Raw genomic sequence first — 114,278 nt, forward strand, 5'->3', positions numbered from 1 at the left:
ACGAACACACCTTCGAGCTCGATCTTCTTCACTTCGCCCGAAGCGAGATCCTTGTAGACGAGACCGTCGACTTTCTTGCCGTCGCCGGTGATTTCCGTGGTTTGCGCCTGGGTGACCACCGTCACGTTCGGCAGGCTGCGCAGCTTGCGTTGCAGCACTTCGTCGGCACGCAGCGATGCGCCGAATTCGAGCAGCGTCACTTGGCGCACGAGACCCGCCAGGTCGATCGCCGCTTCGACGCCCGAGTTGCCGCCGCCGATCACCGCGACGCGCTTGCCCTTGAACAGCGGGCCATCGCAGTGCGGGCAGTACGCGACGCCATGATTGCGATACTCGCGCTCGCCCGGCACGTTGATTTCGCGCCAACGCGCGCCGGTTGCGAGGATGATCGTCTTCGCCTTCAGCACCGCGCCGTTCGCCAGACGCACTTCGTTGATGCGCCCCGGAATCAACGCTTCGGCGCGCTGCACGTCCATGATGTCGACCTCATACGCCTTCACGTGCTGTTCGAGCGCGGTCGCGAACTTCGGTCCCTCGGTTTCCGTCACGGAGACGAAGTTTTCGATGGCCAGCGTATCGAGCACCTGGCCGCCGAAACGCTCGGCCACGACGCCGGTCGCAATACCCTTGCGCGCCGAGTAGATCGCCGCCGCCGCGCCCGCCGGGCCGCCGCCGACGATCAGCGTGTCGAATACCGGCTTGTTCTCCAGTTCCTTCGCGGCGCGCTCGCCTGCGTTGGTGTCGAGTTTGGCGAGGATTTCCTTCACGCCGCTGCGGCCCTGGCCGAACACGTCGCCGTTCAGGAACATCGTCGGTACCGCCATGATCTGGCGCGCTTCGACTTCGTTCTGGAACAGCGCGCCGTCGATCGCTACATGACGGATACGCGGATTGATCAACGCCATCACGTTCAGCGCCTGCACGACTTCCGGGCAGTTCTGGCACGACAGCGAGAAGTACGTTTCGAATTGATAGTCGCCGTCGAGACTGCGGATCTGCTCGATCACCGCATCGTCGAGTTTGACCGGATGGCCGCCGACCTGCAGCAGTGCGAGGACGAGCGACGTGAATTCATGCCCCATCGGAATGCCGGCGAAACGGATGCCGCTATCCTTGCCCGCTTCGCCAATCGAAAACGAAGGCTTACGCTCGCCGTCGCCGCGACGCTCGATGACCGTGACGCGCTCAGACAACGATGCGATATCGTTCAAGAGGGCCAGCAGCTCCTGGGACTTGGCGCTGTCGTCGACCGATGCGACCAGCTCAATAGGCCTGCTAACTTTTTCGAGGTACGACTTCAATTGAGTCTTGAGATTGGCGTCAAGCATGGCTTTGCGTTTTCCGTGGCGTGGGGTGTTGGTGCCCCGGCACCGCACGCATCCGGATAGGACGCGTACAGCCCGGGAACGCGCGAAGCGCCGTGTCAGACGGTTCGCGCGGTGCTGCGCCGGGAAGGACCCGGCAAATGCAGACTACGAATGCAGCGGGCGCTGCATGGACCTTAGATCTTGCCGATCAGGTCGAGCGACGGGGTCAGCGTTTCTGCGCCCGGCGTCCACTTCGCAGGGCACACTTCACCCGGATGCTTCGCGATGTATTGCGCAGCCTGAACCTTGCGCAGCAGTTCGCCAGCGTCACGGCCGATGCCGTTGTCGTGGACTTCGCACAGCTTGATTTCGCCTTCCGGGTTGATCACGAACGTGCCGCGCAGCGCGAGGCCTTCTTCTTCGATCAGCACGTCGAAGTTGCGCGAGATAGCGAGCGTCGGGTCAGCCAGCATCGGGTACTTGATCTTCTGGATCGTGTCCGACGTGTCGTGCCAGGCCTTGTGCGTGAAGTGCGTATCGGTCGACACGCTGTAGATTTCCACACCGATCTTCTTGAACTCTTCGTAACGATCGGCCAGGTCACCCAGTTCGGTCGGGCAGACGAACGTGAAGTCGGCCGGGTAGAACACGAAAACCGACCACTTGCCCTTCAGGCTTTCTTCAGTGACGGTCGTGAAATCGCCGTTGTGGTAAGCCTGTGCCTTGAACGGTTTGACTTGACTGTTGATGATCGGCATTTGCTGATTCCCTCTCTGGGTGGTTGGAAAGTGGAGTCAGTATGTCAGACTGTACTTAATAGGTAAAGCGGATTGTGTTAATGACTTTAATAGTCTGACACTATTTAATTTGTGGGTTCAAACTATCGGGACGATTTGTAGGGCGTTTCAGCCCTTCAGAAGCCGCCACAGCGTGGTCCGGCCGATGCCGAGCGCGCGGCTCGCGGCGGCGCGATTGCCGCCGGATTGTTCGAGGGCGCGCAGCGCGTCCTTGCGGGTGGGGGTGGCGCGGGGCGCCGTGCTGCCAGCGGGGGGGCCCGAAGCAGCCGCTGTGATCCGCTCGATCCCGGCGGCCGGCCCGATCCGCGTGAACTCGGGAAACACCGCCTGCCAGTCTGGCAAGGCTTCGGTGGCCAGGTTCCCGGATATTTCGCGGGTTGCGTCGCCGACATAAATCGCCGCGCGTGCCAACAGATTTTCCAGCTCGCGGACGTTGCCGGGCCACGCATAATTCGCAAAAAGCGGCTCGAGAAACGCGAGCACCCGTTCCAGCGCAGCCGCCGACAAACCGTACTGCAGCGCGCTGCGGCCCAGCAGATGCCGCGCCAGCGGCGCGATGTCGGCGCGGCGTTCGCGCAGCGGCGGCAATTTTATCTGAAGCAGATTCAATCGGAAATACAGGTCCGCGCGAAACGCGCCCTGCTCGACGAGCGCATGCAGGTCACGGTGCGTCGCGGCGATCACGCGCACGTCGACCGGCGTCGCGCGGCCCGCGCCGAGCTTCATCACCTCGCGCTCCTGCAGCACGCGCAAGAGCCGGCTTTGCAGCGCGGCCGGCATTTCGCCGATTTCATCGAGAAAGATCGTGCCCGTGTGCGCGATTTCGAACAGCCCCGGCTTGCCGCCGCGCCGCGCGCCGGTGAACGCCCCTTCCTCGTGCCCGAACAGCTCGCTTTCGATCAGCCCCTCGGGCAGCGCCGCGCAGTTGAACGCGACGAACGGATTGCCGCGCCGCCGGCTCGCGTTGTGGATGCCCTGCGCCACCAATTCCTTGCCGGTGCCGCTTTCGCCGGTCAGCAGCACGGTCGCGTCGTGCGCGGCGCCGGCGCGCGCCAGCCGGCGCACGCGCTCGAGCGCCACCGAAGCGCCGATCAGATCGTCGAGCCGATGCCGCGCGACCAGATGCCTCGGCCGCTGGCTGGTCCGCAGCGAACGGTCGATCCGCTGTGCGACGAGCGCATCCTGGGCGGTCACGACGAAACCGGCGCGCGCGCCCTGCTCGGCGATCGGCACGCAGTTGACGATCAGCGCGCGGCCGCCGATCTGCTCGATGCGTTCGTCGACCGGCTGCTCGGCGGCGCGGGTCTCGCGCAACAGCGGCGCGAGCGCGCGCGCGACGCGCGTGGGGGTGTCCTCGTCGTCCTTGGCGAGTGTCTGCGCGGCGCCCAAACCGAGCAGTTCGAGCATCGCCGGGTTGACGGCTTCGAGCTGGCCGGCTTCGTCGAACGCGGCGACGCCGTCGCGCAGGTGCGCGACGATCGTGTTCAGGCGCACCCGCTTGGACTCCTTCTGGCGGCTCACGCGCGCGAGTTCGACCGAACGCTCGAACGCCTCCTCGACCGCGGCGAGCGAGTACAGGAACACGCTTTCCATGCCGGCTTGCTGCGCCAGATCGCAGGCCATGCCGGCGCCGACGACGACGCGGCAGCCCTGCGCGGCGAGCTGTTCGACCGCGAGCCGCACCTCGTCGATCGAGCGGTAGGCGCGCTGGCGCAGATCGACGTTCAGGAGCGGGCTCAGGTCGGCCAGCTCCTGCGCGATCGCTTCGTGCAGCACGAGCCCGATGCGCGCCTCTGGCCACGTGGCGGTGGCGCGCGTGATCGCGCTCAACACGTCGAAGCCGTTCACCTTGACCATCACGACCGGCACGCTGAGGTTCTCTTGCAGATACGCGCCGTTGGAACCCGCGGACAGCACGACGTCGACCGAACCCGCGTCCACGTAGGCTTGCAGCGCGGTGACGGCCGCGCCGTAGCCCTCCCGCACCGTGAAGAATCTGGCGCGGCCGGCGTAGCGCGGCGCCACCGCCTCGCAAAGCGATTGCAGTCGGCTGATACTGACGAGTGCGACACCGGGCCGGCCGGCATCGACGGCGGGACTCGGGTTCGCGACGAATGGGGTGAACGTGGACACTGCGGCCCTCCTTGGATTGAAACGTTCCGCGAAACGTTTCATGAAACGTTCCAGCGATTGTGCCACGAACTGCCGAACCACACCCAGATCGCGCAAACCCTTGTTCCAGCGGGCCTATCCGCGAAACGCCAAGTCAATGGCACGCTTCCTGCAGAATGTCGCCCACGTTCCACTACCGATTTCCCTTCAGGAGACCCGCATCATGACCACCACTTCCGCCACCCGCCGCGCCGCGTTCCGCGCCAAGGTCAACCAGCGTCAGGGGCTGCTCGTGCCCGGCGCGTTCAACGCAATGAGCGCGCGCGTGATCGAGGATGCCGGCTTCGAGGCGGTCTACATCACCGGCGCGGGCGTCACCAATATGTCGCTCGGTCTGCCCGACCTCGGCTTTATCGGCTTGGCCGAGGTCGCCGAGCACACCGCCCGCATCCGCGACGCGGTCGCGCTGCCGCTGATCGTCGATGCCGACACCGGCTTCGGCAATGCGCTGAACGTGCGCCAGACCGTGCGCGTGCTCGAGCGCAGCGGCGCCGACGTGATCCAGTTCGAAGACCAGGTGATGCCGAAGAAATGCGGCCACTTCTCGGGCAAGGAAGTCGTCGCGACGAGCGAGATGGTCGGCAAGATTCGCGCGGCCGTCGACGCGCGCGAAGACGCGAACCTGCAGATCATGGCGCGCACCGACGCGGCGGCGGTCCACGGCATCGAGGATGCGATCGAGCGCGGTCATCGCTTCATCGAAGCGGGCGCCGACATCCTGTTCATCGAGGCAACCGAATCGCTCGCCGACATCGAGCGTCTGCCGGGCCTGTTCGACGTGCCGCAACTGATCAATATCGTGATCGGCGGCAAGACGCCGGTGCAGTCGCGCGAGGCGCTCGGCAAGCTCGGCTACGGCATCGTCCTGTACGCGAACGCGGCGCTGCAAGGCGCGGTGCTCGGCATGCAGCGCGCGCTCGGCACGCTGCAAAGCAACGGCCGCCTCGACGAAGACGCGACCATCGTCGCGCCGTTCAGCGAGCGTCAGCGGCTCGTCAACAAGCCGCTGTATGACCGTCTGGACAAGGAGTACGCGGCGAAGGGCTGAGGCACGCCCGGGCGCCGCGGCGGTGCGACGCGCTGCGCGCCTCGACGATAGGGGACCCTTTATTGCGTTAGGATTCAGGGCTGGCAATCAGGCAAGCTGATGTTCGCGCCAGCCCGCCGCGACCGTTCGCGGCTCCGGCCCGCTCTTGCGGACGCCGGCAGAGATACAAAAACGCAATCGAAAGGCAGTCGCAAGCACCATGAAGTCAAACTCTTCGCGCGCTCCGCGCCGGCTCGTCAATGATCTTTGCGCGCGCGGGCGCGCGGCATGGGAGATCGCGCGATGAGCCCCGCAGGCACCCGCACCGCGCACGTCGGCTGGCTGCCGTACATCGTCGCGGCCACCTTCTTCATGGAGTACCTCGACACCACGGTGATCGCCACCGCGCTGCCGCAGATGGCGCGTTCGTTCGGCGTCGGTCCGAACAGCCTGAGCCTCGGCATGACCGCGTACATGCTGGCGCTCGCGATCTTCATCCCGGCGAGCGGCTGGGTCGCCGACCGCTGCGGCGCACGCACCGTGTTCGTTAGCGCGATCGGCGTGTTCACGGTGGCGTCGGTGCTGTGCGGGCTGTCGCAGAACGTCCCCGAGTTCACGGCCGCGCGGCTGCTGCAAGGCATCGGCGGCGCGATGATGGTGCCCGTCGGCCGGCTGATCGTGGTCCGCAGCACCGAAAAAGCCCGCATGATGCAGGCGATCTCGACGATCACCTGGCCCGCCATCGCGGCGCCGGTGGTCGGGCCGCCGATCGGCGGCTTCATCACGACCTACGCGTCGTGGCGCTGGATCTTCCTGCTGAACGTGCCGTTCGGTCTCGCGGCGATCGCGGTGGCGCTCGCCATCGTGCCGAATCTGCGCGGCACCGATCGCAAGCCGCTCGACGTCGTCGGCCTTCTGCTCAGCGGCGTCGCGCTGACCGCGATCCTCTACGGCGCGGAGCTCGCGAGCCAACCGGCCACCAACCCGTGGCTCGCGATCGCGATCGTGGCGGCGGGTCTGCTGGTCGGCGTGATCGCGTTCCTGCACGCGAAGCATCATCCTTACCCGCTCGTCGACGTGTCGACGCTGAAGGTGCCGACCTTCTCGGTAACGGTCATTACCGGGTCGTTCACGCGCATTGGCATCGGCGCGGTGCCCTACCTGATGCCGCTGCTGTTCCAGGTCGGCTTCGGTCTGTCGGCGTTCCGCTCGGGTCTGCTGCTGCTCGCGAGCGCGGTCGGCAACCTCGGCATGAAGGCGCTGACCACGCGTATCCTGCAGCGCTATGGCTTCCGGATGGTGTCGATCGTCGACGTGGCGGTGGCCGGCATTTTCATCATCGCGTGCGGGCTGCTGACGCCGAACGTGCCGCTCGTGTTCGTGCTGATCGTCGTGTTCGTGTACGGCGTCGCGCGCTCGATGCAGTTCTCGACGCTCGCGACGCTCGCCTACGCCGATATCCCGCAGCCGCAGATGAGCGCGGCGAGCACGCTATGGAGCGCGGCCGCGCAGATGACGATCGGTCTGGGCATCGCGTTCGGCGCGGTGTCGCTGCGCGTCGCGGCGCTGTTCAACGGCGAGACGACCGGCCACGTGTTCACGCTCGACGATTTCCGCCTCGCGTTCCTGTTCGCCGGGGTGCTGACGCTGCTGTCGGTGCTCGGGTATCTGGGGCTTGCCCGCAATGCCGGGCAAAGTATCGGCGGGGGTTCGCGCGGCGGTGAGTCGACGGCGAAGAGCTAGCGCACGCGCTAACCGCGCTACCGCTACTCGATGATCAAAAGGAGACATGCCGTGCAAGCAGGCGAACTGACGATGTCCAGCCGCAACGACGATCTCGACCTCGACATGGTCTACCTGTTCCTGTCGCGGGAAACGCCGTGGGCGCGAGACATGCCGCGCGCGACCTTCGAGCGTGCCGTCGCCGGGTCGCTCTGCTTCGGCGGCTTTGTCGACGGTAAGCAGATCGCGTTCGCGCGCCTCGTCACCGACGAGGCGACCTTCGCCTACCTGTGCGACGTGTTCGTGCTGCCCGCGTATCGCGGCCGCGGCTACGCGTCGACGTTGATGAAACATATCTTTGCGAGCCCTTCGCTCGCCACGCTGCGCAGGATCGTGCTGGTCACGACCGACGCGCATCACGTGTATGCGCCGCATGGGTTCACGTCGCTCGAGAACCCCGAGCGGTATATGGAGTTGCATCGGCCGGATGTTTATAAAGTGGCCGGATGAACCCTGCGTGGGCACGCGTCCAGCTCGCGTGCCTCAGCCTCAGCCGTACGCCCGCTCGCGCATCCACTTCGTCATGATCCATTTGTCGCCGGCCAGCACCGGTGCGCCGCCGTGCAGAGTCAACGGATCGAGCTGACGCTCGCCGTTCATGTAGCGGAAATACACGGCGCCGCCCGCGCGCGCCGCGACCGACAGGCCCACCGCCGGAAACACCGTCTCGCCGCCGTCGGCGACGTCGTTCAGATAAATGATCAGCGTCGCGACGCGCTGTCCGCCCTGGGCGGTGTGCACCGAGCTGCCCGGCTGATCGGGCGTGAAGTAGTCGAAATGCGGGCTGTACTCGCCATTCGTGTCGTAATGCAACACCTGCAGGCCTTCGCCGTTTTCGATCGGCCAGTTCGTCAGGCTGGCGATGCGCCGTTCGATCCGCGCGATCAACGCGTCCTCGCCGCGCCGATACCAGACGCCTTGGCTGGTGCGGTTGCGGATCACGTCCTCAGTGCCGGTCAGCGGATTGACCGTGGTCGAGCGCTTCAGCCGATGCCGCGACCGTGCGATCAGCTCGTCGCATTCCGCGGCCGACAGCACATCGGCGAACACGACCAGTTGCGGGCGCTCGCAGCGCAGCAGCACGCGCACGTCGCGATCGTCGGCGCGCATCAGGTTGCCGCGCGCGACCGTCGTGGCGTCGTATCGATAAGGCTGCGTGGTAGGGTCGTCGGCAACGCTGGCCGCCGCTGGGCGGTCGGCCGAGCGCTGGTCTAACGCGTGGCGGACGGCGGCGCGGGCGTCGGCGGCGGCAAAGCCGGCCGCTACCATCGCGTCGATCATCGAGCCCGGCGTGCAGCCGCGTTCGACATTGCTGCTCAGCCATTCTTGCCAGGCGGCATCGACGACTTGCATGGTTTGCCCTTTGCTGCGGCCCGGCAAGCGGCGCGGGCTCGCTGCTGCTTCGATGATAGCCAGCGCAAGACACGCGCCCGCGCACGCGCCTATTCGCGCTTCAACTGCCCGCGATAATGCAGCAGCCCGCGGCGCGCCTGCTGCCTGATGAGCCGCTGCACGAACGGCGACCAGCCGAGCAGCGTACCGCGCACGCCCATCGCCTGGCGCATCCACAGCCACAGATCGAAGCTGTCGCGATGCTCGACGATCAAGCCGTCACGGAACACGAAGCGGGCCTCGATGCGGTTCACGACGTCGCGCCCCGTCTGAACGAAACGGTAGCGCGCCACCCACTGCGCGCGGCCGGTGTGGTCGTCCGCCTCGATGTCGCTGAAGCTCAGCGTGAAGTCCTGCGCATGCTTGACGAGCATGCGCCACATGTCGCGCACTTCGTCGCCCACCAGTTCGCCGAAGGCGGGGTCGCTGAAGACGACGTCGTCGGCATAACAGGCGACCATGGTCTCGGCGTCGCGCTGCTGGAAGGCGGTGTAGAAACGTTCGATCAACTCGGTGTTCGGATGGCTCATTGATATCGTGTGGTCTATTGCGGGAGCGCTTCATGCGCGTGCAAAGCCGCGCCGCGCTCCGTTAAAACGCGCCCGCGCGAGGCAGGCGGCGGGCATGGCGCACACGATAGCGGAAAACGGCGTGAATGGGGGGGCCGGCGCAAGCCGACGACGGCTTTACCCCTCCGATACCGCCCCCCGCGCCCCCCTCGCCCTTATCAGTTCCGCCCGTCCCGCCAGCCCCCACACCACCGCCGCCACGGCCGCCGCCACGAGCGCCGCGACGCCGAGCGCCGCCGCGAATCCGGCCGCGAAGCTCGCCTGCGCGGCCGTCGTCAGCGCCGAGCGCAGTGCAGGCGCCAGCGACGCGGTGGCCTGCGCGGTGTCGCCCGCCATCACGCGCGACATGAAGCCGGCGTCGAGCGCGGCGCGTACGGCCGGCGTCAGCGGCACAGTCGCGACGAAGGCCGCGCGCGCGTGCGCCGCCAGCACCGCCCCGAGCACACCGACCGACATGACGATCGCGGTAAAACGCGTCGTCGTGCTGATCCCCGACGCCATCCCGGTCCGCTCCGGCGGCACGCACGCCATGATCGCCTTCTGCGTGTCGCCGTTCAGCACGCCCGCGCCGAGTCCGGTGACGATCATCCCGCCCGCGACCCACGCATATTGCGCGCCGCCCGCCGCGAGCGCGGTCAGCAGATTGCCGAGCGCGATCAGCAGCAGGCCCGCGCTCAGCAGCAGCATCGGCGCAATCCGTTTGCCGAGCGCCGCGCCGACGTACGGGCCCACCACCATCGCGAGCGCGAACGGCAGCATGCCGATCCCCGCCGCGATCGCTGACAGCCCGAACGCGTTCTGCAGATACAACGGCAGGAACGTCATCATCACTTGCGCGCACGCGGCATAGCCGAACATGGCGAGCACCGCGGCGACGAAGCGCGGTTGGCGGAACAGCGCGAGATCGACCATCGGATGCGCGCGGCGCCGCTGCAACTGGACGAACGCGCCGCCGAGCAACGCGCAGGCCGCGAGCCGCGCGCCGGTCGCCCCACTCGCGAAGCCGTGCGACGGTGCGTCGATCAGCGCCCAGATGCCGCACGCAAGCGCGAGGCCGAACAGCAGGCTGCCGGCGACGTCGAGCGGACCGGGCGCGGGATTGCGCGACTCGGCCAGCTCGCGCGACGCGCACCAGCCGAGCACGCCGCAAACCGGCAGATTGAACAGAAAGATCCAGCGCCAGCCGAGCCATTGCGTGATCACGCCGCCGACCAGCGGCGCGATCGTGGTCGCGACACCCATGCAGGTGCCCCACACGGCCCACGCGCGCACGCGGGCGGGGCCGTCGTGGAAGGTGTTGGCGATCACCGCGAGCGCGGCCGTCAGTAGCATCGCCGCGCCCACACCCTTGAGCGCGCGCGCGACGTTCAACGCGAGCGCCGACGCCGCGAGCCCGCAACCGAGCGAGGCGAGAGCGAACACCGCGAGCCCGACGAGCAGCATGCGTTTGCGGCCCACGCGATCGGCGAGCGCGCCTGCCCACAGCAGGCACGACGCGAACGCGACCATGTAGGCGCTGACCACCCATTCGACGGCGGCGAAGCTCGCGTGAAACGACCGCGCGATCGACGGCAACGACACGGCGACCACATTGGTATCGAGCACGATCAGCGCGCAGGTGGCCGACGCGATGGCCAGCACGAAAGCGGGTCGGGCGGCGGATACCGGCGGTGCCGGTGCATGGCGGTGGCGAAGCAATGACATAGGGGCGGCTCGCGGCGACGCGAAGGACAGTGCGGAAGTGACGTCATCGTAGCGACCGTACTATTGCCTGTCATTGACCTAAAATCACAGAATAATTAGCGATTCAGTCAATACTGGAAAAGCATGCGACAACTGGAACTGCGTCATATCCGTGCCTTCGTGTGCGTCGCTCGGGCGCTGCATTTCGCGCGCGCCGCCGACGAGCTTGGCATCGCCGCGCCGTCGCTGACGCGGCTGATTCAGGAAACCGAACGCCTGCTCGGCGTGCGGCTGTTCCATCGCACGAAGCGCTCGGTCGCGCTGAGCGCGGCGGGCAGCGCCTATCTCGCCGAAGCGCTGATCGCGCTCGATCATCTCGAGCGCGCCGCGCAGCGCGCGTTGCTCGCCGGGCGCGGCGAGGTGGGACGCGTCGAGATCGGCTATGTGGCCTCGGCTGCCTATGCGGGTGTGTTGCAGAAGGCGGTCGGCGGCTTTCGCAACACGCATGCGGGCGTCGAGGTATCGATCCGCGAAGTGCCAATGGACGCGGTCGCCGCGATGCTCGGCGATGGAATGCTCGACGCGGCCTACGTGCGTCCGCCGATGCCGCTCGCGACCGGCATCGAGGCCATGAGCGTGCATCGCGATCGCTTCGTGCTCGCCCTGCCGGCCGATTCGCCGCTCGCCGAGTCGGCCAGCGTGCGGCCCGCGCAGCTGCGCGACCAGTGTTTCGTGCTGCCCGAGCAGGAGTCCGGCACCTTCGAAGTCGCGCGACGCGGGCGCTTCGCGGCGCGGCTCGGGCCCCGTCCGGGCACGCTCGCCGCCGTGCTCGCCTGCGTGTCGCTCGGCGGATACGTGTCGGTCGTGCCGCATACGCTGGCCGATTGCATTGCGCTGCCGGGCGTCGTCTACCGCGACATCGCCGGCCGGCCGATTGCGTCAGAAATCGCGCTCGCGTTCCGCCAGCACGAGCGCGCGCCGGCCGTCAAAGCGTTTCTACGTTTCGCACGCGGCGGTACAGACTAACCACTTTCTCGATCGACGTCGCTGAAAGCGACGGTGGTCAGGTTCCGCGCCAACACAGGACTCGTCTTTCGTTATATCCTGACGGATATCACGGTAGGTCTTGAGGCACGCATCGCCGAAGACCATTTTTTTTGCCCACCGCTATATCCACCTGAATACATCGCGCCGCGCACGACACGCCTGACCCGAACCGGATTCGAGACTTTCATGCACACGCCCCCGTTTCCTCTGGCCCAGCCCCCGCGCCTGAAGCTATCTGGCGACGAGCTTGCGAGCACCGGCATCAAGGCGCCGCGCGACGCATGCTGCTCGCCGGTCGACGCAACCCCGGCAAACGTCAGGCGGCGCGCGCGCCTGTCCGAACTCGACAGTCATCTGCATTGCTCGATCATCGGGACCTGTCTGAGCACGCACGAACTGCGCAAGCTGGTGCCGAAATTTGCCGACCTCGATCGCCGCGACGCGAGCGATCTCGAGATCCACCACACGGCTGTCGAACTGGCGATCGCGGGCGGCCCGGGTGCGAAGGCGCTGCACAAACTGCTCGACGAACGCTACGCGGGCGCGATCCGCCGCTTCACCCAAGCCGCCGACGACGTCGAGTTGCTGAGCCTATGGGACGACGCGCTCAAAAACGGCGACATCCCACCCGCTTACTGGGCGCTGATGACCCACCCGCTCGCGACGATGCCGGTGCGTCAGAAAGCGTTCGGCGAGTTGCACATGCTGTCGCATCTGGTCGGCGCGGCCAATCGCGCGGACATACGCCGGCTCGTGGCACTGGAGGAAGAAAACGCCACGCTGAAAGAGAAGGTCGAGCGACAACAAAGCCGCATCCAGCAACTGGTGATCGAGCGCGATGCATCGATCGCGGCGCTCAACGAACAGATCGCGCGACTTCAGTCAAACCCGTTGCCCGCCGATACGACCACGCTCGAGGCGCAAGTGCAGCAACTGCGCGAATGGCTCGCCACTGCCGATCAACGCGTGGCGCTGCATACGAGCCGGCGCGAAGCGGCCGAGCAGCGCATGCAGCAGGAACAGGACGCGGCCGTGGCGCTGCGTCACAGCCGCGATCAGGCGCTCGCGCTGCTCAAGCTCGTGCAGAGCGAATGTGATGCGCTCGAACGCGCAACCGTCGATGCCGCCGATGCCGAGAACGGCACCGGCCCGCGCCGCGCGAGTCTCGACGGCGTGCAGGGCAAACGGATCGTCTACGTGGGCGGCCGGCCCGGCTCCAATGCCGCGCTCAAGCGGCTCGTCGACGCGGCCGGTGGTGAGCTGGTCGTGCATGACGGCGGCCTGGAGGATCGCAAAGGGCTGCTTGCCGCCGCGCTGCCGGGTGCGGATATCGTCGTGTTTCCGGTGGATTGCGTCGATCACGATTCGATGAATACGCTCAAGCGGATCTGCGAGCGTCACGGAATCGACTATCACCCGCTGCGGACGGCGAGTGTCGCGAGCTTCGTCGAGTTGATCGCGCGGCTGCATCCCGAGCACGTCGCGCAGCTTCGAAATGCGCCGCCTTCGCCGTTCTGTTTGCGGCACGGCTGAGCGCATCGCACACACAGACGCAAACGCCGGCCTCTCACACGCGAAGCAGCTTAATCAATTCGGCGATCTGCTTCGCGCAGGTTCGCCGCGCTTCTTCCTCGACGTCGCGATACAGGTGAATGATGGTTTCGCCGACCGGTGTCAGCGTGCAGCCGCCCCCGCTCTGACCACCCTGCTCCGAAAGCGTGGCCGGCGACTTCAGCGAGCGGTTCAGCTCGTCGATCAGCAGCCACGCGCGCCGGTATGACATACCGAGACTGCGCGCCGCCGCCGAGATCGACCCGTATTCGCGCACCGCTTCGAGCAGATCGACTTTGCCCGGCCCGAGCGCGACTGCATCGCCGTTGCGGATGCGCATTCGGAAGCGCACTTCGGGACGCGTCCTGGTGGACCGGGTCGCCGGTGCGGCTCTGGTTTTGGCGGGTTTTGCGGTGTCGGCCATGCGCGCAAGCATACACGAACAGCCTCGCGCCGCCACCTCCCCGCGTGCCTCAACGCTGCCCTGGAAAGCAGTACCCGTAGTCTTCGCAGCCCGGGCAGCCCGGCGCGGGTCCCGGTTGCAAACCCAACGAAAGCGCGCATTGCGCGGCGAGGAATTTCTTCCAGCGCAGGTTATCGACGTTGCGCGCGACCAGCACCGGAAAGTAGCGCGTCAGCATCCATGTCACTTCATCGCGGCCCGCGAGGCCGAGGTCGCGCCATAGATGATCGGGACGCAGACAGGCGTGGGCGATGATCGTCGCGAGGCACTGCGCGTCGTCGGGATGGACCGTGCCGCTGGCGTTTGCGACGAGCAGCGCGTGCAGTGCGTGGACGAAGCTCGCGTGTTCGCTGGGGATCACCGCGAGCGGCAACGGCGCAAGGCTCGCGCGACCAAAGTGTCGCGCGAGCAGCGCGTGCCATGCGTGCGCTTGCAGGCCGAGCAACGCGAGTTCGTCGCGAGCGTCGCGCGCGGCGATCAGTTTGGCGAACAGACGGGTGTCGGCGGATTCGGGATCAGTGGCCTTGCCTAGCCATGCCCGCAAGGGGTCGGCCGTCAGCGGATCGTCGGACATGGCTATCCCCGTGCAAGCAAAAGTGAATCAGACTTCGTTCGCATACGCCCGGCCGCGAATCTCGGCCAGCGACGTATCCACCAGTAGACGGCCCGTATCGAACACCGTCGCGAGCGCTTCGTCCCACTCGCCCGCCACCGTGTGTTCGTCCCATACGATCGGCAACGTGACCGTCCGGTACTCGCCGGTGCAACGATGGCGCAGCAGCGTGAGACGGCCTTTCATCGAGCGCTTGCCGTGATCGGTGACCGGATCCTTCGACACCTCGTGCCATGCATCGCCAAGCCGGATCGCCGAGCACTTCATCGCGAAGCGCTGCGTATCTCGGTTGATCTGCTGCAACAGCGCGCCGCCCATGCCGAATACGATGTTGTCGGCGGCGAAGCCGGCTTCGTCCATCGCGGCGAGAATCGCGGCGATCGAATCCGGGTTCACGCCATCGCCCTGAATCACGCGTACCTGATTGAGCACGCGCCGCCCCTTGCTGTTCGTCTGGGAGCCGAACGACGCCTCCAGCGCACGCAGCGTATGCAGCACGATCGTGCAGGGATCGCCGGAGTCCGGGCGAATCACCAGCGTGCCGCCGGAATCGAGGACGGCCTGCTTCAGTTCGGTGCCCCAGGCGTTGAGCGCAGCGAACAGGTCGTAAGAGTCGGACACCACCGAAACGATCGCGCCCGGCTTGCCGAAGCGCTCGATCATGTTGCGATACGCGTCGGTTTCGCGCTCGCGGCCCCACGACGTGATCGTGCTGTGCTCGGCCGCCGGCACCGAAAACGCGGCCATGCTGTCGTGGTAGAAGTGATTGGCCGCGACCACGCCGAGCACCGTATCGGAGCCCATGAAGCTGACGAGATGCGCGGCGCCGCCGATCGCCGCCGACTCCGCGCTCGACACGCCGCGCGCGCCGAAATCGTGCAGCTTGAACGGCAGTTGCGAAAGATCGTCGCTGCTCTTCAGCAGATATGCGCGGATCGTCTGGCGCAGATGCCAGCTTTGCGTCGCGACCGTGATCGGATACCACACGCGCATCAGCATCGTCTCCACATACGACGCGAGCCAGAACACCTGGGGGTCGTCGCATTCGACCGTCACGAGCACGTTATGCGTCGGCACGAGCGAACCTTCGGGTACCGCGCGAATCCGCACCGGCAGATAGCCCCCGTATTGCTCGACGACGTAGCGCCAGCCCGCTTCGTTGAACGGCTCGCCGTGCGCGCTGAAGAAAGCGCGGGCCTGCTCGATCATCGCGGCGGTGACCGGCCGGCACAGGTACTCCTTCAGCAGCATCTGCAAGCCGAAGAACAGCGTGTGCTCGTAACGTCCGCCGCGCGATTCGATGTACGAGAACATCGCCGATGCATCGGGTGGATATTGCAGAAAGTGCGACGCCTTGTACGAGTCCGTGTTCAGGATCAGATTGGACAGGATCGAGGCGAGGTCGCTGAAACCCTGCGTGCTTTGCATGGACGGTGCTGCGCTCACGTGATTGTCTCGCTGGAGTGGCCGGGCGGCGCGAGCCGGTCCGACGTCGAAAAAGGCCGGGTATCACCCGAAACTTCACCTTACTCCGGTACGCGCGATAGCGCTCGTGATCGGACAGCGGCTTCTCTTCACACGGGACGCATCCGAGCGGCAGCGCCAGGCGAGCCGGCGGCCTAGACCCCGGGTTTCAATTGCGGCGGCCGCTTCGGCCACGTCGCGAGCAGCCGGCCGAGCATGCTCCTGCGGCGCTCGGCACTCACCGGCCAGAGCATGTTCGCGAGCAGGCCGATGCCTTGCGCGAGCCCACTGTCGCGCGCCGACGTGACGAGCGGCACGCCGCGGCTCAGTGCCTCGTTGACACGCAGATCGTCGCGCGGCAGTTGATGCGCGACCTTCGCGCCGAGCGTGCGTTCGAGCATCGGCAGATTGATCTGGGCGTTCTTGTCGTACTGATTGACGACGACGCGCACCTTGCTGAGCGGATGGCCCAGTTCGCGGAAGATTTCGAGCATGCGGCGCGCGCCATGCAGGTACAGCGGGTTCTGCCGCACGACCATGCAGATCGCATCGCTATGCGCGAGCGCGCGGATCGTCAACGGATTCAGGCTCGGGCCGACGTCGATCAGCACCGCGTCGTAGCGCTCGCGCACCAGCGTCAGAATCCGGTCGAGTTGCTCGGGCAGTAGCTCCGCGGCCTTCAACGGATCGCCGGCGCCGGCGAGCAGATCGAGGTTCGCGCGCACGTGCATCGCGCACGCGTCGAACAACGCCGCGTCGAGCTGCTCGTTGCGCGAGCACAGGTCGGCGAGCGTCATCGGCGGCGGGCGATTCGCCATCAGCAGGCTGGCGTCGGCGAATTGCTGGCTCAGATCGATCAGCAGCACACGCCGCTCGCGCTGCGCGGCGAGGGCGCACGCAAGGTTGACCGCGATCAGCGTCGTGCCGCTGCCGCCCTTGCTCGAAGCGAGGACCACCACCCGTGCGCCGCGCCGCTCGGGTTCGCGGCGCTCCACTTCGATCTGTGTCAGCGCGTCGGCGACGGCCTGCCGATCGAGCGGCCAGGACAGCACGTGCCGCACGCCGACGCGCCGCGCCGCGCTGGCCAGCGCGGTGGACGGCGTTTGCGTCACCAGCATGCAATGGAGCGCCGGCGCGCCGACGAGCGTTTCCTCGATGCCGTCGAGTCCGTGCGCGTGCAGATTGGCGTCGTCGACGATCAGCAGGTCGGCGCTGCGGACGAGGCGCGCATGCATCGTCAGTTGCAGCACCGAACCGTATAAGGTGTGCAGCCGGTAACGCACGCCGCTCTCCTCGAGCCGCACGACGATGCGCTGCGCGTTTTCAATGCTGGCGGCAATCAGGAAGATGTCGATCATGGCAACTCGGCGGCGCGTGGTGCGTCATGCTTGTTTTTATATTCAAGGCGTCTGTTCGCGATCGACGACGCAGGCTACGACGCAGGCTCGCTACCGGTGAGCGACTCCCTGAAAACCATCACCCGGCGCGGCGGTGCGTCAAGCGTCGGCGTCGGCTTCGGTGTCGCCGTCGGCTTCCTCGTCGCGCGGGTGCGCCGCGCGGCGTTCAGCGGATGCCGGCAGATCGTACAGCGCGTCGCGCAACACGCCACGGCGCATCTCGGCCTGGGCGCGGCGCTCAAGCGCTTCGGCGACGAGCAACGTCAGCAGATCGACCGACGAGCCCGCCGTCTGTGCGAAAAATCGCGCGCGCGACGCCGCGACATAGCGCCGGTAACTGAGCCCCGTTGCTTCCAGAACGGCCGGCTTGCGAATCAGTTGTGGTTTCATGACAACCCCCGATGTCGATCAAGATTGCGCCAGGTCGTGCCGTTCGGCGGCAGCGCCCCGGCCGTGGGCCAGGTCGCCGTGCCCGTGCCAACCCACGGACACGGCACCCGGTTCACCTCGTACATTCGTCTCTCTTCGGAGACTGTGGCCTCTCTCCCCGCTTCATCGCGCCGGCCCGGTCCTGATCCGGCGCTGCCCCTACCGTTTTTCGGCGCGTCGCTCGCACACGTTGCAAGCGCGTTGCCTGTCGTTATCGCCATCCTTTTCGCGTCGTTCGGACGAAAAAGTCGAAAAGGAAAAACGGCGAAGTCGATGCCCGTTGTCGTCCGGTTTTGAATGGCCGCCCTGCCGGTCCACCACTCAGCTGTTTTTCTGGACGTATATATAAAAAGGCCCCGCCGCGCTCCCACAAACACCTGATGGCCTCCCCGACCGTGCCTGCGAGTGAGCTTTTTACCGCCGGTCTTTTTTAATCCGGTATTTCCCCGTACCGTCGACCTGGCGGCAAAACGTTTTCTGTGCAAACCATATTGCAACGGTTATGCCAACACGAGTGCCAATCGATAAAAAGCCCGCCAAAGCTTCACGCCACCGTGAAATCGGCCGGTTTTTCGAGCGGCAAGAGCCTGCCCGATTTTTGGCGCGACGCGCATTGATTCGTTTATGAGACACGAATTCGCCACGCGCTGCGCTCGGAGCGCCCGCCGGAACCCATCTCGCGGGCCCGTTGACTGGCCGCGGTGCCAGCCACACGCGGCTTCGCGCTGCGCGAGGTCGAACAGGCGCCCCGTGCGGCGCCGCAAATCCCATTTCCCGCGTGCCGTCCGATTTGTCGCAACTGTGAAACACGGCCGCTCGCGCCCCATCTGTTTTTGTCACGGCTTAACGTCCCGGTTATTGCGACGCAATGTGCGATGGCTCGCATAACCGGGCTTGACCGCTTATTCATTAGTGATCCATGTGAATCAAAAACCACCAGATGCATTCCTGATCCATATTTCTTTGTCTGGCGCTTTCAGGCGCTTTCGCTTATCGTTAGGCCATACGCCAATCAGAGCGTCTGTATCAGGTCAGCGAGGCAAGCCACGGTTCAAGTGGTTTTCACGATTCGGGGATAAAGTCGCCGGGCAGTTTCAGCAATGAACGCAAGTAAGCCGCCATTGCATGAATCCGTCCGCCATACCGCGCCGCGCGTTCGACGCAACCCTCGTTCGTGATTGCTGCCGCCGCAAATGCGTCGCGCCCGGAGTGCAGCAACCGGCCGCCTGACTATCCATGACGTCGCACAGCAGTCCTGACGGATCGACCCCCGGGGGAACCATGACTACGAGTTGCACGCCGGCCGACACGGAACGCACTGTTCTGTACGTGGCGAACGCGCCCGACCAGAAACTCGTCGAGTTTCTGGCAGCGTCGGGATGGCAAGCCGTGCACGCCAAGAGCGCGGCCATCGCGGAACGGATGATCGAACGCGGCAACATCAAGGTCGGGCTCGTTCAGCTGCCCGAAGATTGCAGTTCCCAGGAGCTGTCCGCGCTGGCGCTGTGCATGCGCCGCGTCGAAACCAACTGGGTCGCGCAGATCGTGCCGGGCCAGGCCGACAACGAGCTGGTCAGCCGCTTCATCCTCGATTACTGCTTCGACTTCGTCACGCAACCGTGGCTCAACGAGCGGCTCGTGTTCGCGCTCGGCCACGCGCACGGGCTGTCGAGCCTGCGCCAGCCGCGCGTCGCGCCGGAGCCGTCGCTCGGCCGCCACGGCATGGTCGGACAATGCGAGTCGATGCAGCAGCTGTACCGTCGCATCGACAAATGCAGCGTGACCGACGCGCCGGTGTTCATCGCGGGGGAATCGGGCACCGGCAAGGAGCTGACCGCCCGTGCCATTCACGACCGCTCGCCGCGCGCGCGTCACACGTTCGTCGCGATCAATTGCGCGGCGATCCCGCCAAGCCTGCTGCAAGCCGAACTGTTCGGCCATGAGCGCGGCGCATTTACCGGCGCGGTGCAACGCAAGATCGGCCGCATCGAGAGCGCGCACGAAGGCACGCTGTTTCTCGACGAAATCGGCGACATGCCGCACGAATGCCAGGCGGTGCTGCTGCGCTTCCTGCAAGAAGGCACGATCGAGCGGCTCGGCGGCAACGGTCCGATCAGCGTCGACGTGCGCGTGATTTCAGCAACCCACGTCGATCTGGAACGCGCCGTCGAAGACGGGCGCTTCCGCTCCGACCTCTACCACCGGCTGTGCGTGCTGCGCCTCGTCGAGCCGCCGCTGCGCGAGCGCGGCGGCGACATCAAGCTACTCGCCAACTACGCGCTCAGCATGTACAAGCAGGACGGCGCGCGCAAGCTGCGCGGGCTGTCCAGCGACGCGATCGTTGCGATGTCGAACTATCCATGGCCGGGCAACGTGCGCGAGCTGATCAACTGCGTGCGCCGCGCGGTCGTGATGAGCGAGGGGCGCTTCATCACCGCGAGCGACCTCGGCTTGCCCGAGGCCGACAACGGCCCGGCGGTCACGCTCGCGGAAATCCGCAGCAAGGCCGAAAAGGACGCGATCGAGGGCGCGCTGCTGCGGCACGGCTACAAGTTGTCCGATGCGGCGGCCGAGCTCGGCATTTCACGCGCGACGCTGTATCGGCTGATGCACGCGAACCGGCTGCATCAGGAACCGGCCGCGCGCGGCGCGAGCGGCGGCCCCGATGCCGACGACAAGGCCGAGCGACAGACCTCATGGGTGGAATGAGCGGCGATTTAAGCGTTTTTTGTAGTGAACGCTTAGCAATTTACCGTCAAGGTCTTTGATCATTCCCGATTCATTGCGGGCTGAGCGCATGTAGCGCAGCCGCCGGGGCCTCCCGCGCCGCAGCTAGCGTTTCCACCCAGCAAGCGTTTCTGCTTCCACCTCCTCCGCCCCGCGCACACGGGCTCACAGGGCATTTCTGCCTCTTTCGACAAGACCGCCGGCCGACATCGGCTATCCTGTCGGTTCAACGCCCCGCCCGGCCGGCGCCGCCCTCGCGGCCCTTTCGCCCGTCCGGCGGGCCTCCGCCGCAGGAACTTCAGCCGCCCGGCCCGTGTCCGTTCCGGGTCGCCCGCCGAAACAGGCCTCACGTTCCGGCACAATCGCCCGCATTGGCTTCATCCCGCTTTACACCCTATGCAAAAATTACTGCGTGTCTGTCTTTTCATTTTGCTGCTTGCCGGCATGGCGCCTGGCTTCGCCGCCGCGCCGCAAGCTGTCCACACCAGCTCCGCCCAACCGGCGTCCGATGCGGTCAGCCTGACGCCCCAGCAGGCCCGCGACGCGCTCGACGTACTGAACGATCCGCACCGCCGCGCGCAAGTCGCCGATACGCTGCAGGCGATCGCCGCGGCCGGCGCGTTGAGCGCGCCACCCGCTTCGGCGCCGGCGCCGGCGGCAGCGTCGGCGCCCGCCGCGGCGAGCGGCGCGGCCGCGCTCGTGCCGGACGCGTTCAAATCCAATGGTCTCGCCTCGCAGATCGCGCGCCAGGGCGCGCATTACGTCGCGCATCTGACGACCTCGCTGCGCGGTTCGATCGCCGCACTGCTCGACGTCACGTCGGTGCGCGCCTGGTGGCACTGGCAAGTTAGCAATCCGCACGCGCGCATGGAGCTGTTCAAGGTATTGGGGTCGCTGCTGGCCGCGTTGATCCCCGCACTGGTGCTCGAATGGCTGGCGCGCCGGCTGCTCCGACGTGTCTATCGGGCAATCGCCGCGCGGCGCGAAGCCGTGCTGCCAGACGACAACGACGAGGCACCGCCACCCCCACGTGCCGGCGCCGCCGCGCCGACCAGCACCCCGCCGCTGCCCCCGATGACATCGTTGCCGCCGGCGCTCGAAGCGGAAGCGCAGGCCGTCGCAACCGGCCCGGCCGCACCGTACGCGACGCCATCCGAGAAAGGCCGCGCGATCGAAGCCGAAGGCAAGCGCAATGCGACGCATCACTGGACGCTACTGCAGCGTCTGCCGCGCGCATTGCTGATCACGCTGCTGCGGCTCGTGCCGATCGCGGTGTTCGTCGCCGCGGCGAGCGCGCTGATGTCGATCTTCACCGACGACGGCACGCCGCAGGACCGCGCGCTCGATTCACTGATCGACGTCTACGTGGTATGCCGCTGCGTCGTGATCGTCGCCGCGTTCTTCCTGCAACCGAACGCACCGCGTCTGCGGCTGCTGCGCATGGGCGATGCGTGGGCCACGTACGTGTTCGACTGGATCGTGCGGATCGTCGGCGTGGTCGGCGCCGGCGTCGCGCTCGCCGAGCTCGCACAGGCGCTCGGGATGAACGACGCAGCGCATCTCGCGTTGCTGAAAGTGGTCACGCTCGTCGGTCACGTGATGATCTCGATCCTCGTGCTGCGCTGCGCGAAGCCGGTCGCCAACCGGATCCGCAGGCGCTTCTCCGCGCACGAGTCGCTGGAGATGTTCGGCGGCGTGCTCGCCGACGCATGGGCGTGGTTCACCGTGGCGATCGTGATGGCGCTGTGGTTCGTGTGGGCCTTCGACGTGCGCAACGGCTATCACGCGCTCGTGCATATCGGCGGTACGACGCTCGCGGTCCTGATCGGCGCGCGGCTCGTGTCGATCGTGATCTTCGGTGGGCTCGCGCGCATCTTCAATGTGCAGGACGAGGAGCAGCGCTCGCTCGTGCATCAGCACGCCTACCGCTACTACCCGCTGCTGCGGCGCGGGGTGAGCTGGATCCTCGGCATCATCACGGCGCTCGTGCTGCTGCAGGCGTGGGGCGTCGACGTGGTCGATCTGTTTCGCAGCGGCACGATCGGTCACCGGCTCGCGTCGGCGCTCGCGACGATCGCCGTGGCCGCGATCGTCGCGCTGGTGGTGTGGGAGGTCGTCAACGTATCGGCCGAGCGACGCCTCGACAACTGGACGAGCCGCGGCGATCTGGTGCGCGCCGCGCGCCTGCGCACGCTGATGCCGATGCTGCGCAGCGCGCTGTTCGTCGTGATCGCGCTGATCGTCGTGCTGACCGGCTTGAGCGAACTCGGCGTGAACATCGGGCCGTTGCTCGCGGGCGCCAGCATCTTCGGCGTCGCGCTCGGCTTCGGCTCGCAGAAGCTGGTGCAGGACTTCATCACCGGCATCTTCCTGCTGATGGAAAACGCGATGCAGGTCGGCGACTGGGTCACGCTCGCGGGCGTCTCGGGCACCGTCGAATATCTGTCGATCCGCACCGTGCGGCTGCGCGGCGGCGACGGCTCGTTGTTTACCGTGCCGTTCAGTTCGGTGTCGACGGTGAACAACACGAATCGCGGCATCGGCAACGCGGCGGTGCGCGTGAATATCGTGTTCGGTCAGGACGTCGAGCGCGCGATCGACACGCTGAAGGAAATCGGCACATCGCTGCGCGCCGACGACAAGTTCAAGGACGGCATCCTGTCGGACTTCTCGTTCTGGGGCGTCGATGCGGTCGACGGCTCGGCGGTCACGCTGGCCGGCCAGATGCAATGCCGCGACACGGCGCGCTGGGGCGTGCAGCGCGAATTCAACCGGCGCATCCTCGAGCGCTTCAGCGAGCTCGGCATCGAGATCGCCAATCCGCAGCGGCATCTGCTCACGTGGGATCCGGCGAGCAAGGCCAGGTTCGACGCAGCCGTGCCGCGCGCGCCCCACGCTGAACACCCGGATGGCGACGCCTCGCACAAGGGCGACGCGCCGCTCGACGATCAGATCCCGGTCGATCCGAGCCCGGCCGGCGGCCCCGGCACGCCCACCAATCCAGGCGCGACTTCGCCACACGTGTGATGCGCCGCGCGCGGCGCGCGTGAAGGTTCGCCAGCGCGAAGCAACGCTAGTGAAGCAGCGCTAGCGAACCTGCCACCAGCGCGGCAACAGACGCCGCACTTCCGGCCGGCGAAAGCGGTCGTCGATCAGATGCACGACGCCGCGGTCCTCCTCGGTGCGGATCACGCGCCCGGCCGCCTGCACGACTTTCTGCAAACCCGGATACAGGTACATATAGTCGTAGCCGTTGCCGAAGCGCGCATCGAGCGTGCGGCGCATCTGCTCGTTGACGTCGTTGATCTGCGGCAGACCGAGCGTCGCGACGAACGCGCCGATCAGCTGCTGGCCGGTCAGATCGATTCCTTCCGAAAACGCGCCGCCGAGCACCGCGAAGCCGATCCCCTGATTCATCGTCCGGAAGCGCGCGAGAAACGCGTCGCGCGCCGCTTCGTCCATGCCGGGCTCCTGCGTCCACACCGGCAAGCCGGGGTACCGCTCGCGCAGCAGCGCGACCACGCGCTGCAGATAGTCGAAGCTGCTGAGGAACCCCAGGTAATTGCCGGGCTGCGTGTCGTACTGCTTCGCGATCAGCTCGACGATCGGTGCAAGCGAGCGCTCGCGGTCGCGCCAGCGTGTCGACACATGAGCGGCCACATGAACCTGCAACTGTTCCGCGCGAAACGGCCCTTCCACGTCGAGCCAGGCTGTGTCGTCGGCGAGCCCCAGCGTGTCGCGATAGAAATGCTGCGGATTCAGCGTGCCCGAGAACATCACCGTGGTACGCGCGGCCGCATAGCGCGGCGCGAGGAACGGTGCGGGGATCACGTTGCGCACGCAGAGCGTCGCGCTGGTTGGGTCGCGCGGCGCATGGCGGTCGGTGCCTAATGTCACGTCGAACATCGAATGCTCGCCGAACTGTTCGGCGAGCGCGACGAAGTGCATCGCGTCGAAGAAAAACCGCAGCGCGTGTTCGTCGATCGACAACGGCGCGTCGGCGAGCTGATCCGTGACCGCGCCGATCAGATTCTGCGCGGCGGCGAGCAGCTTGCCCGGCACCTCCGTGTAGACCTGATAGCTGGCCGTCTGCGCGCGCTTCACCGCACTCCATTCGCGCTGCAAGCGTTCGAGCGGCCGCTTCAGCGCCGCGGGCGCGCTCTTGCGCACGAGCCGGAACGCGCTTTGATCCAGCGACGCGGTGTACATGCGACGCGCGCGCTCGAGCAGGTTATGCGCTTCGTCGACCAGCACGCCGACGCGCCACTGGTTGATCTGCGTTAGCGCATGCAGCATCGCACTGGCGTCGTAGTAGTAGTTGTAGTCGCCGACGATCACATCGGCCCAGCGCGCCAGCTCCTGCGCCAGATAGTACGGACAGATGTCGTGCGCGAGCGCGGCCTCGCGCACCGCCGCGCGATGGAGCCGCGACGTCGCCAGCGCGGCGGCGCGCGCTGCCGCGAGACGATCGTAGAAGCCGCGCGCGAGCGGACAGGACTCGCCATTGCAGGCTTTGTCCGGATGCTCGCAGGCTTTGTCGCGTGCCACGAGTTCGAGCGTTCGCAACGGCAACGGCGTCGCCCGCTGGAGCGAGTCGATCGCATCGAGCGCCAGCGCGCGACCCGGGGTCTTGGCGGTCAGAAAGAACACCCGATCGAGCCGGTCCTCGCCGCAGGCCTTCAGCAGCGGAAAAATCGTCGCCAGCGTTTTGCCGATGCCGGTCGGCGCCTGCGCCATCAGGGGCTTGCCGTCGCGCGCCGCGCGATAGACGGCTACCGCGAGCTCGCGCTGCCCGCGACGAAACTGTCCGTACGGAAACTGCAACGCGACGAGCGCCGCGTTACGCGCGACGCGATGCGCGTCTTCCTGCACGGCCCAATCGAGAAATCGCTCGCACTGCTCGACGAAGAACGCTTCGAGTTCGCGTGCGCTGTGCTGCTGCGTCAGCACCGTTTCCTTCTGACTGCCGATATCGAAGTACACCAGCGCAACCGTCAGCTCGGCGAGCCCGCGCGCCTGGCACAGCAGATGACCGTACACGAGCGCCTGCGCCCAATGCAGCACGCGATGATTCGCGGGCATGCGCGCGAGATCGCCGCGGTAGGTCTTCACTTCTTCGAGCCGGTTCGCGATCGGGTCGTAGCCGTCCGCGCGGCCACGCACGGTCAGGCTGCGATGCGTGCCCGTCAGCGTGACTTCGGTTTCGTAGCCGCTCGTGCGACGGCCGGCCACCATCTGATGACCTGCGATGCCTTCGAGCGACGTCGGCGCTGGCGTAAAGCGCAGATCGAGATCGCCGCGCCGCGCGGTGAATTCGCACATCGCCCGCACGGCCACGATGTAGCTCATACGACGCGCTCCGCTTCGGCTGGCGTCGTGACGTCCGCTTCGGTCTCGGCCTCTTGCCCGGCCCAGCGCACATCGACCACCCGCACCGGCATGCCGTGCTGCGCGCAATACGCGAGCCAGCGGATCTGGTTGTCCTGCAGACGATCGCCGGGGCCTTTCACCTCGATCAATTCATAGCGACGCTCGGCCGGCCAGAACCGGATCAAATCGGGCAAGCCCGAACGATTACCGCGAACGTCGCGCAGCAAGCGCTCGAACCACAGCTTCAGATGCGCGGCGGGCAAACAGTCGAGCGCGAGCGCGACGAGCTCGGGCGTCAGCAGTCCCCAGAACACGAAGGGCGACTGCATGCCGGCCTTCTCATGCAGTCGCCGGAAAATCGTCTCGCGATAGACACCGCTGTCGAGCTGCGCGAAGCACGCGGCGAACTGCGAGGCGCGACGCGCGTGAAAATCCGGCGCGTGCAGATCGGCCGGCCCGCGCTGGAACGGATGAAAAAACGCGCCGGGCAGTGCCGCAAAAACCGGCTCCCAGCACAGCAGGCCGAACAGCGAGTTGATCAGCGCGTTCTCGACGTAGTGGACCGGCGCGGCCTCGCTGCTCAGATGATCGCGCACCACGTATTCAACGGCCACCGGCGTGTCGGGCTTCGGCAGCACCAGCGTGCCGCGCTCGACAGGCCGTGCCGCTGGCGCGCGCGACACCGGCCCGCCGCATTTGCGCCGCAGACGCGGCAACATCCGGGCGACGCGCTGCGCTTCCTCCTCGCTCTCAGGCGCGGCGGCGGCCTGCGAGGCAAGCGCGAGCGCTTCGCTGTAACGCTCGCTGCGCTCGAGCACGCGCATAAGCCGATGCCGCGCGCCCGGCCACGCGCACGCGTCGTACACCGCGAGCGCGGTGCTCCACTGCGCGCGCCGCTCGCAATCCTGGCCGATCCGGAACAGCAGTTTCGCGCGACGTGTTTCGAGCCACGGGTTCGCGGTGTCGATCGAGCGGACGGTCGCGATCAAATCGTGCAGGGTGGACGGGTCGTCGTCGACCGGTATTGATTCGAGCGCTTCGCGGCAGGCATGCAGCGCGAGATACACATCGACGTCCGGGCGTTGCTGAAACGCTCGCGACGACGGTCCGAACGCGACCTTTTCGTACTGGAACACGCCAAGATCGGCGAGCACGAACTCCGACCAGTCCTGATGCAGATTGCCGAAGAACATCAGCCGCAAGCGATCGCACAACGGCGCGATCGCGACGCGCAGCACGCGGTCCGTCGTGGCGCGATGCCAGGCCGCGAGCGGACGTGACGTGGAAGCAGTTGCATCGCTGCTTTCAGTGTTGTAAAGCGCGCGTAGCGATTCGAGCAGTTCCGGTTTGCGCAATGCCTTCGCGCCGGGAATCCGCGCGATCGCATCAGCGAACATGTCGAGCAATTGCGCGCGCGTGCTGAGCGCGAACAGATCATCGAGAGATAGCGGCGGCTCGGTGTCGATCCAGCGATGCACCGCGATCGGCATCGCCGCCTGCAACGGGCAGCCGATTTCGTCATAAACGAGGCGGCTCGTGCGAAACAGCATGCCTTTGCGCATCAGCATGCGCACCAGCAAGGCACGCGATGCCTGTGGCAATTGCGCGAAACCCTTGAGAAATGCGTGTTCTTCGTCGTCGAGCAGATCGTCGTAACGCGCGGCGAGCCACGCTAGTGCGCGCTCGAAATTCAGCAGGTAGTAAGGGGCCTCAGAGCGGATCTCTGGGCGAGCATCGGTTGCCACGGGCGGTTTGCGGGACCTGTATGTTTATACAGTGATGATAGCAAAGTCCGCTGCGGCAACCGGTGCACCTCAGCCCGCGAGCCAAACGACCGTCAGCGAGCGCACGCCCTGCGCGCCGCGAATCAGGACACCTTCGATGTCGGCGGTGGCCGAAGGGCCGGTCACGAGCGCCGCATACCGCGCGCTGCGAAAATCGTCGCGTCGATAGACGTCTTGCAACCCATCCAGCAATTGCGCCGGATCGAGCAGCACGACCAGATGCTGGACGATATAGCCCAACGCATTGACCACGTATTCGCGCTCGCTGAACCACACGGAGCCGGTTTCGGCGACGCCAAAGCGCGCTCGCACCACACCGACGTCGACTTCTTGCAGCGATGCGGGGTCGGTGTCCGGGTCGATCGCCCGCGTGCCCGGCACTTCCTCGCTCGCCGAGGCAATCGATGCCGCCGCGCCAAAACGCTCGCGAATCAGCTCGCTGACCTCGCTCGCGCTTGCCGCTTCGACGCAAGTGCCACCCATCGTCTGCAACGCAGCCGTGAAACGCGCGCGCAGATCGCCGCCGACCGAATCGAACAGCGGCACGTCGGGACGGGACCGACCGGCCGGTTGCGCGGCGCGTACTTTGGCGAGAAAAGCCTCACGCGTTGTCATCACCGCCTCCGCGATTCTTCTTGTACCAGGCATGAAAAGTCAGCTTCGGTGCGTCCGGCAGTTCGCGTTGCCGCCCCCAGATATTCAAAGGGTTGTACAGCACGAAATTCGGCAGCCGCCGCAACGCACTGCCCATCGACGCCACCGTCGCGCGATACAAGGTCGGACTCGAGAGCAAACGCCCCGCCATCTTCAGCACTTCCTGTTTGACGAACGGCACTTCGTGTTGCTCGGCAATCACCGCGCGCCATTTGTAGATCTGCTCGTGAATGTTGATCTTCACCGGACACACGTTCGTGCAGCTGCCGTTGAGCGTCGACGCGAACGGCAAAGCGCTATAGCGTTTCAGATCGTAAGTCGGATTGATGATCGCGCCGATCGGCCCCGAATAGGTACCGCCATATGAGAGGCCGCCGCTGCGCCGATACACCGGACAGGTATTCATGCACGCGCCGCAGCGTATGCATTTGAGCGAGTACCAGAAGTCCTCCATCGCGAGCCGTTCGGAGCGGCCATGATCGACGAGGATGAAATGCATCTCGGTGCCCGGCCGCGGCGCGCGAAAATGCGACGTGTACTGTGTGATCGGCGAACCCAATGCGCTGCGCGACAACATGCGCACGAACACGCCGAGATCGGCCACCTTCGGAATCAGCTTCTCGATCCCGATCGACGCGATATGCAGCGGCGGCACGTTCGCCGACAGATCCGCATTGCCCTCGTTGGTGCAGACGACGACCGTGCCGGTTTCCGCCACCGCGAAGTTACAGCCGGTCATGCCAGCCGTTTTCTCGCGCACGAAATACGGGCGCGTATGCATGCGCTGACTTTCGGCGAGGTAGTGAATATCGCTGTTCGTCGGATCGGTGCCGATGGTGCGGCCGAACAGTTCGGCCACATCCGCGCGCAGCTTGTGCACGGCCGGCACGACCATATGACTCGGGTCCTGATGATCGAGCTGCTGGATGCGCTCGCCGAGGTCCGTCTCCATCACCGTGATGCCGCGCGGCTCCAGATAGTCGCGCATGCGGCATTCATCGGTCAGCATCGACTTGCTCTTCACGAGCGTCGTCATGCCGCGCTCGGACATCAGCTGGTGGACGATCGCGTTGTGCTCTTCCGCAGTCGCGGCCCAATGCACGACCACGCCATTGGCCTCGGCCGCGGTTGCGAACTGCTCCAGGTAGTCGGCCAGATGCGACAGCGTGTGTTCCTTGATGCCCGACGCGAGCGAGCGCATCGTCTCCCATTCGGCAATGCCGTGCGCCTGCGCGTCGCGCTTCTCGCGCAGATCCCACAGACGCTTGTCGTGAAACGCGACGTGCTCGGTCTTGCCGAGGAAAGAACCCGCCGCTTTGGCGTGATCGACGCGGGGCTCGTGGCGGCTCATGCGCGCGCTCCGTTGAGAACCTGCGCGATGTGAATGAAGCGCGCGTCGGCCTTCATGCGTTCCGCGCAACCCTGCTGGTGCATCAGGCACGACATGTCGCCCGAAACGATGTACTCGGCGCCGGCGTTCAGATGGTCGCGCACCTTGTCCTGCCCCATGCGCACCGACACCGCCTCCTCGGTGACCGAGAACGTGCCGCCGAAACCGCAGCATTCGTCGGGCCTCGCCGGCTTGACGAACTCGATGCCCTTTACGCCTTCGAGCAACGTGCGCGGCTTCGAAAACGGCGTGCCGGCGATTTCCGACGCCGACGCTTCCTTCAGATGACGCATCATGCTGCAACTGGTGTGCAGACCGACGCGATGCGGAAACTCGGCCCACGGAAATTCGCGCGCGCCGACCACGTCGTGCAGAAACTCGACGAGCTCGTAAGCGCTCGCGCGCACCTTCTTCACTTCGTCGGTCTGTTCGAGCGCCGTCAAATGCTCGCGCACGTGATGAATACAGCTCGCGGACGGTCCGACGATGTAGTCGTAACCCGCGAAGTTGTGCGCGAACAGCCGCTCGGTCGCGGCCGCGTCCGCATGCGCGCCGCTATTGGCCATCGGCTGGCCGCAGCAGGTCTGCTGCTGCGGATAGTCGACCTCGATGCCGAAACGTTCGAGCAGTTCGAGCGTCGCGATGCCGACCTCGGGATAAAACGCGTCGATGAAGCACGGGATAAACAGCGCGACTTTCATAGGCCCTTCAGGAAAAGCGGCGGGGACGATGCCAGATTGACCGATTCCGGCCTTCTGGCCGTCTTGGTCATGTTGGTCTGACCAAGACTATAAAAAAGTCCACGGGCGGTGTCAATTCGGACAGCCACGCGAGTCGAAGCAGGAAAAATCAGGAAATCACGGCGGCCGACGGCTTCGTCGCATCGTCGTTGTAAATCTCGCGCACGAAGGCCAGATGCCGCTCGGCGGCCTTGCGCGCCTTCGGCGCATCGCGTGCGACGACGGCGTCGTAAATCGCCTGGTGCTGGCTCATCAACTGCTTTTCCATCGCGTCGTCGTAATCGATCAACCGATGATACTGGCGCATGCCCTCGCGAATCAGCGTATGAATGCCGTGCATCACATGCGCCAGCGCGACGTTGTGCGTGGAGTCGGCGATCGCGAGATGAAACGCGGCATCGAGTTCGGCGAGATTCGCACGATCGCGCGACAGCGATGCAGCCTTCAGCGCCTCGAACGCCGCGCGGATTTTCTTCAGATCGGTCGCGGTTGCGCGCTGCGCGGCGTAGACCGTCGAGATCGCTTCGAGCCCCTGGCGCAACTCCAGAATGTCGGCGCTGGTACGCGGATTCTGCAGCAGCAGTTCGGCAAGCGGCTTCGAGATGATCGGCGCGGTCACGTCGACCACCGTAAAGCCGCCCCGCCCCGACGTTTCGATGTAACCGTCCGCCTCCAGCCGGATCAGCGCTTCGCGCAGCGACGGCCGCGACACGCCGAGTTGCGCCGCGAGGTCGCGCTCGGCCGGCAGCCGGTCGCCGGGCATCAGCGTGCCCTCCGAGATCAGTTGCTTGACCTGATCGGAGACGACGTCGGAAATGCGCTTGCGCGCGAAGGATGGAATCGGGGTGAATGGCATAGGCAGCAAACGATGAAGCCGGTTGACGCAGCGCGCGGCTACGCCACGGTGCGTGAAATTATACCGTTCGACACCGTGCGTCGATGCGCCGATCTCAACGCGGCTGCGCCGTATAAAAGCTCACGAGATCACGCTTCATCGCATGCAGCGCGGCATCGTCGAGATAGACCATGTGGCCGGTCGGATAGTAGGCGATGCGCACGTTCTCGCGTAGCGGGCCGTCGAGGCCGAGATGCGCGAGCGCATATTCGGTCGCATAGAACGGCGTGGCGAGATCGAAGTAGCCGTTCAACGACAGCACCCGCAACTGCGGATTCTGCCGCATCGCTTCAGCCAGATCGCCGCCCGCGTAGGGCAACTCCAGCCGTTCGCCCCACCATTCACGATGCTTCCAGTCCCATTGCTTCAGCGCGTCGTCGCTGAACACCAGGTAACGGTCGGTCGGCGTGTAGTGCAGATCGTCCGCCAGATGCTGATGAAGCGCCGCATTGAACGCATTCGACACGCTGCTCACCGAGGCATCGAAGTCGGGATCCTCCTCCGCATCGTCGTAATTCAGGCCTTCGAAACGTGCATCGTAGCGGCCCATGCTGCGCGACTCGTTGCGCAGCAACTCGTTGCGAAACCGCGACGGATAAAGACGCAGACGGTTGCGCTTCACGAAGCCCACGTCGAGCCCGGTGAAGTACGCAATGCGTGCGGCAATCGCGTCGCGCTGCTCGTCGGGCAGCGCATCGCCCTGCGCGAGCGCCTGCGCATAGGGTCCGCGCGCGAATGCGCGCGCGTCGTCGAGAAAGGCCGGCAGGCTCGCGGGCTTCGGCGTGACCTTGTCGTGATACCACGCGATCGCCGCGAAGCTCGGCAGATAACTCTCGCTCTTGAAATCGAGTCCTGGCGAGAACGCCGCGGAATTGAGCACCGACGACAGCAGGATCACGCCATTCAGCGCGATATTGTTCTGTCCCAACTGGTAGGCGAGCATCGCGGCGCGCGCGGTGCCATACGATTCGCCGAGCAGATACTTCGGCGAATTCCAGCGCTGATTCACCGTCAGATAGCGGTCGATGAATTGCGCAAACGCGCTGACGTCCTGATCGACGCCCCAGAAATCCTTGCCCGTGCCATGTCCGACCGGTCTCGACAGGCCCGCGCCGACCGCGTCGATGAACACGAGGTCGGTGGTGTCGAGCAGGCTGTCGGGGTTGTCTTCGAGCGTGTACGGCGCGGGCGGCGTGCCGGCGGGGCTCGCGGTGCGCACGCGCTTCGGGCCGACCGAGCCCATCATCAGGAACACGCTGCCTGCGCCCGGGCCGCCGTTGAACAGAAACGTAATGGGACGCGTCGCGGGCGTTTTGGTGGGCACCGTGTACGCGACATAGAACACGCTCGCGTTGGCCGCACCGCTCTTGTCGTGCAGCAGCAGATTGCCGGCGCTCGCCGTGTAGTCCAGCTTACGGCCATTCAGGCGAAGCGAATGCGTGGTGACGCTGGTGGTTTCAGGCGGCACCGGGATCGCGGGCGTCGACGCATTGCGTGGCTTGCCCGCCGCCTCGGCGGAGTCCGGTGCATTCGATCCAGCCTGCGCATCGCCACGCGAAGCCGTCCGCTTGCGGGGCTCGCCGTTCGGGCGTGCCGGCGTCGGGTGCGGCTCGCGCGCATCGCCCACTGGCGACGCGTTCGCCTCTGATCCTTGCCGTGGCACGACGGCCGCCGATGCGGCCGTGTCGGCGCTTTCCGCGGCGTCCGTACTTTCCGCGGCGTTCGACGCATCCGCCTGCTCTGCGGCCATACACCGCTCACCGAACGGCGCCACCGTGAAGACAAAAAGCGTCACCGTCAGCGCGGCGGCCGGTAATCCCGCTGTCAGGAAGCGCCGCCACGCAGGGAAGAAGCGAAGGATCATGAAGTTGTCCGCAACGAGTCGAAAAACGCGCTGGAATCCGGCAATTGGGGTTCGAGAGCAAACCCGGCGCTCGATTCTTGACGCAAGTTTGCGCGACGTCAACCGCCGGCGCCGTTGCGCGCCCAACATTACAAACGGCTTGTTGCGCGGCGTGGCGCACCCGTGCGCAGTCATGGCAGAATCGACAGCGCCTTCGTCGCCTTGTCGAGAATACCCAATGGACCAACTGGTACTGGATGCATTCGACGCTGCCGCGCTGATCCCCGGCTTCAGTGCGCCGCAACTGCCGCACGAACTGCCGGACCGCCCGACCCTCGACGCCGCCGATCACGCCATGCGGCACTGGACGAGCACGGTCAATGGCCCGCTGACGCCTGGCTCCGACGTCCACCGACGCGAAATGTGCCGCATGTTTCGCGAGACCTTCAATCCTTATCGACCGTCGGTACTCGCCTGGCCGCCGCTCGAAGCGGCGACGCTCAAGCGCATCGTCGAACTGCCGATCTGGGACATCGCCGTGCAAACCGAAGGCAGGGCGCGGCTGCGCATGGCCGCCTACGCGGCGACGCGAGACGACCCCGACTTGCGCGACGCGCTCGCGCTGAACGCCTGGGAAGAAAACCGCCACAAGGAAGTGCTGTCGCGCATGGTGCACGCGTATGGCATCGCGCTCGCGAGCGAACCGCCTTACGTCTATCCGACAGACACCGAACGGGCTTACCTCGTGACGGGCTATAGCGAATGTATCGACAGCTTCTTCGCGTTCGGCCTGTTCGAGGTGGCGCGGCGCTCGGGCCTCTTCCCGCCTGAACTCACCGAGACGTTCGAGCCGGTGATGCAGGAAGAGTGCCGCCATATTCTGCTGTTCGCGAACTGGGTCGCCTGGCATCGCGCGCGGCTGTCCTGGTGGCAGCGCATTCGCTTCGAGATCAAGGTAGTGGGCGTGTGGGCGTTTCTGGTTTGGGAGCGTATCGGGCTCGCGCGTGCGATGGATGCCGAGGGCAACGTTCACGAGCACGACAACAATTTCACGGTCAACGGCGCGCAGTCGGTTTCGGATGCCGATATCAGCGTGCCGGAACTGATGCAACTGTGTCTGCAGGAGAACGATCGGCGTTTTGCGGGGTATGACTCGCGGCTGTTGCGGCCCGAAACGATGCCATGGCTCGTGCGCTTCGGATTGAAATTCGTGCGCAAGAGAAAATAAGCCGCGCCGCTGTTTCGAGCATTGCGAATCGCCGATCGACGCTCGAAGCGGTACCCGATGAACGCGACTGGCGCGGGAGTCATGCGCCGGTCAGGTTGACGCCATGCTGCTTGCGTAAGCTATGAGCGAACGACAAGGAGCGCGCAATGGAGTCATTCCCGCTGTTCGTCATCGGCTCACCGAGATCCGGAACGACCTTTCTCTGTTCCGTGCTGAACGCGCATCCTCTGATCGAGCTGACCAACGAGTGCCGCGTCTTTGCGTTGCTGAAGGACTTTCTGGAGGTCGGCTGCCATCGCCCCGATCTGCTCGGCGAGACGTCGCGCGAGCGCTTCTGCGCATTCGGTCGTCGGACGCTGGGCGGGTGGGTCGAGCGCTTCTATCGCGAGGAGCTGAAGATCGGCGCGCCGATCTGGGGCGACAAGCATCCCTCGTATGCCGACCCCACGGTGCTGTCAGGCCGCACGGGTTCGATCGAACGACTGCCGCGCTCGGGCTCCTGTCTGCGTCTGATACGCGAGTTGCTGCCGCAGGCGCGCTTCATTCATATCCATCGCGATCCTCGCCAGGTCGCCAACTCGCTCGTGCACAAGCGTTGGACCGGATCGATCGAAGACGGCATCCGCGTGTGGGGGCAATACGTCGGCGAGATCAACGCATTCTTCGAAGAGATACCGGCGACTCAGGCGCTGACCGTTTCCTATCGGAAGGTCATCGAAGAACCGCGGGAGACGGCGGCCAGCATCGGGCAGTTTCTCGGCCTCGCGGATGCATCGCCGATCAGCGACTTCCTGATCTCGCAACGCCATTCACCGACACCGTTCAGCGATCCGGTGACCGATATCGGTGATCTTTATCTGGTTCCCGATACGGCCGCGAGCGACGACACGCTGCTCGCTCTCGCGGAAACGCATGCGCGACGGCTTGGCTATGCGGCGGCTTGAGCGGTCGACGTAACCCGGACAAGCCCGAGTGGCAGATGACGCTGTCGCCTGAAAACCTCATGCACCGAGCCCGGACGACTCACCGCCCCCTCAATCCTTCCGCCCCTCCACGAACCGCGCAATCCTCTCGCACGCCTCGATCAGCCGCGCCTCGCCCACCACGAGCCCCAGCCTGACGAATCCCTTCGCGGTATCCCCGAACGCGCTCGCGTCGAGCACAGCCACGCCTTGCGCGCGAAACAGCTGCCACGTGAACTCGGTCGTATCGAGCCCGGTCCCGCTGACGTCGACCATCACGAACATGCCCGCCTCGGGCAACAGGCACCGCAAGCCGGGCACGCGATGCAAGCGCTCGTACACGACGTCGCGCCGCCGCCGATAGATCTCGCGAATATCGGCGACGATGTCCGCCCTGTTCTCCAAGGCTGTCAACGCCGCCTGCTGGATAAAACCCGGCAGGCCGTACAGCATCGCGAGCGCGAGCCGCGCCATATGCTCGATCAGCGTTGCGGGTCCGATCGCCCAGCCGACGCGCCACCCCGCCATCGCGTGCGACTTCGACAGGCTGCCGAGCGTGACGGTACGCCCAGCCATGCCGGGCAGCGAGGCGATGCTCACGTGGTCGCGCTCGAACGTGAGTTCCGCGTAGACCTCGTCGGACAGCACCCACAGGTCGTGCTCGCGCGCGAGCCGCGCGATGCGCTCGAGATCGGCGCGCTGCATCACGACGCCGGTTGGGTTGCACGGCGTCGCGAAGAAGATCGCCTTGGTGCGCGGCGTGATCGCCGCTTCGAGCGCGTCGCAGTCGACGTGAAACGCGCGCGCCGCATCGACCGGCACCGCGACGAGCGTCGCGCCCGCCGCACGCACGCAGGCCTCGTAGGTCAGATACATCGGCTCAGGGACGATCACTTCATCGCCCGCTTCGAGCAGGCACAGCGACACCGCGAACACGCCGTTCTGCGCGCCAGCGGTGAGCACCACGTTGGCGGCACTCACGTCGCAGCCCGTCGTGCACGCGTGCTGCGCGGCGATCGCCGCGCGCAGCGGCTCTCGGCCGGCCATCGCCGTGTAGTGCGTATCGCCGGCGCGCAAGGCGTCGATGGCGCGCTCGACGATCGGCGCGGGCGTCGCGAACTCCGGATCGCCGACGCTCAGCACGATGACATCTTCGCCGTTCGCGGCCGCCTGCTGCGCGACACGATGAATTTCCCACGCCGACGTGCGCCGCCCTTGCAGCCGCTCGACCAGACTCGAATACTTCATTGCGCTCACCCGTTGTTGTGCTGATCCGGCCTTGATTCGCTCCGGGATCGACTTCCATTCGACCCGCCAATGTAATGGCACGCCGACGAAACGTCCAGATACGAAAAAGGGTCATGCGACCCGACCACCTCGCATGACCCTAAGGGCAAAGCAATGCTATTTTGAGTTGCGGCCGTGTTTCGAACCCCCGTTAAAAACTTTGGTGCGTCAAAGCTGGCGGCGCAATTCCGCGGGCGGCACCTTCATCAGATGCCGGTATTTCGCCACCGTGCGCCGCGCGACCAGCACGCCCTGATCGGCGAGCATCTTCGCGAGCGTCACGTCCGACAGCGGATCGCGCGTGTTCTCCGCGGCGATCATCTCCTTGAGCAGTGCGCGCACGGCGGCGGCCGAGCAGGTCCCGCCGCTCTCGGTGCCGAGCTCGCGCGGGAAGAAGTGCTTGAACTCGAAGATGCCGCGCGGTGTCGCCATGTATTTGTTGCCCGTAGCGCGCGAGATCGTCGATTCGTGCAGGCCGAGTTCGTCCGCGACGTCGCGCAGCACCATCGGCTTCAGCGCGATTTCGCCGTACTGGAAGAAGGCCTTCTGATGCGTGACGATGCATTCGGCGACGCGCTGAATCGTATCGAAGCGCTGTTGCGCGTTGCGGATCAGCCAGCGCGCTTCCTGCAACTGCTGCGCGAGCGGCGAGCGGCTCGCGCCGGCCGATTGCGCGAACAGTTGCGCATACATGCGATGGATGCGCGCCCTGGGCTGCACCGCCGGATTGATCGACACGACCCACTTGTTGCGCGCCTGACGCACGATCACGTCGGGCACCACGTAGTTATCTTCGGCACGGCCGTAGCAATTGCCCGGCTTCGGATCGAGCTTGCGCACGAGCGCGCAGGCCACGCGCAATTCGTCCGCGCTGCAACCGATCTGCTTTTGCAGCTCAGCCTGCTCGCGGCGCGCGAGACGCTCCAGATGATGCTCGACGATCTGCCGCGCGACGTCGCGCCCCGGTGTATCGGCGGGCAGCGCATTGATCTGCAATGCAAGACACTCAGACAGCGAACGCGCGCCGAGCCCCGGACGATCCAGCGACTGCACGAGACGCAACGCCACCAGCAGTTCTTCCTCGCTCAACTCGGGTTCGAGATCGACGCTGTCGGCCAGGTCGGCGAGCGATTGCCGCAGATAGCCGTCGTCGTCGAGCGCCTCGATGATGAAGCGCGCCACCGCGCGATCGCGGTCGTCGAGCCGGTACAGGCGCAGCGCGTCGTGCAGTTGCTCGCGCAACGTCGGCTGCGAGCGGGCCCAATCGGCCGGGTCGCTGCCGTCCGCGTCGCCGTTCTGGCGGGCTGAGCCGCGTGAGCCGTAGTCGCCGGAGAAGTCGGCGGGCATATCGTCCTGGCTCGCGCCCTCGAGCGAATCCGCGCTGGCGCCTTCGGCTGACGACGACCCGTCCGGTTCGGTGGGCGCCAACGTATCGGCGGCGGGCAGTGCACCGGCTTCTTCGCCCGACGTCGTGCCGGCGAGCGCGACGTCCTCCGTCTCCGACGAGTCGTATTCAAGGAACGGATTGGTATCGAGTGCCGTGCGCAATTCCTGCTGGAACTCGAGAGCCGACAATTGCAGGAGACGCACCGACTGCTGAAGACGCGGCGTGAGTGCAAGAGACTGCCTTGTGCGTAGTTCGATTGAAGGCATTTGGAGTAGATCCCGTTCGTTAGTAGCCAGACATTGAATGAGGCGAGTTTTCACTCACCAATGCAACGTCCGTACCAGCTCACGCAAAGCGCTGTTTTGATTGTGGTTTGTCGATTCAGGCCCACGAATTGCGCGGGCCGCCGGCGTCGTTTTTTACAAAGAGCAGGCAATTTCCGGTCCGCTTCCGCACGGCACGCGCGATCTCGCGAAATGGTGCGTCGCAGCTAGATTCGTCAGCCGAAAAGCCCGGTGGGTGCGGCGTTCGCAGCGTCCGCCAGGCAGCGCGAACCGGGCGGGCATGGTGCTTGCGGATGAGCGGTGTGTGGACGGACATGGTCCTTCGCTAACGCGCCGCTCAAGCGCAACGGCGAGGACTGCGTCCGGTGTCGGGAAACGGGCCCCTGACGGTACCGTAGCGGCGACGCCCCCACGTGTGTCATCAGCGGCTTCGGCCGCGATCGGCCACTGGCAACAAGACCGCCATTTTCATCAACACCTGAAGGAGAGAACCATGAAGACGATCCAACTTCTGAAGACCGCAGGCAGCATCGCCGTTGTCGCGTTCGCGCTGAATGCGACCGCCCAGACGACCGCTCCGGCGCCGTCCGCCTCGTCGGAAAGCGTTGGCCAGCACATCGATGACAGCACCATCACGACCAAGGTCAAGGCGGATCTGCTTGCCGCGAAGAACGTCAAGTCGACGCATATCCATGTGAAGACCCGCAAGGGCGTTGTGTGGCTCACGGGTTCGGTGCCCTCGGCCGACGACAAGACCGCCGCCGAAGATGTCGTGCAAAACGTGAAGGGCGTGGACAGCGTGAAGAACCATCTCAAGATCATGGCTGACTGATAGCCGCGTGATAGCCGGGCGATCGGTTCGCGCCGATTCGACTGAGTGACAACGAAAAGAGCCGGCAATTGCCGGCTCTTTCTTTCTACTGCACGGATGCTTCGATCAATGCTTCATCGCCGCGTACTGATCGCGCAGATCGCGCACGCGGTCATGCGTCTTCAACACGCCCTGGTACTGCCGCTCGACGATCGCCCGCACATCGGCCGGCAAGTCCTTTTCGAGCGCATCGTGATAGCGCTTCTTCGCGACATCCTCGCCTTTCTCGCACTCGGCGAGAATTGCATGGTCGCTGCGATCCGTCACGGCGGACCTCACGTCGACCCACCCGCGATGCAGCGCGCCGCTCATGCTGCCGCCGGTTTCAGGCTTGCCGCCCAGCGTCTGGACCGCATCCTGCAACTCACGCGCGCCGCGCGAGCAGTCTTCGGCGGTCGAACGGAACAGCATCTTCAGCTGATCGTCGTGCGCATCCTCGGCTGCCTTCATAAAGCCCTTCTCGCCATCCTTCGACGTTTCGACCAGATCGTTCAACACGGAAACAACGTTGGTAGTCATTCAATACCTCCAGGGGTTTCGTTCAGCGCGGAATCCGCCGCGCGAGATCGTTTATCGCCTCGCGATGGATCCGTCCGACGCGCGGCGGGGTGCCCCGGATACACCGCATGACGCGTGCCCGGCACGCGTTCCCTGAATGGCACAGCGGTTGCTTCTTCGATGCGAGTTGCTTGCCGGGCTATATCTACAACGACAGGGAGAATCACCATGAAAAAGACCAGCAGCATGAAATTTCTAGCGGCGGTCGCCATAGTCAGTTCCGCTATCGTGATGCAGATTCGGGCGCACGTTGCATCGCCCGAGGCGGCGCCGGATCAGGCGCGCGCCGCGATGTCGACGTGCGGCAACGCGCATGACGGCATCACGCCCGCCTCATGCGATTCGATGCGTCGCGAACGCCAGCCCGAGCGACAGCAACCGCCGCACGTTGCGCGGCAACTGTGGGTGTAGCACGCCGCCGCAACGGCGCGGACAACGCAAAATGAAAAACGGCCCGATGATCGTCATCGGGCCGTTTTTGCTGGTACGGCGCCTAGCTATCCGGCGCGGCCGTAGCCGCATCGAAGCGATGCCTGTGTCACGCGTGCTTCTGTTCGAACTCCTGCATCGGCTCGGGCGTCTTGCGCGGATCGAAATCGGCCCAGCGTCCCTGCTGCCAGCGCCCGGACGCCTTCTCGATCGCGGCTCCGCCCGCTTCACGCAGCACGCGCGCGGCCTCGAACTGATTGTCGGGCGACACGTGCACGGCCACGAGCACACCCGAATCGCGGATCTCCTCGTGATACGGCATACGATGGCCCGATTTGCCGCGCTCATGGGTGCGCGACATCGCGCCGACCAGCGAGCCGACATACGCACCGACACCCGCCGCGATCAGCGACACCAGCAGTGGCGCGGAAAACGCCGCGAAGATGGCGACGCCGACCACAGCCCCAATCACCGCGCCGATCGTGACGCCCATGCCCGCGCCTTTGGGCGCCTCGCGCGCGCCAGGATCGGTGTCGGTGTCGCCGCCGATCGCGAAACGCGCGTGCTGCCCGCGCGGATTGACGAAGAACAGCGTGACGTCCTCTTCGACGAACCCTGCATCGAAAAGCTTTTGCGCCCCGCTTTCCGCAGCCGGAAAGGTCGTGAAGCGTGCTGCGACGATGAGTGACATAAGGCCTCCCTATCGTTAACTGGCGTTCGCGGACCCAACTGTCGCCACGTGGCGCGCGACGGCGCTATGCCGCGGCGCCGCGATCCGGTTCCATGCCTTCTACTCTGAACAGTCCGCTATGTAACACTACGCCTTCTCCGTTGTTCTGGTCGAGCGCTTCCGCGCAAACCGAGCGGATACGCTGACGGCCCTTGTCGAAGGCGGCCAGCAGGGCCGCCTCGAGCGCGGACTCCGCGCCGAAATGATCTTCGAGCGCCTCGGCGGTAATCGCGCAAACCACCGGCTCGCCATCCACATGCGCAAGAAAACGCACGTTCAGATTCGCACCGTCGAAGGCCCGCTCGTCGTCGGGGAAAATGATCTGCATCAGAGAGTCCTCATAAGCAGGCCGTGGCAGGATCGCGTTCATGACGAGCCCTTCAGCTTGCCGGCGAGTTGCTGCGCCATCTCGAGGTGATGCTTGATGGTCGGCAGCGCCTGCGCGGCCGCGGCCTTCAGTTGCGAATCGGTGCCGCTTTCGCTTTGCTGCTGGAACAGATCCACCGCGCGCTGATGCGCTTCCACGCCGATCTGCTCGACGTAGGCCTGATCGAACTCGGCGCCCTTCAACGTCTGCAGCTTGCCGACCAGCGCGGAATCCGCCGACGGTGTCGGCTTGAAGCCCTTTTTCGCGACGAGCGCGGCCATGCCGTGCGATAGCTTGGTGTGGTCGGTGATCATCTGTTGCGCGAACTTCCTGACCTGCGGATCGTTCGAGTTTTTCAGCGCGACCTTGCTGGCGGCGATTTCGGTGGCATCGGACTTCGATGCTTCGAGCATGAACTCCTGATCCGCGGGCGACAGCGTCGTGCGGCCGGCCGGCGCGGCGCTCGCGGGGGCGTCGCTCGCCTGCGCGCTGGCCGTGTCGATCGACGCCGCGCTCACGCCCAACACGGCCAGCGCGGCAGTCAGCACTTGTAGGGAATACCGGAATTGCATGCACTTTCTCCCTGTTGAATCACCGACGCGCCTTCGCTCACGCCGCTTTGCGCTTCGTCAGTTGCCCGATCAGCGTCTTGTTGAACGCGGGAAGGTCGTCGGGTTTGCGGCTCGAAATCAGATTGCCGTCTTCGACCACTTCCTGATCGACCCACGTGCCGCCCGCGTTGCGAATGTCGTCCTGCAAACTCGGCCAACTCGTCACCGTGCGCCCCTTGATGATCCCTGCCGATACCGGCAGCCACGTGCCGTGGCAGATCACCGCGATCGGCTTGTTCGCCTGGTCGACGGCTTTGACGAAGGCCTGCGCCTCGCGCACCAGCCGCAGCGCGTCGCCGTTCACGACGCCGCCCGGCAGCACCACCGCGTCATAGTCGTCGGGACGTGCGTTCTCGAAGGTCGCGTCGACATCGACCGTGTCGCCCTTGTCGACGTGCCTGAAGCCCTGGATCTTGCCTGGCTTCGCTGAAATCACGTGGACCGTCGCGCCCGCGTCCGCGAGCGCCCGCTTCGGCTCCACGAGTTCAGCCTGCTCGAAACCGTCTACCGCGAGTACCGCTACCTTGTAGCCCTTCAGTGCCTCATTCATGCGTTCTCTCCTTCGTGCGGCGCCGCGTTCATCGCTCATTTATCGGCTCGTTATGCATGTGCATAGCGCGGCGCCCTTGCTAAAGCGTTGGTGAGCAAAACCCGTGCCCAACTCGGGCATGGTGTTTCGGTGATTGCGTTCAAAGCGTCGCGTTTCAGAGGTCTTTTTCGTCTTCGTCGGAACGTTCCTCGCCCGGCGGCACTTGTGGATCGAGGAAGTGGTCCGTGTCGATATCGCGGTCCATCTCCAACGTCGAATCGCCGTCGGCCGACGCGCGTTCGCCCGTACCTGAGCGATCGGTATCGCTACCAAGTTCGCTGTCGCCAGTTTCGAGCGCGTGATTGTCGAGTTCCGTATCGACGTCGAATTCGTGGCGCTTCGCGCCCGCCACGTCGCTGCCGCTATCGGACGAATCGCTCGGGCCCAGCGCCCCCGTCGTGCCGGATGTTTGCTTGACGGTCTGCTGCGGCTCTTCGTCGGGATTGAGTGTGCTGCTCATGAAAGCCCCCTTTGCGGTTGATCACGCCGAGTTTTCCGCAAGGACCGTTCCGCTCCCCAGGCCTGTTCCGTTTACCAGTGGCATCGCGCTTGCTTCCCGCCGAACACATGGCACGCATTGCCCACGACGGGCGGAGCGATCCCAACCACGTTCGATAACTTCTCCTTGCAACAATGGCTACCGCGACCCCTTCCACGCCCGCATCATGCGACACGCCAACCGCGAACGGCGATGCCGCGTCGCAACCGATGCCGCCGGGTCTGCGCCACGCCGACGACACCCGGCCCGGTTTCACGCGCCAGCGCGACAAAAGCGGCTTCACCTATTTCGACGTGAACGGCGAGCGCATCGTCGACGACGCGGTGATTCAACGCATCAACTCGCTCGCCATTCCCCCCGCCTATGAAGACGTGTGGATCTGCCCCGATCCGCGTGGTCATCTGCAGGCGACCGGCCGCGACGCGCGTGGCCGCAAGCAGTACCGCTATCACCCGCGCTGGCGCGAGACACGCGACGCCGACAAGTACGAACGGATGGCCGGCTTCGGCCGCGCGTTGCCGAGAATCCGCGCCCGCGTCGCGCGCGATCTGAAGCTGCCGGGCATGCCGCTCGACAAGGTGATCGCGGCCATCGTGCAATTGCTCGACACGACGCTGATTCGCATCGGCAGCATCGAATACGCGCGCGATAACCAGTCGTACGGACTGACGACGCTGCGCAAGAAGCACCTGAAGATCGAAGCGGGTCAAATGCGCTTCAGGTTTCGCGGCAAGAGCGGCATCGAGCACGACGTGAGCGTCGAGAATCCGAACCTACGGCGCATCGTGCGGCGTTGCGCGGAGCTGCCGGGTCACGAGCTGTTCCAGTATCTCGACGAAGACGGCACACGTCACCCCGTCGGCTCGACCGATATCAACGACTACTTGCGCCGCGTCAGTGGCGCGGACTTCACCGCGAAGGACTACCGCACGTGGGCCGGCAGCGTGTACGCGCTTGCGGCATTGCGCCGCTTGATGTGCGGCAGCGCGGCCGAGGCGCGCCGTCATCTGGTCGCGACCGTGAAAGAGGTGGCGGCGCTACTGCGCAATACGCCCGCCGTATGCCGGCGCTGTTATATCCATCCGGCGATCATCAGCGCGTTCGAGGCCGATGAATTGCAGCGCCTCGCGCCGGGCCAGTCGCGTCGCGGACTCAAGGTCGACGAACTAGCCTTCGCCGTCCTGCTCGGTCAAGCGGAAAAACGCGCGGCGAAACTCGCGCGCGCATCGGGTGCGAAAGGCCGCAAGGCGCGGCAATCGTCGGTCGACGACAGCATCGACGCTTCGCTGACGAGCCTGCTGAAAAAATCTCGCGCGGTGCGTAAGAAGGCCGCCACAACGAAAGAGAAGAGCGTTAGCACGCGCCTGACGGCTCAGTAGCTCGCTCGGCCGAGCCAGCCTTACTGTCCCTTCGTATCGCTGCTGGCATTGGCACCCGGTGTGTTCGTCGTGTCCGTCATCGGCTTGTTTGCCTTCGACTTCTTCTGATGATGTTTCATCGACGACGACGACCCTGCCATGCTGCCCATTGCATTCGACGCAGGCTCGTTGCCCGCCGTCGGCGCGGCGGTCGCGGCGCCATGCGCCTGGCCGCCCCCGCTGCCGCTATTGCCGTTGCCGCCGCCCGCCTGGGCGAACGCCGCGCCCGACGCGATCACACATGCCGCGGCCAACCATGCCTTCGGATACTTGCTCATCTGGGTTCTCCCTGAGGTAATGAGGACGGGTGTGATCCTCGCCGACACTCGAGCAAGGCCTATGCCGCGCGATGGATTCGTCGCATGCTCGCATCACGCTTCTTCATGGAGCGTTTTCGTCGGCATGGACGAAATAATTTCAAACGCGCTCGCATCTTTACGCGCACGCTGCGTCGTTGCGCACATGAGAGGTATGCCACCGGCTGATCGCATTGCACGAGTCGAAGGAACGGCCGTTGCTGAAAGCCTCGGTACACTCACCCTTTGAAGGAGACTCATCATGGTCATGCAGACTCAGACGCAAGGCGCAAACATCGTCGGCAAAGGCGCCGCGACCGCGGAAGGCCCGGGCCCGGACGTCATGGCCGCGGCGACGCTCGACGGCAACAAGGTCATCAGCAGCGACGGCGAGCACATCGGCAAGATCAAGGACATCATGCTCGACGTGCGTTCGGGCCGCGTCGCGTACGCGGTGCTGTCGAGCGGCGGCTTTCTCGGCATCGGCGACAAACTGCTTGCGATTCCGTGGCATGCGCTGACGCTCGATACGCAGGAGAAATGCTTCGTGCTGAACATGGTGGCCGAGCGCGTGAAGAACGCGCCGGGATTTGATAAGGATCACTGGCCATCGATGGCGGATCAGACGTGGGCCACCACCGTGCATCAGTACTACGGCAGCGAACCGTACTGGGGCGGCGACGTTTATACGCGCCGCGATGACCTCGATGTCGCGGAAATTCCTCCGGGTTCGTCGAATGCGCCCGAGGCCGGCGGCCTGAAGCTCTGATCCCCAGGCCGCGCAATGTCGGCGCGCGGTCGCGCCGACATTGCGCTTCAGGAGAGAACACGATGGCGCCCCGAAAGACCAGCAGCAGATCGAAACGCCCCGTGTCGCGCGGCAAGTCGGGGCGCCCGCCGCGTCAGCGCCACGCCCGGGCGCACGCCGCTCATCGCGCGAAAACCGCGAAATCGAGCGGCGCCGCCGGCACGAAGCGATGGTCGCACCACGTGATGGAAACGAGCGACGCGATGGACATTCAGAAGGACATTTTCCGAACCGGCAGCGCCGAGTCCATCGCGCAATCGCTGAAGCGCTCGTCGACGGTGAGCCGCCGACGCAAAGGCACACCGTTCCAATCGGCGATGTCGATGCTCAATTTCTATATCAATCGGGCGGGTCGAAACTTGCCGAAGGAACGGCGCGATACGTTGCAACGGGCCAAGCGCAAGCTGCGCGAAGCGTTTGGACGTGAGCCGCGCTGAGGGACTGGGGCGCCGGCGCAATCACCCGAGCGGGCGTTTCAGTCCGTTCCAGGCTGAACGCCGAAGGCACTTTGCACGGCCTCGAAGCGCGAATTGACGTTCAGCTTCTCGAACACGTTCTTCATGTGCCATTTGACCGTCTCGGGCGCCAGTTTCAATGATCGGCCAATTTCCTTGTTGGACAGCCCGCGAGCGACATAGCCAAGGATTTCGAGCTCTCTCGCGCTCAGGGTACCCGGCGCCAATCTGGCGTCGGCATAGCTCGACAACGAAGGCGGCGCGTTATCGACCTCGTCGAAAGCCGACAGCAACGTGCCAATATAGGTGGCTTGCCCTGTCGAGGCTTCCGGTTGCGTGCGGCGAAAGCGTTCCAGTAGCGCCCGCATAGCCGGCCCTTCGTCCACGAAGCTATTGATCAAGCCCATCGCGCTGCCGATCCGCAGCGCGTTTTCCAGCGCCGAAAATGCCTTGTCCGGAGCACCATTGCGCTCATGCGCGAGCGCAAGAAGCAACGAAACGACCGCCTCGGCATAGCGCCAGCCCAGCGCAACGAGGTCGTCGCGCGAGCGCGTAAGAAAGTCGACGGCTTGTTCCGCGGCATTTTCGGCGAGCAGAACACGGGCTTCCAGCAAACAGTAGCTGGTCCACGTTTCCATGGCCGAGCCCCGTCGTCCTTCGCACATCATCGGTACGCTCGCGCTCAGTTGATCGGCGATCTGTCTCGCTTCGACCACGCTGCCGTCGGCCAGGAGCTGTCTGACGGTTTCCGCATCGCACGCCAGCTTCAGACGCAACCATCGACGTGCTATCGCGACCTGTCGACCATCCTCGAGAACGGCCAGCGCCGGCCCCTTTTTGCCATCGCGCCACAACAGGCGCGACGCGGTAACCATAAAGCGCATCAACGCTGCGAGCGGCGAGGTCTCCAATGCGATGGTCATGCGACCCTCGACCAGTTTCCGCGCTTCGGACAACTCGTTGCACTCGTAGTAAATCGACGCAAGACAACCGGCGACCGCGGCCGTGGCCGCCGACCACTCCCCCAGCTTCTCCTCGGAGTACCGCAGCGCCACCTCCATCACCCGCTTCGCATCGGAAAGTTCACCGTGTATCAGCGCGGCGATGCCGTACACCGCGTCGCGCAGAATGCCGGCGCTGTTCGGCTTCAGGCTGATTCCCACCTGATCGACCCGTGCTCTCCAGACGCGGGATATGTAGCTGAACTGGCCTCGATACATCAAGCCGAAAATTTCCGCGCTTTGCCCGTAATACCGGACCCACGGCTCCGCGGTCGCCGTCGATGCCTTGACGGCAATCCCCAGTTCGAGCGCGTGTTCGCTATCGTCGCTCACGGCGGCGATGACCGCGCGGATCGCGTTGATCTCGGCCCGTGCGACGTCGCCGGCCGCCGAGCGATCGTCGCGAGTCAGACGCTCGAACTCGTCGGCAATCGCACCGATCTCCTTCGACGCGCGCGAGGTGTCGAGCGACATCGCGAGCGCCCAGGCTTTCGCGAGGCGCAAACGCAGTCGACCCGCGATCACATCCGGCGGAAGTTTGCGGATCCAACCCGGCAGCATGAACGGATCGCCACGCTGGAGCATCTCCATCGCGCAGTTTTCGGCCCACTGCGCCGCCTGCTCCAGATCGCCCGCGGCCAGCGCGTGTCGCACGGCCTCGGGCCACAGCCGAGCCCGTGCGAACCAGAGGCTGGCCCGGCGATGCAGCAACGGAACCTGGTGCGGCGTTCGACGCACGAGACGGCGGCGAAGCGCATCGCTCAACAACGCGTGATAGCGATACCAGCTCTGCGTGTCATCGAGCGGGCGGATGAACACGTTATGCCGCTCCAGCCACTCCAGGTTTTCTCCGCTGTCGCCTTCACCGTCCGTCACTTCGTCGCACAGCGACGCAGTGAACCGTTCGAGAATCGACGTGTGCAGCAAGAACGTCAGTATGTGCGGCGGCAAATGGGTGAAGACCGTGTCGCTCAGGTAGCGATCGATGCCGAAGCGCGAACCGGCGAAATGACTGGCGAGCGCGGCCACATCGTCGACCCGGTTCAGTCCGAGAGAAGCCAGTTGCAACCCGGCCACCCATCCTTCGGTTGCGGTGTTCAGCAACTCGACGCTGTTGCGGTTCAGTGGCGTGTTACCGCTGCGGTCGAAGAACGCCTGAGCATCGTCGAGCGAAAAACGAAGGTCGTCGGCGTTCAGACGCGAGAGCTTGTCGGGCGAGCGCAGCGCGCTCAACGAAAGCGCCGGTTCGCCGCGTGCTCCGAGCAGCACGTGCAGGTTGTCGGGCGCGTAGCGCAGCAGGCGCGAGACGATCGCGAGAACGGGCCGCGCGCTGAGGCGGTCGACGTCGTCGAGCACGAGAAAAACACCACGGCCGTACGCGGCGATGCCATTCAGCAGCACTGAAATGATCGTTCTGACCGGCGTGTGCGCATCGTTGTCGAGGAGTTGCTGCGCCTGCCAAGCGATGTCCTTCGATGCGCGAGACAGCGCCGCCACCAGATAGGCGCCGAGTTGCTGCGGATCGTCGTCTTCTCCGTCGAGACTCAGCCATGCAACCGGACGCTTCTTTCTCGCTTGCGCCTCGCTCCAGGCGGCAAGCAAAGTCGTCTTGCCAAAACCCGCAGGCGCGATCACCAGCGTCACGTGTTGCGGACGCCGTTCATCGAGTCGCCGGAGCAATTCAGGCCGCTGAACGCAACCCGCGGGAACGCGCGGCGGCATCATTTTGGTCTGGATCAGCGAGACGATCCATTCACGCTCGAAACTATCTGCGGGTGTGTTCATGAGTAGTCCTCCCAGCGGCCATCCGTGAGAGGCATGGGTGAGTCTTTGTGAATGGGTTCTTAAGATACGCCGAAGTGTATGACGACTCAATGCAGACCCGCCCGATCAGACACGGCGAGCGCGATTCGCTCCAGGTCGTGCATGGCCGTCTGTCAAATCCCTAGCTGACGCTGCTTGGGGTGTCCTCTTCCGAGCGGTCGTTCTGTGTGGCCGGATCTGCGGGTTCGCCAGCCGCTGACGTCGCCACGCCCACTCTGCTGACAGGGACGTCGTCGAGCCGGTAGCCGTGCGTGTAGACAGTCACCAGTCGCACGCCATTCTCCGGACGCAAGCTCAGCTTGCGTCGCAGCCGGTAGATATGCGTGTCGATCGTGCGCGACGTGCTGTCCAGTTCGCGGCCCCAGGCCAGCTTCGCCAGCAGCCGTTTGGAGACGACCCGACCCGCGTTCGCGAACAGATACGCGGCTACGTCGAATTCTTTTTCGGTCAGTGCGATCGCCTGGCCGTGCAGAAAAGCACTGCGCTGCGTGACATCGAAGAGGTAGGGTCCCAACGCGATGGCGCTTTCGACCTTGATGCTGCGCCGCGTGCGCCGCAACAGTGCGCCGGCTCGCGCCACCAGCTCTTGCGTCCTGAATGGCTTGAGGACGTAGTCATCCGCGCCGGCGTCGAGCGCCTGCAAGATGTCGACTTCCAGAAGCCGGCTGGTCACGAACAGCACCGCGGGTTCCCGGCCCAGATGACGGCGTATCCAGTACAGCACCTCGAAGCCGCTCAGGCCCGGCAATTCCCAGTCGAGCACCACGAGATCGACCTCGTGGACCTGAAGAAAAGCAATCGCGTCCTTGCCCCGGTCCACCGTGCTGACTCGATGCCCGGCTTGCCTGATTTCCCTCTCGACCGACTCAGCTTGCGCGGGATCGTCTTCCACCAACAGGATATTCATTTATCACCTTTTTCTTTCGCCCTGCCGACTGGAAGACCGGGTCCCCCGATAACCGCGGCGAAAGACATCGACATCTGGAATTGCACTCACCCTGGCAACCCGTGCGGACAGGACGAAAAGCCACCTTGAAAATCGCCTACGGCACAGGGGCGGCGTGAGCGGTCCGCGGCGTCGGCGCCGGAAGTGGTTGTGAATTTCGAGACGAACGATAGAACGAGTCGCTTTTCTAACGCGCCCCCTTCGGGGAGGGGGGTATGGCATTTTCGAAGGGGGGGTGTATTTCACGGACAGCCACCCTCCTTGTCGGCCGCCCCACCCTCGTCCGCAGCATCAGGGTGGCGACGTCGACGGCGAATTCCCTGTAGCCCTTGCGGAGAGGAGGACGGCTGAAGAAGAGGAGGAAGAAGGTGAAGGAAGGGAGAGGAGCAACATCGACACATTGAAGCCGGAGCGCAGCTTCATGGGCGATGGTCAGGACAATGCAAAATCGAGGGGTGTCGTCGAATCGCTGATCGAGCCGGCGCCCGCGGCGGCGCGCCGCCAGGCGCCGCCGCGACAGCCGGGTCGTCCTGCGTCAGCTTCACACGCCACTACCGCCCACGGTCCGTTGACTCTTCCATTGCCCCTGCTGCACCTCGAACAGCGTATAGGGCGGCTTGATCAGATCCCCATGCGGATCGAACGCGATTTTCCCCGTCACCCCCGTCACATTCACTTTCGGGAACGCGGCGACGATCTTCGCGCGATCGAGCGAGTCCGCGGTCTGGATCGCCTGAATCATCGCGAGCGCGGCGTCGTAGGCGAACGGCGCATACAGCTCGACATCCTGATTGAAGCGCGCCTTGTAGCGCTTGCCGAACTCCTGCGCGGCCGGCAGCTTGTCGAGCGCCGGGCCGGGTTCGAGATCGCGCGTGCCCTCGCCCGCGTTGCCCGCGATCTGCAGGAACGCGTTGCTCTTTAAGGCGCCCGCGCCGAACAGTTGCGCGGGCATGCCGAGCGAGCGCATCTGCTTGACGAGCATCGCGCCCTGCTCGTCGAGTCCGCCGAAGAAAATCAGATCGACGTTTTTCTGCTTCAGCGAAGTCAGGATCGCGCGCAGATCGACCGCCTTGTCGTTCGTGAACTCGCGATCGACGATATTGCCGTTCGCCTGCTTGGCGCCCTTCTCGAATGCATCGGCGAGGCCCTGGCCGAACGCGGTGCGATCATCGATGATGCCGATGCGCTTCGCCTTCAACTGCTGCACCGCGAACTCGCCCGCGATCACGCCGCCGACACCGTCGTGCCCCATCGTGCGAAACACGTTCGCAAAGCCTTGCGCCGTGAGTGCCGGATTCGTCGAGCCCGGCGTGATCATCGCGACGTTCGCCGTGTGATAGACGGCCGAGGCCGGGATGCTGCAGCCCGAGTTGTAGTGGCCGATCACGCCGACCACGCCGTCGTCGACGAGCTTTTGCGCCACCTGGATCGCGATGCGCGGATCGGCCTGATCGTCCTGCACGTCGAGCACGTATTTGACGGGTTTGCCGCCGATCATCGGATGCTTCGCGTTCGCTTCGTCCACCGCAAGCTGCGCGCCGTTCTGCAGATCCTTGCCGACCCGCGCGACCGGTCCGGTCAGCGGTCCGACGAAGCCGATCTTGACGATTTCCGGCTCGGCGCCATACGACGGCGCATGCGCGCACAACATCCCAAGGGCCAGTGCGACAACCAGGTTTCTGCGTTTCATGATGTCCGTCCTCTTCTGAGCAACAGTTGCGGTGATTAAAAACGACGCGGGCTATAAGGCGCGAGATCGAGCGGCGGCACGCGTCCCGCCACCAGATCGGCGACGACGCTGCCCGTCACGCCGCCCAGCGTGACGCCCAGATGCTGATGACCGAACGCGTAGACGACGCGTGGCGAGGCGCTCGACGCTCCGACGACCGGCAAGCCGTCGGGCAGGCTCGGCCGGAAGCCGAGCCAGTCGCTGTCCGGTTCCGCCAATTGCGGTAACGCGTGCTGCGCTGAACGCGTGATCAGATCGAGCAGCGCGGCATTGCGTTGCGGTCCATAGCCGCCGAGCTCGACGGTGCCCGCCGCGCGGATGCCGCCGTCCATCGGCACCATGTAGAAGCCGCGCTCGGCCCAGCCGCACGGCCGCGAAATCAGCGACGACGTGCCGGGGAAACGCACGTGATAGCCGCGCTCGGTATCGAGCGGCACGCGGTCGCCGCATTGGCGCGCGAAGCGGCCCGAAAACGCCCCCGCGCAGACGACCACGTGGGCGGCGTCATAGGCACGCCCCGCGTCATCGACGATGCGCACGCTGGTGGCACCCGGCTCGAGTGTGCGAACCGCGATGCGCTCGTGCCGGAGACCGCGGGCGAGCAACGCCGCATGCAGCGCCTGCAAAAAACCGCGCGGATCGCTGAGGAACCAGCTGCCGTTGAACAACGTGCCGTGCGCAAAGATCGGCGCGAGATTCGGTTCGAGTGCGGCGATGCCGGCGCGGTCGAAGTTCTCGAAGCGCACGCCTAGCGAGCGGCGCAACGCGAGCGACGGCTGGGCCGCGTCGAACGATGCCGCATCCGAATACAGGTAGAGGCATTCGCGCGGCCGCACGAAGCGCGACAGGTCGTCGCTCGCGAGCATCTCGCGGTAGCCGTCGAACGCACGCGACAGCAGGCTCGCGAGGGACCGCGCGCTGTGCTCATAGCGCCGCGGCATCGACGCGCACAGAAAGCGCGCGAGCCACGGCGCGAGCTGCGGCAGATAGCGCCAGCGAATCCGCAGCGGACTCGTCGGGGAAAACAGGAAGCGCGGCAGATTGCGGAACACGTCCGGGTTGTTCACCGGTATGCAGCCGTAGTTGGCGAACGTGCCCGCATTGCCGTACGAGGTGGCCTCGCCCGGACCCAGCGCGTCGAACAGCGTGACGTGGTGACCGTCGCGCATCAGCCAGTAGGCGCTCGACAGGCCGACGAAGCCCGCGCCCAGCACGGCGACTTCGCTCATCGCGTTCGCCGGTCGGCCGAACCGGCCGCCCGACCCGACCCTGCGCCGGCTGCACCGACCGGCAGGAGCGTGCTCTGCTGCTTTGTCACAAGCGTGCCTCCTGTACTACAGTTGCGCGTTGCCTTTCGAGACAGCGCCACACAAACCATGCTTTAATACTCACACAAAGTTTTTTTGGGTGCAATTAAATTGGCTTTGTGTGGAGCCAGGTACTTTCCCGGATCAAAAGCGTTTCTTTAGGCTCGATGACGCATGTTCACTTGCCGATCGAAGGAAAAACCGGTTTAGTATTGGCGTGTTTGTCCGGTCGAACGAGTTTTTTGTATGGAGATTGAGTCTGGATGAAGAGCGCAATTGACCACACAAACGGTGAAGAAATTCTCCAGACAAAGGGACGTCAGCCGACTTATCTCGAAGTGTCGCGCAGCCTCGAGGAAAAAGTCCGCAGCGGCCTCTACCCGCCGGGCAGCCGCCTGCCGGCGCAGCGCGAGCTTGCGGTGGAGTTGGGCCTGAATGTCTCCACCGTGTCGCGTGCGTACAAGGAGTTGCAGGCGCGTGGACTGATCGTCGCGAGCAAGCGGCGCGGCTCGATCGTCACCGGCGGCGCCATGCCTGCCGTGCATGGCCGCGGCGCCAACGTGTCGGCAAGCGGCAACGCCAGCGCGAACACGGTGCTCGACCTGACCGTGAACCGGCCGGCCACCGGCGAATTCCTCACTCAACTCGCGCGGACGATGGCGCAGATCGCCGACGACCCGCGCTACCCGGAGACTCAGGAATATCAGCCGCCGCAAGGTCCCGAATGGGCGCGCGCGGCGGGCGCGCGCTGGATCGCCGCGCCCGGCTTCACGCCCGGCGCCGACAGCGTGGTCGTCACGAGCGGCGCGCAACACGGCCTCTATGCGGTGCTGAGCAGCCTGATGGGTCATGAAGGCGTGATCCTCTCGGACCAGTTGACCTACTACGGCCTGAAAGCGCTCGCGCCGGTGTTCCAGTTCGAACTGGTCGGCATTCCGAGCGACGACGAAGGGCTGTTGCCCGATCGTCTCGAAGACGCGTGCCGCCACCGGCGCGTGAAGGCGATCTTCACGGTGCCGAATCTGCAGAACCCGACGGTCGTGACGATGAGCCTCGCGCGCCGCGCGGCGCTCGTCGACATTGCGCGTCGCCATCACATCGTGATCATCGAGGACGACGTGTACGGCCCGCTTCTGCAAGCGCGCCTGCCGACGATTGCCAGCCTGTGCCCGGAACTGACCTTCCACGTGACGTCGACGTCGAAGATCCTCGCGCCCGGTTTGCGCATCGGCTATCTGCGCACGCCGCCACATGGCGCGGCGCTGGCTGCCGAGGCGGTGCGCACCACCGCGTGGATGCCCGCGCCGCTGTCGACGCTGATCGCGACGCGCTGGATCGAGGACGGCACTGCGCAGACGATCCTCGACGCGCAGCGCGCCGAGTTGCGCGCACGTCAGGCGATCGCCCGCGAACTGTTGCCGGCCGAGCTGCTGAAGAGCGACCCCGCGTGCATGTTCGTGTGGTTGCGCGTGCCGCCGCCGTGGCGCTCGGACGACTTCGCGGCCAATGCGCTTGCGCGCGGTGTCAACACGATGCCGGCCTCCGCCTTCGCGGTCGATCGTTCGACGCTCGAGCACGGCGTGCGCATCAATCTCGCTTGCGCCGAATCGCGCGAGCAGTTGACGCGTGGCCTGCAGATACTCGCGCACACGCTGCGCGACCGGCCGCGCGCGCTGTTCGGCACGATCTAGCGGGCGGCCGAAGCATCAGACGCAGCGGCTAGAATACGGCACCACCCTGACCCGCCGAGCCGCCTTCATCCGATGACTCCGTCCGACGATTCACGCCCTTCCGCGCGCGCGCACGCCGCCGATGCGCTGTTCGCTTTCCTGAAGTCGCTGCCGCTCGGCGATCGCCTGATCGAGGGCGGCTTCATGGCCGTGCAGGCGGTCGCGGGCGCGAGTCTCGCGTTCGGCATCGGCCGCGCGCTGCATACCGAGCAGGCGTTCTGGGCCGCGATCACCGCGATCGCGGTGAGTCAGCATAGCTACATCGACACCCGCAAGCTGTCGCGCGACCAGTTCATCGGCGCGATGGTCGGTGGCATCTGCGGGCTGATCGGCACGCTCGCGGGCGGCGGCCATTTTGCCGCCTACGCGGCGACCGTGGCGGGTGCGATCATGATCTGCTGGGTCGTCAACGTCGGCAGCGCGGCGCGCCTCGGCGGCATCACCGCGACCATCATGCTGCTGGTGCCGGGCATCGGCCCCGCGTGGGACAAGGCGTTCTTGAGGCTCGGCGAAGTGACGCTCGGCACGGTCTGCGCGCTGCTGATCGCGCGGCTGATGGCGTCGCTCGAAAGACGTGCGTTCAGTAAGAGCGAGCCGCCCAGATAGAAGCGCGGCGCGCGCGCTGAGTCCGCGTTGAGTCTTTAGTCAGTCGTCCGAGTCATCGTCCGCTTGCGTGCGGCGACGGTAGCGTCCCGGCGTCACCCCGACGCTTTGCGCAAACGCCTTGCCGAACGCGGCTTCCGATTGATAGCCCACCGCCTCGCCGATGTCCGCCGCGCTGCGTTGCGTGCGCAACAGCAGATCGCTGGCGATCGCCATGCGGATCTGCGTCAGAAAATCCATCACGGTCACACCCGCGCGCTCGTTGAAGTGGCGCGCGTAAGTCGCACGCGACATCGCCGCACGTTCGCCGAGTTCGGCGATCGTCCATGCGCGTTCGGGCGCGTCGAGCATGGCCTGCACCGAGGCGCCGAGACGTGCGTCGGTCAGCAACGCGAGCATGCCGGCGCTGCTCCCGTTGCGCTCGCCGTGAACGCGCAGCGCCATCGCGAACAGCGCGTGGCTCAAGGCGGTGACGATTGCGAGCGACCCGGCCTGACGCCGCTCCGCTTCGCCGCGCATCAGCGCGATCACCGTTTGCAGTGCATCGAGCGTTTGCGGGTCGCCGAGGGACACGTGCAGTGGATCGGGCAGCGCATTGAGCAGCAGCGCCGACGAACCGGGCGCGTAAACGAAACGGCCGCACAACAGATCGACGGCGGCATCGACCGCGGTGTCGCTGGGTTCACCGCCATCGTTGCGCCTGACCGGCAGCATGCCGTCGTGACCGAGCGTCAACGGCATGCCGCCCGCCGAGCGCTTCACGTCGCGCACGCGATGCGCGGCGCCCCGTGGAAACAGCATGAAATCGCCGGCTCGTAATTCGAGTTGCTGGCCCGCGGCGGTTTCGATCACGCAGGCGCCGTCGAGCACCAGATGAAACGGCGCGACGCCCGCCTCCAGCGGCGCGTGATCGATATCGAATCCGCCTGCCAACAGGCAGCGAAGATCGAGGCTCGCTTGAGGCCGGGCAAGGTCGATCAGGCGACTGAGCGTGTCCATGAGACGAGCGCGCTAAAAGTTGAGTCGAACGAGTATTCAGGATATCGCGGTGCGGCGCAATACTGTTTCCCACGACGCCGGCAACCGCCGACGCGCAACAGACCAAGGAGCACTGCCATGTTGAACTGGATCGATTACCGCAAGGAACTGTTCGGCCGTATCGGCGAAATGTCGAAGCTCGCGCCGGACAGCGTGAAGGCGTATCAGGCGATGTCGAGCGCCGGTCAGAAGACCGACCTGCTCGGCGCGAAAACGCGCGAGCTGATTGCACTCGCGGTCGCGGTCAGCCTGCGCTGTGACGGCTGTATCACGGTCCATGCGGCCGAAGCGCTGAAGCACGGCGCGACGCGCGAGGAAATCGCCGAAGCGCTGGGTGTCGCGATGGCGATCAATGCGGGCGCGACGCTGGTGTATTCGGCGCGCACGTTGGACGCGGTCGCCGCGCATACGCAAGCGTAAGCGGCATCGACGCTTGACTGGAGCGGTCTGTAAGCCCCCCCTGACCCCGCGCGCTGCATCGATCGATCGTGTCCGGTGATGCGGCGCGGGCCCCCCCTTTGGGCAATTGACCAGCCCGACCCTCGAGACTAGGCTCCGGCCTTACGCAATCAGAGATCCAATCAACGATAGCTGAACGCCCATAAAGATTTCTTCGTTCGGTGCCGACACGCCAGTCATCGCAGTTCGCGGCGGACCAACGTAATCGGAACTAACGCGAACTATCACTCCGCAGCGCGAGGCCATTCATACCGTGCCGATAGAAGGTGGCGAACAAGCAGCCCTCTCCATTCCTTACGTCCTGAGCGCAGTCGCATCGACTTCGTTAGGTGAACGTAAATTGTGGCGACTCAACGACGCTATGCGAAGCATTGCCGCTGCGTTCTGTGGTGCCGTTGTCGTCTGTCTGGCGGGCGGGTGCAGCTCGCAGGCGCAGACGCCGGTCGCACGCCCACCGCAAAGCGTCCGTCTCTGGTGCGCCCAGCCACCCGGCTACTACCCCGCCGTGCAAACGTGCCCGCGCGGATGGGAGCGCCAGGCGCCCGATCTGCCCGCCTCCACCGCCTCCCCACCACTGCTGGTCATTCCGGTCCAGCCTCCTGCCGAAGGACATCCACAATGACAATCCTCCGACCGGCGAAGCACTCGCTCGTCCATGTTCGGTATCTGGCACTTGCGCTCGCACCACTATTGCTTTTCGGCTGCGGGGGCGGCAGTGGCGATCCGGCTGCATCAAGCAGCACGACATCGGCCAACGGCGCCCCCACTTCGTCGTCGAGCACGAGTTCGCTGTCGTTGTCGCCGCTTTCGAGTACGGCGGCGAGCACAACCGTCACACCCGCGTTCTACACCGCGCCGGTCGTGTTGAATGCGCCGTCGGACATCGACAGCGCATCGCCGTATGCATCTGCGCATCAGCTCCCGGTGTCGCAGCCGTCAGGGTCGGCGATGGCGGCCGTCTCGCTCGCGCAGCTGACCCCGCAGACGATCGCGAAGTACGCCGCGGCAGCGTCGCCATCGGCATCGAGCTCAAAGACCGTGACGACATACACGCCTGCGCAGATTCGCGCGGCTTATGGTCTGCCGGCCTTGCCCTCGTCATGGAGCAACCTGAGCGCGGCCCAGTCCGCACAGATGGGTGCCGGCCAGACGATCTATCTGATCGATGCGATGAGCGATCCGAACATCGCCGCCGAACTAGCCATGTTCAACCAGAAGTTCGGCCTGCCATCGTGCACGACGACGTCGATTACGCCGAGCGCGAGCCTGCCGCTCGCGGCCGCCGGCACCAGCAGTTGCCAGTTCTCAGTCGTGTACTCGACCACAAGCGGCACGATGACGTCGACGGCGCCGACGTACAACTCGAGGTGGGCAACCGAAATCGCCCTCGACGTGCAGTGGGCCCATGCGACCGCCCCTCTTGCGCGCCTCGTGCTGATCGAAGCGCCCGATGCCTCGACGAGCAGCTTGCTCCAGGCGATCAACCTCGCGAACGCGATGGGGCCCGGCGTCGTGTCGATGAGTTTCGGAGCGGCTGAGGGTTCGTGGACCGCCTCGGTCGACTCTGCGTTTTCCAGTGCAAACATGACCTATGTGGCCGCGACCGGCGACAATGGAACCGGCGTCGAATGGCCGTCGATATCGCCGCACGTGCTGGCTGTTGGCGGCACGCAGCTGACCTACGATGGCGCGGCACGCAGCGAAACGGTCTGGTCCGGCACCGGCGGCGGCGTCAGCAAGTACACGTCGGCACCGGCTTATCAGAACCCGTCGGTGCCCGGCATGGGGACGCTGTCGATGCGCTCGGTCGGTGACGTGTCGTTCAACGCGGACCCCTACACCGGCCAGTACGTCGCGATCATGGCGCCAGGAAGCTCGTCCGCGAGCTGGTACAGCGTCGGCGGCACCAGTCTCGCGACGCCCCAATGGGCCGGCATCACGGCGATCGCGAATGCGCTACGCGCCCAGGATAGCCTGGGCGCGCTAGGGCTCGCGCAGATGCAGCTGTATGGCACCGTCTCGGCCAACGCAAGCCTGTACGCGGCGAACTTCTATGACGTCACATCGGGCAGCGATGGCGCCTGCTCGAGCTGCTCGGCGCACACTGGCTACGATCAGCCTTCGGGACTCGGTACACCGAACGTCGGCAGTCTGCTGTCGACGTTAGGCGCGACGAGCGCGCAGGCGCCCGTCGTTGCGGCTGCAACAGTCAAGGGCGTGGCCGGCAGTGCACTGTCGTTCACGATGGCGGCAAGCGCCGCGGACGCTCTCCGGTGGTCTTTGTCGAATGCGCCGCAAGGCATGAGTATCGATAGCTCGGGCCAGGTAGCGTGGGCACAGCCGGTCGCCGGCTCGTACGCGGTCACCGTGAAGGCCACGGATACCGTCACAGGACTCTCGGCAAGCGCGATCGCGAACGTCACGATCGTGTCGGCGTCGGCACCCATCGTTGAAGCGGCGACGATCGCTGGGCAAACCAAACAGGCGCTCGCCTATCAGGTCGATGTCAGCGCGCTCGATCCTGTGCAGTATTCGATGAGCGGCGCGCCTGCTGGCATGTCGATCAGCAGCAGCGGCATGATCAGATGGCCATCGCCCGTTGCGGGCACCTATGGCGTCAACGTTACCGCGACCGACACGAAGACCGGACAGTCCGGTTCTGCCACGCTGAGCGTGCAGATTTCGGCGGCGACGTCGGGTCCAGTCATCACCGCCTCCGCGATCAACGGCAAGGCGGGCAGCGAAGTCAGCGGTGTGATCGGCATTGCCGATCCAGGCGCGCGCTATGTCAACGTCAACATCAAGGGGGTTCCGGCCGGTATGGCGTTCTCCCTGAGCGGACAAGGCATTCTCGCCGACTGGCCACGGCCGGTAGCTGGAACCTACACGCTGATTTTGACCGCGGTCGATTCGGCGGGCTTGAGTTCGCAAGCCAACCTTGTCGTAACGATTAGCGCAAAGTGACGTGAGCAGCGACGACGCCGGGACGTCACCATTGGCGACGTCCCGGCGAGCGACGACTTCGTGTGTCAACCAAATCCCTTCGGGTTACCTCAGTCCGGATTGGGTGCGTACACCGGCGCGCGATTGGCAAAATAAAGGCCGTGCGGCGAACGCCCCACCGCAATCGTATCGATCAGCCGATGCGTGCTCAGATCGATGATGCCGACATGCTTGGCGAAGCGGAACGTGACCCACAGATAGCGCCGGTCCGCGGAGAGTTCCATGTCGTCGGGGCCGGGCATCAGGCCGGTAATGTCGGCCACTTTGGTCAGCGTGTTGTAATCGAGAATGCTGATCGTGCTCTCCACGCGATTCGACACCGCAATATGCTGGCCGTCGTCGAGATTGCGGAAGTTGTGCGCGCCGCGGCCGGTGTGGATCTTCTTCACGAGTTGCCGGTTTTTCCAGTCGACCACCGCGACATCGTCTTCGCCGGTCATGCCGACGAGCAGATAGCGATCGCCCGGCGTCATCCAGAGTCCGGCTGGCGTCTTGCCGACATGCAGCTTCCACAAGACTGACTGGGACGGCAGATCGATCGCCGCGACCTCGCCCGTGTCCTGCAGCGTCACGAACACGGTACGGTTATCGGAAGCGAAGGTTAAATGGCTCGGTGTCTTGGCGAGCGGAATCCGCTTCGCGAGCGTGACGTTTTCGCCATCGTAGCGATACACGTCGACGCGATCGAGCCGCAGGCCCGCGGTGACGAACCACTTGTGATCGGGCGAAAAACCGAGCTGATAGGGATCGTCGATTCCCTCGACACGGCGTTGCACGCGGCCGCTGTGAGGGTCGACGAACATCAGGTCGTTCGAAACCGAATCCGCCACGATCAGCGAGCGGCCGTCGGGCGTGATCATCAGATGGTGGGGTTCCTTGCCGGTCGGCTCGGTGCCGATCACTTTATGCGTGGCGGGATCGATCAGCGTGAGCTGCGCTTCACCGGAGTCGAGCACGATCACGTTGTCGGCCGCGCGGGCGAAATGGGGCAATGTCAGGGAACAGCAAGCAAAAGCCGCGCAGACGGCCGCCTTTGTAATTGAAGCGAATGAGAATGTCACGAACTGGATAGGAGTCTGAAATAAAACAGAAGGCATCGGCGCAGCCGATGCGGACAGGTACTGCGGCACGAAGTCTACGCGCAATCGCGTGACAAGGGTGATGATCGTCGCGGCCGCTCAAGCATGATATTCGCGCGGCGCGACGATGCGGGTTCAAGCTTCAATGGCGTTCGGGGGAACGCCCGCGCGCTACCGCTGCACGACGTGCCGTCCCTCTGCCAGTTGCTGCCGGCGCTGCTCGCCCTGCCGCTCCAGCATCCAGCCCGGATACTCGGCCGGCAGAGTGCTGACTTCGGCGAGCTTCGCGAGCTCGTCGGCGGATAGCGCGACCTTGGTCGCCGCGATGTTGTCGTCGAGTTGCTCGATCTTCTTCGCGCCGACGATCACCGTGCTGACGACACGCTGATGCAGCAGCCACGCCAGCGCGATCTGCGCGACCGACACGTTTTTCGCCGCGGCGATCTCGCGCATCACGTCGATGCAGCCATACGCGCGCTCGCGATCGACCGGCGGAAAATCGAAGCTCGTGCGACGGCTGCCCGCCTCGGCCTGTTGCTCGCGGCCATACTTGCCGCTCAGCAAACCGCCCGCGAGCGGACTCCACACCATCAGACCGAGACCTTCGCTTTGCAGCATCGGCACCAGCTCGCGTTCGAGATCGCGGCCGGCGAGCGTGTAATACGCCTGCAGCGATTCGAAACGCGCGGTGCCGAGCCGCTCGGCGATGCCGAGCGCCTTCACGATCTGCCATGCGGCCCAGTTCGACACGCCGACGTAACGCACGTGGCCGTGCTGCACGAGCGTATCGAGCGCGCGTACCGTTTCCTCGATCGGCGTGGCCGGATCGAAGCCGTGGATCTGATACAGGTCGACGTGATCGAGCTGCAAGCGCTTCAGGCTCGCCTTGATGCCGTCGAGGATGTGATAGCGCGACGCGCCGCGCGCGTTCGCGAACTCGCCGGTCTGGCCGAACACCTTGGTCGCGATCACGACCTTGTCGCGCGGGACTTGCAGATTCTTCAGCGCCTGACCGGTGATCTGCTCGGACAGGCCGCCCGCGTAGACGTCGGCCGTATCGATGAAATTGATGCCCGCGTCGAGCGCCCGGCCGACCAGCCGCTCCGCGTCGTTCTGCTGCAGATCGCCGATCTGCCGCCAGATGCCTTCGCCACCGCCGAAGGTCATCGTGCCCAAACACAACTCCGAAACAAACACACCGGTACGGCCCAACTGGTTATATCGCATCGTCGACGCTCCATCGTGGGTGCAGGGAGAGTCGTCAAGCGTACTGCAAATGGTCGAGGCTGGCAGGAGACGCGGGCGCCGCAAAAACTACTGATTTCCGCAGCCATGCGACTCCCCGCGCACCGCGCACGAGCGGCGAAAACCTGCGAGACTGACCGCTATCGCGCGTGACCCAGCCACCCCATGCACTGGATATCTCCCGCGCCGCCCTCACCTACACGAGCATGACATCGGCCAAAACCACCGCCGCGCTCGACGCGGCGCCCCGCGCCCGGAAGACCCGCTCCGCCGCGAGCACGGCGCGGTCCCGCGCGCCCGCCCTACCGTCAGCACGGCAGGCGCTGGATGGCTTTCACCCGGCCGTCGCCGGCTGGTTCCGGAAAACCTTTACTGCCCCCACCGACGCGCAAGCCGCCGCCTGGCCGCAAATCCGCACCGGCCGCTCGACCCTGGTCGCCGCGCCGACCGGCTCAGGCAAAACGCTGACCGCGTTCCTGTCCGCGCTGAACGACCTGGTGTCGCAAGGCCTTGCGAACGGCGGCACCCTGCCGGACGAAACCCTCGTCGTCTACGTCTCGCCGCTGAAGGCGCTGTCCAACGACATCCGCCTGAACCTGCAATTGCCGCTGCAAGGCATCGCCGCCGAACTCGACGCGCTCGGCCTGCCGCCGCTCGATATCCGCACCGCGGTGCGCACCGGCGATACCACGCAGCAGGAACGCAACGCGCTGAAAAAACGCGCGCCGCACATCCTCGTGACGACGCCCGAATCGCTGTACGTGCTGCTCGGCTCGGACTCGGGCCGCCGCATGCTCGCGACGGTGCGCACGGTCATCGTCGATGAAATTCATGCGCTTGCCGGCAGCAAGCGCGGCAGTCATCTCGCGCTGAGCCTCGAGCGCCTCGACGCGCTGTGCGGTCAGCGCCTGCCGCGCATCGGCCTGTCGGCGACGCAAAAGCCGGTCAGCGCGGTCGCGCGGTTTCTGGTCGGCGGCGCGAGCCTCGACAGCGAAGTGCCGGCAGAATGCGCGGTGATCGACGTCGGCCACGTCCGTGCGCGCGACCTCGCGCTCGAAATCCCGCCCGTGCCGCTCGAAGCGGTGATGGCCAACGAGGTGTGGGAGCGCGTCTACGACCGGCTCGCCGAGCTGGTCGCGCAGCATCGCACGACGCTGGTGTTCGTCAACACGCGCCGCATGGCCGAGCGCGCCGCGCGTCATCTGACCGAGCGGCTCGGCAAGGACGCGGTCGCCGCGCATCACGGCAGCCTCGCGAAAGAGCATCGTTTCGACGCCGAACAGCGCCTGAAACGCGGCGAGTTGCGCGTGCTGATCGCCACTGCGTCGCTCGAACTCGGCATCGATATCGGCGATGTCGACCTCGTCTGCCAGATGGGTTCGCCGCGCTCGATCGCGCCGTTCCTGCAACGCGTCGGCCGCTCGGGACACCACGTCGGCGGCATGCCGAAGGGGCGCCTCTTTCCGGCCTCGCGCGACGATCTGCTCGAATGCGCTGCGCTGCTCGATTGCGTGCGGCGTGGCGAGCTCGACGCGCTGCGCATCCCGCGCGCGCCGCTCGACGTGCTCGCGCAACAGATCGTCGCTGAAGTGTCGAGCGCCGAGTGGAGCGAGGATGCGCTGTTCGACCTGCTGCGGCGCGCCGCGCCGTATGCGGACCTGCCGCGCGAGCAGTACGACGCGGTGCTGCGCATGCTCGCCGAGGGCTACACGAGCCGCCACGGTCCGCGCGCCGCGTACGTGCATCGCGATGCGGTCAGCGGCACGCTGCGCGGCCGGCGCGGCGGCAAGCTGGTCGCCGTGACCTCGGGCGGCACGATTCCCGAGAACGCCGATTACGCGGTCGTGCTCGAACCGCAGGCGCTCAACATCGGCACCGTCAACGAAGACTTCGCGGTCGAAAGCCTCGCTGGCGATGTGTTCCAGCTCGGCAACGCGTCGTACCGGATTCTGCGCATCGAGAGCGGCCGCGTGCGGGTCGAGGACGCACAGGGCCAGCCGCCGAACATTCCGTTCTGGCTCGGCGAGGCGCCGGGGCGTAGCGACGAGCTGTCGTTCGCGGTCGCGCGACTGCGGGAGCAGGTCGAGACGTTGCTCGACGAGGGCGAGACGCGATCCGCAACGACGCCCGCAACCACCGCAACCACCGCAGCCGCGCTGAGCGAAAGCGAAAGCGAAAGCGAAAGCCAAACCGACCCCGCCGCCCCGCGTCTAGATCACGCCGCCGCCTCGCTCGCCGACAACCTCGCGCTCGACGAGCCCGCCGCGCGCCAGATCGTCGACTACCTGGCGCGCGCCCGCGCGGCGCTCGGCGTGCTGCCGACGCAGCGCACGCTCGTGATGGAGCGCTTCTTCGACGAATCGGGCGGCACCCAGTTGGTGATCCATTCGCCGTTCGGCAGCCGCGTGAATCGCGCCTGGGGGCTCGCGCTGCGCAAGCGCTTCTGCCGCAGCTTCAACTTCGAACTGCAGGCCGCGGCGACCGAGGACGCGATCGTGCTGTCGCTGACCGGCAGCCACTCGTTCGTGCTCGACGAGGTCTGGCGCTATCTGCATTCGAACAGCGCCGAACATCTGCTGATCCAGGCGCTGCTCGATGCACCGCTGTTCGGGGTGCGTTGGCGCTGGAACGCGACGACCTCGCTCGGCCTGCCGCGCTATACGGGCGGTCGCAAGACCGCACCGCAACTGCAGCGCATGCGCAGCGAGGATCTGCTCGCCAGCGTGTTTCCCGAGCAGGCCGCGTGTCTGGAGAACATCGTCGGCGAGCGCGAGGTGCCGCGCCATCCGCTGGTTGACCAAACCATCGACGACTGTCTGCACGACGCGATGGACAGTGAAGGATGGCTCGCGCTGCTACGCCGCATCGAGCAGGGCGAGCTGCGGCTCGTCGCGCGCGATCTGCCGACGCCTTCGCCGCTCGCCGCCGAGATCCTGACGGCGAAGCCCTACGCCTATCTGGACGACGCGCCGATCGAGGAGCGCCGCACTCAGGCGGTGCTGAACCGCCGCTGGACCGACCCGCAAAGCGCCGACGATCTCGGCGCGCTCGATGCCGCCGCGATCGACAGCGTGCGCGACGAAGCGTGGCCGCAGGCGCGCAACGCCGACGAAATGCACGAAGCGCTGACGGGCCTTGCATGCATCACCGCAGCCGAAGCGCACGCGCATGAAGGCTGGCCGGCGCTGCTCGCCGCGTTGGCGAAAACCGGCCGGGCGACGCGCTTGCCGCTGGCCATCAATGCCGACGCGAGCGCCAGCGACGACAATGACAACGACAGCGCGCTGTGGCTGCCCGCCGAACGCCTCACCTGCTTCGAAGCGCTCTACCCGGGCATCCTGCTCGATCGCTACACGCCCCCGCTCAGCGCCCCGAAGGGCTACACCGACAGCTGGAGCGCCGACGACGCCCTCGTCGACGTGCTGCGCGCACGTCTGACCGGCTTCGGGCCGCTCACGGTCGACGCGATCGCTCGCCCGCTCGGTCTGCCGGCGGGCCGCGTCGAAGAGGCGCTGATCCGGCTCGAAGCCGAAGGCTACTTGTTGCGCGGCCGCTTCACGCCGCACACGCGTCACGAGGAATGGTGCGAGCGGCACCTGCTCGCGCGCATCCACCGCTACACGGTGAAGCGGCTGCGGCGCGAGATCGAGCCGGTCGAGCGGCACGACTTCATGCGCTTCCTGTTCGAATGGCAGCATCTGACGCAGGCGACGCGCGCCGAAGGCCGCGACGCGCTCGCCGCCGCGCTCGATCAGCTCGAAGGCTTCCAGGCCGCAGCCGGCGCGTGGGAGGAAGACATCCTGCCCGCTCGCGTGCGCGCCTACGCCAGCAGTTCGCTCGACGAGCTATGCCGCGCCGGCAAGATCGTCTGGACCCGCCTGACCGAGCGCGCACGCGGCGCCGCCGGTCCGGTCCGTGGCACGCCGATCGTGCTGCTGCCGCGCGCCCAGTTGCGCGCGTGGCGCGCGCTGCTCGACCCGGCGCGTCAGGTCGAGCTCTCGGCACTCGCGCAAAGCGTGCACGACGCCCTCGCGCAACACGGCGCGATGTTCTTCGACGAACTACTGGCCGAGATGCGCGTGCTGCGCATGGAGCTCGAAAACGCGCTCGGCGAGCTGGTCGTTGCTGGCCTCGCAAACTCGGACAGCTTCGCGGGCTTGCGCGCGCTGCTCAAGCCGGTCGCCAAACGCAACGTGTTTTCGAGCGGCCGACGGGCGCGGGCGAGCGCGCTGATCGGCGGCATGGACGACGCGGGACGTTGGGCGCTCGTGAGCCGGCCATCCGCTGCCGCGCCGGAAAATCCGCCCGCGCGCCGCAGCCAGTTGCCGCCCGAGGTACTCGAACACGTCGCGATGGCGTTGTTGCGCCGCTACGGTGTCGTGTTCTGGCGCGTGCTCGAACGCGAGGCGGACTGGCTGCCGCCGTGGCGCGATCTGCTGCGCGTGCTGCAGCGGCTCGAAGCGCGCGGCGTGATTCGCGGCGGGCGTTTCGTCAACGGACTGGCCGGCGAGCAGTTCGCGTTGCCCGAGGCGATTCCGCTGCTGCGCGAAGTGCGGCGGCAGCCGAACGAAGGTGCGCTGATCTGCGTCGCGGGGAGCGACCCGCTGAATCTCGTCGGCACGCTGCTGGTCGGCGACAAGGTGCCGGCCGTCGCTGGCAACCGCGTGCTGTATCGCGACGGCGTGATGGCCGCCACGCTGGTGGCCGGCAAGTTCTGGTTCGACGCGGTGCTCGACGCCGATCCCCCCGGGCGCGAACGCGCCCGCGCACTGCTCGCACACCGCTTCTAGCGGCGTCACCGCGGCGTCGTTTTACTGTGGAATAATGCGCGCCGCGCGCGGGCGGACCGAGCCGCGCCGATTGTTAGCAAAACGTTAATGATTCTTCGCTCGAACTGTCACGCTTCGCTACAATGAGGCAGATCCAATTTAGTATGAGGAAGACTGTCTGCCGCCGCCCGCCTGGATAGGGCCCGCCGGCATACTCCGGGGACTTCATGAGCGACGAGCTACACGACCAGGTGCTTCACGCGCGGTTCGGCACGAGCAGCCCTTGCTGGCGTCTGTTGGCGGCTAGCAACACGCTGGAACTCGCGCCCGGGCACGGCCATGCGGCTCCGAGCGTCGCGATTCCCCTCACCCCTTCCCAAGCCTCCCAGGTCCGTGCGTTGAGCGGCGTGACCTCACACGTGGTCGTCGACGTGCAGCTGGACGGCGCACCGCTGCGTCTGCATCTGGTCGGCAAGAAGCTCGATGGCCATCGCTGGGGTGGCACCGCGTCGGCCCACGCCGACACCGAATCGGTGGCGCGCGCGCTGCTGCACGGTCTGTCGTTCGCCGAACAGGTCGTCTCCGAGGTCAACTCGGTCGTCGTGATCGTCGACCGGCACGGCCGGATACAGCGTTTCAACCGCCTCGCCGAGGAGCTGACCGGACTTCGCGAAGAAGACATCATCGGCCGCAGCGTCTGGACGCTGTTCATGCCGTCCGACGGTGTCGTGGTCTCGAACCGCGCCAGCGCGGACTTCTTCAATCGCGGCGAGCCGTACGAGATCGAACGGCGCATCAATACGGTGCATGGCGAGCGGCTGTTCCTGTTTCGCAACAAGTTCGTGCGCAGCGGCAGCGGCATCGAAGACCAGTTCCTGATCTGCTCGGGCACCGACATCACCGAGCAACGGCTCGCGCAGGAACGCCTGATCGAACAGGCCACCACCGACCCGCTCACCGGTCTCGCCAATCGCAATGCGATCCAGGAGCGCATCCAGATCGCGATCGAACAGGCCGCGCCGGGAGAAGCCGTCGGCGTGCTGTTTCTCGATCTCGACAACTTCAAGAAGGTCAACGACCACTACGGCCACGTGTTCGGCGACCGGCTGATCTGCGACGTGTCGGACGCGATCCGCAACTGCCTGAATCCCGGCGACTCGCTCGCGCGGCTCGGCGGCGACGAGTTCATCGTGCTCGCCGCGAAGGGCTCCGCGCATGACCTGGAAAACACCGCGCAGCGCATTCTCGACCGCATGCGCATGCCGTTCGCGGTCGGCCTCGTCGAGGTCTATACGGGCTGCTCGATCGGCATCGCGCGTTCGCCGGAACATGGTGAAAGTCTCGAAACGCTGATCCGTTCGGCCGATACCGCGATGTACGTCGCGAAGGACGAAGGCAAGCGCACCCATCGCGTGTTCTCGCCTGACATGAACCGCCGCGTCGCCGAGTTCATGTGGCTCGACACGAATCTGCGCCGCGGACTCGATGAAGGCCAGCTCGCGCTGCACTACCAGCCGAAGCTGGTCCTCGCGACCGGCGCCGTGCAAGGCGCGGAAGCGCTGGTGCGCTGGAATTCGCCGGAACGCGGGCAGATCATGCCGGCGGAATTCATCCGTTATGCCGAGGAATCCGGACTGATCGGCGTGCTCGGCCGCTGGGTCATGGAAACCGCCGCGAAACAGGCGGCCCGCTGGAAAGCGGCCGGCTACGACCTGCGCATCGCGATCAACCTGTCGGCGCGGCAGCTGACCGATACGGCCGTGGTCCGTCATTTCAGCGAGGCGCTGCAGCACGCGAGCCTCGATCCCTGTCTGATCGACCTCGAACTGACCGAAAGCTGCCTGATCGAAAACGAAGCAGCCGCGATCGAGCTGATCAAGCAGTTTCGCCAGCTCGGCGCTCAGGTGCATCTGGACGACTTCGGCACCGGCTACTCGTCGCTGTCGCAGCTCGGCCGTATTCCGCTCGACGTGATCAAGCTCGACCGCAGTTTCGTGCGCTCGATCCACGCGGACATGAAGGCCCAGGCGCTGGTGCGCTCGATGGTCGCGGTCGCCCAGGAGCTCGATTTCCAGGTGGTCGCCGAAGGGATCGAAACCGAGGCGGAAGAAGCCTTCATGAAGGGGCTCGGCGTCGATTACGTGCAGGGCTTCCTGTACGCGCGGCCGATGCCCGCCACCGAGTTCGAGCGCTGGCTGCTCGATAGACAGAAGCTCAGGCTGATTGCCTGAGCCTTCCCGCCGCGCGCTGCAGTACTGCAGCGCTTCAGCGCAGCCGCGCGGACCAGCCTGTCACCTCGTCTTCGCCCATACCGACTGCGCGTGCCGCGGCGTGGATCTGCGTCCACGTGGCCGCGTCGATCGGAATCCCGGCGGCCTCGCGTTGCGCGCGCGTCACGCGCTCGGGCTCGCCGGGTTCGTAGATGCGCCCGGCACCCGCCGCGAGCGGCGACGCCTTCACCCACGCGAGGAACGCATCGGCCTCGGCTTGCGCATCGGGTGCGTCGAAGGCGGCCGGATCGATGATCACCGACAGCATGCAGTTGATGATCGCGTGCGTGGTGCCGAGCGTGTCCGCGTGCGTCGTGAATCCGCCCGACAGTGCGCCGCCGAAAATCTCGCACATGGCCGCGAGCCCGAAACCCTTGTGACCGCCGAACGGTGTCAGCGAGCCGAACGGCGCTTCATGCATGACCTTCGGTTCGAGCGTCGGCATGCCTTCGTGATCGATCAACGCGCCGGGCGGCGTGTGCTTGCCCTGGTTATAGGCGACGCGCGTCTTGCCATAGGCGATCGTGCTGGTCGCGAAGTCGAGCACGAGCGGCGGCTTGCCGGGACGCGGATAAGCGGCGCAGAACGGATTCGTGCCGATGCGCCGGTCAGCGCCACCGAACGGCGCGACGAGCGGATCGCCCGCCACGTTGACGAAGTGGAACGACACGAGACCGGCGCGCGCGCACTGCTCGGCCCAATGCCCGATACGGCCGATATGATGCGCGCCGCGCAAGCCCACCGCGCAGATGCCGAGCCGCCGCGCGCGCTCGATGCCCTGCTCCATCGCCTCGAACGCTATCACCTGGCCGAAGCCCATGCCGCCTTCGACGCTCAACACCGCGCCCGCGTCCTTCACGACTTCGGCGTGCCGGTTCAGTCGCAGTTGCTGGTCATTGAGCGACTCGGCGTAACGCGGGATCATGCCGACACCGTGCGAGTCGTGACCGGTCAGATTGGCGGCCACCAGATGATCGGCCACCAGTTCGGCTTCGCGGGGCGTGCTGCCCGCTCGCTCCCAGATCGCCCTGACGTAGGCATGCAGTTGATCGGCCGGAATCCGGGGCGTGGTGGCTTCAGCAGTGGTCTGATCGGTCATTCAGGAGTCGGTGTGGTCTGGGCGGAAGGAATGAAGCAGCGGGGTCCACAGGCCACGCCCGAACCCCGCTCGAACCAGGCGAAAGCTCAAGGCGCCGCGGCGATCACCTCGGCGACCGCAGCCGTCAGTTTCTTGCCGTACGGCACGTGCAGGAATTCGTTCGGCCCGTGCGCGTTCGACTTCGGCCCGAGCACACCGCACACCATGAATTGCGACTTCGGAAAGCCCGCCTTCAACACGTTCATCAGTGGGATCGTGCCACCGAGGCCCATATAGGCGGCGTCGGCGCCGAAGTGCTGACGCGATGCATCATTGAGCGCGCTGGCGAGCCACGGCGCGACCTCCGGTGCGTTCCAGCCGCTCGCCGCGCCCGCATCCGGCTTGAAGGTGACCTTCGCGTTGTACGGCGGATCGAATTCGAGCAGCGCCTTCAGTTCGGCCACCGCCTTGTCCGCTTCGATGGTCGGCGGCAGACGCAACGACAGCTTGAACGCGGTGCGCGGCCGCAGCACGTTGCCGGCATCGGCAAGCGCGGGCAAGCCGGCCGCGCCCGTCACCGACAGCGACGGGCGCCACGTCGAATTGAGCAGCGCCTCGCGCGGATCGGTCGTGGTGGGCAGCACCTGACGGCCGTCCTGGCCGCACGCCCACGGCATCTTCTTCCAGACGTCGTCGCCGAGAATCCTGGCGGCGGCCTCCGCTTCGCGCAGACGATCGGCCGGCACCGGGCAGTGAAACCCCTTCGGCAGCAGCGTGCCGTTCGCGGAGTCTTCGAGCCGGTCGAACAGTTGCCGCATGATGCGGAAGCTCGACGGCACGATGCCGCCGTAGACACCCGAGTGAATCCCTTCGTCGAGCACCTGCACTTCGAGGTCGCCGCCGACGAGGCCGCGCAGCGACGTGGTCAGCCACAGCTGATCGTAATTGCCCGCGCCGGAATCGAGGCACACGACGAGCCCGACGTTACCGAGCCGCTCGCGCAGCGCGTCGACGTAGGGCAGCAGATCGTAGCTGCCCGACTCCTCGCAGGTTTCGATCAGCCCGACGCAACGCGGACGCTCGACACCCTGCGCATCGAGCGCGGCGAGCGCCGTCAGGCTCGCGTAGATCGCGTAGCCGTCGTCCGCGCCGCCGCGGCCGTAGAGCTTGCCGTCCTCGAACTTCGGCGTCCACGGACCCAGGTCGTTGCGCCAGCCGTCGAACTCGGGTTGCTTGTCGAGGTGGCCGTATAGCACGATGGTTTCGTCGCTGCCCGAGCGGGTCGCGGCCGTTTCGAAGAAGATCACCGGCGTGCGGCCCGGCAGGCGGATCACCTCGAGCTTCAGGCCGCGCACCGGTTGCTGCTCGGCCCATTGCGCGGCGTCGGTGATCACGCGCTCCAGATAGCCGTGCTTCGCCCAGTCGGGATCGAACGCCGGGCTCTTGGCCGGCACCGCGATGTAGTCCGTCAGCGCGGGCACGATCTCGTCGTTCCACTTGCGCTCGACGAATTCTCGTAGTGTGTCCGGGTTGAGTTGAGCCTGCTGGGTCGTATCGTCGTTGATCATGATCGGGTCCGTGAAGTACTGTTCGGTCGAAACGATCATGATAGTCCCGATGCGTGCCGGGCTGAACCCCTTGCGGCGTCTAGGTGTCGGGCGGAATGCGCGAAGCGGTCATTCGCGCGACAATCCTTACATGCATCTCGCATCAGGAGATTTTATGGGTGGTAACGTGGCCGTTCAGGTCATCGCTGCGGCATTCGCGCTGGCGCTGTATTTTCTGCCGGCGATCATCGCGGACCGGCGCAAGCGGCGAGACGTGCTGACGCTCGCGCTCTTCAACGCCTGCCTCGGCTGGACCGTGCTCGGCTGGCTGCTTGCGCTGTATTGGGCACTACAGCCGAATCCGCCGGAGAGCCTCGCGAGCGACGTCGTCGAGACACGCAAGGCGTTGAGCTTGCGCGCGTTTTCGTCCGCGTTGATGGTGCGTGTACGGCGACGCGAGGCCGCGCGCGACCGGCCCGAGCGTTGAATCGATTCGGGCGGCTCGAGTACTACGAGAAATAGACGTGAAATAGGAAACGGGCTGACCGGCTTGCGTCGCTCAGGCGGCGCGCCCGATGCGATGCCACTGTACCGAGCCCGCCGGAATCGAGCGCGGTTCGGTACGCACGGCTTGCGGTGCGAACATTTCGTGACGCAGTTCGCCGTGTTCGTCGAACCACTCGCAGATGAGCCAGTCGCCGGGATTGAGCGCTACCGGACCTGCGTACGTCACGGTCATGCGCGGGCCCCCTTCCTTCAATGTCACGACGTCGCCAACGCTGAAGGCGGCGGACGTTGTCTGGAATGCGTCAATGGTAGCGGTCAGCATATTCGGCCCCCTATCTTGAGCGTTATTAAGTCATTGAGCCCGGCTTTATCCACTTCGACCTGCTGAAGGAAAGCTCTAGAGTTCACAGAGATTAACAATTGAATTTAAACGCGGCAAGCGCTTTTTATTGATACCGTTTTCATTGGGAAAGATATACACGCCCAACGCCTTTAGTTCCCGTCGAAACGAGAAAATCCCCGCCACCGCCTTGCCGCTAACCCTATGTGCGCTACCGCACCAACGCAACACTTACTGCAGGCCGTTTGCAGGCCGGTAGAAAATGCGACGCCGCTTTCGTCTGATTAGAAAACGTGACGCAATGCCGCAAAACGTTATTTCACTGGCTTCCGTTTGATCTAAATCAGAATTACCTGTGAACGAGCAGATCGCCGGTAAATGCAGCGTTTTTCGTTATACCGCTTCGTTCAAATTCGACGATTTTCTTACGGCGAGCAAACCAATGAAAACGATTACCAGCCGGTTATTTTCAAACCGCTTGCGCGATTGTGCGTTGCACCTGTTGCTGATGACGCACTAGCAGCACGCTCAAGCCGATACACACGAACATCAGCGCGGCATTGATTGCGAGGCTCAGCTGGAACGCGTGCGCATAAGACGCGGGCGCCGCACTGCCGCCGAGCGCCCCGAAGAACGCGCCGCTAATTGCCGCGGTGCCGAACGCGGAGCCGATCTGCAACGTCGACGACACCACACCCGAAGCCAGCCCGGCCTTCTCGGGCACCACCTCCTGCAGCACGATCCGCATGATCGACGGCAGCAGCAGACCATGCCCGACGCCCGCGCAAACCAGCCCGCAATAGAACAGCAGATCGGGCGTCGCGGATTGGGTCGCGGACCAGCCGGTCACGGTGAAGCCCACCGTCATCATCGAGAAGCCGAGTGTCAGCACGTGCGCGCCGATGCGCTTGACCACGGCCGGCGAAGTCAGCGGCCCGATCACGAAGCCGAGCGCGAACGGCATGATCGCGATGCCGGACGCGAGGGGCGTCCAGTGCAGACCGGTCTGCAGGAAGATGCCGTAGGTCAGGAAGAACGCGCTATTGCAATAGAACAGGAACGCGAGCACGAGACCGAGCGCGAACGCGCGGTTGCGGAACAGTTGCAGGTCGACGAGCGGATGGCCGCCGCTGCGCTCGACGCGCCGCTCGGTGGCGACGAATAGCGCGAACACCGGCACCGCGAGCGCGAACATCGCGAAGGTCCACGCGGGCCAACCGGCTTCGCGTCCATGCGTCATGGGATAGATGACGAGCAGCAACACCGCCGACAGCAACGCGACGCCCTTCAGATCGACGCCGGCATGCGTGGCCGGCTGGTTTTCCGGCACGAACTTCCATGTACCGATGAACGCCGCGATGCCGATCGGGATGTTGATCAGGAAGATCACGCGCCAGTCGAGCCCGAACGGGTGATAGGTAATCAGTGCGCCGCCGCCGAGTTGCCCGACGATCGACGACAAGCCGAACATGAAGCCGTACAGACTCATCACGCGCGTCTGCTGATGCAGCGGCACGACCGCGCGAATGGTCGCGAGCACTTGCGGCGCCATCACCGCGGCCGCGATGCCTTGCACGATGCGCGAGATCACGAGCATCTGGCCGCTCGTCGCGAAGCCGCACAGTGCCGATGCAATCACGAACGCCGCCATGCCAGTCATGAACATGCGACGGCGGCCGAACAGATCGCCGAGGCGGCCGCCTGTGATCAACAGCACCGCGTAGGCGGAAGCATAAGCGGACACGACAAGCTGCAACTGCGCGTCGCTCGCGTTGAGGCCCGTATGAATCGACGGCAGCGCAAGATTGACGATGAAGTAATCGAGCGGCGCGAGAAAGGCGCCGACGAACAGCACCGCGAGCGCAAGCGCCTGGCGCCGCATGGTCGGCGCCGCTGCCTGGGCGGCGAATGCCCTGCCTGCCGGCGCCGGGCCGGGACCCGTCACCGCCCCGGCCGCGCTGGTGGCGCCGGTAGCGCAACACACGGATCCACCGAATGCCGCCGGAGCGGACTTGATCGCTTCGCTTTTCATGACCGATCGTTCAAAAATTAGTGAAAAAATTTTGCGCCCTCGGGCGCTACACCAACGCGCGCATCGCTACGTCGACGATACCAGTCAGCGCATCTTCCTCCTGCGCAACCCGTCCCATCACCCGCAAACCCTGCATCACGCACAGCAGAAAATTACCGACGGCTTTTTCGTCCAACGTCGAGTCGAATGCGCCGTTCGCCTGACCGCGGATCACGGTCGCGGCGAGCAAGGTCGCCATGCGGCGCTGAATCGCGGCGACGCGCGCGCGCAGTTCTTCGTCGTCGGGCTGCATTTCCAGCGTCGTATTCGTGATGAAACAACTGCGCCGGCCACTCAGCGCGCACGAGACCCGCGCGTAGTGCAGCAGCGCGTCACGCAGCGCCTGCTCCGGCTCGACGGGCGCGGCGAGGCGCTGCGCGAGCCGCGCCACCGCACCTTCCGAGTAATGATCAAGCGCGGCCAGCATGATGCCGTGCTTGTCGCCGAACACGCCGTACAGGCTGCCGCGCAGCAGACCGGTGGCCTTGCACAGATCGTCGATCGAGGTCGCGTGATAGCCGTGGTCCCAGAACACCTGGCTCGCGTTGGCCAGCACGGTGTCCGCGTCGAACTCGCGCGGGCGGCCGCGTTGCCCCACTTCGCCGGCTTTCTTCGAGGCTTGCTTTGGATGACTCAATTGCGATGACCTTGTTGCTTGGTTTGGTGGATATTATGACTGGATGTTCAATAAATCAAGGACAGCTTTCCGTAGGCCTACTCGCCCTAGGGTCATGCGCCGAGTCGGCGGCCCCAATGAAAAAAGCCGGCGGCAGGCTTGCCCCGCCACCGGCTTCGCTGCGTGACGCGTACAGCCGAGGCTCAGGTCTCCAGCTTCGCATCCATCGTGATCGTCGCGTTCAGCACCTTCGACACCGGGCAACCGGCCTTCGCGTCCGCGGTGGCCTTGTCGAAGGCGGCCTTGTCGCCGCCGGGAATCTTCACGGTCACGTCGAGATGCACCGCGGTGATCGAGAAGCCGCCGCCGTCCTTGTCGAGCGTCACGGTGGCCGTCGTGCCGATGCGCTCCGGCGTGATGTTGGCCTTGCCCAGCTCCGCCGACAACGCCATCGAGAAACACCCCGCATGCGCAGCAGCGATCAGCTCTTCCGGATTCGTGCCGATGCCGTCCGCGAAGCGCGTCGCGAACGAGTATTGCGTGTCCTTCAGGACGCCGCTGTCGGTGGAAATCGAGCCCTTGCCGTTCTGCAGGCCGCCTTGCCAGACTGCCGATGCCTTGCGCTTCATTGCTCTCTCCTGTTTGTGCCTTGCCGCGCACGCTGCTCGACCGAACATGATGCCCGCCGCAGAGGTCCGCCCGGATGTGTCGGCGCTCGGGCATCGGTCGCAGGTGCCGCGCGGTGTGCAGGCGCGGGGTGTGGACCGGATTTCATCATAGGCGCTTCCGCCTGCCGGCGCGGAAAAGCGCCTGACTGAATTATCTTAAATTCAGCAATAATATTTCGTCAGAAAGCCACTTTTTTGCTGACCCCGTAAGAAATAGACTGGTTTCAACAGATCGGGAAACGTGGTTCACACCGATCCAGCCCACAATGAAATCGGAGGTCATCATGAAATCGCTTCTTTCCGCCGTGGTCGTCGCATCGGCCTTCATCGTTCCGGCAGTGTCGTTCGCGCAGCAGGCTAACGGTCCGGTCACCCGCGCTCAGGTGCGCGCCGAACTCGTCGCCGCGCAAAAAGCGGGCCTCGTGTACCAGAACGACACCGAATATCCGAAGACCGTGCCCGCAGGCTCGACGGTCGTCACCGCTTCGGCGCAAGGCGCACAGGATCTCGGCGGCGTGAAGGCGAGTTCGTCGGAGGCAGGCTCGCCGACGACCGTGCAGCAACGCATCTTCTCGACGTATCGCGGTAACTGAGGCGGTAACTGAGCACGCTAGCGGCGATTGCCGCACGCAGTAAAAAGCCCCGGTTGCGAAGTTCTGGCAACCGGGGCTTTTGCGTTTACGCGCGCCTCGCGTGTGGCGCCACGCGTTGGTAAAAACGTCACTCGGGAAACGGCAGGCTTTGCTGTCCGAGCGCACGCATGTCGAACACATTTAGCGTCATCGCGACCAGCGCGTAGTAGCCGAGCAGGCCGACCAGATTGATCACGACCTGATGCCCGAAGCGCTCCACCGCCCGCGTGTAGATCGCGTCCGACACCCGCTTCGTCTCGTACAGCTCGCTCGCGAAGTCGTAGATCAGCGCGTCGTCGGCCTCGGCGAAATCGGGGCGGCGCCCCTGGCGGATCGTCTCGGCGTCCGCTTCGCTAACGCCGGCCTCTAGCGCGATCGGATAATGGATGTACCACTCCGCCTGCGCCTGCCAGCGCGCAGCGGTGACCAGAATCGCGAGTTCCGACAGGCGCAGCGACAGGCCGGTCTGGTAGCGGCAAAACGCGCCGAGGCGCTGCGCGTGCTGCGCGAGTTCCGGGCTGTGGATCCAGCCAAGGAACGGCCCGTTCAGGTTGCCGCGCGGGCCGGACAGGATTTCGTCGAGCACCGCTTTCTGTTCGGGCGTGGCGGTGGACATCTCGAAGTGAGGCAGGCGCTCGGTCATCATCGTTCTCGCAAAAGACAGGGGTTCGGACAGCTTAGACGGCGGCCAGCGAGGCGCCGATCGCATCGCTCAGGCGGCTGACGATCTCGTCGATGTCGCGTTCCGTGCAGATGAACGGCGGCGCGAGCAGCACATGGTCGCCACGCTTACCGTCGACGGTGCCGCCCATCGGATACACCATCAGGCCGCGCGCGAACGCTTCGCGCTTGATCGCCGCGTGAAGTTTCAGTCCGGCGTCGAACGGCTCTTTGGTCGCGCGATTCTTCACGAGTTCGACGCCGACGAACAGGCCGCGCCCACGCACGTCGCCGATATGCGCGTGCTGCGCATAGTGCTCGCGCAGCCGGCCGCGCAACTGCTCGCCGCGCGCCTGCACGTTCGGCAGCAGCTTGTCTTCGGCGATCACGCGTTGCACTTCGAGCGCTGCCGCGCACGCGGTCGCATGGCCGATATAGGTATGGCCATGCTGGAAAAAGCCCGAGCCGCCGACGATCGTCTGATAGATGCGCTCGCTGACCAGCGTCGCGCCGATCGGCTGATAGCCCGCGCCGAGACCCTTCGCGATGGTCAGCAGATCGGGCGCCACACCGTCTTCCTCGCACGCGAACAGATAGCCGGTGCGGCCCATGCCCGACATGATCTCGTCGAGAATCAGCAGGACGCCATAGCGATCGCAGACCGCCCGAATCTTGCGGAAGTACTCGCGCACCGGCGGCACCGCGCCGGCCGTGGCGCCGACCACCGTTTCCGCGACGAACGCCGCGACCGTGTCCGCGCCGAGTTCGAGAATCTTCTGTTCGAGTTCATCGGCGAGACGCTGCGCGAATGCTTCTTCGGTTTCGTCGGCGCGTTGCTCGCGATACGCGTAGCACGGGCTCACGTGATGCGCTTCGATCAGGATCGGCAGGAACGGCTCGCGGCGCCATGCATTGCCGCCGATCGCGAGCGCCCCGAGCGTATTGCCGTGATAGCTCTGCCGACGCGCGATGAAATGACGCCGCTGCGTCTCGCCCTTCTCGACGAAATACTGTCGCGCGAGCTTCAGCGCTGCCTCGATCGCCTCCGAGCCGCCCGACACGAAGTACACGTGCTTGAGTCCGGCAGGCGCGCTCGCGACGAGCCGCTCGGCCAGTTCCTCGGCCGGCTCCGTCGTGAAGAACGACGTGTGCGCGTACGGCAACTGTTGCGCCTGCCGTTTGATCGCGTCGATCACACGCTGGTTGCTGTGGCCGAGACACGAGACGGCCGCGCCGCCCGACGCGTCGATATAGCGCTTGCCCTTGGAATCGATGATTTCGATGCCGTCGCCCGCGACGGCCACCGGCAAGGATTGCTTCGGAGAGCGATGGAAAACGGTGGACATGGTGTTCAGTTCCTGGTGATGGCGGCGCGCGTGTCGACACGGACCGGTTCGGGCGTCGCGCACGCGATGAAAGTGTCGAACGCGCACTGCCCCTGTCGATAGGTCTTCATCGATACGCCTGTGCCGCCGATTTCGAATAGCGCGGTGGCAAGGGTGTTTTCGTCGTCGGGATCGTGCGGATCGTCGCGATAGATCGGCAAGCCCGACGACGCGCGATCGTGCAGCACCTCGAGCAAGGCGGCCGGCTGCAACGGGCCGGCAGCGGCGAGCGCGGGCAACAGAGCGTCGACACGCGACTGCCGGTCGCGCGACGAGTCCGTGACGATCTGCGCTTCGGCTTCGCAGCCCGCATGAATCATGTGATTCGCGTGGCCGGACAGTGTTTGCACCGCCTGCACGGAGCAGCGCCGCGCAGTGGCTTCGATGCTGAACAGGCGCAAGTCGCCCGCACAGCCGAGCGTGTGATGAAAGCCACTCGCCGACGGCAAGCCGCGCAGGATCTGCAAGGCTTCGTCGAGCGAGCCCGCGTCCAGCACCGCTCGCGCGATGATCATGCGCGGCACGCCAGCCGCGGGCGTGCGGATGCGCAGATTATTGATGGCTTGCGTCACGCCGGCGCGATTGGCCGCGAACGTATGACCCGGCAGCGAGCCGGGATAGTAGAAACTGACGAAGCCTGGACGGCCGTTGGGCTGAACCTCGACCATCGCGCCACGTTCGCGCAGAAACGGGTCGCCGTCTTCGTTGTGAGCGATGAAGCGCGCGCTGCCAGCGCTGCCCTCGGACGCCGCGAGCGTCGTGCAGCCGTCCGGCGCGTTGTGAATCAGCTCGCCACGGCAGTTCCACAGGAACAGGTCTTCGGCGGCCCAGCCGAGGCCGGCCGCCATGCCGTCGAGTTCGGCGAGCAGCGCCGGACAATGCGCGCGCGCCGCGTCGCGCAGCGCCTGCACGAACGGCGCCCCGCGCCAGCGCCGCACCGCCTGCCACGCCGCGCTTTGCGCCATGTAGTCGGCGAACACCGGGCGCGCGATGTCGCCGAGTTGGTAGCCGATCTCGTACGGCTCACCGCTGACCTGAAAAACACTGAATCCCTGCATCGACGCCACGGGTCGCACCCATATTCAACAATCGGCACGCATTTATACGCCAATACAACATTTGTTGTCAAATGGAGTTGAATGGCACAGGATGCAGCGCGGCATGATGCGGCAAGCGCTCAAGGCACGTAGGCGCCCTTCGCATGCAAAGATTGTTCGGCGAGTGCGAGCTGTTCGAGCGCGTCCGCGCCTTCGAGCGCGAGCAGATGCGCGACCAACGCCTCGGCGATCGCGGTCGCGGCCACCAGCGACGGAAAGAACGACGGACTTTCGTGCGAGAAGATCAGCACCTTGTCGGCGTTCAGCGCGATCGGCGACACCGCGCTGTCGGTGATCGCGATCAGCTTGCTGCCTTTTTCGAGCGCGGCCTCGGCGACCCGCGCGGCTTCGACCGAATATGGCGCGAAGCTGATGACGATGGTCGCGCTGTCGCGCTCGATCGTGCGCAGCTGCATTTCGAGCGTGCCGGCCTCGCCGTTGAGCAGCGACACCGACGGCCGAAACAGCCGGTAACCATAGACGAGACCGAACGCCACCTGATAACACGAGCGGAAGCCCGCCACGTGCACGTGCGGCGCGCGCCGCAACACCCGCGCCGCCTCGACGATCACGCGGCCGTTATGCGCGGCGGTCGTTTCGAGATTGTGCTGCTGCGCGACGAGCAGATCGTGCGCGAGCGCGTCTTTCGATTTGACCATCGAGCGCGCCCGGCTCGTCAACGGCTCGGGCCGCGTGCGCACGCGCGCGACGAACAGATCGCGCAATTCGTTCCAGCCTGGAAAACCCAGTTGCTGCGACAGCCGTACGAGTGACGCGGGTTGCACCTGTGCACGTTCGGCCACTTTGCGCATCGATGACACCGCGACCTCGTCGGGATGATCGAGCAGGAAGCCCGCTCCCATCTGGAACTGCGGGCTCAGTTCAGGAAAGCGCGCCCGGATCAGGGCGACGAGCTGATCGAAGCTGTCTGGCATGTTGAGGGGGGCGACGCCGGGGTGAGGGATGACAACAAATGTTACCACCGGGTGGGGGTGTTTCAACGCGGAGAAGACGCGTTGGTTATGGGCAAACGATTTCTGGCGTGTCGCAAATAGGTTGCCCGAGATTGGCCAGCTCAGTTGAAGGTGACCAACACGTCCCGTCTGGAAAACCGCGCTTTTTGGGACACATTCATCGAGCCGGCGTCGTTCGACCATCCGGACCAGACGCCGCCTCGTCATGGAATGAACAACTTCGTCCGGCTTGACCTGCCCGGTCCTGTCCAAGGGTTCGTCGCCTACCGCGAGCTACCGTCGACAGCTGGACTGTTCGTCAAATTCGTCGGTTCAGAGGGGCGCAAAGCGTTAGAGGCGCTGATTGAAGACCCGGCGGCCTTGGAACAGGAACTCGGACAGTCCATCCGGTTCGTCGGCGGCATCGTCGGGCGTGTGACTTCGACGAGATTGGTGTGAACTTTGGCCGGTCTCCGGCTGCCGAACACTATGTTGCGGCTCGGACCACTGACATGACAAGCGTATTGCTCGTTGACGATGAGGAGGAAGCTTTGGCTGCCTGGAGCGCCATTTGTGCCGCGGATGGATTTGAGGTCAGGAGCGCGCGCGATGGTCAGTCAGCCCTCGCCATGTTCATCGAACGCCCTGTGGACATTGTGATTGCCGACTGGCGTATGCCCAACATGTCGGGGAGCGAACTCTGCCACCAATTGCGTACGCGCCCCGGACTAGTCGATGTGGTCTTCGTACTGGTTTCAGGAGAGCCAAGCCCGCCCGCATTCGTCAGCTATGATGGCTTCCTTCGCAAGCCTGTGGATGGGCAAACTTTACTGGCCACCATGCGGCGACTGCTGACAGAACACGCTACTCATCGAGAGCAACGCCGCAGCTGGACGAAATAGTCAGCGGGCCATCTGCTGATTGGGGAGCTTTGCGGTCCTCGCTCGCAAGGGAACTGCCTTTCGACATCACTCTCCGAACAGTCGCTGGCACGCACGTTGCGTAGGTAAGCGCACGAGGGGCAGTAAATCTGAATGCGCCCTTTCCCTGGACCGAGAGGACAAAAATGGCCAGAACCGGAGAGCAATCCTTACGTGTCGTAGTGGAGAAATGGCTTGAGTTCAACGCCCTCAGCGCCGCAAGGGTCACTGCGTTTGGCCGTACGAACTCGGCGGGAAGCCGCTACGTCTGCGTCGAGACGACTCACGACGGCGAGAAGGTCGCGCTGTTCTTCTTTCGTCATGACGACGGCTGCTGGAGGGTTTTTCCGCCCGCTCCGACGTTGCCAGTGATGACCCTGGAGCGCCTGGCTGCGTAGCATGACCTTTTGTCGTCAGCTCGATTTGCACCGAATAGCACCACTCGCTCCACTCGCCCCAATAGCATCGAGCCTTCGCTGGACTAGACACGGACCAACAGCTTACCAAGGTTCCGTCCGTCGAAGAGACTGTTGAGCGCCGCCGGCAACTCATCAAATCCGTCGACGTATGTCTCATGGAAAGTAAGTTCGCCGCTTCGAACCCAGGGTGCCACGGTGGCCACCATTTCGTCCATTCGGTTTAAGAAATCGCGGGCCAGGATGCCTTGAATCGTCGCTCGTTGGAAGAGCATATGTTGCAGGAAACGTGGCCCCAGGTCTGGCTTGTCCAGTCCACCGTCGTATTGGCTGATTGCTCCACAGATGACGATACGGGCGCGGCGCTTTATGAGAGGAATCACCGCGTCGGTGATGCGGCCACCGACGTTGTCGAAATAGACGTCAACCCCGCCCGTGGCCGTCTGTATGGCATCGCTCAACGACTCCAAAGTCGAATATGCACGGTAGTCGACCGCTTCATCGAGTTTGAGGGTATCAGTGAGAAATTTGCATTTGTCCGGGCCGCCAGCGATGCCAACAACCCGGCATCCAGCGCGTTTGCCAAATTGAGCAACCAGCGAGCCGACTGCGCCTGCGGCGCCAGATACGACCAGTGTGTCTCCCGGGCGCGGACGACCGGCATCCATCAGGCCGAACCATGCGGTGCGCCCCGGCATCCCAAGGACGCCAAGTGCTGTGGACACGGGGGCCACGCTGGGGTCGAGCTTCGTCAGCTCGCTGTGATGACAACGCGCATAAAGCTGCCAGCCGCTGTACGTTGAGACCCAGTCGCCTTCAGCGAAGAGCGGGCTGGCAGACGCGACGACCTGCCCTACCACACCGGCGCGCTGAACAATCCCCAGAGGATGAGGCACGTCGTAAGTGTTGCGCTCGTGCTGCTGAATACGAATATAGGGGTCGACGCTAATGATGCTCGCGCGCACGATGACTTCGTTGGCGGCAAGGTTGCCAACGAGTTCCTCCTCGCGTAACTCATAGTGTTCTGGACCTACGCGACCCTCGGGACGCTTAACGTACACCCATTGGCGATTCGAATAGCTTTTGTTCATGGCAAGTCACGACATGATTTTGAGCAAGGTAGTGTAGCAGGCAGGCGGGTTTCAGCCGTATTCAGGACCGTGTCCTTCACGCCATGCGTAGGGTCTGTTGACGCCGACACAGTATCGCACCCTATGCCGACGGTGGACTGACCACTGCTTCCCGGTAGAAGGACGATTCAGCAGCACCCATTCGCGGCTTTCTCTACCGGTGCAGCCGACTGTCGACATCCGGGTCAAACGGGCGTCGGTGGCGACACCCATGTCATCAGATGCGCGTCGCGCGTAGGCGTTGACTTCGCAGACCAACTCAACCGGCCCCTCTATGGCTTGGGCGCCGCATCTCTGGCGCCGTCAAAGACCTGCGCTAAACTCCCAGAATAATCGGCGACGCCGACTTACACGGAGACAGGTGTCATGGAAGGCGCTGCATTCATCGCAGCCACCCGACAACTGGTGGCCGCCGCCGAGATTCTAGCCAAGGCCGGTCCTCCAGACTGGCGGTCCGATTCGTCCGAATTGCTCGCGTTCTTTCGTCGACACGAGCGTACTTGTCTCGGTTTGGATGCGGTCGAAACGTCCGATGACGACCTGTTCGCCCGCACCAGTCACGCCGCACTTACTATGGCTGGACGTAATGAGTTTGCCGCGTCGCACGCGCTTCTCAAGCAGGCCCGTTCGCTCTTGACCGCTACGTGAAAGCCGCTGCTACATGCGGCAGATGCAATGCGCTCATCTATCTGCCTGACGAGAACCATGCAACGTTTATCGACACTGAGGTTTCGTCTAGACTCTATGCCTCGGTCGGCGAGCTAGTCAAAGCCGGACTGCGTTTGCTTGATGCCCAAGATAGTCGAGTTCAAGCTTTGCAGAAAGTGCTAGAGGCGGATGAAGAATCGGGTGCCGCCTCTCCTTTCGATGGCGAGGACTGCCGATGCATTTTGTGCACCTCTGCGATGGGCTGGCCGAAGCCGATGAGTTCCCCTTCCGTCGAGAGCAAAGTCAACGTTGCGCCATCCGTTGGCGAAACAATTGCAGTTAGAACTGAGTCGACGTCCAGATAGCCCAAATGCTGACCCTGTCGCACCTCACTGGGGCTCTCGTGGCGGCCGCTCGAAAGCGGATGCGTCAACCGCAAGACTCCTGTCGAAGGAGCTCTCACTACACACGTTTCCGGGTTCACTGAGGCCGTGTTGTTGAAAGTTGTCTCGGCTGTGTGAAGCCTCGAGTGCGGCCCCGAAATCCGGTCGAACTTTATGCGCACAGAGGTTGCCCCTTCTTCAATTGCGCATTCGGTCACCGTGGTTGCTTCAAGGCGGTTCAGGATGATCGCGATGTCGGCAAGGATCATGGCTGTTTCGCTCCGTTGAACGCACCGCTATCAATGAGACGTTCCAGATGATGGATATCGAATCCACCTGCGTTGAATCCTGCCTCCAGCATCAGCTCACGATGCAGCGGGACTGTCGTGTCGACTCCCGCAACAAGAATTTCGTCGAGAGCGACGCGCATTCTTGCAACGGCCTGCTCCCGTGTTGAGCCATGTGCGAGCAACTTGCCAATTAGCGAATCGTAATTGGGAGGGATGCTGTAGCCGACGTACATGTGTGACTCGACGCGAACACCCGGTCCGCCTGGGGCAATCCAGTCGGTCACACGGCCAGGTGACGGCACGAAGGTCCAAGGATTCTCCGCATTCAAGCGGCATTCGATTGCGTGCCCCTCGAATCGGATATCAGATTGCCGCATTGACAGCGGCTCCCCCAACGCAATCCTCAGTTGCTCCGCGACAATGTCAACACCGGTCACCAGTTCAGTAACCGGATGCTCGACCTGCACACGCGTGTTCATCTCGATGAAATAGAACGCGCCATCTTCGTAGAGAAACTCAAAGGTCCCCGCCCCTGTGTAGCCGACGTCGATACATGCCTGAGCACACAGTTCGCCAATTCGGGCAATTTCCTTTCGGTCGATTCCTGGGGCCGGTGACTCTTCAATAATCTTCTGGTTGCGGCGCTGCATTGAGCAATCGCGCTCGCCAAGCCAAACGGCGTTGCCGTGCGTGTCGGCCAGCACCTGTATCTCTACATGGCGTGGTGTTTCGAGAAAACGCTCAAGATAGACGGTGGAATTGCCGAACGCTCGGCCTGCTTCTTCGCGCGTCATTGCGACAGCACTGAGCAATTCCTCACGTGCTCTCACAATCCGCATTCCTCGGCCACCACCGCCACCGGCAGCTTTCACGATAAGCGGATATCCGACGCGTTCACCCATGGCTCGAATCTCCTCACTGTTTTCTGAGAGTGCGCCTTCCGAGCCAGGTACACACGGGACACCTGAGGCTGCCATCGCTCGTTTCGCGCTGACCTTGTCACCCATTAGCCTGATGGCGGCAGCACTGGGGCCAATGAATGCCAGGCCGGCGTCCTCGACCATTTCGGCGAAGTCAGCACTCTCCGACAGGAAGCCATACCCTGGGTGGATGGCCCCAGCCCCTGTCAGACGTGCAGCAAGAAGAATTTCCCCCTTCTGCAGATAGCTTTTCGGAGACGGGGCAGGCCCGATACATAGCGCCTGGTCTGCCAAGGCAACATGCCGAAGATTGGAGTCGGCTTCCGAATGAACGGCGACGGTTTTCAGGCCCAGCGCCTTGCAGGCTCTTAAGACACGCAACGCGATTTCGCCACGATTCGCGATAAGGACAGTGTCAAACATGTGAGGCCTCCAGCGGTTCAATCGCGAACAGCGCTGAATCGGGCGAAACGGACGCGCCGTCCTCAGCGAGAATTTCGATAACCCGTCCGTTGCGGTCGGCGTCGATGGTGTTGAGCATCTTCATGGCCTCGACTACCGCGAGCGTTTGCCCCTCCTCGACTACATCACCGACTGACACAAACGTAGCCTGGTCTGGAGCGGGGGCTCTGTAGAACGTCCCCGTCAGTCCGGAGGTAATCACATGGCGCGCTTCCGTTGCTGTCCGCGTAGAAATGTTTGTGACCGCCTGGCGTATCGGCGTCGCCGTCGCGCGCACCTCGTCTCGAGGTTGCGCTGCACTGACACCAGCATCTCGCGTCAGCTTCATCTTCAAATCGCCGTCCGTGTACTCAACTTCGGTAGCAGACGTTCCTTCCAGCATTGAGACTAGCCGGCTCAGCTTCTCAAGGTCCATTGGCGAAAACCTCAGACGAACGACTTGATTGTTACGCCAGCACCTTCGAGCAATCGGCGAACCTCTTCGGCCATCTGAATCGCGCCTGGGGTGTCGCTATGCACACAGATGGTGTCAATCTGGACCGGAAGCATGCGGCCCGAGACGGTTTCAATGGCCCCCTCCTTGACCATGCGCAGCATGCGGGCGGCCGCTTGCTCCACGTCGTGGAGGACGGCGCCGGGCACCTTGCGGTGAACCAGATGACCTTCCTCGTCGTATGCGCGGTCCGCAAATACTTCACATACGACGCGAAGTCCCATTTCGCTTGCGACTTTCTGCATCAGCGCGCCGGCGAACGTCATGCAGATGAGTTCGGGGTTGACGGCCTTCATCGCTCGTGCAATCGCCGTTGCCACTTCGAGGTCCGTTTGCGTCAGATTACCGAGTGCACCATGTGCCTTTACATAGGTAATCGGATTTCCGGCATACGTCGACAGCGCCTGGGCCGCACCTATTTGATAAGCCACCAGCCGCTCAATCTCCCCCGGAGTGAACGGAATAATGCGGCGACCAAAGCCCCATAGGTCCGGAAAACCCGGATGCGCACCGACGTTGACGCCGCGCTCTTTTGCCTTCGAGAAAGTCCTCGCCATGATTTCCGGGTCTCCAGCGTGCAGACCGCATGCAACGTTGGCCGACGACACGATGTCGAGGATGGCGTCATCGTCTCCCATGCGCCAGGCGCCAAAACCTTCGCCCATGTCCGAGTTGAGGTCGATGTGAAGTGACTTGTTGGACGTGTTCATCTACTGCTCCTTATATTGGTTTTCTCGGGCAAATCAGCCTCGCTGCGCCATAAGAGCCAGGGTCTTGCGCAGCTTCTTGATCTCGGCGGCCTGAACGCGAAGCGCCTCCAATGCGTGATCGACATCCGTCACAACAAAACGGATACGTGAGCCAATCGGCGCCTGACCGAGCTTCCATAGGTCCGCTTCGACAACGGTGGCAATCTTCGGATAGCCGCCACACGTGTTGGCCTCAGCGAGCTGGATGATAGGTTGCCCCGACGGCGGCACCTGGATAGTGCCGGGGACGATACCGTGCGAGAGAAGCTCCAGCGGCGACGACAGCGGCAATGCGGCGCCGTTCAATCGATACCCGACACGATTTGCATCAGGCGTTATCTCGTAGTCGGTGGTCTCGAAAGACTTCCTGGCGTCGTCGGTAAAGTGTTCATACTCTGCGGCCGGGACAACCCGTACGGTCACGACGCCGGTGGATAATTCGTCCCAGAATGACGGGACATCAGCCGGCACGACCCCGAGCCCTGACTCGCGAACGGTGCGCGTCGAAGTGGCCAGGACTTTCAGCGAATCTCCTCGACGAAGGCCGCGACCATCGAACCCACCAAAGGCTCCCTTCAGGTCAGTTGACCTTGAACCCATGACCGACTCGACGTTGACGCCTCCGGCCAGACAGAGATAGGCTCGCGCCCCGCGTTTAGGTCGCTCGATGACTAGCGTTTGACCGGAATGCGCAGTGCGGCCCCACCAGGGTGCCAGGGTCGCGTCGTCCAGACGTACGACACAATCGGCGCCTGTGACGGCGAACTGAAGGTCTCCTTGAAAACGTACGCGAAACGGGAAAAGGCTGATTTCGACTGCAGCATCATCAGATTCGTTGCCAACGAGCGCATTGCCTATTGAAAGCGCGAGCAGGTCCATCGCACCCGAGCGGCTCACGCCAAATCCTAGGTGACCTCTTCGACCCGCGTCCTGGATCAGGTTCGGCGCCCCATTTGAAAGGACATCAATCATGCTTCAATACCCTTCACGGTAAATCGAACCCGGTCACCGGGCTCGAACAAGCAAGGTCTCGACTGCGAGGCATCAAACAGTCGGAGTTCCGTCCTACCTAGCAGATGCCAGCCAGACGGCGCCGTACAAGGCATGACCCCAGCCTGTGCTCCGCCGACAATGACTGCGCCTTGCTCAACCCTCATTCGAGGGACTTTTCGGCGCGGAGCACCCAACTCAGGGGGTAACCCCGTCATGTATGCGAATCCCGGCATCGACCCAATGCACGCAACCGAATACGTCGCCTCGCTGTGCCGGCGAACGTACTCTGCAACACTAATCCCCGCGCCGTTCGCCAGCGGTATCAGGTCCTCACCTGCTTCACCGCCGTAGACGACGGGAATCTCAATCGTCCTTTCCGATGCCAACTTTGGGTCCGTCGTTTCCCATAGGCGCAGCAACGCTGCGGAGACCTCATCCGGGTGTAGCTCCAGCGGGTTGAAGATGAGCATTAGATTGTTCACACCGAGCACGACTTCCGTTGTGGCCTTCTCACAAAACGTCGCATCGACTCTCCTGGCTACTGCCAGCAAAAGCGATTGCGTAAGCAGGTCGAACACACCCGTCCCCGGGTCAAACAGAAGTGCTCCTGCACCAACTGCGGAAATCTTGAGGTGTGCGTTCCGAGCGGCCTCACCATGCCCCTCAAACTTCGACGCAGCCGTTTCCTCAACCTCGTCCGACGCGTCGCAGGTGTTTTCCAAAGTCTGAGCGTCCATGACTCACTCTTCCAAAGGTTGGCCTGCAGTCTCTTTGGCTGCAATGAGCGCCACAAGCGTGACGAGCAGTCCGGCGGAGATATAGACGGCGATGTAGGTCCACGAGTTATAGGCTTTGAAGAGGCCTGCAAAAATCAGAGGAGCGAATCCGCCGCCAATGATTCCGCCGAAGGTCGCAGCGAGCGATGCGCCTGCGTAGCGAACCCGAGTCGGAAACTGCTCGGTCACGAATGACGCTTGTGGCCCATACATCATTGCCTGAAAGAACATGCCAACGACGACTGCCAGGCAGACGTAAATCGGTTGGCGCGTATCCATCAGTGAAAAATAGGCAAACGCCCAGACGATGGATGCGGCTGCGCCAGTCCCGTAAACCGTGCGGCGGCCGAGCTTGTCGCTCAGAGTGCCGAATAGCGGTACGCATATAGCGTGAATCACCGCGCCGAGCATGGTTGCTGTCAACGCCAATGAACGCGGCAAGTGTAGAACTCCCGTGACGTAAGTCAGCGTGAACACGACAAGCAAGCCGTAGACGATGTCCGAACCGATGCGCACGCTGCCTGCAATGAGCAGCCGCTTCCAGTATCCGAGCGCCACTTCCTTAAGAGGCAACTCGACCTTGTGCTGATGGCGCTCAAGCTCCTTGAACATCGGCGTTTCGTCTACGCCACGTCGGAGCCAGAGCCCGAACATGACGAGGACGGCGCTGGACAAGAGCGGAATACGCCAGCCCCACGTCTGGAATGATTCCGCCGACATGCTCAACGTTGCGACCGCGATGAATCCCGCTCCCAGCAAAGTCCCACAGGCCGGCCCCATTTGAGCGAATGATGCGTTCCGGCCACGCTGGTCTTGCCTGCCGTGTTCCATGGAAAGCAGCACAGCGCCAGCCCATTCGCCGCCGATTGCTGCGCCTTGAAAGAAGCGCAAAGCCACCAGCAGGATGGGACTCCAGATACCCAGGACGTTATAGGTCGGCAGCACACCCATCAGACCTGTCGCTGCGCCCATCAACACAAGCGTCGCCACCAGCACGAAACGCCGACCGAGTTTGTCGCCAAGGTGGCCGAATACCAGCCCGCCAAATGGCCGGGACAGGTACCCGACTGCGTATGTGGAGAATGCGAGGATGGTCCCTGAAAGCGGGTCGAATGACGGGAAGAACACGGCATTGAAGACCAAAGCAGCCATCAGGTTGTAGACCGTGAAGTCGTACCACTCCAGCGTGGTGCCAATGGAGCTCGCTGCTGCGAGCCTGCCCATCCGTGGCCGTCGCACCTGTAGGGGACTCGACTGCTCGAGTGGGTTGTTGACGATGGCGCTTGAGTTTTCCATTACGTCAGCTCCGTTGCGGCGAGTTTCCAGGTGAGCGAGTAGCGTGCGGCGTTTGATGTTTCGCAGTCGAGTGCCTGCGAGGCAAACTCAAGTGCCTGTTCGTTGGAACGCGCGTTACTGCTTTCGACGATGAACATGGGATACATCTTGCGAGTTGCGAGGTCTTCCTGCGGCAAGGGGCGGCTGAGCTCGTCGATTGGAGACAGGAGGTACGAATGGACGAACCCGAGGTCTTCGGACAGTCGAGCCCCGATCTCTGCGCAGCGCTCCGTCAAAGCCTGCGCGTCGTCCGGAACGCTCATGGGCAGCACGGCCACGAATGCTCCACTGCCTTGACCAACGCTCGCACTCACCTCCCCGATGCGGCGCGTCGGAGCGACCATCTTGGGTAGGGTTCGCTGAGACCAGGTTGTCTGGTTCTGAAATGCATGGGCATAGGACGGCGAGGCGAACACCGCGACCGACTCGGCCCAGTACAAGCTGAGATACTTCGGCTTGCCGCTAATGGCCCAGTATCGGGCGGCGGAAATTACGCCTTCCATTCGAACGCGCTGCTCGATGTGCTCACGGTCGTACCATGCGTTGAAATCACGCTCGTCGTCGGCGTTGATGTCCGAAGCGACGAACAGCATGCCGTGCGGGGTAACAGACTTCATCTCCGTCTCGCTCCTTGATATGTGTTGGGTGACTCATCGTCGTCAACCAATAAGCAGCGAGCAAACGGGATTTTGTTGGGGTCCCTGATAGATTTTTCTTTTCGGGCTCCGTGGAGACGCCAGCAGTCGATATGCTGTGCGTATGAGCTTGCTACTGGATTCGGAATTGACGCTCGCATTTCGGCGACCGAGAGTTAGCTAGCCGAGAATTTAAGCCAACACTGCAAAGAGAAGTCGACATGAATACACGGTTCCTTGAGAGTTTCCTGCTGGTCGTCGAGCTAGGGAGCTTCCGGGCGGCCGCGGAGCGCCTGCATGTCACCCAGGCGGCGATATCGAACCGCATCGCATCGCTTGAGGAAGAGCTGAATGCGCGCGTGTTCGACCGCGGCCCCGGCGAGCTGCGACTCACGCCTGTCGGATTGCGGCTCATTAGCTATGGAGAGCGGATGCTCGAGTTGCAGCAGGACATGCTGCAACTGGGGAAGACTGACCAGAACCTGCTGGGAAGTGTGCGTATAGGCGCGATTGAGAGCGTTGTGCACACGTGGCTGGTCGACTTCATGCAGCATCTCCAGTCGTCATACCCCGGTATCGAGCTGCAGCTCAGTTCCGAATCGACAGACAGGCTCCATCGCAGCCTCCGTGACGGCGACGTCGACATCGCGCTACAGACAGACCAGATGATTGGAGAAGGAATTGTCAGCAAGGCATGCTTGCCGATGACGATGGGATGGGTTGGCGCTGCGAATGCACCTGTCGAGCTCGACAACAATCTGCCCCTCATCCTTCGTCAGCCGACGATTACGCTCAGCCGCGGTTCACAACCGTATCTTGTACTCAAAGACCTGTACCGACGAGCTGACATGCCATTGGGAAAGGTTCATTGCGTCAGTTCGATTGCCGCGATTGTTCGACTTGTCAGGTGCGGCTTCGGGAACGCGATGATGCCCCTTCCGCCGGTTCGAGAAGAGATAGAAAGCGGAGAACTGCGAATCATCGCAAGCGAGCATCCTCTGCCCCTACAGGCGCTCGTGGTTAGTTACCTCGAAAACCGTGCATCGGACGCCATACGCTTTGTCGCCGAACTCGCGTGCCAGGAAGCCGACCGGTACATGCGCTCGATGCAGGCGCCGTTCGCCCCCATCTGAAGGTAAATGACTGCAGCCATATGTCCTCACAACTCGTCTAGTTTGAAAGCGCCTCACAGAATTGCGCGATTGCGCCGCAAGCTCGCTCAAGCGAAGCGTCATCGAGCGCATAAGCGATGCGGAAGTATGGTCCGAGCCCGAACGCGCTACCCTGCACCGCGGCTACCCCGGCGTTGTCGAGGAGTTCGTTCACGATATCTTCGTCGGTGAGCAGCAGCTTTCCAGCGGGGGTTTTCTTACCAATCAACCCTTCGCATGACGCGAACGCGTAGAACGCGCCCGCAGGCACTTCACAATGTAGGCCCGGAGCACGGTTGAGCCGCTCCACGAGCGTGTCTCGTCGACGCTGAAAGATATCTCGAGATTCGCGGATGAAGTCTTGCGGACCAGTTAATGCTGCCAACGCTGCGTACTGCGAGATGGTCGACGCACCGGAAGTCTGCTGCCCCTGGAGCTTTTCCATGGCGTCAATGAGCCACGCAGGGCCAGTGCCAAAGCCGATTCGCCAGCCGGTCATCGCATACGCCTTGGACACCCCGTTCATCGTCAGTACGCGCTTTCGCAGGCGAGGCTCGACTTGGGCAATCGTGAAGAACGCCAGTCCATCAAAAATCAGATGCTCGTAGATGTCGTCCGAAAGCACCAACACGTGGGGGTGTGCAACAAGCACCTCTGCCAGACCCAGCAGCTCCTCGCGACTATATACGGCTCCGGTCGGATTCGACGGCGAATTGAGAATCAGCCAGCGCGTACGAGGCGTGATTGCGTTTTCCAGAAGTGACGGCGTCAGCTTGAAGCCGCTCCGCACACCGCACTCGACGATTACCGGCTTACCTCCACATACCTGGACCATCTCGGGATAGCTCACCCAGTAAGGTGCGGGGATGACTACCTCGTCGCCTTCATTGAGCGTCGCGGCGAGCGCATTGAAAATCACCTGCTTGCCGCCAGTACAGACGAGCGTATGCCGCCAATCGACATCGAGTCCATTCTCGCGGCGAAACTTGTCGGCAACCGCTTCGCGCAGTGCACGAAGGCCCGCTACCTGGGTGTAACGCGTCTGTCCGCAGCGAATCGCGGTGACGCCTGCTTCGCGAATGTGTGACGGCGTATCGAAGTCGGGTTCGCCAGCGCTCAGCGAGATGATTTCCTTGCCTTCAGCGCGGCGCGCGGCCACCCGGTCCATGACACGATACGTAGCGGAAGGCTTAGCGGCCGCCAGAAAGCGGTTAAGCCCCTGTGTCGTTGCAGTCATCAGGCTTGCCTCCACTGCGTGAGCCCGAGCAGGTCGAGAGTCGTGCGCCCATTGCTCAGGGCGTCCATCATTTGAGCTTCTTTGTCAGCCCGTGCCTGACCACGGGCAAGGGTCGAAGAAACGCTGGCAGCTGGAATCACGATGACACCGTCGTCGTCTGCCACCACGAGGTCGCCAACGGCGACCGGCGTTCCCGCAAGGCTGAATGGTTTGCCTACAGACGGCGCGCTATCCTTGAGCGTGCCTCGCACGGAGATGCCGCGCGCGAATACCGGGAAGCCGCGGGACGTGAGCGCGGCGATGTCCCGTACGCCCCCGTCGATGACCAGTCCGGCGACACCGGCCGCTTCCGCTGCGACCGTGAGGATTTCTCCCCAGTAGCCGGCGACAAACCCGGCAGCGGACACGACGAGAACGCTGCCGCGCGGTACACGCTCCATCGCGATATGGATGGCGAGGTTGTCACCGGGTGCACACTCGACCGGGTAGGCCGCCCCGGCGACCGATGCGCCGCGCCAAACGGTCCGGATAGCCGGGTCGACTGACGTGGTCGGAATGCCTGATGCTTCGTACAACGTCGATGTCCCAAGGCGCCGAGCCTGCTCGACAACGGCACTATCGTAGATGGTTGCGATATTCGTCATCATGCTTTCCGTTGCAGTGTGTGATAACCGAGTTCGGCTCTTGCCTCGCGGATGGTCGCGCCTTGTGCAATGCGCTCGCGGATGCGACTCTCGACTGACTCGATTTGACGTGCCGTCTCCGCCACTTCCCGCGCCCGTGCTCTCGGCACGACAACCACTCCGTTCGCGTCAGCAACGACGATGTCGCGAGAAGCCACGCGCACCGTGCCGACCGACACGGTGGTGTTCACTGATTCGACTTGCACGCGGTCCTTCCCGGTGCGCATGAAGCGACCTGCGGTGAAGAGCGGATAACCGTCGCCCAATGCCTTGTTGACATCGCGACATACGCCGTCGATGACCGTGCCCTCAATCCCGCGAAGGCCGGCGTATTGGGTCATGATGTCACCCCACACAGTGCAGTCTGTCCGGCCATCGTTATCGATGACCACGACATCGCCCTCCGCGACGTCATCGATGAAGTCGCCGACAGTGCCCGCAGGAACGGTCGCGGGAACGTACTTGACCGTAAACGCCGGACCGACGACGGGGTGGGAATAGTCGGCCAGCGGCGCAATGCCGAGTGCCTGACCATGCAGTCCCAGCTTGTCCATGGCATCGGAGACGCCCGGAGTATCCAGGCCGGCAAACAGTGCGACCAGTTCGCGGTCCTCAGCGCTGGCTCTCTGTGGGTTCGTCATGATTGGTAGTCCTGGTTGAAGGGGATTAGTTGGCCCGGATGGCTTCGAACTCTTTGTCGTGCATGACTTCAGCCACGGAACGACCTGCACGCACTGCTGCGACCATGCCGTCCTGTCGGCGCGCAATGCGCTCCCCGAGTTCCAGCACTTCCTCGATGCGAGCAGCCGGCACGAAAACCGTGCCGCACCGATCGGCGATGACGTAGTCGTCTTCATGCACCGTGACGCCCGCAATCTCGACGGGCTTTCCCGAGTCGAGCTGGATGACGCGGTTGCGAGCGCTAATCATCGTGACGCCACGCCCAAAGACCGGATAGCCGATAGACTCGCTGCCCTCGATGTCACGGCTCACGCCATCGATGATGGACCCGCGAATCTTCTTCGCGACAGCCGCGTTGGCAAGGATGTCGCCCCAACACGAAATACCTTCGAGCCCGCCTCCAATCACAAGCACGCGGTCATCAGTCGCCGCGGCGTCGATAACCGGGGAAATGAGGTGCACGGTGGGTGCGACGCCGGTCTTCGGACCCAACTGGATGGTGCTCGCCCTGCCAACAATTTTCGGGCAATCCCACAGCGGGCGAAGGCCGTAGGTCGCGCCAGGCAGACCAAGGAAGTCAAGAGCGTCGGACACCGTGTTGGAATCAAGCGAAGCGAGCCGGCCGAGAGTGGCAGCGTTTGTCATGGCGATAGCTTGGATTGGCAATGTCGTCATCGTCGGCTTCGACCCTTGATATGTAAATTCGCCATAACGTATCGCCATGATACGATTTTCGGATTAATCTCTTCTGCTGCAATGTGGTCTATTCCATGCCAGTCGATTACCGAGGTTCAGTGAAATGACGACTATTGATTTCCGGCTCATCCGCCAACTCTGGATGTTCCTCGCGGTCGCCGAAGAGAAGCATTTCGGGCGGGCGGCAAAGCGGCTGAACATGTCGCAACCCCCGCTGACGGAGCAGATTAAGGTGCTTGAGCAGTCACTGCGGTTGAACCTGTTCGACCGTTCGCGGCGCGGCACCCAGCTCAGCCCAGCTGGGGCGGCAATCCTGCCGGCAGTCAGACAGTTCGCCGACCAGGTTGAGCGGCTTGAGCGTGTGGTCCGGGAAGTTGCAGCGGGTCAGTCTGGCGTTCTGCAAGTTGGCGCGATTACGTCGGCCATGCTGGACACAGTGCCAGCGCTTCAAAGCGCACTAAAGCGCGAATACCCGCACCTTTCCGTCTTCGTGCGGGAAATTGACAGCGTAGAAGCAATACCTGCACTCGAGTCTGGGGAACTCGATGTGGCTTTTGTGAGGCTGGATGGACCCGTTGGGCATGGAATCGAGAGCATGCCGCTTGCCGAAGACAGGCTCGCGGTCGCCGTACCGCGAGGCCACCCGCTTGCCGAACTCTCGCGTGTACGGCTGCGGTCGCTGGCCGACGAGTCGCTCGTGATGTCATCGCGGCAAGTGAGCCCCGCATATTTCGACTTTTTGACGGCAATCTGCCGCTCGAACGGCTTCAGTCCGCGGGTCTTGCACGAGGTGCGCTCGGTGATGTCTCAAATCGCGTATGTCGGATGCGGGCAAGGCGTGGCGCTCGTTCCCGCATCCATGCGCAAACTCGCATCCGAAAACGTGGTGTTTCGTCCTCTCAAGGAGCGAGTGATGGTTGTGACGGCTGCGCTCGCCTGGAACACCAATCGGCATCATCCGATGGTCGATGCAGTGGTTTCCTGGGCGAAAGGCGTCGGCGGTAGGACTGCCGCCCGCAGCTAGGCTGCGGCTACGGTGCACGGCGTAAGGTTCAACCGCCGGTCTGTTGACTGCCGACGAAACCAGCAATCTGGTCCCACATCTCCACCGGGTTCGAGTACATCGGGAAGTGTCCCGACCCCGCGATGCGCGCCAACGTCACACCGGCTGCCTCCAGCTGCGACAGGTAGGAAAGGTGCGAGTTCTGCTCGCCGTACATGAACATCTTCCTGCACGGCAAGCCGAGAAATTTGCGCATGAGGTCGCCGCGGTCGGAGAGCTCGACCATCGACGTAAAGATGCCCCGCACGGCTTCCGCGCGCACCTTGTGTTTCAGGCTCGCGGCATACAACGAGCTCGAGAACTCCGATGATTGCCGGACCCGCTCGATGAAGTGAACGAAGAACTCGTGCGGGTCGTCGGCTGCATGCGTGAAAATCTGACGGCTCAAGAAGCAGTCTTCCGGCGCCACGTTACCCTCGATGTCGACGAAGCTGCAAACACGCTCGCCCTCTTCGTGAGCAAGCATCAGGGACGTAAGGCCGCCCATCGAATGCCCCACGACGTGGAAGCTTTGCACGTCCATACGTTCAAGGACGGCACGAGCGGTCTCGACCAGAAGCGGAATGCCAACGGCCGCGAGGTCACTGCACCTGCTTTCGCCGCAGCCCGGTGCATCGTAGGCGATGAACGGCCGGCCAGAAAACCGCGCGAGCCTCGCGATGTCTGCATAGTCCTCTTTGGTGGCCCCAAAGCCGTGAAGGAAGAGGATTGGCGCTCCGACGCCGGTACGATAAATCGTCGAAAGGCTCACATCGACGTCTCGAATGCGTAGTTCGAGCGTTTCGCTCTTAGTATCGACCATGGCTGCTCCAAAACAGTGGGAGCGATTCTGCGACGCGAACCGCTCCGGCTTGGTTAGGTTCGCGCATCATCGCGCATGCGAAGCTGATATGTAAATTCCCGATTTCGTATCTGAGTGATACGAGTGGAGTATCTATCGCGCGGTTCGCTCTGGACGCGCGGCGCTCAAAGCAGGTCCCGCATGGTAGCTGGCCACCGCCAGCGAATGCTCTACCGTTTTCATTGGTCACAAAACCCGTGGCAACGCCGAGGTCCAATTGGGGTCGCGACTTGACGTGTATCCGCACCATGGCGAAACGACGGCGACCGTGGTGTGCCAGACCCCGAGTTGCAATACCGACCGCGTACGCTATCGCCCGATGACGGAGTAGTCACCATTGTGCTCAAGATTCTGCGAGCGTCTTGACCTTCGCGTCCTGCTGAAGAGAGTTTTCCCGAAAGGAGTATTGTGATGGGGTCATTAGGCGCTCCGATGCGCCGATGTAGCTGGGTCAGACTGACCCGGGCGGCACGAGCGCGGTCGGATAAGGTGCGTTATGGCTCGCATGGCGGCTGTTGGACAAACGAAATCGGAACCGCGACGTGGCTGCAGCGATGCCAGCATGTGAAGGCATCGGGCGAGCACGCGCAGTCAGTCACAAACTGAACATCTCGCTGTCAGGCTCATTTCATTCGGCTCATCATGCGCTCCGCATTCGCCAAATGGCTGTTCATTGTTTACCTGCTCGGCAGCGGAACACTATATTCAGTGGGGATACTGTTGCTGTTTCCCTTCGTCGGAAGGAATGGCCGCTACTGGCTTGCGTTGCAATGGTGTCGCGCATTGGTCGCCGTCATGCGCTGGCTACCCGGCATTACATGTTCGGTCGACGGGCTCGAGCATCTTCCGGAAGAGCCTTCGATAATCCTGTGCCGTCACGAATCGACCTGGGAGACGCTGGCGTTCATGGCCGTGTTTCCACGACGCATCAGCTTTGTGTTCAAGGAAGATCTGCTGCGCATCCCGTTTTTCGGATGGGTACTACGCGGCCTCGACATGGTAAGCCTGAATCGTGGCTCGGCGCGGCAAGCCCATCAGGCAGTGACGCAGGAGTGCGCCAGGCGTTTGGAAAAAGGCGACTTTATAGTCATATTCCCGGAAGGGACCCGGGTGCCGCATGGCGCGCCCTTGAGACTGACGTCCGGCGGTGTTCGCCTGGCATGCGCGACCGGCGCGCCGGTCGTTCCCGTCGTCCACAACGCGGGGAGAGTCTGGCCCGCGAAGGGGTGGCCGGACGGGCGCGGGAGTATTCGTGTGGTTATCGGTCCAGCTTTTTCGTCTGAACGCATGTCGCAACAGGAATTGAATCGGGTCGTCCACGACTGGATGAAAGCGGCGTTGCTGAAGCTGTGATGACTTTGGCTCGGCAGCCTTCCCGTAGGCAGTCGACGCTTCCAGGAACGTGGCCAAAAACGTGGCCTCGATGAGTGGCATTTGCATGCGCAGCTCAGACGTCACCGGCAATCCATCACTCGACGGCTGCAGCGGGAGCCACGCGCGAGCTGCGACGCCCGCCACAAGGAAAGGTGAATTTCCTCTCCAGGGACGATAAGGGTGGACATTGACGGGTCAAAAACCTGTATATTTATACAGTATCGGACACGCAAATTCACCCCAGCGAACTGACAGCTTTTAAACGAGGACTGAACTATGAACGCGCACGGAAGCAGCTCGTCTGCGCCCGAAGGTGCGTTCGCGTGGACGTTGATGTGGACCGCGTGCCTTATCCAGAGGGAGGCTTCATCATGAGAGCGGATGAATGGGTTCGGGAAGCCGAACGGGAATCAAAGCTTGTCGATGCCCTGTACAAGGCGCGCAATCTGATTTCGATGCACAACGGCATGACTGTGCGCTGTGACGGCGAGGAATGGCCACTCGATTTCGAGCAGGAATTGAAAATGCTCGATGCCACGTTGAAGATGGCTGGAATCGACACCAAACGCTTCAAGCAGTAGAAACTTGTCGGGGCGCTTATGTCGGGGCAACTAATGATGGGAATCGATGCGGAGGACCTTCAGAGGTGAGCAGATGCAAACTGAGAAATATCGTGGATACACGCTGTGGGGGCATTCCATCCTGCAGCAGGACGACATGCTGCAATCGGAACGCTTCGCAGGAAGCGGCACGATCATGCGCGACTCGAAGGTTGTGGAAGTGTCCGGGGTCCTCGGAAGCTTTGATAGCGATGAAGAAGCCGAGCTGGCGGGCCTTTCGTGGTGTCGTGCCTGGGTCGATAGCCACGGGTAGCGCAGCGCGTCACGCGGACGCCCACTTCAACCTCGCGCGTCACCTGATGTGGATTCAGCCCGCCACTTGATACGCATGGGTTGGACCACGCATGGACAACATTTCGTAGGTGTTGAGAATACCTGGATGCCTTTGCCGAACGGAGTTGACCCCATCGGAAACATTCATCCTGTCTGCCCATTCGCAGGCTGGATGGGCAATCGTGGATTACTCCACGACCGGGATGGCCGCATCGTTCGCGATTGGCGGATTCGAGCATGGATAACCTGCCGGCTTGCCTACAAAAACTGGAGCCGAAAGCCTCTCATGCAGCCGGGAAAGTATACCGAGCTGTTTTTTCTCGACGAGGCCACTGCCTTGAGCGCGGGCCACCGCCCGTGCGCAATGTGCCGTCGGGCCGACTACCTCAGCTTCAAGGCTCGCTGGCTATCCGCAAACGGACTCGGTTCAAATATGAGCGCTCAGGAAATGGATACGCGGCTCCATATTGAACGGCTTCGCCGTGGGGCCACGAGCGAATGGCGACAGTCACTGCAGGCACTACCCGCCGGCGTCATTGTCGTTTGGGACGGCGCTCCACATCTCTGGGCAGGCACCAAGCTGTTTCGGTGGACTGATACAGGCTATGTTGACAGCCTACATCCTGGAATCCCTACTGCGACCGTTGAGCTGCTCACACCTCCCTCGGTATCGAACGCCATTAGACACGGTTACGTGGTCCAGCTACATCCAACCGCATCAACGGAAACGCACACGGCTGCGGGGTAGTGTCCTGTCAGATGACGCAGAAGTCCTTTGCTCCGCGCCACCGCCCAGGTCTCGGTCTCCCCAACCATATTCCGCTTCCGCCGTGGTATGTGTATGCTCGGAAGGTTGCCTTCAGGGGAACCGCCTATGAAGTACCCGCTGATTCTGGGATTCGGTATCGTCGCTATCGACGTAGTCGTGTGGCGTTTCCGACTTCCCGCGAGTGAATTTGCACGTCTTCTGGTACGACTTGCGCTTTTTTCTGTATTGAGTTGGGTACTTTTCTCGTCCGGCCTGAACCCGTTCACACAAGCATCCTACGCAGACGTGGTCGAACTGCACTGGATGGGGCAGGTGCTCGAGATAATCTGGTGGTTGATGGCAGCGCGGCTGCTCACTCTCTCCCTCGACACACTATTGCTTCCGAGCGCGTGGCGACGGCAGCGGCTATTCTCAGACGTTTTCGGTGCGGTCGTCTTCCTCGCTGCGGTCGTGGCCGCCCTCGGCTTCGTACTGGAGCTGCCGGTGCGTGGGCTAGTCGCTACATCGGGCGCCCTCGCCATCGTGCTGGGCCTGGCAATCCAGAGCACACTCAGCGACGTCTTCGCGGGCATCGTGCTCAACACCACCGAGCCTTATTCTGTTGGCGACTGGGTGATGATCGATGACGTTGAGGGCCAGGTGGTCGAGATGAACTGGCGCGCCACCCATTTGCTGACCGGCCAGGGAAACACCCTGATTGTGCCCAATGCCGTCGCCGCGAAGGCAAAGATTTCCAACAACAGCAGGCCAGCGACCGTTCACGGTCTGTCGTTGGTACTGGAGATTGAACCCGAGGCACGGCCGAAGACGGTGTTCGATGCCCTACGCCGCGCGCTGACTGGTTGCCACGCTATTCTTGATACCCCGGCTCCCTTCGCCCGCGTGAAGCGCACGACACTGAACTCAGTGCAATACGAAGTGGTTGGGTTCGTCGATGATATGAACAAGAAGCTCTCTGTATCCAATGAGCTTTTCGACCTCTGTTATCGACATCTGGCCGCATCAGGCGTGGCACTTCGCGCGTTAGGAATGCCCGCGCCCGCCTCCACCGCGCATGACGCCAAAGAAGCACTTTTAAAGCGAGTGGCCTTGTTCGAAAGCCTGACAAGCGACGAAGTCACACGTCTGGCCTCGCGACTTTCGCGGCACGAATACCAGGCCAATCAGCAGATTCTGGCGTCTGAAACGGTGCCGGATAGTCTTTGGATTGTGCACTCCGGCGTACTTGCCGTTATTCTTGCTGAAGCGTCCGGCAGCCGTGAAATTGCTCGTATCGGGCCAGACGAAACGTTTGGCGAAACTGGACTGCTCGCTGGACTTCCAATGCATGTTTCCATTGGGACGCTTACCCCCTGTCTGCTATATCAGGTCAGCAAAGACGATATGACTTCGTTCCTGAAAGAGCATCCGGAAGTGGCGAAGCAGATGTGTCAATTGCTGGCCTACCGTCAGGATGCAATTGGCAAACTCATGAACCCGATTCCTGCGGCGAAAGAGACAGACCATTCGCTTTTCCAGTGGCTGTACGACAAAGTTCGGCAACTGCACTCCCTGCACGACGATTCGTGAACCGTTTCCGAGTACGAACACCTGTCTTGTTTCATCGAACGCAGGATTCGTAGTATCGCCAGCGTCGTGATGGCGCAGCGGCTAAATCGTATGGCGTCGTTCGAGGTCCACCCATAGTTGCGAACGGCGAACGCTCAAAATTGCTGGCATCTCACAAATGGACTCTTGTGTTCAACCCTGCGTCCAGTGCGCTGACCTTCACGGACAGCCGGCTGCAGAACAACCTCATCAAAACCTTGTGCTCAATGGCGCCGGAGCTGTGGGGGACATCCGACGAGAAGAGCACTACACCTGCGCTAGCTGCGGGGGCGCCTTTGCTCGGATTCTTGCTGGGCCACCAGCGCGGCAAGTTTGGATGCTGTTGAACGCAGGTCAGCACTGAGTAGTGGGTGGATTTTTCCCCTATCAAGTCCGCATTGCTCTGACTGCCCGTTCCAGATTAGCCCGCACAATCACGCGATGAAACGGCGCAATCGTCGCAAGATAGATTCGCCCCAGTCTGTTATGGCAATGCACCACCGTGGCCGCGAGCAGCTCTCGCCCATTTGCCGCGTCGGCGCGAACCTGGATGGTGGCGCGGAAGTCGAGATGCCGGTCATCCGCGCCTACTATCAATTCCGTCGCGCTCTTTGACAGCAGCGGGAAGAAGCCGATAACCGGCCCACGCGCCGCTCCGGCAAGACCGACTGCGCGAGACGATTTGACGCCGACTGTCACCATCACCCCATCGCGGACACCCGTGAGCGCGCGAATCCACCACGCCGGCCGCTCGAACGCGGCGCGTGCCAACACCTCCAGATCATCGCTGGCCCCCGCTGGCAGTCGAATCGCAAAGGCGTCCAAAAGGTCCGCGCCCGCGTAAAGCGGCGCTAGCACGCTGTTGCCGGGCATCGGCACGGCGCGCGCTTTGGTCAGGGTCGTGTTCCGGGGTTGGTTCATGGTGTTCAGCAGTCTAGTCGTGTCAGCGGCTGATCGATGCGGGCTACCATCGTCAAAGTGATCGCATGATAGACGACGAACGGGCGCACTACCAAACGATACTCTCAACCAAAAATGGCCCGCATTCCTCGGAATGCGAGCCATCTGAAGTGCACCGCACGATATGCGGTACCGCCCGGTGTTGCTGCTTAGCGGCTGGTCATCGTCACACCGCGCAGCACCTGGCCATACGGCGCCGTTTGCATCACGGTGAAGCCCGAGGTCGTCACGGTCGAACCGCTCACGCTCAGCGTGACCTTCACGAGCTGGTTCGAATCGGCACCGGCGTCGAAGGTCGTGCCAAGGCTGTTGTTGGCCGTCGAGGTGATCGCGTAGAGCGTGTACGAACCGTCGCTGTTGACCTGCCCGGTGACGTTGCGCAGACCGTCGGCCGAGGTCGTGTAATTGGCGCCGGCCGTACCGTACGTCCCCTTGGCATCGGTCACGGTGTACGCCTGGCCCAGATTCAGACCCTGCGTGACGTGAGCGATGGCCGTCCAGGTGCTGCCCGACTTCTGGTAGACCCACAGACCGCCACTGCCGATCGTCATGTCGGCGGGATCGCCGTCGCCTTCGTCAGCCACGAACATCAGGTTCGTGTTGGTCTTCGGCACCCACATACCGAACGGGAAGCCACTGTTCCAGCTGAGCGGCCACGACGTCGCGCTGGCGGCGCTCAGGGCTGCCGTCAGCGTTGCGTTCGATGCCGGCTCGTTGCTCGCGCCCGGCGCACCCGACCACGCGGTCGTCGGCGCGGTAAACAACGGCGTGATGGCGACGTTCTGCAAGTTGCTGAACGTGGCGCCGTTCGCGAGGGCGCCAGTCGCACCGACCTGGAAGACCGTGTTCACGCCGTTGCTGCCGCTGCCCTTCGACACGTACAGGGTGCCATCCGGAGCCAGGAACAGACCACGGAAGTTGGCGTCCTTACCGGTCTTGTCGTAGGGCTGACCGACCGAAGCCAGCGTGAAGCCGAACTGGTTGCCGCCGGCGTTGGTCTTCTTGGCAAAAACGGTGGTAGCCAGCGCGTCGGTGATCGTACCCAGACCGCACGACGTCGGCGCCGCGTAAGTGCTGCCGTTGCCCGAGAAGAACGTGCCCACCGGTTGCGAGAATGCGCAACTGCTGCCTGCGGCAATCGTCTGCACGCCCGAGTTCATGGTCAGCATGTCGAGCTGGCCGTAGGTCGGGCTCGGCGACGAGCCCGAGTTGCCGGCATTGCCGACGATGTAGTATTGGCCGCCAGCCAGCACCGAGGCGCGGCCGTTGTTGCCCGAGTAGGCGTTGGTGTTCGTAAACGTCAAGGCCTTGGTTGCGAGGTCCAGCTGGGCGACCGTACGGTACGTCGGTTGGGCGATGTCGGGGTTGGTCGGATCGATCACACCCGGCGTGTTCGAGTTCGAGCGGTCGGTCTGGTCGATCGGCGCGTTATAACCGTTGAAGGTAATCGCGGTGCCGTCCTGCGACAGGTTCAGCGCGAGCTCCGACTTCGACGCGAAGCTCGTCGTGAAGTCGAAGCCGGTTTGCATCGCGGCCGCCGTCACGTCGAGGTACTGGGTCGGGCTGGTGGCGCCGGCGGCCCACTGATCGATCATGATATCGGTGGTCACACCGAAGTTCGCGTCCGCGGTTGCGCCTTCCGTCGTGAACACGTTCGGATAGGTTCCGGGCGACACAGCGGCCACCGGCGAAGTATTGGTCGTTTCCGGCGTGGCGTTGTAAGGCAGCATGCCCGTTAGCGTGAAGGCCGGGTCATAGACCGACCGCGAAACCAGCAGCGCCGGCGCAGCGCTAGCCGTGCTCGATGGGGTCGATGGGTTAGAGGCGCTTTGCGGCTGCGTGCTCCCGGAATTGTCGTTACCGCCGCAAGCCCAGAGCATGGACGTCATTGCTGCGATCGGCAGCAGGCGAAATGCGGTACTCTTCATGCAAACCCCTATAGATTTGGAATCAGTCCCATCGCATAGCGCAAAATCAGGCCATGCCGGAAACGTAAAAACGGCTAAACCAGCTAGCTTGTTTTGTGAATACGCCAGCGCAAAGCCGAAGGATTACATTCACGATTTTTCACATCTGGAAAATCGATGTGGGACTGTAGTCAGGGAGCGTGGCACGGCAATTACATCAATCTTGCATTTATAAATTCGACTTTCCTTCGGTTCCGCGATCGAAATTGATAGCCAGTCATACGCTGCCCGAACTGAGCGGAGTGGAGTCCTGAAGCTTTTCAGGCGGGAAACGCCCCCGTAAGCAACGTAAGCGCTTCTTCTTCGACGTGAAACATTTCCCCGTCACAATGCGTGCCTTTTTGGTGCGGGGTTTTAATTCTGGTGCCGACGCAACGATCGCTCTGGCTAACAGCGCGCGTTCGATGCGTCCTGCCACACCTCTTCCTCCCGTCCCTCCCTCTTAACTTCGTAAGTTTGCAATCACAGCCAGTTAATTCCTTGTGCTTACGATCACTGCGTTTCTCATGCAGAGCATCAGTCGAAATCAAGGATACCTACGGATGACACAGCTTCAAGCGCGGCTCCGCAGAAAGCCGCTGGCACAACTCATTCTGGCTTCACTTTGCACGACGAGTGCGCCTCTCGCCTTCGCGCAATTGACCGGGGATCTCGGCGCGGTCCAGAGTACCGCCACGTCGGCTTCCCGCATCGGCGACACCGGAGCATCGTCCAACCCGCAATCGGCTCCCGCTCAAGCGCCGACGCAGGGATCGCTCACCGCCTCCGAGCCGAAATCGATCATCAACAAGAACTACATTCAGAACAGCAATCCACCCACGTCGAACTACAGCGACATCCTTCAGATCGCGCCAAGCGTTTCGAGCATCAACCCGAACGGGCCCGGTCTCATGGAGACGCAGAGCCTGACGATCCGCGGGTTTCAGGACGGTCAGTACAACGTGACCTTCGATGGCATTCCGTTCGGCGATGCCAACGACTTCACGCACCATTCGACGTCGTTCTTCAGCACGCAGAGCATCGGAAGTATCGCCGTCGATCGCGGTCCCGGCGACGCTTCGCAAATCGGTTTCGCGACTTTCGGCGGGACGGTTGCGCTCACGTCGATCGAACCGTCCCTCGCCCCCGCCTTTTCCGTACTCGGTTCGTATGGCAGTTGGAACACCTGGCTCACCGGTGCGCAGTTCAATACCGGCGATCTGCAGCAATGGGGCGATGCACGCGCGGTGGTCGGGTACAACCATTCGAGCAGCGACGGCTATCTGGACAACGTGGGACAGCGGCGCGACAACGTCTACTTCAAGCTCGACAAGCCGATCGGCGACGACACGCTGCTCACGCTCTTCGCCACCTACAACCGGATTTACCAGAACACGTCGCTCGGCGCGACGGCCGCGCAGATCCGCGAATTCGGCCCTTCGTTCGCGCTCAATAACGACCCGACGAGCCAGGCCTACTCCGGCTACAACTTCGACCGCATCAACACCGACTTCGAGTACATCGGGCTACAAACCGTGCTGGCCGGATGGAAACTCGACAACAAGCTGTACACGTACGGGTATTACCACGACGGGTTCAACGGCCTCGATCCCAACGGCGAAACGCCGAACGGGACCACGTTTGGCCCGAACAACGTGCCCGGGACTCAAATGGCCAACAACTATCGCTCTTTTGGCGACGTCTTCAACGCAGAGCGCACGCTCGGTCCAGGCACGCTGCAACTCGGCGCCTGGCTCACGCATCAGTCGAACTTCCGCGACAACATGAACGCCGACGCGACGCTGAACTTCGCGCTCGAGCAGTTGAACTTCTCGATGCAGGACTCGTTCCTGACGTTCCAGCCGTATGTCCAGTACGCATGGAAGCTGCCGTATGGACTGACGCTCACGCCCGGGGTGAAATTCGTGTCGTTCAGTCGCAGCATCGATTCCGCGCTCAACCAGAAGACGGCCGAGCCACTGGATTTCAGCCATACGTGGACGAAGGTGCTGCCTTCGCTCACGCTGCACGATCAGATCAACCGGAACTGGAGCGCCTACGCGCAGTATGCGCAGGGCTTTCTCGCGCCGAACCTCAACGTGTTCTATGTGCCGAATCCGTCGCTGTCCGGGCAGCCCGACCCTGAGCAGACGGACAACTATCAGATCGGTACGACCTACAAGACGGACCGCCTGACGGTGTCCGCCGACCTCTACTACATCAACTTCCGCAACGCCGTCACGAGCACGACGATCGGCGGCACGACGTTCTTTACGAATGCCGGTGGCGCCGTCTACAAGGGATTCGAGACCGAAGCGACGTTTTATGCCGGCGACGGGTTGAGCCTTTACGGCAACCTGACCTTCAACTCCGCCAAACAGAAGAGCACCGATGACTGGATGCCGAACGCGCCGCAACAGACTGCCGCGCTTGGCATGATCTACGACCGCGGACCGTGGCACGGCTCGCTGATCGGCAAGTTCGTCGGCCACCAGTACGGCGATACCGGCAACCAGCAGCCGATCGGCGGCTATCTGGTCACGAATCTCGCGAGCGCCTACACGTTCAAGTCGCCGACCACGTGGATGCGCAATACGCGCATTGGCCTCGAGATCGACAACCTGTTCAACCGCACGAGCATCAACGGCCTTGCAGGCTATACCGTTGCGAACAACACGCCGCTCTACTGGACCATCCCCGGCCGTGCGTTCTTCGCGACCCTGTCCACCGATTTCTAACCTCTGACTGGAATCTTCCTCCATGAATATCGACATTCTGATGCACCTCGCGAGCGATTCGGGCGGCGTGCTGTATGTCATCGCAATCATGCTGTTCGTCGCGCTGACCGTGATCGTCGAGCGCACCTGGTTCCTGCAGCGCGTCAGCGCGAGCGGGCGTGCGGTGCTCGATCAGCTCGACCGCGCGAACCATGTCGAGCCGGCTGCGCTCTCGACGCTGGCGACCCGCTACCGCGGTCTGCCGGTGGCGCACGTGCTGTCGGCGGCTGCCCGCATGGGCGGTGTGCGCGGCCGTGACACGCTCACGGCTGCGCTGGACGAGACGATCATGCGCGAAGCTCCCCGCATCGACCGCTTCCTCTGGGTGCTCGACACGATCGTCACGCTCGCGCCGCTGCTCGGCCTGTTCGGCACGATCGTCGGCATGTTCCACGCTTTCCAGGTGCTGGGAAACGCCGGCAATGCCCCCTCGCAGGTCACGGGCGGCGTGGCCGAAGCCCTCGTGGCGACCGCCTCGGGGATCTTCGTCGCGATGGTCGGCCTGGTGTTCTTCAACGGCTTGCACAACCGGGTCAGGCTCGCCGCGCACCAGCTCGAAACGCTGAAGGCGACGCTCGTCAACCGGATGACGGGGATCGCGCACGAGCAGGCCGCCCTGGCGCGCGAGAACCTGCGTGAAGCGGCCGCGCATCTCGCCTCGCAGGGAACGTGACGATGAAGTACTTCGAAGCACGCAAGGCGCGTATCGAGATCATCCCGATGATCGACATCATGTTCTTTCTGCTGGTGTTCTTCATCATGATCACGCTTCACATGATTCCGAACGCGGGTCTCGCCACCCGGCTGCCGTCCAGTTCGACCGCGCAGGCACTGCCGCCGCCGAAGCTCACGGTGACGCTCACCGACGACGGCACGCTCTCCGTCGACGGCCGCACGCTGACGCCCGCGCAGCTCACGGCCATGCTCGCCGCGCAGCTCGATCCGTCGCGTACCGTCGTGACGATCGCCGGCGCGAGCGGGGCGCGACTTCAGTACCTCGTTACCACGATGGATGCGTGCCGTGCCGCCGGCGTCACCCAGGTCGCGCTCGCGGCCCAGCCGGCGGCGAAGTGATATGGCGACCTTGTCCACCGCGCGCCTCGCGCCCGAAACACGACGCCTCTACGGCGCAGCGGCCGTCGCGCTGATCGTGGAAATGGCGTTGCTCGCGGGCGCCTGGTCCATGCTCCGGCAGAAGAACGCCGAGCCACCGCCTGAACGGCCGCCCACGCTGCTGTCGCTGGCGAGCGTACCGGCGCCGCAGCCCGCTACCGCAGCACCGCCGGTGCCAAAGCCTCTGGCGCCGCATCCGCAGGTGCAGCCGCCGCGGCCTCATGAGGCGCCCCCGGTGCATCACGTCTCGCACGCCGCTTTGCCCCAGCCCGTCCACGCGCCGCAGCAACCCGCGCCGTCACCGGTGCCCGCTCCGATGCCGGCGCCAGCGGTCGAACCTGCACAGCCGCCGACTCCGACGCCCGCGCCCGCTCCTGTGGCAGCGCCGGCGCCCGCCCGGGCCAGCGCGAGCTTCGAAAGCGCGCTGCGCGCCGCGATCGAGGCCGCACTGCATTACCCCGAGTCGGCGCGCATGGGCGGCATTTCAGGGCGCACGCGCGTGGCGTTCCAGTATCGCGACGGCGTCGTCTCCGACGCCACGGTCGTCGTGTCCAGCGGCGTGGCGGCGCTCGACCGCGCCGCGCTCGCCGCCGTGCGCGACGCCAACGTTCCGAAGCCCGAATCCGGCTTCGCAGGCAAAACTCTTACAGAACAACTATGGGTCAACTTCAATCTCGACGATCAGGAATGAACCGACTTCTGCCTTCCCTGGCGATCTCCATCGCCACCGCGTGCGCTCTCGTGTCGGGCGCTGCCGAAGCGGCCGCCTCGCTGCCCGCCCAGGCAAACGTTCACCATGTGCTGCTCGTGAGCGTCGACGGACTGCACGCGAGCGACCTTGCGCGCTTCGTTTCCGCTCATCCCGACAGCGCGCTGGCCACGCTTGCGGCGCAGGGCATCAGCTACACGAACGCCCGTGCAGTGGTGCCCGCCGACTCCTTCCCCGGCCTGCTCGCGCTGGTGACGGGCGGCACGCCCGCGGCGACGGGCGTCTATTACGACGACTCCTACGACCGCGCGCTGTCCCCACCCGGCAGCGACTGCAGCCGCACGGGCACGCGCGTGCGCTACGACGAATCGCTCGACAAGGACGACGGCCACGGTCACGACATGATCGATCCGGCCAGGCTGCCGCGCGATCCGCACCACGGTTGCGCGCCCGTCTACCCGCATGCGTTCCTGCGCGTGAACACCGTGTTCGAGGCAGTGCACGACGCAGGCGGCTACACCGCGTGGATCGACAAGCATCCGACCTACGAGCTCGTCGAGGGCCCGTCCGGGCACGGCGTCGACGACCTGTTCCTGCCGGAGATCGGCGCGAACTACGAAGGCCTCACCGAGGCGAAGCCGCGCGAGATCACCGGCTCGCTCGCGAAGACCGAGGCATACGACGACGTGAAGGCGCGCGCCATCGTCAACGAGATCGATGGCCTGACTCACGACGGCAGCGCATCGGCCGTCGTGCCGAGCGTGTTCGGTCTGAACCTGCAGGCCGTCAACGTCGCGCAGAAAATCTACGGCTATCGCGACGCCAACGGTGCGCTGACACCCAGTCTCGACGGCGCGATCGCTCACGTCGACGCCCAGTTGCGCAGCTTCGTGAACGAACTCGAGCGACGGCATCTGCGTGACGACACGCTCGTGATCGTGACGGCCAAGCATGGCAATGGGCCGATCGACCGCGCGCGGCTCGACAAGATCGACGAAACGCGTCTTGCCGGCGTGATCAACGAGGCGGCCCCCGGCGCCCTCGCGCAACTCACGACCGACCATGGCGCGCTCGTCTGGTTGCGCGATCCGTCCGCCGCAGCGGCCATCACCACGGCGTTGCGCGCACACGCCGACGCGCTCGGCATTGCCGATGTCATCAGCGGCGAGCGTCTCGCGCTGCGGTTTCCGGCGCCCGCCGCCGACAGCCGCACGCCGGACATCGTGATCGTCTCGCACGATGGCGTCATATTCACGCCATCGCACGATGGTAAGGTGGCCGAACACGGGGGCTTCCATGAAGACGATACCCATGTCGCGCTGCTCGTGTCGAACCCACGGCTGGCCGGCGGTGGAGTCAGCGTCACATGGCCCGTGTCCACGACCCAGGTTGCGCCGTCGATTCTTGCGGCGCTCGGCCTGCAGCCGGATGCGCTCCAGGCAGTCAGGCTGGAGGGCACGCCGGTGCTGCCGGACACACGCTGGACAGCGGCGGGTCCGCTCGCCAATGACGACACAAACACAAACGCCGCCGACCGGCCACTGCCCCGCCGATGAGTAGTCTGCCCGCAAGCCATTGCCGAGTGCTGGTCGTCGAAGACGATCCCGGCGCAGGGCTGGAAATCACCGCCGCCCTCGAAGACTACGGGTTCGAAGTCGAATGCGTGCCGACCGGCTTTCATGGCTTGCTGCGTGCGACCAATGGCGAATTCGATGCGCTCGTCCTGGATCGCATGCTGCCGGACCTCGACGGCCTGTCGATCCTCGCGACGCTGCGCAATATCGGCAAGCAGATGCCCGTGCTGATCCTGAGCGCGCTCGACGCGGTGGACGAGCGCGTTCGGGGTCTGCGGGCGGGCGGCGACGACTACCTCGTCAAGCCCTTCAACGGGCTCGAGCTCACGGCGCGGCTGAACGCGCTGCTGCGCCGCCGGCGTGCCGCGACGAACGGCACGTCCGCCGCATCGGTGCTTCGCGTCGACGATCTGACGCTGGACACACAAACACGCGTGGTTCGGCGCGGCGATCAGATCGTCGATCTGAAGCCGCGCGAGTACAGCCTCCTCGAATACCTGATGCGACATGCAGGCGAGGTGGTCACGCGCGCGATGCTGCTCGAGTCGGTCTGGAATTATCACTTCAGCACACAAACCAACGTGATCGACATGCATATCAGCAACCTGCGCCGCAAGCTCAGCTTCAACGGACGTCTCTCGGCGATGGTCGTCACGGTGCGCAACGCGGGCTACATCATCCATGCTGCAGGCTAAGCGGCGCGTGGGGCGCGTGGGGCGCGCGCGGATCGGAAGCGTAGGCTGGCTGCTGGTGGTGTTCGTCATCTCGGCGATCATGCTCTTCGCGCTCCTCTACTGGCTCACGGGCCGATACCTGCTGCACGAGGTCGACGAGCGCCTGCGCGGCGAGTTTGCCGAGTTTCATGCGATAGACCGCAGCCAGGCGATCACGACCATCGGCGCACTCAGCCGCCGCGACGTGGCAAGCGCGCGGCCCTATGGCGTGTTCGAGGCGAACGGCACGCGGCTCGCCGGTAACGTGTCGGTACTGCCGCCAGAAGAGGACCGCAAGCCATTCGAGTATACGGAGACGATCCGCGACGGCGACAGCATGGTGAGCGCGCATTACCGCGGCATCATCATTCCGACCACGAGCGGCTTGCGGATCGTGGTCGGCCATTCGATCGGCGAGGTGCTGAGCTTCGACCGCACCCTGCTCAAGACGCTGTGCGCCGGGGTTGCGCTGGCGAGCCTGCTGGCGCTCGCTTGCGGCGTCGCGCTCCATCGCCTCGCGAACCGCAGGATTGCCGCGATCGCAGAGACCGCCCGCGAAATCATGGCGGGTAAGCTGAACCGGCGCCTTCCGCAGCGCGGCACCCATGACGATCTCGACCGTCTTGCCGCCATCGTCAACACGATGCTCGACGAGATCGAGCGGCTCGTCGACGAAGTTCGCGGCGTGTGCGCCGGCGTCGCTCACGACCTGCGCACGCCGATGACGTCCCTACGCGCGGGTCTGGAGCGCTCCCGCCGGCGCGACGACACAGCCGACGACTATGCCCGCGCCATCGACGAGGCGATCGCCCAATCGGACCTCGTGCTCAATCGCTTCACGGCCCTGCTGCGCATTGCCGAGATCGAGTCCGGCAGCCGCCGCGCCAGTTTCCGCAGAATTTCGCTCGACGCCGTGATGCGCGACGTTGCCGAGCTCTATGAACCGCTTGCCGAGCATCGCCAGCTTTCGCTAACGCTTGATGCCGACGTGCCGGTCGAAGTTAACGGCGACTTCGATCTCCTGTTCGGCGCGATCGAAAATCTGGTCGACAACGCGCTGAAATTCACACCGGAAGGCGGCGCGGTCAAACTGGCCGCGCAGATCGAAGACGGGCAACCGGTGTTGGTGATCACCGATAACGGCCCCGGCATCGCCCCTGCCGAGCGCGGTTCGGTACTACGCATGTTTTATCGCGGACCCGTGTCCGAACGCTCTGTGCCGGGCCACGGCCTCGGTCTCAGTCTGGTCGCGGCAATCGCGCGGGTGCACGATGCGGCGATCGAGATTCTGGACAACGATCCCGGCTGCAGGATGCAACTGCGGTTTCCGAATCGGGTGTAGGGGCTGCGGATCGCCGATAGCGGCGTGCGACACGCCGGTTCAAAGCCCGACCCACGAAGCGCTTGAGCGCGCACTGCAACGCCAGGGAAGGCGGAACTCACGGTGAGAACCAGGGGAATCCGATTTCTACCACCGCGGCGCGGCCGGAACAGAATTCATCGCATGTTCACGACAGTTTTCGTTTGCAAAACTCATCAGAAAAACGAACACGCCTTCACGTGTGTCAGCGGCGCGCGCTTTTATCCTCGCGGTGCCACGCTTCGAGAAGCGTGCGAGTTTGCGCACTCACGTTGGCCTTCACGAACTCGGCGTTCTCACCGTCGATATCGCTCCAGCCGAGCAGCGACAACATCGATTCGCGAGCGGTATGGAACGCGAGAAACTGTCCAACCAGGCTGAACATCCTGACGACGGTCACCGGATCCTGTTCGGACCTGCCCGTAATGCGGGCAAGCAACGCGGCGCTGACTTTATTCATCGGCGCGCGCAAGCGCTCCCGCAGGATCTGCGAGCCTATCGCCGGTTCGCCGCCCGCCTGCTCCCGGGCAAAGAAGAGTCGCCTGTCCGTCTCACGCCCCTTCATGAACATCAGGTCGGCGATCGTGCACTGCAGATCGATATACGCATCGATCAGCGCCCGCACCGGCACGTCGCGTTCGAGCAGTTGCCGCGCTTGCGACAGCGCCGGACCGAGCGTCTGCAAAGCCTCATCGGCAATGGTTTCCACACAGGCGCGATAGACCCCTTCCTTGTTGTCGAAGTAGTACTGCAACGCGGGTGCGTTCACACCGGCGCGCATCGCGATGTCGCGTGTGGAGGCCCCCGCGAATCCATGCTGCCCAAACAGATAGATCGCGGCGTCGATGATCTTGCTGCGTGTCTCGTCGCCGCATGCATAGCCGCTTTCAGTCGAACGGCGGGGTCGTCGGGATTCGCTCATAAGAGAGTGCGTGAGGTTAGGTTTTGAAAAAATATAGCACTTGACAGAATTATTCCGAATGAAATAATTCGTCCACTCGGAATAAATTGGGATTTTCCAAACACATGTCGACGACAGCAGGGGCGCCCGGGCGTGAGGCCCGCGGCGAAGCGCAGCCCGCCCAAACCCGGAACAGAAAGCGCCTTATCGCATTCGGGCTCGCGCTCGTGGCGCTCATCGGTGGGGCAATCTATGTGGGTCATTGGTGGCTCGTCGGACGTTTCATTGAAAGCACGGACGATGCTTATCTGACGGCAGACAGCGTGACCGTCGCGCCGAAGGTGAGCGGCTATGTGACCGATGTTTTTGTCGCCGACAATCAGACCGTGCAGATCGGTCAGCCGCTGGTGCGGCTCGACACTCGCCAGTATCAGGCGGCGCTCGATCAGTCGAATGCGACAATCGGTGCGCGCAACGCCGACATCGAGCACGCGCAAGCGCTGCTCACGCAGCAGCGGGCCAACATCGCGCAAGCCGTCGCTCAGGAGGAGGTGGCTCGCGTGAGTCTTCGGCATGCGCAAGACGAAGTCGCGCGCTACACGCCGCTTGCTGCATCGGGTGCCGAGACGACCGAGCATCTTTCCGAACTCAAAAGCAATCGCGATCAG

The 114,278-nt window shown here is 64.1% G+C and carries 101 protein-coding genes and 1 pseudogene (2 of these 102 only partly in view); 41 read left to right on the top strand and 61 right to left on the bottom strand.

Features of this window, described 5'->3' with window-relative positions:
• From ahpF to prpR, 3 genes are all read right to left on the bottom strand, one after another.
• Positions 1-1,328 carry the 5' portion of an alkyl hydroperoxide reductase subunit F gene (ahpF, locus tag CI15_RS32380; RefSeq protein WP_062136987.1) on the bottom strand. 265 nt of this gene lie to the left of the window's left edge, so only the first 1,328 of its 1,593 coding nucleotides appear in the window; its start codon is at positions 1,326-1,328; its stop codon lies off the left edge, out of view.
• A gap of 173 nt (positions 1,329-1,501) precedes the next feature.
• On the bottom strand, positions 1,502-2,065 hold the full coding sequence (gene ahpC, locus CI15_RS32385) for an alkyl hydroperoxide reductase subunit C (RefSeq protein ID WP_062136990.1): 564 nt from the start codon (positions 2,063-2,065) through the stop codon (positions 1,502-1,504).
• A gap of 147 nt (positions 2,066-2,212) precedes the next feature.
• On the bottom strand, positions 2,213-4,237 hold the full coding sequence (gene prpR / locus CI15_RS32390) for a propionate catabolism operon regulatory protein PrpR (protein ID WP_062138360.1): 2,025 nt from the start codon (positions 4,235-4,237) through the stop codon (positions 2,213-2,215).
• Between the two features lie 202 nt (positions 4,238-4,439).
• Here prpR and CI15_RS32395 point away from each other — a divergent pair, with 202 nt between their 5' ends.
• The 3 genes from CI15_RS32395 (at position 4,440) to CI15_RS32405 (ending at position 7,535) form a co-directional block, all read left to right on the top strand.
• Positions 4,440-5,324: an isocitrate lyase/PEP mutase family protein gene (locus tag CI15_RS32395; protein WP_062136993.1), complete on the top strand. Its 885-nt coding sequence runs from the start codon at positions 4,440-4,442 to the stop codon at positions 5,322-5,324.
• Between the two features lie 282 nt (positions 5,325-5,606).
• Entirely contained in the window at positions 5,607-7,046 is a 1,440-nt protein-coding gene (locus CI15_RS32400) for an MFS transporter (RefSeq protein ID WP_062138362.1), read from the top strand.
• Positions 7,047-7,097: 51 nt separating this feature from the next.
• Positions 7,098-7,535 carry a GNAT family N-acetyltransferase gene (locus tag CI15_RS32405; protein ID WP_062136996.1) on the top strand — a complete coding sequence of 146 codons (438 nt, stop codon included), beginning with the start codon at positions 7,098-7,100 and terminating at the stop codon, positions 7,533-7,535.
• 39 nt (positions 7,536-7,574) lie between these two features.
• Here the strand turns inward: CI15_RS32405 and CI15_RS32410 are convergent, their stop codons facing one another.
• From CI15_RS32410 to CI15_RS32420, 3 genes are all read right to left on the bottom strand, one after another.
• Entirely contained in the window at positions 7,575-8,438 is an 864-nt protein-coding gene (locus tag CI15_RS32410; protein WP_062138364.1) for a 2OG-Fe(II) oxygenase, read from the bottom strand.
• 89 nt (positions 8,439-8,527) lie between these two features.
• Positions 8,528-9,007 carry a nuclear transport factor 2 family protein gene (locus tag CI15_RS32415; protein ID WP_062136999.1) on the bottom strand — a complete coding sequence of 160 codons (480 nt, stop codon included), beginning with the start codon at positions 9,005-9,007 and terminating at the stop codon, positions 8,528-8,530.
• A 156-nt stretch (positions 9,008-9,163) separates the two neighbouring features.
• On the bottom strand, positions 9,164-10,750 hold the full coding sequence (locus CI15_RS32420; RefSeq protein WP_062137002.1) for an MFS transporter: 1,587 nt from the start codon (positions 10,748-10,750) through the stop codon (positions 9,164-9,166).
• Between the two features lie 123 nt (positions 10,751-10,873).
• Between CI15_RS32420 and CI15_RS32425 the strand changes: the two genes are divergently transcribed.
• A complete protein-coding gene (locus tag CI15_RS32425) occupies positions 10,874-11,755 on the top strand; it encodes a LysR family transcriptional regulator (protein WP_062137005.1) in 882 nt (293 codons plus the stop codon).
• 207 nt (positions 11,756-11,962) lie between these two features.
• Positions 11,963-13,309 (top strand): DUF2325 domain-containing protein, encoded by a 1,347-nt coding sequence (locus CI15_RS32430; protein ID WP_062137008.1) that lies wholly within the window; start codon positions 11,963-11,965, stop codon positions 13,307-13,309.
• A gap of 34 nt (positions 13,310-13,343) precedes the next feature.
• Here the strand turns inward: CI15_RS32430 and CI15_RS32435 are convergent, their stop codons facing one another.
• The 5 genes from CI15_RS32435 to CI15_RS32455 all read right to left on the bottom strand — a co-directional run bounded on the left by CI15_RS32435 (position 13,344) and on the right by CI15_RS32455 (position 17,654).
• Positions 13,344-13,751 carry a winged helix-turn-helix domain-containing protein gene (locus tag CI15_RS32435; RefSeq protein WP_420915893.1) on the bottom strand — a complete coding sequence of 136 codons (408 nt, stop codon included), beginning with the start codon at positions 13,749-13,751 and terminating at the stop codon, positions 13,344-13,346.
• 49 nt (positions 13,752-13,800) lie between these two features.
• A complete protein-coding gene (locus CI15_RS32440) occupies positions 13,801-14,364 on the bottom strand; it encodes a nitrogen fixation protein NifQ (RefSeq protein ID WP_062137016.1) in 564 nt (187 codons plus the stop codon).
• A gap of 27 nt (positions 14,365-14,391) precedes the next feature.
• A complete protein-coding gene (locus tag CI15_RS32445; protein WP_062137019.1) occupies positions 14,392-15,831 on the bottom strand; it encodes a nicotinate phosphoribosyltransferase in 1,440 nt (479 codons plus the stop codon).
• Between the two features lie 191 nt (positions 15,832-16,022).
• Complete coding sequence (locus tag CI15_RS32450; protein WP_062137021.1) at positions 16,023-17,225, bottom strand: CpaE/TadZ family protein; 1,203 nt, start codon at positions 17,223-17,225, stop codon at positions 16,023-16,025.
• 138 nt (positions 17,226-17,363) lie between these two features.
• Positions 17,364-17,654 (bottom strand): hypothetical protein, encoded by a 291-nt coding sequence (locus tag CI15_RS32455; RefSeq protein WP_062137024.1) that lies wholly within the window; start codon positions 17,652-17,654, stop codon positions 17,364-17,366.
• A gap of 1,320 nt (positions 17,655-18,974) precedes the next feature.
• On the opposite strand from CI15_RS32455, the gene CI15_RS32460 reads away from it, so the two are divergent.
• Entirely contained in the window at positions 18,975-20,402 is a 1,428-nt protein-coding gene (locus CI15_RS32460; protein ID WP_062137027.1) for a sigma-54-dependent transcriptional regulator, read from the top strand.
• Positions 20,403-20,816: 414 nt separating this feature from the next.
• Complete coding sequence (locus CI15_RS32465; protein ID WP_062137030.1) at positions 20,817-23,447, top strand: mechanosensitive ion channel domain-containing protein; 2,631 nt, start codon at positions 20,817-20,819, stop codon at positions 23,445-23,447.
• A 60-nt stretch (positions 23,448-23,507) separates the two neighbouring features.
• Here CI15_RS32465 and CI15_RS32470 read toward each other — a convergent pair whose 3' ends face one another.
• The 7 genes from CI15_RS32470 to CI15_RS32500 form a co-directional block, all read right to left on the bottom strand.
• Positions 23,508-25,769: an ATP-dependent DNA helicase gene (locus CI15_RS32470; protein ID WP_062137033.1), complete on the bottom strand. Its 2,262-nt coding sequence runs from the start codon at positions 25,767-25,769 to the stop codon at positions 23,508-23,510.
• Complete coding sequence (locus CI15_RS32475; RefSeq protein WP_062137036.1) at positions 25,766-27,535, bottom strand: VRR-NUC domain-containing protein; 1,770 nt, start codon at positions 27,533-27,535, stop codon at positions 25,766-25,768. Before CI15_RS32475 ends, CI15_RS32470 begins: the two co-directional genes overlap by 4 nt.
• Before the next feature lie 69 nt (positions 27,536-27,604).
• On the bottom strand, positions 27,605-28,189 hold the full coding sequence (locus tag CI15_RS32480; protein ID WP_062137039.1) for a LutC/YkgG family protein: 585 nt from the start codon (positions 28,187-28,189) through the stop codon (positions 27,605-27,607).
• Positions 28,176-29,579, bottom strand: coding sequence for a lactate utilization protein B (locus CI15_RS32485; protein WP_062137042.1), 1,404 nt, complete (start codon positions 29,577-29,579; stop codon positions 28,176-28,178). The genes CI15_RS32480 and CI15_RS32485 overlap by 14 nt, the downstream gene beginning before the upstream one ends.
• Positions 29,576-30,319 carry a (Fe-S)-binding protein gene (locus CI15_RS32490; RefSeq protein ID WP_062137045.1) on the bottom strand — a complete coding sequence of 248 codons (744 nt, stop codon included), beginning with the start codon at positions 30,317-30,319 and terminating at the stop codon, positions 29,576-29,578. The genes CI15_RS32485 and CI15_RS32490 overlap by 4 nt, the downstream gene beginning before the upstream one ends.
• Before the next feature lie 148 nt (positions 30,320-30,467).
• Positions 30,468-31,214: a FadR/GntR family transcriptional regulator gene (locus CI15_RS32495; protein ID WP_062137048.1), complete on the bottom strand. Its 747-nt coding sequence runs from the start codon at positions 31,212-31,214 to the stop codon at positions 30,468-30,470.
• Positions 31,215-31,308: 94 nt separating this feature from the next.
• Positions 31,309-33,117, bottom strand: a complete 1,809-nt coding sequence (locus CI15_RS32500) for a S10 family serine carboxypeptidase-like protein (RefSeq protein ID WP_062137051.1) — start codon at positions 33,115-33,117, stop codon at positions 31,309-31,311.
• 217 nt (positions 33,118-33,334) lie between these two features.
• Here CI15_RS32500 and CI15_RS32505 point away from each other — a divergent pair, with 217 nt between their 5' ends.
• Both CI15_RS32505 and CI15_RS32510 read left to right on the top strand, forming a co-directional pair.
• Positions 33,335-34,324 carry a hypothetical protein gene (locus CI15_RS32505; protein ID WP_062137054.1) on the top strand — a complete coding sequence of 330 codons (990 nt, stop codon included), beginning with the start codon at positions 33,335-33,337 and terminating at the stop codon, positions 34,322-34,324.
• A gap of 146 nt (positions 34,325-34,470) precedes the next feature.
• On the top strand, positions 34,471-35,268 hold the full coding sequence (locus CI15_RS32510; protein WP_062137057.1) for a sulfotransferase family protein: 798 nt from the start codon (positions 34,471-34,473) through the stop codon (positions 35,266-35,268).
• Positions 35,269-35,358: 90 nt separating this feature from the next.
• On the opposite strand, the gene CI15_RS32515 is transcribed toward CI15_RS32510, so the two are convergent.
• Both CI15_RS32515 and CI15_RS32520 read right to left on the bottom strand, forming a co-directional pair.
• Positions 35,359-36,534 carry a pyridoxal phosphate-dependent aminotransferase gene (locus CI15_RS32515; protein ID WP_062137060.1) on the bottom strand — a complete coding sequence of 392 codons (1,176 nt, stop codon included), beginning with the start codon at positions 36,532-36,534 and terminating at the stop codon, positions 35,359-35,361.
• 207 nt (positions 36,535-36,741) lie between these two features.
• On the bottom strand, positions 36,742-38,226 hold the full coding sequence (locus CI15_RS32520) for an RNA polymerase factor sigma-54 (protein ID WP_062137062.1): 1,485 nt from the start codon (positions 38,224-38,226) through the stop codon (positions 36,742-36,744).
• A 511-nt stretch (positions 38,227-38,737) separates the two neighbouring features.
• Here CI15_RS32520 and CI15_RS32525 point away from each other — a divergent pair.
• The gene (locus CI15_RS32525) at positions 38,738-39,076 is read left to right on the top strand and encodes a BON domain-containing protein (protein ID WP_062137065.1); all 339 of its coding nucleotides are present in this window, start codon (positions 38,738-38,740) and stop codon (positions 39,074-39,076) included.
• 105 nt (positions 39,077-39,181) lie between these two features.
• Here the strand turns inward: CI15_RS32525 and CI15_RS32530 are convergent, their stop codons facing one another.
• Positions 39,182-39,634: a PA2169 family four-helix-bundle protein gene (locus CI15_RS32530; RefSeq protein WP_062137068.1), complete on the bottom strand. Its 453-nt coding sequence runs from the start codon at positions 39,632-39,634 to the stop codon at positions 39,182-39,184.
• A 207-nt stretch (positions 39,635-39,841) separates the two neighbouring features.
• Here CI15_RS32530 and CI15_RS32535 point away from each other — a divergent pair, with 207 nt between their 5' ends.
• Positions 39,842-40,084, top strand: coding sequence for a hypothetical protein (locus CI15_RS32535; protein ID WP_062137071.1), 243 nt, complete (start codon positions 39,842-39,844; stop codon positions 40,082-40,084).
• 127 nt (positions 40,085-40,211) lie between these two features.
• Here CI15_RS32535 and CI15_RS32540 read toward each other — a convergent pair whose 3' ends face one another.
• The 5 genes from CI15_RS32540 to CI15_RS32560 all read right to left on the bottom strand — a co-directional run bounded on the left by CI15_RS32540 (position 40,212) and on the right by CI15_RS32560 (position 42,859).
• Positions 40,212-40,793: a glycine zipper domain-containing protein gene (locus CI15_RS32540; protein WP_062137074.1), complete on the bottom strand. Its 582-nt coding sequence runs from the start codon at positions 40,791-40,793 to the stop codon at positions 40,212-40,214.
• Between the two features lie 64 nt (positions 40,794-40,857).
• Positions 40,858-41,202: a DUF1488 family protein gene (locus tag CI15_RS32545; RefSeq protein ID WP_062137076.1), complete on the bottom strand. Its 345-nt coding sequence runs from the start codon at positions 41,200-41,202 to the stop codon at positions 40,858-40,860.
• Entirely contained in the window at positions 41,199-41,771 is a 573-nt protein-coding gene (locus tag CI15_RS32550; RefSeq protein ID WP_062137079.1) for a DUF4142 domain-containing protein, read from the bottom strand. Before CI15_RS32550 ends, CI15_RS32545 begins: the two co-directional genes overlap by 4 nt.
• Before the next feature lie 37 nt (positions 41,772-41,808).
• Positions 41,809-42,360, bottom strand: coding sequence for a type 1 glutamine amidotransferase domain-containing protein (locus CI15_RS32555; RefSeq protein ID WP_062137082.1), 552 nt, complete (start codon positions 42,358-42,360; stop codon positions 41,809-41,811).
• Between the two features lie 154 nt (positions 42,361-42,514).
• Positions 42,515-42,859 carry a hypothetical protein gene (locus CI15_RS32560; RefSeq protein ID WP_062137085.1) on the bottom strand — a complete coding sequence of 115 codons (345 nt, stop codon included), beginning with the start codon at positions 42,857-42,859 and terminating at the stop codon, positions 42,515-42,517.
• A gap of 173 nt (positions 42,860-43,032) precedes the next feature.
• Between CI15_RS32560 and CI15_RS32565 the strand changes: the two genes are divergently transcribed.
• The gene (locus CI15_RS32565) at positions 43,033-44,277 is read left to right on the top strand and encodes a DNA topoisomerase IB (RefSeq protein WP_062137088.1); all 1,245 of its coding nucleotides are present in this window, start codon (positions 43,033-43,035) and stop codon (positions 44,275-44,277) included.
• Between the two features lie 20 nt (positions 44,278-44,297).
• On the opposite strand, the gene CI15_RS32570 is transcribed toward CI15_RS32565, so the two are convergent.
• Entirely contained in the window at positions 44,298-44,594 is a 297-nt protein-coding gene (locus CI15_RS32570) for a hypothetical protein (RefSeq protein ID WP_062137091.1), read from the bottom strand.
• A gap of 280 nt (positions 44,595-44,874) precedes the next feature.
• On the opposite strand from CI15_RS32570, the gene CI15_RS32575 reads away from it, so the two are divergent.
• Positions 44,875-45,381, top strand: a complete 507-nt coding sequence (locus CI15_RS32575) for a PRC-barrel domain-containing protein (protein ID WP_062137094.1) — start codon at positions 44,875-44,877, stop codon at positions 45,379-45,381.
• A 62-nt stretch (positions 45,382-45,443) separates the two neighbouring features.
• Complete coding sequence (locus CI15_RS32580) at positions 45,444-45,857, top strand: DUF3175 domain-containing protein (protein ID WP_062137097.1); 414 nt, start codon at positions 45,444-45,446, stop codon at positions 45,855-45,857.
• 38 nt (positions 45,858-45,895) lie between these two features.
• On the opposite strand, the gene CI15_RS32585 is transcribed toward CI15_RS32580, so the two are convergent.
• The 4 genes from CI15_RS32585 to CI15_RS32600 all read right to left on the bottom strand — a co-directional run bounded on the left by CI15_RS32585 (position 45,896) and on the right by CI15_RS32600 (position 52,604).
• Entirely contained in the window at positions 45,896-48,661 is a 2,766-nt protein-coding gene (locus CI15_RS32585; protein WP_062137101.1) for a winged helix-turn-helix domain-containing protein, read from the bottom strand.
• Between the two features lie 160 nt (positions 48,662-48,821).
• The gene (locus CI15_RS32590; protein ID WP_241496009.1) at positions 48,822-49,592 is read right to left on the bottom strand and encodes a response regulator transcription factor; all 771 of its coding nucleotides are present in this window, start codon (positions 49,590-49,592) and stop codon (positions 48,822-48,824) included.
• 595 nt (positions 49,593-50,187) lie between these two features.
• The gene (locus CI15_RS32595; RefSeq protein ID WP_062137107.1) at positions 50,188-51,336 is read right to left on the bottom strand and encodes a branched-chain amino acid ABC transporter substrate-binding protein; all 1,149 of its coding nucleotides are present in this window, start codon (positions 51,334-51,336) and stop codon (positions 50,188-50,190) included.
• A 35-nt stretch (positions 51,337-51,371) separates the two neighbouring features.
• Complete coding sequence (locus tag CI15_RS32600; RefSeq protein WP_062137109.1) at positions 51,372-52,604, bottom strand: NAD(P)/FAD-dependent oxidoreductase; 1,233 nt, start codon at positions 52,602-52,604, stop codon at positions 51,372-51,374.
• Between the two features lie 341 nt (positions 52,605-52,945).
• Here CI15_RS32600 and CI15_RS32605 point away from each other — a divergent pair, with 341 nt between their 5' ends.
• Both CI15_RS32605 and CI15_RS32610 read left to right on the top strand, forming a co-directional pair.
• Entirely contained in the window at positions 52,946-54,373 is a 1,428-nt protein-coding gene (locus tag CI15_RS32605) for an aminotransferase-like domain-containing protein (protein ID WP_062137112.1), read from the top strand.
• Positions 54,374-54,445: 72 nt separating this feature from the next.
• On the top strand, positions 54,446-55,018 hold the full coding sequence (locus tag CI15_RS32610; protein WP_062137115.1) for an FUSC family protein: 573 nt from the start codon (positions 54,446-54,448) through the stop codon (positions 55,016-55,018).
• A gap of 39 nt (positions 55,019-55,057) precedes the next feature.
• On the opposite strand, the gene CI15_RS32615 is transcribed toward CI15_RS32610, so the two are convergent.
• Positions 55,058-56,014, bottom strand: coding sequence for a cupin domain-containing protein (locus tag CI15_RS32615; RefSeq protein ID WP_062137119.1), 957 nt, complete (start codon positions 56,012-56,014; stop codon positions 55,058-55,060).
• 117 nt (positions 56,015-56,131) lie between these two features.
• Here CI15_RS32615 and CI15_RS32620 point away from each other — a divergent pair, with 117 nt between their 5' ends.
• Entirely contained in the window at positions 56,132-56,473 is a 342-nt protein-coding gene (locus tag CI15_RS32620) for a carboxymuconolactone decarboxylase family protein (RefSeq protein ID WP_062137124.1), read from the top strand.
• A 657-nt stretch (positions 56,474-57,130) separates the two neighbouring features.
• Positions 57,131-59,476 carry a S53 family peptidase gene (locus tag CI15_RS32625; protein ID WP_062137127.1) on the top strand — a complete coding sequence of 782 codons (2,346 nt, stop codon included), beginning with the start codon at positions 57,131-57,133 and terminating at the stop codon, positions 59,474-59,476.
• A gap of 89 nt (positions 59,477-59,565) precedes the next feature.
• Here CI15_RS32625 and CI15_RS32630 read toward each other — a convergent pair whose 3' ends face one another.
• Both CI15_RS32630 and CI15_RS32635 read right to left on the bottom strand, forming a co-directional pair.
• Positions 59,566-60,612 carry a YncE family protein gene (locus CI15_RS32630; protein WP_062138365.1) on the bottom strand — a complete coding sequence of 349 codons (1,047 nt, stop codon included), beginning with the start codon at positions 60,610-60,612 and terminating at the stop codon, positions 59,566-59,568.
• Between the two features lie 153 nt (positions 60,613-60,765).
• Positions 60,766-61,821: an aldo/keto reductase gene (locus CI15_RS32635; protein WP_062137130.1), complete on the bottom strand. Its 1,056-nt coding sequence runs from the start codon at positions 61,819-61,821 to the stop codon at positions 60,766-60,768.
• A gap of 224 nt (positions 61,822-62,045) precedes the next feature.
• Here CI15_RS32635 and CI15_RS32640 point away from each other — a divergent pair, with 224 nt between their 5' ends.
• Both CI15_RS32640 and pdeR read left to right on the top strand, forming a co-directional pair.
• Entirely contained in the window at positions 62,046-66,629 is a 4,584-nt protein-coding gene (locus tag CI15_RS32640; RefSeq protein ID WP_062137133.1) for a DEAD/DEAH box helicase, read from the top strand.
• 206 nt (positions 66,630-66,835) lie between these two features.
• Positions 66,836-68,839: a cyclic di-GMP phosphodiesterase gene (gene pdeR, locus CI15_RS32645; protein ID WP_062137136.1), complete on the top strand. Its 2,004-nt coding sequence runs from the start codon at positions 66,836-66,838 to the stop codon at positions 68,837-68,839.
• 34 nt (positions 68,840-68,873) lie between these two features.
• Here the strand turns inward: pdeR and CI15_RS32650 are convergent, their stop codons facing one another.
• Together CI15_RS32650 and CI15_RS32655 are read right to left on the bottom strand one after the other, a co-directional pair.
• A complete protein-coding gene (locus CI15_RS32650; protein ID WP_062137139.1) occupies positions 68,874-69,977 on the bottom strand; it encodes a malate/lactate/ureidoglycolate dehydrogenase in 1,104 nt (367 codons plus the stop codon).
• A gap of 86 nt (positions 69,978-70,063) precedes the next feature.
• Entirely contained in the window at positions 70,064-71,524 is a 1,461-nt protein-coding gene (locus CI15_RS32655; RefSeq protein WP_062138368.1) for a M20 family metallopeptidase, read from the bottom strand.
• A gap of 154 nt (positions 71,525-71,678) precedes the next feature.
• On the opposite strand from CI15_RS32655, the gene CI15_RS32660 reads away from it, so the two are divergent.
• A complete protein-coding gene (locus CI15_RS32660; protein ID WP_062137142.1) occupies positions 71,679-71,990 on the top strand; it encodes a superinfection immunity protein in 312 nt (103 codons plus the stop codon).
• A 72-nt stretch (positions 71,991-72,062) separates the two neighbouring features.
• Here the strand turns inward: CI15_RS32660 and CI15_RS32665 are convergent, their stop codons facing one another.
• From CI15_RS32665 to CI15_RS32680, 4 genes are all read right to left on the bottom strand, one after another.
• A complete protein-coding gene (locus CI15_RS32665) occupies positions 72,063-72,332 on the bottom strand; it encodes a YodC family protein (protein ID WP_062137145.1) in 270 nt (89 codons plus the stop codon).
• Positions 72,333-72,819: 487 nt separating this feature from the next.
• A complete protein-coding gene (locus tag CI15_RS32670) occupies positions 72,820-74,382 on the bottom strand; it encodes an MFS transporter (protein WP_062137148.1) in 1,563 nt (520 codons plus the stop codon).
• 46 nt (positions 74,383-74,428) lie between these two features.
• The gene (locus tag CI15_RS32675) at positions 74,429-75,058 is read right to left on the bottom strand and encodes a TetR/AcrR family transcriptional regulator (RefSeq protein WP_062137151.1); all 630 of its coding nucleotides are present in this window, start codon (positions 75,056-75,058) and stop codon (positions 74,429-74,431) included.
• 182 nt (positions 75,059-75,240) lie between these two features.
• Complete coding sequence (locus CI15_RS32680; RefSeq protein ID WP_062137154.1) at positions 75,241-75,666, bottom strand: OsmC family protein; 426 nt, start codon at positions 75,664-75,666, stop codon at positions 75,241-75,243.
• 323 nt (positions 75,667-75,989) lie between these two features.
• Between CI15_RS32680 and CI15_RS32685 the strand changes: the two genes are divergently transcribed.
• The gene (locus CI15_RS32685) at positions 75,990-76,298 is read left to right on the top strand and encodes a DUF4148 domain-containing protein (RefSeq protein ID WP_062138370.1); all 309 of its coding nucleotides are present in this window, start codon (positions 75,990-75,992) and stop codon (positions 76,296-76,298) included.
• A 127-nt stretch (positions 76,299-76,425) separates the two neighbouring features.
• On the opposite strand, the gene CI15_RS32690 is transcribed toward CI15_RS32685, so the two are convergent.
• The 4 genes from CI15_RS32690 to CI15_RS32705 all read right to left on the bottom strand — a co-directional run bounded on the left by CI15_RS32690 (position 76,426) and on the right by CI15_RS32705 (position 80,414).
• On the bottom strand, positions 76,426-76,980 hold the full coding sequence (locus tag CI15_RS32690) for a carboxymuconolactone decarboxylase family protein (RefSeq protein WP_062137157.1): 555 nt from the start codon (positions 76,978-76,980) through the stop codon (positions 76,426-76,428).
• Between the two features lie 34 nt (positions 76,981-77,014).
• A complete protein-coding gene (locus CI15_RS32695; protein WP_062137161.1) occupies positions 77,015-78,343 on the bottom strand; it encodes an aspartate aminotransferase family protein in 1,329 nt (442 codons plus the stop codon).
• 5 nt (positions 78,344-78,348) lie between these two features.
• Positions 78,349-79,440 carry a C45 family autoproteolytic acyltransferase/hydrolase gene (locus CI15_RS32700; protein ID WP_062138372.1) on the bottom strand — a complete coding sequence of 364 codons (1,092 nt, stop codon included), beginning with the start codon at positions 79,438-79,440 and terminating at the stop codon, positions 78,349-78,351.
• 119 nt (positions 79,441-79,559) lie between these two features.
• Positions 79,560-80,414 (bottom strand): MurR/RpiR family transcriptional regulator, encoded by an 855-nt coding sequence (locus CI15_RS32705; protein WP_062137164.1) that lies wholly within the window; start codon positions 80,412-80,414, stop codon positions 79,560-79,562.
• 144 nt (positions 80,415-80,558) lie between these two features.
• On the opposite strand from CI15_RS32705, the gene CI15_RS32710 reads away from it, so the two are divergent.
• From CI15_RS32710 to CI15_RS32720, 3 genes are all read left to right on the top strand, one after another.
• Entirely contained in the window at positions 80,559-80,891 is a 333-nt protein-coding gene (locus CI15_RS32710; protein WP_062137167.1) for a hypothetical protein, read from the top strand.
• A gap of 53 nt (positions 80,892-80,944) precedes the next feature.
• Complete coding sequence (locus tag CI15_RS32715; RefSeq protein WP_062138374.1) at positions 80,945-81,334, top strand: response regulator; 390 nt, start codon at positions 80,945-80,947, stop codon at positions 81,332-81,334.
• Positions 81,335-81,498: 164 nt separating this feature from the next.
• The gene (locus tag CI15_RS32720; protein ID WP_062137170.1) at positions 81,499-81,750 is read left to right on the top strand and encodes a hypothetical protein; all 252 of its coding nucleotides are present in this window, start codon (positions 81,499-81,501) and stop codon (positions 81,748-81,750) included.
• Between the two features lie 83 nt (positions 81,751-81,833).
• Here CI15_RS32720 and CI15_RS32725 read toward each other — a convergent pair whose 3' ends face one another.
• A complete protein-coding gene (locus CI15_RS32725; protein WP_062137173.1) occupies positions 81,834-82,859 on the bottom strand; it encodes an NADP-dependent oxidoreductase in 1,026 nt (341 codons plus the stop codon).
• Positions 82,860-83,264: 405 nt separating this feature from the next.
• Between CI15_RS32725 and CI15_RS32730 the strand changes: the two genes are divergently transcribed.
• The gene (locus tag CI15_RS32730) at positions 83,265-83,546 is read left to right on the top strand and encodes a hypothetical protein (RefSeq protein ID WP_062137175.1); all 282 of its coding nucleotides are present in this window, start codon (positions 83,265-83,267) and stop codon (positions 83,544-83,546) included.
• Positions 83,543-83,707 (top strand): annotated as a pseudogene (locus tag CI15_RS38330) (ribbon-helix-helix domain-containing protein); the annotation flags it as partial. The gene CI15_RS32730 and the pseudogene CI15_RS38330, both read left to right, overlap by 4 nt.
• On the opposite strand, the gene CI15_RS38335 reads toward CI15_RS38330, so the two are convergent.
• From CI15_RS38335 to CI15_RS32765, 8 genes are all read right to left on the bottom strand, one after another.
• Positions 83,707-84,198 (bottom strand): hypothetical protein, encoded by a 492-nt coding sequence (locus CI15_RS38335; RefSeq protein WP_420915901.1) that lies wholly within the window; start codon positions 84,196-84,198, stop codon positions 83,707-83,709. The pseudogene CI15_RS38330 and the gene CI15_RS38335 overlap by 1 nt on opposite strands.
• The gene (accC, locus tag CI15_RS32735) at positions 84,195-85,562 is read right to left on the bottom strand and encodes an acetyl-CoA carboxylase biotin carboxylase subunit (protein ID WP_062137177.1); all 1,368 of its coding nucleotides are present in this window, start codon (positions 85,560-85,562) and stop codon (positions 84,195-84,197) included. The genes CI15_RS38335 and accC overlap by 4 nt, the downstream gene beginning before the upstream one ends.
• Positions 85,555-86,016, bottom strand: a complete 462-nt coding sequence (locus CI15_RS32740) for an acetyl-CoA carboxylase biotin carboxyl carrier protein (RefSeq protein WP_062137180.1) — start codon at positions 86,014-86,016, stop codon at positions 85,555-85,557. The genes accC and CI15_RS32740 overlap by 8 nt, the downstream gene beginning before the upstream one ends.
• Positions 86,017-86,027: 11 nt before the next feature.
• Positions 86,028-86,804 carry a LamB/YcsF family protein gene (locus CI15_RS32745; protein ID WP_062137182.1) on the bottom strand — a complete coding sequence of 259 codons (777 nt, stop codon included), beginning with the start codon at positions 86,802-86,804 and terminating at the stop codon, positions 86,028-86,030.
• A 33-nt stretch (positions 86,805-86,837) separates the two neighbouring features.
• Entirely contained in the window at positions 86,838-87,815 is a 978-nt protein-coding gene (locus CI15_RS32750; protein ID WP_062137185.1) for a 5-oxoprolinase subunit C family protein, read from the bottom strand.
• Positions 87,812-88,573, bottom strand: a complete 762-nt coding sequence (gene pxpB / locus CI15_RS32755; RefSeq protein WP_082814354.1) for a 5-oxoprolinase subunit PxpB — start codon at positions 88,571-88,573, stop codon at positions 87,812-87,814. The genes CI15_RS32750 and pxpB overlap by 4 nt, the downstream gene beginning before the upstream one ends.
• Before the next feature lie 3 nt (positions 88,574-88,576).
• The gene (locus CI15_RS32760) at positions 88,577-89,836 is read right to left on the bottom strand and encodes an MFS transporter (RefSeq protein ID WP_062138378.1); all 1,260 of its coding nucleotides are present in this window, start codon (positions 89,834-89,836) and stop codon (positions 88,577-88,579) included.
• A gap of 71 nt (positions 89,837-89,907) precedes the next feature.
• The gene (locus CI15_RS32765; protein ID WP_062137188.1) at positions 89,908-90,564 is read right to left on the bottom strand and encodes a DUF4286 family protein; all 657 of its coding nucleotides are present in this window, start codon (positions 90,562-90,564) and stop codon (positions 89,908-89,910) included.
• Positions 90,565-90,803: 239 nt separating this feature from the next.
• Between CI15_RS32765 and CI15_RS32770 the strand changes: the two genes are divergently transcribed.
• A complete protein-coding gene (locus tag CI15_RS32770; protein ID WP_062137191.1) occupies positions 90,804-91,715 on the top strand; it encodes a LysR family transcriptional regulator in 912 nt (303 codons plus the stop codon).
• Positions 91,716-91,752: 37 nt separating this feature from the next.
• Here the strand turns inward: CI15_RS32770 and CI15_RS32775 are convergent, their stop codons facing one another.
• Genes CI15_RS32775 through CI15_RS32790 form a run of 4 tightly spaced genes read right to left on the bottom strand, consistent with a single transcriptional unit; the run spans position 91,753 to position 94,979 of the window.
• On the bottom strand, positions 91,753-92,970 hold the full coding sequence (locus tag CI15_RS32775; RefSeq protein WP_062137194.1) for a pyridoxal phosphate-dependent aminotransferase: 1,218 nt from the start codon (positions 92,968-92,970) through the stop codon (positions 91,753-91,755).
• Complete coding sequence (locus tag CI15_RS32780) at positions 92,970-93,617, bottom strand: RraA family protein (protein ID WP_241496010.1); 648 nt, start codon at positions 93,615-93,617, stop codon at positions 92,970-92,972. Before CI15_RS32780 ends, CI15_RS32775 begins: the two co-directional genes overlap by 1 nt.
• Entirely contained in the window at positions 93,614-94,294 is a 681-nt protein-coding gene (locus CI15_RS32785) for an RraA family protein (RefSeq protein WP_062137199.1), read from the bottom strand. Before CI15_RS32785 ends, CI15_RS32780 begins: the two co-directional genes overlap by 4 nt.
• A 25-nt stretch (positions 94,295-94,319) precedes the next feature.
• On the bottom strand, positions 94,320-94,979 hold the full coding sequence (locus CI15_RS32790) for an RraA family protein (protein WP_062138380.1): 660 nt from the start codon (positions 94,977-94,979) through the stop codon (positions 94,320-94,322).
• A gap of 154 nt (positions 94,980-95,133) precedes the next feature.
• On the opposite strand from CI15_RS32790, the gene CI15_RS32795 reads away from it, so the two are divergent.
• Positions 95,134-96,054 (top strand): LysR substrate-binding domain-containing protein, encoded by a 921-nt coding sequence (locus tag CI15_RS32795; protein ID WP_062137202.1) that lies wholly within the window; start codon positions 95,134-95,136, stop codon positions 96,052-96,054.
• 28 nt (positions 96,055-96,082) lie between these two features.
• On the opposite strand, the gene CI15_RS32800 is transcribed toward CI15_RS32795, so the two are convergent.
• Positions 96,083-96,895, bottom strand: coding sequence for an alpha/beta fold hydrolase (locus CI15_RS32800; protein ID WP_062137205.1), 813 nt, complete (start codon positions 96,893-96,895; stop codon positions 96,083-96,085).
• Positions 96,896-97,576: 681 nt separating this feature from the next.
• On the opposite strand from CI15_RS32800, the gene CI15_RS32805 reads away from it, so the two are divergent.
• From CI15_RS32805 to CI15_RS32820, 4 genes are all read left to right on the top strand, one after another.
• Positions 97,577-98,287, top strand: coding sequence for a lysophospholipid acyltransferase family protein (locus tag CI15_RS32805; protein ID WP_062137208.1), 711 nt, complete (start codon positions 97,577-97,579; stop codon positions 98,285-98,287).
• A 344-nt stretch (positions 98,288-98,631) separates the two neighbouring features.
• On the top strand, positions 98,632-98,889 hold the full coding sequence (locus CI15_RS32810; protein ID WP_241496011.1) for a hypothetical protein: 258 nt from the start codon (positions 98,632-98,634) through the stop codon (positions 98,887-98,889).
• A gap of 73 nt (positions 98,890-98,962) precedes the next feature.
• The gene (locus CI15_RS32815; protein ID WP_062138381.1) at positions 98,963-99,181 is read left to right on the top strand and encodes a hypothetical protein; all 219 of its coding nucleotides are present in this window, start codon (positions 98,963-98,965) and stop codon (positions 99,179-99,181) included.
• A gap of 894 nt (positions 99,182-100,075) precedes the next feature.
• Positions 100,076-101,539, top strand: a complete 1,464-nt coding sequence (locus tag CI15_RS32820) for a mechanosensitive ion channel domain-containing protein (RefSeq protein ID WP_062137214.1) — start codon at positions 100,076-100,078, stop codon at positions 101,537-101,539.
• Between the two features lie 405 nt (positions 101,540-101,944).
• Here CI15_RS32820 and CI15_RS32825 read toward each other — a convergent pair whose 3' ends face one another.
• Together CI15_RS32825 and CI15_RS32830 are read right to left on the bottom strand one after the other, a co-directional pair.
• The gene (locus CI15_RS32825; protein WP_241496012.1) at positions 101,945-102,478 is read right to left on the bottom strand and encodes a DUF2867 domain-containing protein; all 534 of its coding nucleotides are present in this window, start codon (positions 102,476-102,478) and stop codon (positions 101,945-101,947) included.
• Positions 102,479-102,666: 188 nt separating this feature from the next.
• Entirely contained in the window at positions 102,667-104,445 is a 1,779-nt protein-coding gene (locus CI15_RS32830) for a hypothetical protein (RefSeq protein WP_153041243.1), read from the bottom strand.
• Positions 104,446-105,026: 581 nt separating this feature from the next.
• Between CI15_RS32830 and CI15_RS32835 the strand changes: the two genes are divergently transcribed.
• The 7 genes from CI15_RS32835 to CI15_RS32865 are packed head-to-tail and all read left to right on the top strand — an operon-like array spanning position 105,027 to position 112,691.
• Positions 105,027-107,201: a TonB-dependent receptor gene (locus tag CI15_RS32835; protein WP_062137220.1), complete on the top strand. Its 2,175-nt coding sequence runs from the start codon at positions 105,027-105,029 to the stop codon at positions 107,199-107,201.
• 22 nt (positions 107,202-107,223) lie between these two features.
• On the top strand, positions 107,224-107,913 hold the full coding sequence (locus CI15_RS32840; RefSeq protein WP_062137224.1) for a MotA/TolQ/ExbB proton channel family protein: 690 nt from the start codon (positions 107,224-107,226) through the stop codon (positions 107,911-107,913).
• A gap of 2 nt (positions 107,914-107,915) precedes the next feature.
• Positions 107,916-108,314: an ExbD/TolR family protein gene (locus tag CI15_RS32845; RefSeq protein WP_062137227.1), complete on the top strand. Its 399-nt coding sequence runs from the start codon at positions 107,916-107,918 to the stop codon at positions 108,312-108,314.
• A gap of 1 nt (position 108,315) precedes the next feature.
• Positions 108,316-109,044: a TonB family protein gene (locus CI15_RS32850; RefSeq protein ID WP_062137230.1), complete on the top strand. Its 729-nt coding sequence runs from the start codon at positions 108,316-108,318 to the stop codon at positions 109,042-109,044.
• Entirely contained in the window at positions 109,041-110,618 is a 1,578-nt protein-coding gene (locus tag CI15_RS32855; RefSeq protein WP_062137233.1) for an alkaline phosphatase family protein, read from the top strand. The genes CI15_RS32850 and CI15_RS32855 overlap by 4 nt, the downstream gene beginning before the upstream one ends.
• Positions 110,615-111,331: a response regulator transcription factor gene (locus CI15_RS32860; protein WP_062137235.1), complete on the top strand. Its 717-nt coding sequence runs from the start codon at positions 110,615-110,617 to the stop codon at positions 111,329-111,331. The genes CI15_RS32855 and CI15_RS32860 overlap by 4 nt, the downstream gene beginning before the upstream one ends.
• Complete coding sequence (locus tag CI15_RS32865; RefSeq protein ID WP_062137238.1) at positions 111,318-112,691, top strand: sensor histidine kinase; 1,374 nt, start codon at positions 111,318-111,320, stop codon at positions 112,689-112,691. Before CI15_RS32860 ends, CI15_RS32865 begins: the two co-directional genes overlap by 14 nt.
• A gap of 223 nt (positions 112,692-112,914) precedes the next feature.
• Here the strand turns inward: CI15_RS32865 and CI15_RS32870 are convergent, their stop codons facing one another.
• Entirely contained in the window at positions 112,915-113,631 is a 717-nt protein-coding gene (locus CI15_RS32870; RefSeq protein WP_062137241.1) for a CerR family C-terminal domain-containing protein, read from the bottom strand.
• A 104-nt stretch (positions 113,632-113,735) separates the two neighbouring features.
• On the opposite strand from CI15_RS32870, the gene CI15_RS32875 reads away from it, so the two are divergent.
• Positions 113,736-114,278, top strand: partial view of an HlyD family secretion protein gene (locus CI15_RS32875; RefSeq protein ID WP_062137244.1) — the start only. 594 nt of this gene lie beyond the right edge of the window; 543 of the gene's 1,137 nt are visible here — the first part of the coding sequence; it begins with the start codon at positions 113,736-113,738; its stop codon lies beyond the right edge, outside the window.

Source organism: Paraburkholderia monticola (assembly GCF_001580545.1).
GTDB classification, from domain to species: Bacteria; Pseudomonadota; Gammaproteobacteria; order Burkholderiales; family Burkholderiaceae; genus Paraburkholderia; species Paraburkholderia monticola.

Excerpts from the sequence above, each read along its gene's own strand:
- pxpB (WP_082814354.1), bottom strand. The coding sequence starts at position 88,573 with ATGGACGCTCAGACTTTGGAAAACACCTGCGACGCGTCGGACGAGGTT.
- CI15_RS32560 (WP_062137085.1), bottom strand. The coding sequence starts at position 42,859 with ATGAGCAGCACACTCAATCCCGACGAAGAGCCGCAGCAGACCGTCAAG.
- CI15_RS32725 (WP_062137173.1), bottom strand. The coding sequence starts at position 82,859 with ATGAACAAAAGCTATTCGAATCGCCAATGGGTGTACGTTAAGCGTCCC.
- CI15_RS32600 (WP_062137109.1), bottom strand. The coding sequence starts at position 52,604 with ATGAGCGAAGTCGCCGTGCTGGGCGCGGGCTTCGTCGGCCTGTCGAGC.
- CI15_RS32565 (WP_062137088.1), top strand. The coding sequence starts at position 43,033 with ATGGCTACCGCGACCCCTTCCACGCCCGCATCATGCGACACGCCAACC.
- CI15_RS32720 (WP_062137170.1), top strand. The coding sequence starts at position 81,499 with ATGGCCAGAACCGGAGAGCAATCCTTACGTGTCGTAGTGGAGAAATGG.
- CI15_RS32515 (WP_062137060.1), bottom strand. The coding sequence starts at position 36,534 with ATGAAGTATTCGAGTCTGGTCGAGCGGCTGCAAGGGCGGCGCACGTCG.
- CI15_RS32620 (WP_062137124.1), top strand. The coding sequence starts at position 56,132 with ATGTTGAACTGGATCGATTACCGCAAGGAACTGTTCGGCCGTATCGGC.
- CI15_RS32585 (WP_062137101.1), bottom strand. The coding sequence starts at position 48,661 with ATGAACACACCCGCAGATAGTTTCGAGCGTGAATGGATCGTCTCGCTG.
- CI15_RS32520 (WP_062137062.1), bottom strand. The coding sequence starts at position 38,226 with ATGCCTTCAATCGAACTACGCACAAGGCAGTCTCTTGCACTCACGCCG.
- CI15_RS32525 (WP_062137065.1), top strand. The coding sequence starts at position 38,738 with ATGAAGACGATCCAACTTCTGAAGACCGCAGGCAGCATCGCCGTTGTC.
- CI15_RS32800 (WP_062137205.1), bottom strand. The coding sequence starts at position 96,895 with ATGGTCGATACTAAGAGCGAAACGCTCGAACTACGCATTCGAGACGTC.
- CI15_RS32855 (WP_062137233.1), top strand. The coding sequence starts at position 109,041 with ATGAACCGACTTCTGCCTTCCCTGGCGATCTCCATCGCCACCGCGTGC.
- CI15_RS32700 (WP_062138372.1), bottom strand. The coding sequence starts at position 79,440 with ATGCAGGGATTCAGTGTTTTTCAGGTCAGCGGTGAGCCGTACGAGATC.
- CI15_RS32395 (WP_062136993.1), top strand. The coding sequence starts at position 4,440 with ATGACCACCACTTCCGCCACCCGCCGCGCCGCGTTCCGCGCCAAGGTC.
- CI15_RS32690 (WP_062137157.1), bottom strand. The coding sequence starts at position 76,980 with ATGACCGAGCGCCTGCCTCACTTCGAGATGTCCACCGCCACGCCCGAA.
- CI15_RS32695 (WP_062137161.1), bottom strand. The coding sequence starts at position 78,343 with ATGTCCACCGTTTTCCATCGCTCTCCGAAGCAATCCTTGCCGGTGGCC.
- CI15_RS32670 (WP_062137148.1), bottom strand. The coding sequence starts at position 74,382 with ATGAAAAGCGAAGCGATCAAGTCCGCTCCGGCGGCATTCGGTGGATCC.
- CI15_RS32625 (WP_062137127.1), top strand. The coding sequence starts at position 57,131 with ATGACAATCCTCCGACCGGCGAAGCACTCGCTCGTCCATGTTCGGTAT.
- CI15_RS32765 (WP_062137188.1), bottom strand. The coding sequence starts at position 90,564 with ATGAAGTCTGTTACCCCGCACGGCATGCTGTTCGTCGCTTCGGACATC.
- CI15_RS32865 (WP_062137238.1), top strand. The coding sequence starts at position 111,318 with ATGCTGCAGGCTAAGCGGCGCGTGGGGCGCGTGGGGCGCGCGCGGATC.
- CI15_RS32870 (WP_062137241.1), bottom strand. The coding sequence starts at position 113,631 with ATGAGCGAATCCCGACGACCCCGCCGTTCGACTGAAAGCGGCTATGCA.
- CI15_RS32530 (WP_062137068.1), bottom strand. The coding sequence starts at position 39,634 with ATGACTACCAACGTTGTTTCCGTGTTGAACGATCTGGTCGAAACGTCG.
- CI15_RS32495 (WP_062137048.1), bottom strand. The coding sequence starts at position 31,214 with ATGCCATTCACCCCGATTCCATCCTTCGCGCGCAAGCGCATTTCCGAC.
- CI15_RS32535 (WP_062137071.1), top strand. The coding sequence starts at position 39,842 with ATGAAAAAGACCAGCAGCATGAAATTTCTAGCGGCGGTCGCCATAGTC.
- CI15_RS32455 (WP_062137024.1), bottom strand. The coding sequence starts at position 17,654 with ATGAAACCACAACTGATTCGCAAGCCGGCCGTTCTGGAAGCAACGGGG.
- CI15_RS32430 (WP_062137008.1), top strand. The coding sequence starts at position 11,963 with ATGCACACGCCCCCGTTTCCTCTGGCCCAGCCCCCGCGCCTGAAGCTA.
- pdeR (WP_062137136.1), top strand. The coding sequence starts at position 66,836 with ATGAGCGACGAGCTACACGACCAGGTGCTTCACGCGCGGTTCGGCACG.
- CI15_RS32595 (WP_062137107.1), bottom strand. The coding sequence starts at position 51,336 with ATGAAACGCAGAAACCTGGTTGTCGCACTGGCCCTTGGGATGTTGTGC.
- CI15_RS32505 (WP_062137054.1), top strand. The coding sequence starts at position 33,335 with ATGGACCAACTGGTACTGGATGCATTCGACGCTGCCGCGCTGATCCCC.
- CI15_RS32665 (WP_062137145.1), bottom strand. The coding sequence starts at position 72,332 with ATGCTGACCGCTACCATTGACGCATTCCAGACAACGTCCGCCGCCTTC.
- CI15_RS32825 (WP_241496012.1), bottom strand. The coding sequence starts at position 102,478 with ATGAACCAACCCCGGAACACGACCCTGACCAAAGCGCGCGCCGTGCCG.
- CI15_RS32845 (WP_062137227.1), top strand. The coding sequence starts at position 107,916 with ATGAAGTACTTCGAAGCACGCAAGGCGCGTATCGAGATCATCCCGATG.
- CI15_RS32440 (WP_062137016.1), bottom strand. The coding sequence starts at position 14,364 with ATGTCCGACGATCCGCTGACGGCCGACCCCTTGCGGGCATGGCTAGGC.
- CI15_RS32540 (WP_062137074.1), bottom strand. The coding sequence starts at position 40,793 with ATGTCACTCATCGTCGCAGCACGCTTCACGACCTTTCCGGCTGCGGAA.
- CI15_RS32815 (WP_062138381.1), top strand. The coding sequence starts at position 98,963 with ATGCAAACTGAGAAATATCGTGGATACACGCTGTGGGGGCATTCCATC.
- CI15_RS32615 (WP_062137119.1), bottom strand. The coding sequence starts at position 56,014 with ATGGACACGCTCAGTCGCCTGATCGACCTTGCCCGGCCTCAAGCGAGC.
- CI15_RS32660 (WP_062137142.1), top strand. The coding sequence starts at position 71,679 with ATGGGTGGTAACGTGGCCGTTCAGGTCATCGCTGCGGCATTCGCGCTG.
- CI15_RS32795 (WP_062137202.1), top strand. The coding sequence starts at position 95,134 with ATGACGACTATTGATTTCCGGCTCATCCGCCAACTCTGGATGTTCCTC.
- CI15_RS32570 (WP_062137091.1), bottom strand. The coding sequence starts at position 44,594 with ATGAGCAAGTATCCGAAGGCATGGTTGGCCGCGGCATGTGTGATCGCG.
- CI15_RS32480 (WP_062137039.1), bottom strand. The coding sequence starts at position 28,189 with ATGACAACGCGTGAGGCTTTTCTCGCCAAAGTACGCGCCGCGCAACCG.
- CI15_RS32745 (WP_062137182.1), bottom strand. The coding sequence starts at position 86,804 with ATGAACACGTCCAACAAGTCACTTCACATCGACCTCAACTCGGACATG.
- CI15_RS32500 (WP_062137051.1), bottom strand. The coding sequence starts at position 33,117 with ATGATCCTTCGCTTCTTCCCTGCGTGGCGGCGCTTCCTGACAGCGGGA.
- CI15_RS32555 (WP_062137082.1), bottom strand. The coding sequence starts at position 42,360 with ATGAATGAGGCACTGAAGGGCTACAAGGTAGCGGTACTCGCGGTAGAC.
- CI15_RS32685 (WP_062138370.1), top strand. The coding sequence starts at position 75,990 with ATGAAATCGCTTCTTTCCGCCGTGGTCGTCGCATCGGCCTTCATCGTT.
- CI15_RS32830 (WP_153041243.1), bottom strand. The coding sequence starts at position 104,445 with ATGAAGAGTACCGCATTTCGCCTGCTGCCGATCGCAGCAATGACGTCC.
- CI15_RS32655 (WP_062138368.1), bottom strand. The coding sequence starts at position 71,524 with ATGATCAACGACGATACGACCCAGCAGGCTCAACTCAACCCGGACACA.
- CI15_RS32485 (WP_062137042.1), bottom strand. The coding sequence starts at position 29,579 with ATGAGCCGCCACGAGCCCCGCGTCGATCACGCCAAAGCGGCGGGTTCT.
- CI15_RS32490 (WP_062137045.1), bottom strand. The coding sequence starts at position 30,319 with ATGAAAGTCGCGCTGTTTATCCCGTGCTTCATCGACGCGTTTTATCCC.
- CI15_RS32805 (WP_062137208.1), top strand. The coding sequence starts at position 97,577 with ATGCGCTCCGCATTCGCCAAATGGCTGTTCATTGTTTACCTGCTCGGC.
- CI15_RS32740 (WP_062137180.1), bottom strand. The coding sequence starts at position 86,016 with ATGGACCTTGAGAAGCTGAGCCGGCTAGTCTCAATGCTGGAAGGAACG.
- CI15_RS32460 (WP_062137027.1), top strand. The coding sequence starts at position 18,975 with ATGACTACGAGTTGCACGCCGGCCGACACGGAACGCACTGTTCTGTAC.
- CI15_RS32860 (WP_062137235.1), top strand. The coding sequence starts at position 110,615 with ATGAGTAGTCTGCCCGCAAGCCATTGCCGAGTGCTGGTCGTCGAAGAC.
- CI15_RS32780 (WP_241496010.1), bottom strand. The coding sequence starts at position 93,617 with ATGATGACGAATATCGCAACCATCTACGATAGTGCCGTTGTCGAGCAG.
- CI15_RS32835 (WP_062137220.1), top strand. The coding sequence starts at position 105,027 with ATGACACAGCTTCAAGCGCGGCTCCGCAGAAAGCCGCTGGCACAACTC.
- CI15_RS32770 (WP_062137191.1), top strand. The coding sequence starts at position 90,804 with ATGAATACACGGTTCCTTGAGAGTTTCCTGCTGGTCGTCGAGCTAGGG.
- CI15_RS32465 (WP_062137030.1), top strand. The coding sequence starts at position 20,817 with ATGCAAAAATTACTGCGTGTCTGTCTTTTCATTTTGCTGCTTGCCGGC.
- CI15_RS32630 (WP_062138365.1), bottom strand. The coding sequence starts at position 60,612 with ATGCCTTCTGTTTTATTTCAGACTCCTATCCAGTTCGTGACATTCTCA.
- CI15_RS32730 (WP_062137175.1), top strand. The coding sequence starts at position 83,265 with ATGGAAGGCGCTGCATTCATCGCAGCCACCCGACAACTGGTGGCCGCC.
- CI15_RS32510 (WP_062137057.1), top strand. The coding sequence starts at position 34,471 with ATGGAGTCATTCCCGCTGTTCGTCATCGGCTCACCGAGATCCGGAACG.
- CI15_RS32610 (WP_062137115.1), top strand. The coding sequence starts at position 54,446 with ATGACTCCGTCCGACGATTCACGCCCTTCCGCGCGCGCGCACGCCGCC.
- ahpC (WP_062136990.1), bottom strand. The coding sequence starts at position 2,065 with ATGCCGATCATCAACAGTCAAGTCAAACCGTTCAAGGCACAGGCTTAC.
- CI15_RS32470 (WP_062137033.1), bottom strand. The coding sequence starts at position 25,769 with ATGAGCTACATCGTGGCCGTGCGGGCGATGTGCGAATTCACCGCGCGG.
- CI15_RS32415 (WP_062136999.1), bottom strand. The coding sequence starts at position 9,007 with ATGAGCCATCCGAACACCGAGTTGATCGAACGTTTCTACACCGCCTTC.
- CI15_RS32775 (WP_062137194.1), bottom strand. The coding sequence starts at position 92,970 with ATGACTGCAACGACACAGGGGCTTAACCGCTTTCTGGCGGCCGCTAAG.
- CI15_RS32850 (WP_062137230.1), top strand. The coding sequence starts at position 108,316 with ATGGCGACCTTGTCCACCGCGCGCCTCGCGCCCGAAACACGACGCCTC.
- CI15_RS32760 (WP_062138378.1), bottom strand. The coding sequence starts at position 89,836 with ATGGGCAGGCTCGCAGCAGCGAGCTCCATTGGCACCACGCTGGAGTGG.
- CI15_RS32820 (WP_062137214.1), top strand. The coding sequence starts at position 100,076 with ATGAAGTACCCGCTGATTCTGGGATTCGGTATCGTCGCTATCGACGTA.
- CI15_RS32715 (WP_062138374.1), top strand. The coding sequence starts at position 80,945 with ATGACAAGCGTATTGCTCGTTGACGATGAGGAGGAAGCTTTGGCTGCC.
- accC (WP_062137177.1), bottom strand. The coding sequence starts at position 85,562 with ATGTTTGACACTGTCCTTATCGCGAATCGTGGCGAAATCGCGTTGCGT.
- CI15_RS32400 (WP_062138362.1), top strand. The coding sequence starts at position 5,607 with ATGAGCCCCGCAGGCACCCGCACCGCGCACGTCGGCTGGCTGCCGTAC.
- CI15_RS32445 (WP_062137019.1), bottom strand. The coding sequence starts at position 15,831 with ATGCAAAGCACGCAGGGTTTCAGCGACCTCGCCTCGATCCTGTCCAAT.
- CI15_RS32550 (WP_062137079.1), bottom strand. The coding sequence starts at position 41,771 with ATGCAATTCCGGTATTCCCTACAAGTGCTGACTGCCGCGCTGGCCGTG.
- CI15_RS32605 (WP_062137112.1), top strand. The coding sequence starts at position 52,946 with ATGAAGAGCGCAATTGACCACACAAACGGTGAAGAAATTCTCCAGACA.
- CI15_RS32640 (WP_062137133.1), top strand. The coding sequence starts at position 62,046 with ATGACATCGGCCAAAACCACCGCCGCGCTCGACGCGGCGCCCCGCGCC.
- CI15_RS32635 (WP_062137130.1), bottom strand. The coding sequence starts at position 61,821 with ATGCGATATAACCAGTTGGGCCGTACCGGTGTGTTTGTTTCGGAGTTG.
- CI15_RS32580 (WP_062137097.1), top strand. The coding sequence starts at position 45,444 with ATGGCGCCCCGAAAGACCAGCAGCAGATCGAAACGCCCCGTGTCGCGC.
- CI15_RS32575 (WP_062137094.1), top strand. The coding sequence starts at position 44,875 with ATGGTCATGCAGACTCAGACGCAAGGCGCAAACATCGTCGGCAAAGGC.
- CI15_RS32450 (WP_062137021.1), bottom strand. The coding sequence starts at position 17,225 with ATGATCGACATCTTCCTGATTGCCGCCAGCATTGAAAACGCGCAGCGC.
- CI15_RS32425 (WP_062137005.1), top strand. The coding sequence starts at position 10,874 with ATGCGACAACTGGAACTGCGTCATATCCGTGCCTTCGTGTGCGTCGCT.
- CI15_RS32840 (WP_062137224.1), top strand. The coding sequence starts at position 107,224 with ATGAATATCGACATTCTGATGCACCTCGCGAGCGATTCGGGCGGCGTG.
- CI15_RS38335 (WP_420915901.1), bottom strand. The coding sequence starts at position 84,198 with ATGATCCTTGCCGACATCGCGATCATCCTGAACCGCCTTGAAGCAACC.
- CI15_RS32650 (WP_062137139.1), bottom strand. The coding sequence starts at position 69,977 with ATGACCGATCAGACCACTGCTGAAGCCACCACGCCCCGGATTCCGGCC.
- CI15_RS32785 (WP_062137199.1), bottom strand. The coding sequence starts at position 94,294 with ATGACGAACCCACAGAGAGCCAGCGCTGAGGACCGCGAACTGGTCGCA.
- CI15_RS32410 (WP_062138364.1), bottom strand. The coding sequence starts at position 8,438 with ATGCAAGTCGTCGATGCCGCCTGGCAAGAATGGCTGAGCAGCAATGTC.
- CI15_RS32705 (WP_062137164.1), bottom strand. The coding sequence starts at position 80,414 with ATGCCAGACAGCTTCGATCAGCTCGTCGCCCTGATCCGGGCGCGCTTT.
- CI15_RS32420 (WP_062137002.1), bottom strand. The coding sequence starts at position 10,750 with ATGTCATTGCTTCGCCACCGCCATGCACCGGCACCGCCGGTATCCGCC.
- CI15_RS32790 (WP_062138380.1), bottom strand. The coding sequence starts at position 94,979 with ATGACAAACGCTGCCACTCTCGGCCGGCTCGCTTCGCTTGATTCCAAC.
- CI15_RS32545 (WP_062137076.1), bottom strand. The coding sequence starts at position 41,202 with ATGAACGCGATCCTGCCACGGCCTGCTTATGAGGACTCTCTGATGCAG.
- CI15_RS32750 (WP_062137185.1), bottom strand. The coding sequence starts at position 87,815 with ATGATTGATGTCCTTTCAAATGGGGCGCCGAACCTGATCCAGGACGCG.
- CI15_RS32680 (WP_062137154.1), bottom strand. The coding sequence starts at position 75,666 with ATGAAGCGCAAGGCATCGGCAGTCTGGCAAGGCGGCCTGCAGAACGGC.
- CI15_RS32435 (WP_420915893.1), bottom strand. The coding sequence starts at position 13,751 with ATGGCCGACACCGCAAAACCCGCCAAAACCAGAGCCGCACCGGCGACC.